Genomic DNA, 115343 nt, shown 5'->3' with positions numbered 1-115343 from the left:
CCTCGTGCATGTGCAGGCCAGTGGTTGGCTCGTCCAGGACGTAAAGGGTTTTCGGCAAAGAGCGCTTGCCCAATTCGCGTGATATTTTGATGCGCTGGGCTTCTCCACCGGAAAGCGTCGTGGCCGGTTGCCCCAGGGTGAGGTATTCCAGGCCCACGTCTTCCAGCACGGCCAGCCTGCGCTCCAGCACGGGGTAGTTGGTGAAAAACTTGCGCGCCTGGCGAATGGTCATGCCAAGGACCTCGGCGATATTCAGCCCCTTGTACCGTACATCCAGGGTTTCACGATTGTACCGCTGCCCTTTGCATACATCACAGGTGACGTACACATCTGGCAGAAAGTGCATTTCAACGCGAATCTGACCGTCGCCCTGGCAGGCCTCACAGCGCCCTCCCCGGACATTGAAGCTGAAGCGCCCCGGCTGATAGCCGCGCTGGCGGGCTTCCGGCGTCATGGCGAAAATCTTGCGTATCTCGTCAAACACCTTTGTATAGGTTGCCGGGTTAGAGCGGGGAGTGCGTCCGATGGGTGTCTGATCTATGGAAATGATGCGCTCTATTTGATCCTGACCTTCAAAACCGTCGATGAGGCCAGGGTTATCAACCTTGGTGCCGCGTTCCAAGGCCAGATGCTTGTAAAGGGTATCCACCACCAGGGAGCTTTTGCCCGATCCGGAGGGGCCTGTGACACAGGTCAGGCAGCCAAGGGGCACTTCGCAATCCAAATTTTGCAGATTGTTCGTGCGCACGCCTTTGAGACGCAACACGCCGGAGGGTTTGCGACGCTTTTTTGGTTTGGTGATTTCCAGATCGCCGCGCAGATATTTGGCTGTAAGCGACTGCCCTTCCTCCAAAAGCTCTTTCACGGTGCCGCTATGGACAACCTCGCCTCCGAGGGAGCCGGACCCGGGGCCGAGCTCCACCACATGATCCGCGGCCAGGATTGTGGCCTCGTCATGCTCCACAACCAGCACGGTGTTGCCCCTTGTCTGCAGGCTGCGCAGTGTTCTGAGCAACCGCTCGTTATCTTTTGGGTGCAGGCCGATGCTGGGTTCATCCAGCACATAGGTGACACCGACAAGCCCCGAGCCAAGCTGCCCGGCCAGGCGGATGCGCTGCGCCTCCCCGCCTGAAAGCGTGCCCATTGTCCGGGCCAGGTTGATGTAGTCCAGCCCGACATTGGTCAAAAAGCCCAGCCGATGGCCGAGTTCCTTGAGCAGCGGTTCCGCAATCTTGCTCTTGTGTCCCGGAAAGGTTTGTTTTTCCAACCATTCCAGGCTGCGCCCTATGGAAAGCTGGCAAAATTCATAAATATTCAGACCATCCACCTTCACGGCCAGTGATTCAGGACGCAACCGCGCCCCATCGCATACCGGGCAGGGGCGGCTTTGGCGAAACCGTGAAAGCTCATCGCGCCAGATATGGCCATAATCCATGCCGACTTCCAACTCGTTGACCACCCCTGGCCAGTCAGACGCGGCGTCGCCGTCGAACAATGCGGCCAGGGCTTCCTGGGAAAACTCCTTAAGTGGCGTATCCAGGGTAAAGCCGAAACGCTTGGCCAGCGCCTCCAAACCGGGCTTGTGTCTGGCAAACACACGGGGGCGCTTCCATGGCAGCACTCCCCCCTGGCTAAGGGAAAGACCTTTGTTCGGCGCCAGGAGGTTGGGTTCGAAATATTCCACCGAGCCGATGCCGGAGCATCGAGGGCAAGCGCCCTGGGGACTGTTGAAGGAAAAAAGCTGCGGGCTGGGCGCAGGCAGGCTGATGCGACACTGCGGGCATACGGATTCTGTGCTGAGATAGCGATCGCCCCCTTCCTTGCCGTCACCCAGAACAGAAACGACAAGCCTGCCGGAACCGAATTGCAGCGCGAGCTCCACCGAATCGGCCAAACGCTTGCGGATCTCCGGTTTCATAACCAGCCTGTCCACCACCAGATCCAGGGTGTGTTTCTTGTTCTTTTCCAGCTCAGGCAGAGGGTCCAGGGACACCACCTGACCATCTGCGCGCACCCTGGCAAAGCCCTGTGCCTTGAGCTTTTTCAACCTGTCTTGCTGCGTGCCTTTCTGATGCTCCACCAATGGCGCCAGCAGCATGAACTTTGTGCCCTCAGGAAGCAGCATCACGTCATCGATGATCTGGTCTGCGGTCTGCGCCTGGATGGGTTTGCCGCACTTGGGGCAATACGTCTGCCCCAGCCGGGCGTAAAAAACGCGCAGAAAATCGTATATTTCAGTCACCGTCCCCACAGTGGAGCGCGGGTTGCGCGAGCCGGATTGCTGCTCCAGAGAAATGGCGGGGGAAAGCCCTTCGATCTTGTCCACCAGCGGCTTGTCCATCTGTGGCAGAAACTGCCGTGCATAGGCGGAAAGGGACTCCACATAGCGCCGCTGCCCTTCCGCATAGACGAGGTCAAAGGCCAGCGTGGATTTACCGGACCCCGAAGGACCGCAAATAATCACGAGTTTCTCGCGGGGGATATCCAGGGTCAGATTTTTGAGGTTGTGCTGTCGTGCGCCCTCTATATGAATACAACTCATTGTATCTCCGAAATAAATTATTTGGCTACAGCGCATAAAACGCCGAGCCGGAGTATCCTACCCCATTTTTGTCACGAAACAAGGCGCTCTTCTGAAAAAACAGGCCCTCCGCCATAGAAAAACGGAGGGGCAGGCAGATTTCTTTCAGGCAAGCAAGCCTTAAATAAGCATGGAGAGCAAAACGACAAGGACCAGGGCAGGCAACATATTGGCAATGCGGATGGCTTTGAGTTCCAGCAGATTGCAGCCAATACCCAGAATCAGCACCCCACCTGTGGCCGTGAGCTGCGCCACGATGGGCTCGGTGAAAATGCCTTGTAGCGAGGCCGCAAAAAACGTCAGGGCGAGCTGGTACACCAAAAGGGGCACCACGGAAAACACCACGCCCAGCCCATAAGTAGCGGCAAGAGCAATGGAGGCGAAGCCATCGAGCATGGCCTTGGTATACAAAAGAGTGGGGTCGGCGCGCAGCCCTTCGTCAAAGGCGCCCAGAATGGTCAGGGGGCCGACGCAAAAAATCAAAAACGCGGTGATCATACCGTCCGTGAACAAAGCGTTGTCGGATTTCACACGCTTTTTGACCATATCGGCAAGCATCATGAAGCCTGCCTCCAGGTTGACAAGCTCGCCGATGAGCCCGCCAATGACAACGCTGAAGATCAATGGCAGGGGGTGCTCCATTTTCAGAGCCATGCCCATGCCAATGACCAGCGTGCAGAGTCCCAGTCCTTGAAAGACTATGGTGCGGCATTTTTCGGGCATGCGTTCGCCCAAAAAAAGGCCGATAAGACCGCCTGCGATAACCGTTGCCGCGTTTGCCAAAGTGCCAATGGGGAGCATTGTGATTCCTCTCCAGACCGCGCTAATCTGCCCGCATAAGCGAGCCGCGGCCGAAAGCGGTGTTGTGCCCCAAAAGCGCCCGCGATGCAATGTTGTCCTACCCAATTCCGGCGGGCAGCGCCCCTGATACTGGCGGCAATTTTGTATTTATACGGAAAGCCTTGACAGCCATTGCCTTGAGGGCGTAGTGAGTTTTTCCTCACTCGTGCCGGGGTGGTGAAACTGGTAGACGCGCCGGACTCAAAATCCGGTACTGGCGACAGTGTGCGGGTTCGACTCCCGCCCCCGGCACCATTTCAATATTCATCCACGTCCAAAAATGTTCAGAGAAGCAGGGCCGCCAGGTCTACCTGCTGCTTTGTTTATTTGCTCAAGCAACAGCCGTATCTCCCATATTTCTAGACACTAGGCCATTGTTCAAGCTGAAAAATGGTTACCAGGCAGACAAAAAGATATTAAGGGAAAGCTATAGAAAGGGGTGAATTCAGGTATACATCATCGGCGTTCTTAGATATTGTATGTCCACCTCGGTTGGGTCCTAGCTTGGGCAATTGTAGCCCTCTGCTTCGTGCCCAACCGAGGCTTTTCTTTTTGTTCCAGTACCTCGTCAGCCCTTCTCTTCTCCAGTTCACAAAATCATAATCCGTGTTCCTGCCGTAAACGCTGGATATTTGGTTGATCCTGTGCCGCTGCTCCTTCCTGTCGAGATGGATAGCGGCCATGACGGTCTTGCCGTTCTTGTCCTTTAGTTCGGTCATCACCACAAGGCTGTCAGCAGTGCTCTTGGAATCAAAGACCATGATCGGATCGTTGATGGCCTCGACGATGTTTCCAAGCGTCTCCTGGCTGAGAGCATGCTTGCCGCCCATGGCCTTTTTGGCGACGCTCTGCGGCATGGTCACGGGAAGGTCCTTCTCCCCTATCCGTGCAAGGATTTGTGGCGTTCTCCCAAGCTGCAGTACATCTTGAGACGATAAGTCTCCACGTTGCATAATCTCGAGCTGCGACCTAAACGATTCGCCAGCCGATTCAATCTGCTTGCTGAAACGGATGTCGTTGTTGGACGGGTCAAAAGTTCCAACGTTTTCTGTTGCTGACTTGACCTGATTTGGAGAGAAAACGACAAACACTCCCTCGTCTCCAAATTCAGCTGGCGCTTTTATTCCATCAAAGCCCTGTCTTTGCATTTCAGCAATCAAATTGCCATCATTGTTGGTGGAATTGCCCTTATTCGGCAGCAAATCTGAAAACGCGTATTCGACATCCTCGGCGAATGCAGTACTATCAAATTCAATATCGCTAGTATCAAGGCCAGCCTCTTCTAAAATTGCTTTCCATGTGTCCACATCATATGCGTCAAAAGAAGATATGTTTGAGAGGTCGAGAGGGTTTTCAATGTTAAGATAGACAGACAGTACGCCCCCATCTTTGCCTGCAAACCTTTTTGCGAAATCCTTGTCATCGGTAAACCAAAATCCAGGCGCATCGCCCTTTTCTGCGTCAAATATTGTAAATTGCGCTCCAGTGCCATGATAGACAACCAGAGGTTCACCCTCTTCGTCCACCACTTCACTATTACCAAACCATTCCTCAAACGCCTTGCTGCGCACAGGATAAAACTTATTAAACATCGCCGCGCCTTGCGCCCCCTGTGCCTGCTGTCCGCCCTCCAGCCAGCCGAAGATGCCCATGGCCACGCGTTCCAGTTCGTCCTGCTCGTAGGTCTCATTCGGCGCAAACTGCCCGAGCAAGCGTTTCACAAACTTCACGAAGCGTTGCCAAAGGCCGTTCTCGGTCGCGTTCAGCTTCTGCCCGTAGGCTACCTTCTCCACCACGTTGGACATGAAGAATTCTTCAGCAACGATGAAGCGGTCCTGCCCCTTGTAGAGCTTTTCAGTCTCCTTGTAGGCATCAGTATCCTTGTAGTGTTCGCGCACGTAGCCCAGGAAGTTCTGAAATTGCTTGCCCCACTGCGGGCCGAAGGTGTCGCTGAAGAAACCCCGCAAGCCGTGGTGCCCCTGCTCATGGCGCCAATAACGCACGGCGTTGGTCATCCATGCTTCTGCAGCATCCCCTGGCTTGGAAATATTGTCGGCAACGAGATATATTTTCCCGGTCTGCGGATCAAAGACACCGTTGATACGACCACCGCCTGCCTCGTCAAGGGAGTCTAGAATATGCTGCGGTAAATCACTCTGGGATTGCACAACCTCAGTGGGCAACGCGTTGACAGCCCTGGACTGCAGCGGCTCCAGGACCTTGCGCACGTCAGCTGCTTTGACGCCCGAGGGGGCTGGGTCGGCCTGCCCATTGCGCCGATAATACTCGCGCACGATGTTGATTACATCTTCATTCCAGACAACGTAGTTCTGCGTACCTTTCCCGCTGTCGGAAGTCTTGCCCATGCCCTTGTAGCGCAGACCATGGATGCCCTGCTTATCCAGGTAGAGCGAGGCAAGACGCTGGTTATTCTCGCCCTTGCGCGTGCGCATGAAGTATTTGGCGAGTTCGTTGTACAGGTCCTCGCCGGTCATGTTCCCGGCGCCCACCCTGCGCACCTTCTCTGCCACTGGCTTGGGGAGCTTCTTCAGCGCTGCCTTGACTTCTTGAGACTGCCGGGAAAGAGGCGCGTCGTTGTCGAGCAGGTGCTCATCGTCGGGGATGTCGGCTTCATAGACCTGGCCACCTTCCTTGCCTTTGTAGGCCTCGGCCATATCTTTGCTGGCGGTGAAATACATCCCCCACCCGTAGGCCTGCTTGCCGTGGCCGGTGCCGATCTTGGAGAGTTCGAAACGATTGATGCCGCGTTTACTGGTGCCGTGCATCACACGGCGGAAGAGAATATTGTCGTTGATGTTCTGTGAAGTTTGATTGTGTTGTGCGGTCTTGACAGCGTCCAAAAGAGTGATAAACTTCTTATTGAAGCCCGGAAGCTGGTCGGATTCCGGACCAGGACTCTGTTCTGGCACCGGCCCACCTATTAATGATCCGGGCTTTTCTATTGTAATGGCTTGAACCGTGTAAATCCTCGCCCCGCGCCCGCTATCAGAAAATTCTTTCACCAGCATCTTCACTCGAAGAATGTCCCCGTCAAAAGGCATGGGCGCGTCAAAATGATGCATATATTTGATGCCTTCCCCGCCAACTCTATCCTGACGCTTCAATCGTTCGACAGCATGCCTAAAAAGCGTATCTAGGTTGGCGACAGCCTGCATGTGCGCTTGAGGAGAGTGAGAACCGTCGACGCTTGAACGGCTCAACATCTTGGACAATGTGTTGCCGGAGACCGTCGCCATAACGCCACTATCAATGTTTTCCAATGGCTTGTTGACAAATTCTTTCGCAGCGTTACGCGCCATCTTTGAACCGCGCGCGTAACGCAGTTCGTTCAATTCCTTCACGGCACGACCAATATCGTCATTCTCTTTCTCTCGCGAAAAACGTGGGGTATCGCCCGAAGCGTTTACACCGTCGATCATATGCTGTATATTTGCCTTGAATGGAGGTGGCAAAATGTCCGAATTAAGATACCTGGAAAAGGAAGACGTGCCTTTCGTCTTTGACAAGAATGACCGCAGGCTGTTCAGGGCGGACGGGATAGCGCCAGATGATTGGTCTGAAATTACCGGCGGAAGCGTATCAAGGATATTGTTCAGCTCGTCTGAAATCTCCCGCACTGATTGGGAGAGCTTGGTGAAATCTGAAATGGCGTACTCAAATGCCAAGTCATAGAATTTCTTTGACACGTCAGAAAGTCTATTCAGCTCGCTTATCACTTCACTTCCATCAACCCTTCCCGCTTTGATTTCATCGTCAACAGCCCTAGAAAGGTCATAGATGGTGTGCCCAAGTCCCTCCTTGGCGGCAATCATCTTCGCCGTGTTGAACTGCATCTCTGCAATGTGTCCGTTGGGAAGTTGCACCAATAGGAAGAAATCCCGGTAGCCGCCTACGGGGTTCTCGTAGCGGTTTTTATCCTTCATCACCCGTGGGTCTTTGCGAAAATCCTCAAAGGCTGCTTTGGCCTCTTCTACAGTGTCAAAGACCAGGGTCGCCCCATTAATGTCAGTGAGGCGTGAATGATCTCCTTTGTAGTCATCGCGTGCTTTCTCAAATGCACGAGCACGATCTTTCAATCCATCGCGCATCATCAACGCGCCACCATGCTTTTTGACCAGAGACTGTCCCAGCTTTTTCAGCTCAGGCTGTGCCTTCGCTGCCTGGGCATAAAGCTCGTCCATGGTCTGCACGCCGCGCTGGTACGGAGGTACGATCTCCACAACCGCTGATGTCTCCCCAAAGTCCTTGAGCGCTTGCAGTGTCGTGTTGCCGTCCAGCAACTTGAATGTCCCGTCGCCGCGCTGCACAACATGCAGTGGCCTGCGCTTTTCAACCAGCCCTGCAGCAGACGACTCCATGCTTTTTTTTGCGCGTCGGAGGCGTTCAGGGTTTGCCTTCTCTCTGTGGATAATCTTGTCCAGACTTACTGTCTGGCTGTTTTCGCCCTTGGTGAAGTATGCATCTGCGCCCTTGGGCTCAGGTCGTGCGGCGCGCTGCTTCAACCGCCTGATATTAGCATTGTTGTTCAGCTTGTAACTTGGGAAAAGTTTGCATCCCAAAAAGGAATCTTTTTGGCGAGTTCGTCCCATCGCCGCACAAAGTCCTTGGCTTTGTCGGAGACGTCCATCTTGTCGATGTCGCCCTCGCGCTTCCTGACTCAACAACGTCCTGCATCTCGAGCATGAAAACATGAGAAAATTCATGCAGGATAGTGGACATATCGCCACCCTGGAAAAGTTGGACAAGATAGCCGTCACTTGCGGGAGTGGTTGCACCGTATATACACCGCGATGCGCCCGTTGCAGGCTGGAAGTATGCTCCTCCATCCATGTTGACTGAATTCAGGATGGTGGATATTATATCATTAAAGTCATGGCTACGGACGTTTTTGGGCGTATGGTTGGGGGCGCTTCGGCGAGCATCAACCTCCGTAGCTGGCTCAATCCACATTGTTTTGCTTACCAACACACCTTTTTTTCCAGCTGTCGCCTCCACATAGACTATTTTCCCATCTATTCTTTTTTCAATTCTTACTGATTTTCTTCTGCCCTTATCTGAACCGGGGTAGGCACGGTCATAGTTTTGAAGAATCCAAGGGATGAGCTTAATTACGTCTGGAGTGACTGGCGGCCTGCCACGCCCCTCTTCAACCCTCTGGTTGCCGTGCGACTTCATCATGTGACGAATGTCATCCCCAACGAGGAAATGGGATCTGACTTTTTCACCAAGAGCTTTAGCTATCTCCCCCTTGTGGCCTAAATTATCGATGTCAATGCGAACTCTACCTCGTTTATTGTTAAACAACGCATCATCAATAAATGACGAAGCTTTACGAGTGGAAGTTCTGAGGAGGTCACGCGCATTCAAGGCCTTGCGCACGTCAGCGGCTTTGACGCCCGAGGGGGCTGGGCCATTCCTGCTAAAAATCGGTGATGTATCGCCAGGGGCGTTTACACCGTCGATCATATGCTGTATATTTGCCTTGAATGGAGGTGGCAAAATGTCCGAATTAAGATACTTGGAAAAGGAAGACGTGCCTTTTGTGCTGGACAAGAAGGCTTTCAAGCTCTTCAAGGCCAACGGTGTGTCGCCAGAAGACTGGCGAGAGATAACTGATTCTGATTCCTTCGCCAGGATATTCACCAGCTCGTCAGAAATTCCCAGGTCTGACTGGGAAGAACTTGTCAAGGTTGAGAGGTCATTCTCAAACGCGAAGTCATAGTATCTTTTGGAAACCTTATTTAGTCCGTCAGCGAAGCTTAGCGCGATCTGAGCATCTGAAATCCTGCCCCTCTTGACATCCCCGTGTATCGCCCTCACCACATCATAAATCTTGTGCCCCATCCCCTCCTTGGCGGCAATCATCTTCGCCGTGTTGAACTGCATCTCTGCAATGTGGCCGTTGGGAAGTTGCACCAATAGGAAGAAATCCCGGTAGCCGCCTACAGGGTTCTCGTACCGGTCTTTATCCTTCATCACCCGTGGGTCTTTGCGAAAATCCTCAAAGGCTGCCTTGGCCTCTTCTACAGTGTCAAAGACCAGGGTTGCGCCGTTAATGTCAGTGAGGCGTGAATAATTCCCGTTGTAGTCGTCCTGTGCTTTTTTCTCAGCTCTTTCTTTTCCCTTCAAGCTGGTTCGCATCATCAACGCGCCACCATGCTTTCTGACCAGAGACTGCCCCAGCTTTTTCAGCTCAGGCTGTGCTTTCTCTGCCTGGGCATAAAGCTCGTCCATGGTCTGCACGTCGCGCTGGTAGGGAGGTACGATCTCCACAACTGCTGATGCCTCCCCGAAGTCCTTGAGCGCTTGCAGCGTCAACGGAAGCTCATGTTGCTATTGAGTTTGCTCACTTCTGCCTGAGTTCCGTAGTACACAACCAACGATCCCCATTCTCATGGATGGCTTGTGACGATTTGACTTGAGGGTGGGGGGCAATATAAGTTTTCAATTTGGCGAGGTTTCTATGTAGGCGGTGTGCGCCTCGTTGCCATCGGCATCAGCGCCCCTCAAAGCCCCGGAATCCTCGCCTTTACATATTGTATGATTGTAGTAGCAGTTACCGCATTTCACAACACGTTCAAAATCACTCCTTAAGCAAATTTTCATACAAAAAAATGGAGAGTGAACACGAGTGCACTCTTTGTTTTTTACGTTGGAGATTTTCTCGGCATATAAGCAACCATCCAGCATTGTTCATCAGGCAATAAATCATGCCAAACAACCATGGAAATTTATCATTGATTTTCTCCATGGATTTAGAAATAAATGGTAATTTGGTACCCAGGAAAAGACACATTTATTGAAACAGGACTTTTATCTAACGAAAAACAAATAAATACTATGCTCAAAGATATTTTTGTTGCTCGTCAGCCCATCTTTGATCGCGATCAAAAGCTCTGGGGTTTTGAGTTGCTTTTCAGGGACAATATCCTCAACAATTTTGCGAACATTGATGACCCCACAAAAGCCACAACGACTGTCGCTTCTTGTGGTTTTCTCGCTGCGACGACCGACACGTCTGAACGCAACAAAATATTCATAAATTTTACAGAAGAGTCGATAATCAAAGAATTGCCCCACGCCTTACCGGCCGCGTGCATAGTTGTGGAATTATTAGAGAATATAAACATCACCCCGTTGCTGATTGAGCGACTCAGGGACCTGAAAAGCGAAGGATACATCCTGGCATTGGACGACTTTGCAGGCGATGACACCTACTTGGAGATCATGGATTATATAGACATCATCAAGGTGGATTGCTTCGACAAAAGCATCAAGGAACTTATCGATCTGAAAAACAAGTTCGCCAACACTTCATGCATGTTTCTGGCGGAAAAAGTTGATTCTGAGGCCATGTATGCAAAGCTGAAAAAAAGCGGCTTTGATCTTTTCCAAGGCTACTATTTCGCCAAGCCAGAAATTCTGAGGAGTAAGAAACTTTCCAGCCAAAATTCGGCGAGACTCAAGCTTGCATCGCAGATTGAGCGTGAAGAACTGGATATCAAGGCCATCATTGATGCAATAAAATCTGATGTTTCAATGAGCTATCGTCTCTTGCGATACATCAATTCATCTGCATTTTCCTTCAGGAATAAAATAGGCTCCATCAAACAAGCATTGAATCTGTTGGGATTCAAAAAAGTCCGCCATTGGTTGCGTTTGATTATCTATTCAGACATGGTCAGCAGCCATGTGAATCCGGAAATCTTACGGATGACGCTGCAACGGGCCTATTTTTTGGAAAACCTTGGGGCTGAAAACGCCGACAACATGCCCTCTCATGAGAGCCTGTTTCTGGTGGGCATGTTCTCGCTTCTTGAAGCAATGCTGCATACGCCCATGGCGGTGATTCTGAAAAATGTACCCTTGAGTAATGAGATAAAGTCCACGCTTATGGGCGAAGAAACATTGCTTTCAAAATATATTATCCTTGCTCAGGCATTGGAGTGCGGCGACTTTGCATTTGTCAAGACGCAAAGTGCAGAACTATCGCTCTCAGAAAGCGTTGTTTCCAATTCTTTTCAAGAAGCTATAAAAATGTCTGACAAGCTGTTTTATCAGATATGCATATTGAGGATTGACACTGAGTAAACATATCATCATTAAATCTTCTGTGAAACACGATTTTCAAAGCATTCCGCATGTAAACTATATTTTTATATATTCACATATTTTTTTTACAACACACATAATAGGCATCCCGAAATGGCGATAGTAATTTGTTATTGTTTTGGTTACACGGCAAAAAACATAGAAGATGACATTCGTCTACAAGGAAGGTCCACCATATATGAACGCATCCTGGCGGAAAAAAAGGCCGGCGCTTGTAAATGCGCCGATATAAACCCAAAGGGGCGCTGATGCCTTGGTGATGTCCGCCAGGTGGTGGACAAGGCAATGAGTAAGGCTAGCCACCCCCTTTCTTGTAGTAAGAATCCATTCTCATAGGGATAGTTTACGAATAACGTATGAATTGCTTGATGGCAGGGCGGAAAGCACCCTGACCAGAGTCCTTCTTACGCAGCCATTCAAAATTCACTTCGAGTCAATGCGACCAGGCCGCAGTTACTGAGAAATAACAATCCCTCCGTTTGATTTCTGCACCTTGAGCGGTTCTTTCGACTTTTTGGGACTAGCGCCCCTTTCTTCCTTTTTGTTTTCACATAAAGGATTCATGGCCATAACCCTTTCCGTGTACTTCTGCTGCTGGGTGCGTATAAGCACCATCCAGCCATCGCTTTTTTCGCATTCCTCTGTTGGTTCCTCCAACATATCGACAGCTTTCTGGTATTGATACTTTGCTTCACAATAAAATCCATCCTGTTCCGCTTCAACACCTTTCAATAGTATTTCTTTTACTCCCAGGTAAAATGACTCGCACAACTTCTCTTCTTCTTTTATACTGTTTGAACCTGTAAAACACGACTTTTTACGTGTTTTTTTGTCTTCATTTCCATAGCAGATATCAAGGCATGCATCCTTGCGACGTTCACAACGTTTGACGCATGAAGATCCATTACTATTCGGTCCACATCTATCGATGCAGGCATGATATTTTTCGACACACGCATCCGTACAGCTGTCAGCCATTGCACTTGGCACGAAACAGACCAACACAAATAGTAAAAGCAACATTTTCTCCATCCATGCCCTCCTCATATAGTACGCAGACGTCCAGCTTCTATTCATACATATTTCCCAGCGCAACCCGCAAGGAGTCGATCACGCTCCCGAGACGCCGCTACACCGAGGAACATCGCCATAAGTCCACAATTACAGCTAATTGGCATACTCCCTGGGATTACACTAAAATTCAACCTTGCTATATTGTGCAACATATATCTTTTCACATTTCTTTTCAATATTTGATCAAACAAACGTCCTGGGGAGAGACGCCACATATCAAGACGCAAAAAAGCGCCACATCCCACGACATGGCGCCCATACAGACTTCTATACTTTCCAAATATCAGTCGAAAAGCTTCTTTTTTTCTAATCCCCATGAGTCTGAGCAAAAAGTCCGTCCCATGCAAAACATCAAGCTTTGGAGGCAACATCGACCTTTTTACCTGATGCAGAACCACGATACATGGATACTGAAATAAGCCGATCTTCAATCACCCTTTCCAGGATTTTACAACAACGGGGGCGCCCTCGTGCAATCGTACCCGCAGCACATCGCCGCGTGCCCCGGGCAATATGCGCCCCACATCTGCCAAATCAAGGGCATTGGCGGGATTGACGCTGACCAATCGCACTGCTTCATAGAGGGGCATTCCTGCTGCATGCAACTGAAACGGCGCGGCCAGCAAACTATACGGGGCGTAATCAGAGGAAAGAATATCCAGCGCACCCGCTTCCAATACATCCAGCGCGCTGACATTGCCGGCGTGGGAGTGCCCCAGTATGCAGTTTGGCGCGCCCATGAGCACGTAAAGCCCTCGCTCTCTGGCGGCCAGGGCGGCTTCCAATGTGGTGGGGAATTCGCAAATACGCGCCCCCTCCGCCTTGGCCTGCTCAACATGGGACAGACTGGCGTCATCGTGGGAAGCCATGGCGATCCCCCGTCTTTTGCACATGGCGATTATCTCGGTCCGATGCGCTCCAGCATACCGCGCCTGCAGCTCCTTCCGGCGCATGAGCACCTCTTGAAACTCCTGGTCTGTCCACCCTTCCCTGCTGTAATATTCGCGGTATTTTTGCAGGTTGCGATACTGACGCTGCCCCGGAGTGTGGTCCATGAGGGAAACCAGGCGCACCAAAGGCGAGTCAATGTAGGGCGTCACCATATCCAGCACGGCAGGATCGGCGGTTTCACAACGCAGATGCAGCAGATGGCGCGCGCGGAACAAACCGGCTTGTACGCCCTGCATCACTGCGCTGACCGCGGCGCGGAACAGCTCGCGCTGCATCTCTTCCCTTGGGAAAGCCTCCGCACAGATGGCGTCCAGAACAGTCAATATGCCACAGGCCTCGAGAAGGGCGTCATTTGCCAGGGCTGCTGCCAGATGTTCGGGCCAGAGAACGCCCGGCCGCGGCGTCAGGGCACGCTCCAGGCTGTCCGTATGCACTTCCACCAGACCAGGGAGCAGGTAATCCCCTTCCATATCAAAACTGCCATCGCCTGTTGGCATGGCGCCGGTCGAAACATCATCGATAACGCCGTTTCGCAGCAACAGCCCTCCGCGAAAGACTGCATCGGGCGTCACGACATGTGCGTTACGCAAAACCAATTCTTTCATCTCTCAGAGCCGCTCCTTTTTTGGGGTTCTCTCCCCTAGCAACAGGAGCACGCTGCTGTCAGCACCTGAGCCCCTTGTTCTCCATTTTGTCACACGATCGCCACACCTCCGCCACCACGCTCCTGTGGGATATTTTAGGTTACACCCTACTATCACGTATTCCCTTTTCCACCGGACATGCCGTGTTTGTGGACAGAAGCTTGCACACCCCCCTTTGGAAGCAGGTGCATGCCGTGCTCGCGGATGAAATAGAGCAAGGCAAGTACCCACCTGGCTACCGACTACCCGCTGAAAGCAGGCTTTCGGATCGTTTTTCCGTCAACCGACACACCGTGCGCAGGGCGCTGAAGGCTCTGCAGGAGCAAGGGCTCATCCGCACCGAGCAGGGGTTGGGAAGCGTGGTGCAAAATCCCACCCTGGAATATTCTGTTTCGGAACGGACGCGCTTTAGCGAGAACATGCGCTCCAACAAGGCTTCGGCCCGCAGCGTTTACCTGCATGGCGACCTCATCCGGGCGGATGACAGGCTGGCGCGAAACCTTCAACTCCCGCGGCTGGCCGAAGTCATCCACATTGAAATGCTGGGAGTGGCCGACGGCAAAAAGCTCTACGTATCCTCCGGCTTTTTCCCTTTTGAACCCATGCGCGGCTTGCTGGACGCCTTCCGGGCCAGCGGCTCCCTGACACAGGCCTTTGCCGCCTGCGGCGTGCAGGATTACTTCCGCAAGTCCAGCCGCATCACCGCACGCCAGGCCGAAACAGCCGACGCGGACCTGCTGGAGCTCCCCCGCAAGCACCCCTTGCTTGTGGTGGAGTACGTCAATGTGGACGAGAAAGGGCGCCCCATCGAGTATGGTCTGACACGGTTTGCCGCGGATCAGATAGAAATAGTGATTGACGGAACCAGCCCTGAAGCGCCCTGAAAAACAAACTCCCCCTGCCCGTTATCGCGCGCAAGCCCCACCCACCGGAGGATGAACCGAGCTGTCGTTTGTTCTTCACGCAAACGTCACGGCGTATGCGGACAACTCCCCCCCCTTGTCTATTTCGCACCTGTGGGTCTCTACCCCATAGTAGCAGGCGGAATGAGAGGAGCGGTCGGCCACCGGCCGTACCGGCCGGGTTGTCCGGCGTACCCTGAATCAACGAACAATCACGAGGTTTTGCACGATGAAGATTGCCATCCGTCTGCTGGTGCTGGCCCTTTTTATGGCCATCGCGGCCCCGGCCTGGTCCGAGGAAATTCTTGTTTACACCGCTTTGGAAGACGACGAAATTCCTGGCTACCTGGAACTTTTCAAAAAAGCGCACCCCGACATTGACGTAAAGATCGTACGCGACTCCACCGGCATCATCACTGCCAAGATTCTGGCCGAAAAGGACAACCCCCAGGCCGACCTGATCTGGGGCACCGCCGCCACCAGCCTGATGCTCGCCGACCAGGCCGGCATTGTGGAACCTTACGCTCCCAAGGGGCTGGAACGTGTGCGCCCCTCCATGCGTGACAAGAACACCCCGCCTCACTGGGTGGGCATCAAGGCCTGGATGACCGGTTTCTGCGTGAACACCATTGAAGCCGAAAACCTGAAGCTTGATACCCCCAAGTCCTTTGATGACCTGCTCAAGCCCGAATACAAGGGCCAGATCATCATGCCCAACCCGGCTTCCTCCGGCACCGGCTTCCTGACCGTTTCCGCCATTTTGCAGCTCAAGGGCGAGGAAAAAGGCTGGGAATACCTGGACAAGCTGCACGAAAACATCGCCCGTTACACCCACTCCGGCTCCAAGCCCTGCAAGCTTGCCGGCGCTGGCGAAGTACCCATCGGCGTTTCCTTTGGCTACCGCGGCTTCATGCAGAAGGAAAAAGGCGAACCCGTTGTGACCATGTTCCCCACCGAAGGCTCTGGCTGGGATGTTGAAGCCAACGCCCTGGTCAAGAAGGACAACATCAAGAGCGGCGCCAAAACCTTCCTCGACTGGGCCATCAGCCCCGATGTCATGGCCGCCTACGCCAAGGTTTACCCCGTCACCGCTTACGATACGGGCGCTCCCATCCCCGATGGCTACCCCAAAGATCCTGAAGCACAACTCATCGAAAACGACTTCCAGTGGGCCGCCAAGAACCGCGAGCGCATCCTCTCCGAGTGGAGCAAGCGCTTCGATTCCAAAAGCGATCCCAAATAACGCATTCATTCAGCAGCCCGGGGTCATACCGGCCCCGGGCGATTCCGACGCGAGGTTGCATCCATGGACGAGCGTAGCAATAAGAACGGCACTCCCTATCTGGAAGCCCAATCCATCACCAAGGTCTTTGGCAAGTTCACAGCCCTGAGCGACGTGAATTTTACCATTGAAAAGGGCGAATTCGTTACCATTCTGGGCCCCAGTGGGTGTGGCAAGACCACCATCCTGCGCGTGGTGGCCGGCCTGGAGAAACAAACCCGCGGCGTTGTCCGCATTCAGGGCAATGACGTCTCCTCCCTGCCGGTTTCCAAACGCAATATCGGCATTGTTTTCCAGAGCTACGCCCTGTTCCCAAACCTGACAGCCGCTTCCAACGTGGCCTACGGGCTTACCAGCAGCATAGGCGATCGCAAACAGGTGCGACGCCGCGTGGATGAGCTGTTGGACCTGGTGGGGCTTGCCGGCATGGGCGAAAAATTTCCTGCGCAACTCTCCGGAGGGCAGCAGCAGCGTGTTGCCCTGGCCAGAGCCATGGCGCTCTCCCCCAGCCTGCTCCTTCTGGACGAGCCATTATCTGCACTGGACGCCAAGGTCCGTGTCCTGCTCAGAAGTGAAATCAGAGAACTCCAGAAACGCCTGGGCGTTACAACCATCATGGTCACGCACGACCAGGAAGAAGCCCTGACCATGGCTGACCGCATCCTGGTCATGAATCAGGGGCGCGTGGCGCAGTACGGCACCCCCATGGAGATTTATGACCGCCCCGCCTCACCTTTCGTGGCTTCGTTCATAGGCTCCATGAATTTCATCCATGGGGCGCGCATCACCGGTGAAAAAAGCCTGAGCGTTGGGGACCTGAAGCTCGAACTGGCGAATGGCGACCTGGCAAAGGCGTCACACAGCGGAACGGACAAACCGCTTGTCCTTGCCATCCGCCCCGAGGATGTTCTTTTGGCGAATGAAAACGACAACGGTTTGAACAACGTCCGCGCCAAGGTCCGCTTCATGGAATACCGTGGCGCCATCTATCGCATCGGACTGGATCTCCCGCTGGGCGTCAGTGGCAAAGCCGAGCTAGAAGCCGAAATTCCCACGGAAAAAGTCCGCCGCCTCGGTTTGCAGCAGGACGGCGTGCTCGCGCTGACCCTGCCGCCCAAACGTATCCGCGTATACACGCAGGAGGCCGCGACCAGCCCCGCCGCAAAGGAGCCGTTATCATGACCGGACGCGCAGCCACTCTCGGCAGGGCGCCTGCCCAGAGCATCCTGGCGGCGTTGCACCTTTCGGATACGGAGGCCTGGGTCCGGCGCATCCTGATCCTGCTGCTCTGCATATGGATGGCGGTGGTGGTCGTGCTGCCCATCTACACACTGCTTTCCAAAGCAATGATGAACGACCAGGGGCAATTCGTCGGGCTGGCAAACTTCATCAAATATTTCCAGACGCCGTCTCTGACCTATTCCCTGGGCAATTCCATGTTCGTTGCCATTGCCACCACGCTCATTTCCGTAAGCCTGGGATTCGTGTTCGCCTACGCACTTACCCGTACCTGCATACCGTACAAGGGCATGTTCAAGGGGCTGGCGCTGGCGCCCATATTTGCGCCAACCCTGCTCAACGGCATAGCGCTTGTCTATCTTTTTGGCCGCAAGGGGCTGATCACACGCGGCTTTTTCGGGAGTCTTCCCGGTTTCAACATTGATCTATACGGGCCTGTGGGCATCATCATTTCAGAGGTGCTTTTCACCTTTCCCCAGGCCATGCTCATCCTCACCGTCGCCCTTTCCGTCACTGACGCCAGACTCTACGAGGCGTCATACTCCCTTGGCGCCTCCAGGGTACGTACGTTTTTCACCGTAACCCTTCCCAGCATCAAATACGGCCTCATCAGCGCTGTGTTCGTCTGTTTCATCCTGGCATTCACCGACTTTGGCGCGCCAAAGGTCGTGGGCGGCAATTACAACATTCTGGCCACGGACATATACAAACAGGTCATTGGCCAGCAAAATTTCATCATGGGCGCGGTGGTCAGCGTGGTGCTGCTGATACCCACGTGCATCGCCTTCATAATCGACAGGATCATCCAACGCAGACAAACTTCGCTCATTGCGGCAAAGTCCGTCCCCCTCAGGCCAGAGCCCGCCAAAATGCGCGATGGTATTTTCCTGGGGTACTGCAGCGCTATTTCCCTGCTGATAATCGGCGTTTACATGACCGCCCTTTTCGCTTCACTGGTCAAGGTTTGGCCCTACACCCTGGACCTCGGCTTCTGGCACTACAACTTCCGTGGAACCGGCGGGGGCGGTTACCAGGCGTTCTTCAACTCCTTGCGCATGTCCTTCTATTCCGCCATTGCCGGAACTGCCCTCACCTTTACCAGCGCCTACCTCATAGAAAAAACGCGGGGCCTCAAAGCGCTGCGCTCCATGGCCTATTTCCTGTCCATTCTCCCACTGGCTCTGCCGGGCCTGGTCATTGGCCTTGCCTATATCTTTTTCTTCAATGCCCCCGGTTGGGACATCCTGGGCATTCACATCCCCAATCCCCTGAACTTCCTTTACGGAACCATGGGCATACTGGTGATGAGCAACGTGGTGCACTTTTATACGGTCAGCTTTCTCACCGCGACCACAGCCCTGAAACAGATGGACAAGGAATTCGAAACCGTTTCCGAGTCCATGGGCGTGCCGTTTTACAAGACCTTTTTCCGCGTGACTGCGCCCGTATGCATGCCGGCGCTCTTGGAAATATTCATGTTCTATTTCGTGAACTCCATGGCCACGGTCTCGGCCGTGATTTTTCTCTATTCCGCAGACACCACGCTGGCATCCGTGGCCGTAGCAAACATGGATGACGCAGGAGACATCGCCCCCGCATGCGCCATGTCCATCCTCATCGTCAGCGCAAACATCGTGGTGCGCATGCTTTACGGAATCGGCACCAAAGGGCTGAAACGCCGCAGTGAAGCCTGGACAGCCCGATAATCTCAAACCGAATCAGGATAAAACAATGAAGACTCCCTACATCCATACCTCGCCTTACACCGGCTCGGTACAGGCAGTGGTGCTGGACTGGGCAGGAACCGCTGTTGACCACGGCTGCCTTGGCCCTGCAGAGGTTTTTCGCCGTGCTTTTGAAGCCCACGGCGTGGCCGTCAGTCTGGAGGAAATCCGCCCTTTCATGGGGTTGAAGAAGATCGACCATGTTCGCGGCATGCTGGCCCTGCCCGCGGTGGCCGAAAAATGGCGCTCCGCCAACGGCAGCGATGCCGACGAAAAAGCAGTGGAAACGGTATACGCCAGCACCGAACCGCTGATGATCGAAGCCGTGACCACCCACGCAACGCCCATCCCCGGTGTGGTGGAAACGACTGACCGCCTGCGCAAGCGTGGCGTGGCTGTAGGTTCCTGCACCGGCTATACCCGCCCGATGATGGAAGCGCTTACACCTGTTGCCAAGCAGCACGGCTATGCGCCTGATTTTTGGAACTGCTCCAGCGACGTACCGGCAGGGCGCCCTTGGCCGTGGATGTGCCTGCAAAACGCCATAGCCCTGCAGACCTACCCTATGGAATCCATGGTCAAAATCGGCGACACCGTGACCGACATCCAGGAAGGACGCAACGCCGGCATGTGGTGCGTGGGCGTAACCCGCACGGGGAATGAGTTGGGCCTGAGTGAAGACGACGTGGCCTCGCTCCCCGCAGACGAACTGGCCTCACGGCTGCAGGTTATCGCCACCCGGTTGCTGCAGGCTGGCGCACACTTTGTGGTCGCATCCGTGGCAGACATCGAACCCGTTATCGACACCATTGAGAATCTGCTCAGTCAGGGGCGCACACCCCTTTTTCCCGGGACGCCATAGCCGACAAATGGCAGCAGAGCTAGCCGTTCCAGCCGGAACCATGTGATGGCAAACAAAACGCCCCATACGTTGCCGCCGGGAGAAGGCGATGTGAACCTTTCGCCGCGCCGCAGACAATGGCGTGAGCGTTTGGGTGCAAAGACCCGCGCCCTGCTGGCGAAAGACGAACAGGTCTTTTTGCGCCAGTCCCTTTCCACGCCCTGCCTGAATGCACTGGCAAGTGTGGAAGGGGCGCGGCTTGTGGATATGGACGGCCGCGAATATCTGGACTTCCACGGCAACAGCGTCCACCAACTGGGGTACAACCACCCGGTCGTGGCCGAGGCCATACGCCAGCAGATGGACACGCTTTCCTTTTGCCCCAGACGGTATGCAAACCGCCCTGCCGTTGCTCTGGCCAAGGCGCTGGTCCGGCTTGCGCCATTTGCGGGGGGCAAGGTGCTGTTCGCCCCTGGCGGCACCACGGCCGTGGGTATGGCGCTCAAACTCGCACGCCATGCAACGGGGCGCTTCAAAACCATCTCCTTCTGGGACAGCTTTCATGGCGCTTCTCTGGACGCCATATCCATCGGGGGCGAGGCGCTATTCCGCACCAACGCCGGCCCTCTCCTGCCAGGGGCGCTGCACGTGCTCCCTCCGGAGCCAGGCAACTGCGCCCGGCATCCTGATGGCGGCAAGGGCGATTGCACAGGCTGCGACCTGCTCTGCGCACGCCACATTGAATACGTAATGGAGCATGAAGGCGATGTTGCCGCCGTCATTGCCGAACCGCTACGGTGCACGGCCGTAAACGTACCGCCGCCGGGGTTCTGGCCTGCTGTACGGAAAATCTGTGACCGGCACGGCGCCCTGCTCATCTTTGACGAAACCGCCATCTGCCTGGGGCGCACGGGGCGCATGTTCGGCTGTGAACACTTTGGCGTGCAGCCCGACATTTTGATCCTGGGCAAAGGGCTTGGTGGCGGCATGCTGCCCATGGCCGCCATGATAGCCAAAAACGGTCTGGACGTGGCTGCCGACTATGCACTGGGGCACTACACCCACGAAAAATCCCCCCTAGGTGCGGCCGCCGGACTTGCAGTCATCAGCGTGCTGGAATCAGAAGGGCTTGTTATCCGCAGTCGAACTTTAGGCGCTTCTTTTCTCGAACGACTCAAGATGATTTGCCAAAACGAAAAGCTCGCCCCCTTTGTACAGGACATACGTGGACTGGGGCTGTCTCTGGCTATCGAACTCCGCCACCCCAAAGGAATTGCCGCAGCGCGGGAGCTGGCTGACACCGTCATGTACGGTTGCCTGGAGCGGGGGCTCTCTTTCAAAACCTCCCACGGTGTCATCCTTACCCTCACACCACCTTTGACCATCGACCGAACCGACCTCAACGCCGCAGCGGACATTATTGAAGCTGCCCTGCTGCACGCCGTGGAAGGCGATACTTCCTTTTAGGAGACAACCAATGGACAAGAACCTGATTCCCGACAATCCGTATTTCCTGCTTACCCCTGGGCCCCTTTCCACAACAAAAGGCGTTCGTGCGGCCATGTTTCAGGACTGGTGCACATGGGACAAGGAATACAATGAAATTGTGCAGGACATACGCGCACGGCTGGAAAGGCTGGCATCGGCAAGCTCTAATTACACCAGTGTTCTTATGCAGGGCAGCGGCACTTTTGCCGTGGAATCCTGCATCGGCACTGCCATGCCGAAGAACGGCAGACTCATGGTGCTGGCCAACGGGCATTACGGCGACCGTATGGGGGAAATTGCCCGCCGTCTGGAGATTGAACATATAGTGCATGACACCGGAGAGACCGGCCCCATTAACCTGAACGTCTTGAAATCCGCCCTGGAAAATGACCCGGCCATCTCCCACGTGGCTGTTGTGCACTGCGAAACCACCACGGGTATGCTGAACCCCATCGCCCAGGTGGGCGAAGTGGTCAAAAACGCAGGCCGGACCTACATTGTAGACGCCATGTCCAGCTTTGGCGGCATTCCTCTTGATATGGCCGCCATTGGGGCTGATTTTCTGATCTCCAGCGCCAACAAATGCATTCAGGGCGTACCGGGCTTCGGCTTTATCCTGGCCAAGCGCAGCGAGATGGAAAAACTCCAGGGACGCGCCCGCTCCTTGTCTTTGGATGCGTATGACCAGTGGCGTGAAATGGAGACAAAGGGCGGCAAGTGGCGCTTCACCTCGCCCACCCATGTGGTGCGCGCCTTTGCCACAGCGCTTGACGAACTGGACAGCGAAGGCGGCGTATCCGCCCGCCACGCCCGCTACAGCGAAAACCAGCGAACACTGGTTGCCGGCATGCGGGCCTTGGGCTTTGCAACCCTTCTGCCCGACTCCCTGCACTCCCCGATCATAACGTCCTTTTTGAATCCAGAACACCCCGACTTTGATTTCAAACGCTTTTATGCCCTGCTCAAGGACAAGGGGTATGTCATTTATCCCGGCAAGGTCACAGGAGCCGAAACCTTCAGGATCGGGAACATAGGTGATTTTGCTCCAGAAAATGTACCTGGGCTGCTTACAGCCGTTAAGGAATCCATCTACTGGAAATAATAAAGGGGTGCATCTTTTTTTGCAATTTCAATGTTTAATACATTTATGAACGTACAGCAAAAACGGCCAGCACCATTCTTTTACCTGTTCACAACAACATTGTAACACAAAATATCTATTTTTACAGTCAAGAAGATTCACAGGTCATTATCACACTTTAATGGCCTGTGAAGAATCAAAATTAATATTTTGCAGCGAGTACTGCTACACATATTCGCAGCAGCCATGCCCGCTTTCCATTCCATGTCATAAACGATTTTATTACTGCAATAGTAAAGTCGTATTAAGAGGTTTCCATGGCCATTGACTGGCGAAATCCCTATGCCTCATGTGCAGGCTCATGGCTAAAAGGCTCTCTCCATGCCCATGCAACGCCGTTCAGTCCATGTTCCACAATCCCTCTTACCTCCCTATGCAGAGAATACAAGCTTGCTGGGTTCAGCTTCTTATGTGTTTCCGAACACATGAAGATAACGACGCCACAAAACGAAGATTTGGTCATGCTCTCAGGGCTGGAGTGGAATTCACGCAGCGCCTACATGGCCAACAGGGCTCTGACATACAACCATCACATTGGCGTTTACGCTACGGATGTCTCCCTGTTGGACAAGGCAATGACCTGCCGCGACCCCTTCCTGCTCTGCCAAACGCTTCAGGATACCGGCGCGCTGCTGGTTGCGAACCACCCCAATTGGCTGCACCCAGAACACTACGACCAGCACACGCTCAGCAGGCTTGCGCGCCATATTCATGGGGTGGAAATCTACAACGCAGTGCTTGAATGGGAGGAAGGCGAAGCTGACGCAACAGGCCGCTGGGACCGTTTGCTGACCGAGGGGATACCACTTCTCGGCTTTGCGGGAGACGATTCCCATGCCGCAGCGGATGTGGGCAAAGCCTGGCTCATGGTCCGTGCTGCGGAAAAGAATCCTGAATCCATTCTCCACGCCATCTTACAGGGCAATTTCTACTGCACTACCGGCGCCCTGCTCTCAGACATCGGCCGTAACGGCGATGCCCTCCACATTGCTTGCGAAACTGAAGCCCGCATACGCGTGATCGGCAGCTTCGGCCGTCTGCTGGCCGAACATGTGGGCACCTCTTTTTCATGGAATTTCAACACCGGTGACACGACATACGCACGGTTTCAGATCATGGACAGGAACTGGAACCAGGCATGGAGTCAACCGTTCTTCCATACGACGCAACATCCGTGAGGCTTTCTGTCATGTCCAAACGCCTATTGCAGTACGCTGGCTATGTCTTTGATCTGGATGGGTGCCTTCATTTTGGCAATACACCCGCCCCCGGAGCCGGAGAGCTTATCAGTTTTCTGCGCGAACGCGGCAAAACGATTCGTTTTTTAAGCAACAACTCCACCCACAGCCCTGCTCACCTGGCTGCAAAGCTCTGGAACATGGGCATCATAACCGACGGTGACGAGTTGCACCTGGCCTCCACCCTGCTGGGACAGCGCCTGAAGGAAATCATGGGCGAAACGTTTGTTGCGGTGGCCGGTTCCCAGGCATTGGCCAACCAACTGGGTAAATGCGGCCACACCATCACCCCTCTGGAGCAAAACACGGCTGACTGTCTTGTGGTAGGGCGTGACCTCGGTTTTTCCTACGAACGTCTTGTGCTCTGCGTGCAGCACATAGAACGCGGCGCCCTGTTCTATGCAACCAACGAAGACACCTACCACCCCACTGCAAAGGGCAGAAGGGTGCCTGAAACAGGCGCTTTCACTGCCGCCATCAGCGCCGTGACAGGTGTTTTCCCCATCACGACGGGCAAGCCGACATCATTTGCGTTCGAACATGTTCTTCAAGAACTGGCGCTGCACCCCAGTGATTGTCTGATGGTAGGCGACAATCCCCGCACGGACATTGCCGGGGCCGTTGCTGCGGGCATGGATGCCTGCTGGATCAACCTTGCGCCTGAGGCGGACACGGCTGACGCGCTGACTCAAGACATGGACACCAGGTGCACGTTCACCTTTTCGTCCATAGCTGCCCTGTTGGACGCGATGCAGCAGGAAATCGCGGCATACTCCTCACCGGTTTCATAGTCCCCCGTCACATCGGGGGCACATCATAGCCAATAACCATCATCAAGGAGCGGATCATGACGCAGCAGCCCAAGAACACGGCACAAGAGAAAAAAGAAAACGCTATCACGCGCAGAGATTTTATCAAAAGCACCGCGGCGGCCGCTGTTTTAGCCACGGCCAGCGTGGGACCCTGGTTCATCAAGGACGCCATGTCCTCTTCCGGCGAGCTCAATCTCTTCACCTGGCCGGACTACTCCAAGCCCGAAGTTATCGCCGCCTTTGAAAAGGACACCGGCATCAAATGCAACGTGACCAACTACAGCACCAACCAGGAGTGCATGAACAAGCTTCGCGCCTCCCGTGCGCAGGGCTTTGACATTGCCCAGCCTTCCATCACCGAAGTGAAGCTGCACATGGACTACGACCTGTACCGCGAGATCGACGAGAGCAAAATCCCCAATCTGAACAACCTGGAAAAAGCTTTCTACGAAAAATCGGCCAAGCTGGGCGGCGTCATAGACGGCAAGCGCGTCAGCTACCCGTACGACTGGGGCACCGAGGCCATGGCCTGGAACACCGACAAGTTGCAGACCGAGTACGGCAAACTCTCCTACGGCACCATGTGGGAAGATCAATACGTAGGCAAGGTCACCTGCCGCCCCCATTCGGTGTTCATCGGCACCGGTCTGTACCTCGAATCCATCGGCAAGATCGACTCCAACCGCATGATGGACACCTACGCCGACGAAGCTAAAATGCGCAAAATTTATGACGAAATTCTCAAGTTCCTGATCGAGAAGAAAAAGAATGTGAAGATGTTCTGGAACAACGCCCAGGATCACCAACTCGCCTTCCTGCAAAACGGGTGCGTTGTGGGACAAACCTGGGACGGCCCCATCATGACCATGAAGAAAGAAGGCAAGCCTGTTTCCTTCATGGCTCCGAAAGAAGGCGCCATGACCTGGGTGGATTCCGTCAGCATCGTGAAGAACGCCAAGAACCTCGAGCAGGCCTACGCCTTCATCAACTGGGCCTTTACCCCCGAAGCAGGCGCGGTTGTCGCCAACGCCACCGGGTACAACAGTGTCGTAAAGGGCGCCAGCGACCTGCTGGACGAGGCCACCCGCAAGAATTTCCAGGAAGCCTACCCCGCGGACGCTCTGGACAACCTGTGGTGGTACGTTTCCGAACCCACCTGGTTCGTGCCCGCGCGCACCGAATACCGTGACAAGTACCAGGCTGCATAACACGTCGTCTCCTTTTCCGCCGGCCGGAATATTTCCGGCCGGCGCAATCGAATACAGCCATACAGTTTTTTGATTTCAGACGGGAGGCGCACCATGGGACAGGACGTACAACTTGCCAACGTGGGTATGTGTTTCGATGAGTTCTGGGCGGTCAGAAACATAGACATCCACATTCAGGCGGGGGAGTTCTTCAGTTTTCTCGGCCCCTCCGGCTGTGGAAAGACAACGCTTTTGCGACTGGTATCGGGATTTCTGGATCCCACGGAAGGAGAAGTACGCATCAACGGGGAAAACATGCGCGGCATAGGCCCCAACAAGCGCCACACCGCCATGATCTTCCAGAACCTGGCCCTTTTTCCCTTGATGACGGTTGCCGAGAACATCGGCTTCGGGCTCGAAGTCCGCGGGATATCCAAGTCCGAACGACGCAAAAAGGCGGAAAGCCTGCTGGACCTGGTCGACCTTCCCGGGGTGGGTGACAAGCGCGTGGACGATCTTTCCGGGGGGCAGAAGCAGCGCGTGGCCATTGCCCGCGCTCTGGCCGTGGAACCAAGCGTGCTGATGCTCGACGAACCGCTTTCCGCACTGGATTTGAAACTCAGGCAGCACATGCGCGCCGAGCTGCGCAAAATCCAACGCCGCACTGGCGTTACCTTCATCTACATTACCCACGACCAGACCGAAGCCCTGACCATGTCCGACAGGGTGGCGGTGATGAGCAAAGGCGCCATAGAGCAGGTAGGCACGCCTGATGTGGTGTACAACGAGCCCGCCACTCCTTTTGTGGCTTCCTTTGTGGGCGAGACCAACACTTTTACAGGAACGCTGCGGCAGGTGGATGGAGAGGCCGCGTCACTGGAGACTCCAGCCGGATTGATAAAGGGGCGCAATCCTTTTGGCCTTTCGTCCGGCACCGACACCGTCGCCTTTGTCCGCCCCGAGAGCATCGCCTTTGCCAACGGCCATTCAGGCGACAACTCCATGCTGTGCAATGTGGAGACCTGGAGCTTTGAGGGCGCGTTCATCAACATTCAGCTTAAAAACACCGTTGGCGACAAGCTGGTGGTGCGGCTGAACAACAGCGGAGACGACTTCGCCCTCACCCAGGGAAAAAGCGTAAACGTGACTTTTGACGCGAAAAACGCCCTCTTATTGCCGCGAAGCGAGGGCGACCATGCGTAGTGTATACAATCAGGCCCTGCAGACCTTTGGCGGCGTTGGCCTGACGGCTATCAGCCTCTGCGTGGGCGTCTGGGTGCTCCTGATGATAGCTGTACCACAGTTGATCATGCTGGATTACTCCTTCCGCCCCTTGCTTGCACTGAAAGATATCGGCGGTCCAAAGGACGTGTGGACGCTGGACAACTACCTTTTTTTGTTCCGCAACCCCCTGCACAGGCTGATCTTTGTGAAGACGATCTGGTCCAGCCTCATCGTCACCTTTTTCGCGCTTTTGATCTGCTACCCCATCTCCTACTATATAGCCAAAGTGGCCAGGGGCGCGGCTGTTGGTTGGCTGATGATCGGGCTGATCATCCCCTACTGGATCAACGAGTTGCTCCGGCTTTTTGCCTGGCAGTTGATCCTTTCTGATTCCGGCATCCTGAACCATGCTCTTATGTGGCTGGGAATCATCGGCGAACCCTTGAATTTTCGCGCCGGCAACGGCGCCGTCATCGTAGGTATGGCCTATGCTTATGTGCTTTTCATGGTCTTTCCGCTGTACAACGCCCTGGAGAGCCTGGACAGAAACCAGATAGACGCTGCGCGCGACCTTGGCGCTTCCTGGCTGCGCATCCACAAACGGATCGTCATCCCCCACGCCAAGCCCGGCATAGCCGTAGGCTGCATCATGACCTTCATGCTCAGTGCCGGCACCATTGCAGCGCCACAGCTTTTGGGCAGCCCCAGCAGCTTCTGGTTCACGGAGCTCATCTACACCAATTTTGAAACAGCCAACTGGAACCAGGGCGCTGCTTACGCCACCGTGCTCGCCGTGCTGTGCCTGGTTTTCGTCTTCATCATGCTCAAGTTTTTCAAGGTCAGTCTGAAGGAGCTCAGCCGATGATCTCATCCAAGAACATCCTGTCCATGGTCAGCGGCATGTACCTTGTCCTGTTCTTCACCTATCTGTTCCTGCCGTTGGTCTTCATGGCCATTGTGGCTTTCAACTCCAGCAATCTGCCGCAGGTAACGCCGTGGGAAGGCTTTACCCTGCACTGGTTTGGGGAGCTGTTCAAAGACGAGCAGATGTGGAGCGCCCTGAAAAACAGCATAATCGTGGGCGTGGCGGTTGTGTGCATATCCGTGCCCATTGGTCTTTCCGCAGCAATGATCCTGACACGTCTGCACCTGAAAGCCCGGAACTACCTGTACGCGCTGTTCGTTTCGCCCATCCTGACGCCCGGCATCATTCTGGGTATATCCACCTTTCTTTTCTGGGACAGGGTATTTTACATCTCAGGCGGATTGTGGACGGCCATAATGTCCCACGCAACTTTTATCAGCGCCTACTGCATGCTGCTGATCATGTCCCGTTTTCAGCGTTTCGATAAAACGCAGGAAGAAGCCGCCTTTGATCTCGGCGCCTCGCACCAGCAGGTATTCTGGAAGGTGACCATCCCATTTCTGAAGCCTGCGCTGATCTCCTCCATGGCGCTTGCATTCATGCAAAGCTTCGAGAACTACAATACCACGCTGTTCGCCATCGGCTTCGAGCAGACGCTCCCCATTTATATCGGCACCAAGTTGCGGGTGTTCATCAGCCCATCCATGAACGCCCTTGCCGTGATATTCATCGTGCTGACCATCCTTGGCGCCGTGCTCTTTGAATACCGCCGTATGGTGGAGCGCCGCGCCAAAAGCCGAAAAAAAGCAAAAGCCAGGGCGCTGAAGCAGCCTGTGGCTTCGCCGCAACCTGCGTAACAGCAACTTGCAACACTTCTAATAAAAGGGGAGAAACGGCCACCGTTTCTCCCCTTTTTTCCATTGCAACTTATGTTTCATCAACATGTTTCCATTTACTCATTGAAAAGGCTGAAATCATCGATTATCATTCTGTGAAGAATGGATAATATTTGTTTCTAACACATGTTTCCTATTCATTGTACCAGGAGCATAGCCAATGGATCATTTTGAGCAAATCAAACGTGTTATTCCCACCGATAACATTGGCCTGCTCAAGGATATGGCAACTCAGGTTATTGCCGACAGTGCTCGTCTGGAAGGAAGCATTGCACCGGAAACTGCCGAAAACCTTGGTGAACAGCTACGCCTTCTCAATTCCTACCACTCAAACCGCATTGAGGGACATAAAACCGGCATCTTGGATATACGAAAAGCACTCGACGGAACATTCAGACCTGAAGATCATGGGCGCTACAATCAACAACTATGCGCCGCGCATGTAAGAACTGAAAAAAAGATGATGGAGTTGGTAAAAGGGAACGAGCTGAATCCCTTTGATACTGTATTTTTACCCCTCCTGCATAAGCATTTTTATAACGAGCTACCACCAGAACATCAACACTGCCATACAAACGGTGGATTCACTAAACACAAAGTGATGCCTGGGCAGTTCCGAGACAAAGTTGTCTCTGTCGATGGCATCCACCAACTAGGCCCTGACGCCGAGTTTGTGCCCGAACTCTATACTAAAATCCTGCATCTTTACTCGCCCAATAATAACCACGGTGATGACAGACTGCTCGCGATTTTAAGCTCACACCACCGTTTAACCTGGCTGCATCCGTTCAGAGATGGAAATGGCCGTATGACACGACTGCATACGACAGCAGCCATGGCCTATATTGGCGTCAATCAATGTAATTTATGGTCCTTGTCCCGTGCTTTTTCCAGAGAGAAACAAAACCAGTTCGCATACCAGGTCAACTTGCAGGACGCGGACAGTTTTACGGATGAAAGCCTGGCGGACTTCATTATGTTTTGTCTGGATCAATGCCTGGACCAAATCCAATTCATAGGGCGCTTATTGAATATAACGACTATGGAAAATCGAATCGAACATTACTTCACTAAAAAGCTTCCTGAAATGTCTCATTACATGGAAGACGCCAAAGACCTCTCCCATACATTAAAGAACCCGAATATTACTCGATTGATGTGCAGCATTTTCAGAAGTGGTAAAATCTCCCGCGGGGAGGCATATGAAATTCTTGGTGTAAAAAGAAAACGCGGAGGAGAACTAATCAAACCCCTTATAAAGCATGGTCTGCTTCTTCCCAGTTCAGAACGTGGTCCATTGCTTTTTGGTTTTCCTGAAAAAGCCATGCCCGAATACTTTCAATATCTTTACAAGCCGTCGTTGATGTTCGATTCCGATGATGTTTCTGAAGGCATGATTGTAAAAGATAACAACGAAATCAAAATTGCTCTCAAGGACGGTTTCCTGAGGAGAATTGGACCATGGAACGACATATTCCAGCAATTGCTTGGCAAAAAAATAACTGGTGAAGCAGTCCTTCTGTTAACCAAAGCAATTCCGTATACCCCCATCATAGATGCTTTGTATGACATTCTGAATGAGGCCAATAAAATTACGGAAAAAGACGAGAATCCTGACAAAAAATTTAAGCCGTGAACGGGGCCTGGCGGAGTGGCCCCGTCCACGGCGAACCGAGGGAGCGAGACAATTTTTTATCGTATCGGGCGAGCCTTTTCGGTCGGGCCCGTGGATATACTTTCAGACTATTGGGCGTGCGCCCTGTTCAGTCAACCGGCCTGACGTTTGACCACCTGGAGGATCTTTTCCGCTGCCGCAGCAGGGGCCACGGCCTTTTTAGCGCCCAGCGATGTTTCCAACCGCCCCGTCACATGCATGGGCAGGCTTTTCGATGCTTGGGCAAGCGCCTGCTCAAAGGCATCGCGCAGGGCTGTGAATGAAGCTTCCACCTCGGGGTACTCGTTGTCTTCCCGCCAGGGCAGATGCAATCTCTCAGTCAGTTTCTCCTTTTTGTGCGAGGGTGTTTGCAACGCATAGCACTCCTCAGGGGTCCAGGCGGCTCGCTCGTTTTGTTCCGGCCAGCAATGGGTCCACCCCGTTTCAGGAGGTTTGGGGATGGTGCTGGCAACGCGCACCGCAGGCATGCCCAGATTCTTTTCAAACTCTGTCAGGCTGATGGTGTACCGCAGCACAGGGCGAAAATTCCCCCGAGCCTTGGTGATGTCCCATTCAATGTTCATTACCGTGCCTCCATGGCAACAACTTCGCCAAAAGGCGGGAGCGCATCCGATGCTGTGGCAAGGATGGAGGGGGAAACCCACAGCACCGGATACGCCGGTTCTTCGGGAAAGCTATTACTCTGCAAATCAGTAAAATATATCATGCACGCTGGTGATACGCCTTCTTCTTCCAGCCGTTCGAAAGGCGGGCGGAAGCTGGTGCCGCCCCCTCCTTTTGCGGCAAACTGCAAGGGAAGGTCCCACCGATTCAGACGCTGTTCGGAACTCACCGCGGCATCGCAGGTGAACACTGTGACGGACGCGTCAAATTCCTCCAAAAGTGCGGAAAGCTCGGCTGCAAAGCTGTCCAGCTCTGCCTGACCGATGCTGCCGGAAACATCCACGGCAACCGCGACTTCTGCGAGCTCCTGGCTCATGTGGCCAGGAAGATACAGCCCGGCATGGAGGTAGCGGCGGTTTGGCCGCGTCCAGGAAAAATCGTTGCGCGCAGTATCTTCCAAGAATCGCCGCAAAATCTCCTTCCCCCCCAGAACAGGGGCGCACATTTCGCTCACCAGACGTTCCAGAGCCGCCGGCAATGTGCCCGCTTCTCGGGACTTGCTGAGGGCCTGGGCCAAGGCAGCGTTCCAGGACTCTTCTTCCAGGCTTGTTGCATCGCCGTCGCCACCTTCGGCGTCACCGCTGAAATCACGTATCTCGCCGGTCATGCCGGGGTCGTCGCCCCCTTCGGTAGCGTCGGGAGATTCTTCCGCGTCGTCACTTTCGGCGGCGGCGCCGGCCGCCTCGGTCATTGTCCTGGGAGCATCTTCTCCATTCTGCGCGCCTGCCGGCGTTTCCTGCGTATCGTCCCGCCCACCTTCGCTGCCGCCCCCTGCGCCGTCCTGGGTGCTCACTTCCTGCACCGCATCATTGGCGCCCGTGTCTATGCCTTCCCAGGCGTCCTCATTTCTATTCACCAGAGAGGCATAGATGGCGTCAGCACTTTTGCCTGCATATTCGGGCGCTTCCAGATAGCCGGCGGGCAGATCAATGCCGGCCTGGGCAAGAATGGGATTGATGGCGTAGTCGCAGGCCTTGTTCCAGACCTTTTTGTCACGCCCTTTGCGGCGAGTATGGTGCAGACAGGCTAAATGAGTGACTTCATGGCAGAGCACGCCCTTTACCTTGGCAAGGGGCAGAGCCCGGATGAATGCGGGGTTGTACCCCACCACGCGCCCGTCGGTCCAGGCGCTATGGCACCCCGCATCCTCCCGGAACTCAAGGCGAAGAGCAAGGCAGGCAAAAAATGGGTGCTCCAGCACCAGCTCGCTCCTGGCCTTTATCATGATATCGCGTGCGCTCTGATCCATGGGATACTCCAACGCTACACCAGCACGTCGCTGTTGGCGCAGGCCCACCCCTGGAAGGCTTCGGTTTCCACGATGGCCGGATCAACCGAGGCCGCGTCTCGCATGAGCAACACACCAAACTCCACCGGCAGCCGGCCGGCCAATTCCGCCAGACTGGGCATGGTATCGTTGGAGGCTTCGCGCGCCAGAGACTCGCACATGGCCATGACCACCGCCGGGTCATCAGGAATATCCACCCCGTGCGGATCGGCGAGAATGGCTTCGGCGGATGGAATACGCTCGCAGATGCGCAAAAATTCCATGCACTCGGCAGCGGCGCCAGCGCCTATCGCCCCCTTAAGCAAAAACTGCAAGGTTTCGCGGTCCGGCGTCACCGTCATGATTCTGGAGGCGAATTCCCAGGAACGGGGTGAAGGAAACGCCTTCTCATCCCGCTTGGGGTCAAAAGCATGCAGCAAAGCAGGGCGAAAACGCAAAAAAGCTCTTATTTTCGGATCAATGCCCTGCTCAGCAGCCCATGCAAGCCAATCCTCAAGGTCGGGCTCGAATTCCAAATGAACCATCCGGTTTGCCAAGGCGGAGGGCATCCTGTGGGTCACAGCCCTGTCGGTCTCCCTGTTTCCGGCCGCCACGATGCTCCACCCTTCCGGCAGTTCATATTCACCGAGCTTACGGTCAAGAATAAGCTGGTAACACGCGGCCTGCACCAAAGGGGGCGCTGTGTTCAATTCATCCAGAAACAAAATGCCGCGCCCTTCGCGGGGGAGAAAAGAAGGCGCGCGCCAAACGGTCTCGCCACGTTCATTGACGGTGGGCACACCCCGCAGGTCCACGGGGTCCAACAGAACGGCGCGTATATCGACAAGCTCGAGCCCATGAGCTCGCGCAATCTGGGCGACAACCTGACTTTTTCCCACTCCAGGGGCGCCCCATATAAATGTGGGCTGTTTTGCTTTCAAAAGCGCTTCAAGAGCAGCGCGAACGACTGAAGGTTTCATTCTCGATCTCCTCGATTGTTTGAAGCACTTTTATTGAAAATGAATCTCATTGTCAATATCAAAATCGTTTTTATTTTCTCCTCCCCGAATCAAGACAACCTTCTGAACATATTGACATTCGCACTGTACAACCCACTTTTCCAGACTATTCCAGTCATATTTTTTCAAAGCAAGCAGCAAATACTCGCTGCCATGTCCTGCTCGCGTTTGTGCAAGCAGCACCATAAAAAACGGGCGCCCCACCTGTGTGAAGCGCCCGTGTCGGCTGTTGCGTTGCTGTATCCCAGTCTATCCGTTGCGTACCCCTTATTGCCCGAAGATGCGTTCAGGCTTCTGCGTGCTGCCGTTTGCATTGGGGAAGTCGGGATAACGATATGCCTTGGTGTTGGTCTCGATAAGGTGGTGTGCTTCTTCCATCAGCCTGTTGTAGCGATGTTTGCACTCGTAGAAGCCGTGCCACCATGCATAGTCCGGCGCCATCATGGCTGCGCCCATGCGAGCCCTGCGCCCTTCATGGTGCCACAACTCATAGTATTCCACTTCAAAATGCTCGTCGAAGAACTTCTCGTTGGAAAGCAGCCCCTTGTCGTAGAGCTCATCCAGCTTGGCCTTGGCAGGCTTGAAGTAGACGTCGTTGTATTCCTGCACGGCCTTGTCCATGTCGGCATAATGGTCCATGGTCCAGGATTTGCCATGGCACTGCATACACACTTCCTGCATTTTGCCGCGCTCGGTTTCCCAGTTGGTCTTTGCAGGCAGCGGCTTGAATTCAGAAGGCCGCACAGTCAAAGGCGCCTGCAGCTCCCAGGAGAGGCGTTCGGTCACGTCATGGCTGGTCATCACCTTGCCTGCGCCCGACATGTGGCAGGATGCGCACGTAGGAGCACGGTAGTCCACCCCTGCTGTCCAGGTGCCAGGGGCGGCGTCCCAGTTATAGGTATCGCCAAAGGTGTCGTAGATGTCGCCGTGTTTGGATTCGGTGTAGATTTCGATTTGCGGATGGTCCGGCCCCAGGTGACACTGGCCGCATGCTTCGGGCTTGCGCGCTTCCATCACGGAAAAACGGTGGCGGGTGTGGCAACTGGTGCAACTGCCCAGGCTGCCGTCCAGATTGGCGCGGCCAACCCCGACGTTGGGCCAGGTGTCTGAAGACAGCGCACCGTCTTCATTGGTCTCGAGCACGGTGCCGTGGCAGGCAAAACAGCCTGTTTTGCGCTCATTGTCAGAATTCATGCCGTCATTGAGCCAAGGATCGATCTTCCAGATGATTTCCAGGGTATTGGCGTGCTTGGAGCGGCTGTACTGGATGACCTCGTCCGGATGGCAACGAGAGCAATCCTTGGGCGTAACCACAGCAGCTACGGGAATTTTATACTCCTGGGTGCCATACGGCAGATCACCGCGTTCGTAATACTGATAGTGCGCCTTGCTCACGTCAGCATCATGCTCTTCGGCCTGGTGACAGTCCAGACAGGTAATGTTGGCTGAAGCGTGCCGGCTTGCAGCCCAGTCCGCAAAAATCCCTGGCGTCTCCTGCTTGTGGCACTCGATGCAGGCCACTGCCTGGGGAGGCATACTGCGTTCGATCCGGTATTCCTTGGTTTGTGGGAAATTCTTTTGCACATTCTGTCCGTTCTGCCCTGCCGCCGGTTCTGTGGCCATGTTGCGCTCTATGGTCTTTTCCTGCGTGCTGCCTTCCTGGGCAACTGCCACAGCAACGACACACAACCCCAGCGCCAAGGCCAGCAACAATGTAGCCAGCACTGCACGCTTTTTCTGCATCACATCCCTCCTTATGCGATTAATAAAATTCTTATCCTCCACCTCTGTTATCTATTGGTGAACAACTGCCTCACATACCGTTATGGGAGCCCCACAAAGCCAAGCCAGGAGCCCTGTACGGGGCCTTGTTCTCGCGATACGCATATTGGGCGCGGTCCATGTGCACCAGGTCACGGTGACAATCCGTACATTTTTTTTCATATCCGGGGCGCGGATACAAAACAGTTCGGTGCGCCATCACCGCACCGCGATTTGTGGGCATACCCAAAAGGTTGCGGTGGCATTTCTGACACTGGGCATTCTTGATGTTTTTGTAGGCAAGCTCCCGCATCTCAGCTCTGTCATAACTTTCCGCCCCCCCTGTGAAATGGGAGACCACGTCCTTCACCCCGTGGACAGTCTTGGTGTAAAAGAAATCAACGGTATCATGCGGGGCGGGCAAGTGGCAGTCCATGCAGTCGGCAACCACGCCTTCCTTGTTGTTCACATGGGTGGAGGTACGCCAGGCATTATACGCAGGTTGGATTTCATGGCAGGTGGAACAAAACTGCGGCGTAGAGGTACGCACCATGGTATAATAAGTCATGCTGAAAATTGGAAAAGCGAGAACCACCCCTACTATTATGAAAACGCCATAAACAACTGTCCGTCGCTTTCTCACCAGCTCCCTCCTTTCGCCTCATCCGCCGGGCGGACGTGAATCAATTAGCCAAGACAGGCTCCCTATTCCCCAAGAGCAATCTCTACATGCCATACCTAGCCACTGCACACCGCTTGTTAAAATACGACTTTGTACTTTTATTTTTCGAAAATTGTAATTTTTTACAATTATAATCCGTATAAAAATAGAAACTTTTTCCTTATAGCACGACCTAAAGTTATTGTCATACAATATACCCGACAACTGTATATACCCGATACAAACCTCCCCTTAAATAAAGGGATAATATCATGTCGGAAGACCATCCTGATGTTGAAGCAACAAAAAGGCCTGCCACTTCACTTTTTTGAAGCGGCAGGCCTGTAGTCCCGTGTCTGACTCCTTTTACAATACAAGAACCTATGCCGTAACCGGCCTCCGCTACAACAAGGCGCCTTCCGTTGCTATGCGCTCCTTGGAGAGTTCACGCCCGTCCCGGGATGCGATCACACGGGTGATGGGCGTCTCATACGCCTGGGGCTTATCTCGCTGCGCCAATTGCGCCGCCCGCGATGCTATCTGGCTCAGGCCGGAGCAACAGGGCACTTCCATTTCCAGCACTGTCAGCGATCGCGGACTGGCCTTTTTCATTATTTCGGCCAGCTTTTCCACATAGGCTGGAGCATCATCGAATTTGGGGCACCCCATGACAACCACGCGCCCCTGCACGTATTTGGCATGCAACGTCGGCACGCTCAGGGCCGCGCAATCGGCAAGCAAAAGGATATCCGCATCCTTCAGGAAAGGCGCTTCAGGCGGCACAAGCCGCAGCTTTACGGGCCAGTGGGTCAAGGCCGAGGCGGCGTCTTCTCCACCTGAGGGCGCTGCCCCTGCGGGACGACTAAGCGGTTGATTGGCTTGCTGGCAGGGCGTCAACTGCTGCACCCTGGATGAAGGGCACCCCCCTGTATGACGCGGCTCGCGCGGCGTATGATCCTTTGCCGCCGCGTTTTTCTGCTCTTCCAGCAACGCCTCCACAGCCTCCTCGTCAAAGGGCACGGCCTCGCGCTCAATGAGCTTGAGAGCGCCGGTCGGGCATTCGCCCAGGCAAGCGCCCAGCCCGTCACAGTAGACATCGGCCACCAGTTTGGCCTTGCCGTCGATGATCTGCAGCGCGCCCTCTGCACACCCAGGCACGCACTGGCCGCAGCCGTCGCAAAGTTCCTCGTTGATTTCTATTATTTTGCGTATAGCCATGATATTTTTCTCCTTGGTGCATTCGTAAACGCGGAAGGGATCTCCATACCGCAGGTATTTTCTGTATACAGCCTTATTTTGCAGCTTCACTATTGGGCAAGTACTATTGTTTCAAGAACCTGTAATAACATTATATGCTTGTTTTCAGGTTGGGGGAATGCGAGAGGAACCGCCCTTTGCATGGGGATTCCCCCTCGCACGCCCCAAAGTGTTACCGCTGCTGCCTAGCTTAGGATGGCAGCCAGGTCTTCATCCGGTGTGGATATGGGCTTGATGTCGTAGTTCTCCACCAGGTAATTCAACACGTTCGGCGTGAGGAACGCTGGCAGCGAAGGACCGAGTCGCATGTCCTTGATACCCAGGTAGAGCAAGGTCAGCAGAATGGCTACGGCCTTTTGCTCGTACCAGGAGAGTATCATAGAAAGCGGCAGTTCGTTCACACCGCAGTCAAACGCCTTGGCAAGGGCCAGCGCGATCTGGATTGCGGAGTAGGCGTCGTTGCACTGCCCCACATCGAGAAGGCGGGGGATGCCGCCGATGTCGCCCAGCTTTTTGTCATAGAAGCGGAACTTGCCGCAGGCCAGGGTGAGCACAACGCAATCTTCAGGCACCTTTTCCACGAACTCGGTGTAGTAGTTGCGGCCGGGCTTGGCGCCATCGCACCCGCCCACCAGGAAGAAATGGCGGATTGCACCACTCTTGACCGCATCGATAACCTTGTCCGCCACACCCATGACAGCGTCGTGGCCAAAGCCGACCAGTACGGAGCCCTTGTCCGCATCGTCTGTGAAGCCGGGCATTTCCTGGGCCTTGGCAATCACTTCGGAAAAATCCTTGTTGCCGTTCTCATCCGCAGGAATATGCTGCATGCCGGGCCAGCTCACCAGACCAGTGGTGTAGATGGTGTTCTTATAAGTCTCTGCAGGGCGCTGCAGGCAGTTCGTGGTCATTACAATGGGACCGGGGAACTGGGGAAATTCCTTGATCTGATTCTGCCAGGCAGTACCAAAATGCCCGAAGAAATGGGTATATTTCTTGAGCTCGGGGTAACCGTGGGTGGGAATCATTTCACCGTGGGTGTATATGTCTATCCCCTTGCCTTCAGTCTGCTCCAGAAGCATTTTCAGGTCGCGCAGATCATGGCCGGAAACCAGAATAGCCTTGTTCTTCCTATGGCCGAGGGGCACTTCTGTGGGTGTAGGATTACCGTAGGTGCTGGTGTTGGCCTCATCCAGAAGCTCCATGGTGCGCAGGTTGATACGACCGCACTCCAACACCAGCTTCAGGGCGTCGCCCATCTCCATGTTCTTGTCCAGGACGGCGACCAGAGCTTCCTGCACAAAGCGATAAATTTCAACATCTTCCTTACCCAGAATCTGCGCATGATCGGCATAGGCGCTCACGCCCTTGAGTCCGTAGACCAGTGTCTGCTGCAGCGACTGCACATCCTCGTTCTTGGCCTTTTCCTGCAACACGCCATGAAGCTCGCCCTGCGCGATCATTTCTTCAAGGCTGGAGGCGGGCTTGAACATGGCAGGTCCGTCAACAGGGACATCACCGCCGGCGTTCTTGACCAGAACTGCCAGGCTGTCGCGCAGTTCAACAGCACGATGTATATGTGCTGCAATCCGTTCCGGATCAAAGCTCACGTTGGTCAGGGTCGCAAAACAGGCGGATACCGTAAACCGGTCCACCTCTCTGTCACGCAGATTATGCTTGTCGGCTGCCACCGCAACCTGGGAAAGTCCTTGCAATGCCCAGATCAGCAAATCCTGCAAAGATGCCGTTTCATGAGACTTACCGCAAACGCCGCGGGTGGTGCAGCCTTCGCCTTTTGCCGTCTGTTCGCACTGATAACAAAACATGTCTCTCTCCTTCTGGTTTGAAAATCACAGGGCATTAAAAAGAATGCCCCCGTTGTCAGCGTGACCTCCTTTTGCATCCGTCTTCCCGAAAACACTTTGACTTGAGTCAAAAGTGTGTTTTTTTCTATGCAAAGCAAAGGGGTCTAAGGCAATCTACTGCAAAAATACCCGACCAGGAGTTTGCAACCGCCTATGAGCACACGAGAAAGCATCGGGACGATACGTTTCTTTTCAGGGTTGGACGACGTGCATCTGGACGCGCTTTCCACCATCGCCACGGTGAGAAGCTACGACAAGAACGAAGCAATCTTTCACGAAGGCGATGAAGCGGGGGGATTGTACGCCGTTGCCGCCGGACTGGTTCGCATCTACAAAACATCATTGAGCGGCAAGGAGCAGATTCTGCATGTCTTTGGACCTGGGGAGGTTTTCGCCGAAGTCGCCCTTTTCAAGAGCGCGCACCTCCCGGCAAATGCCCAGGCGCTGGAACCAAGCGAAATACTGTTCATCCCCAAACAGGGCTTTGTAAGTCTCATCCGCAAGGAACCCGACCTTGCCCTGTCCATGCTGGGGCTGATGTCCATGCGGCTCCGGAGCTTTGTGGCCAAGATCGAGGACCTGAGCCTCAAGGAAGTACCGGCGCGCCTGGCGCAGCATCTGCTATTGCTGCAGGCGTCGCAAGGCACAGACTCCGTGCGGCTGGACCTGCCGAAAGGCCAGCTTGCAGCCTATCTGGGCACCATTCCCGAGACATTGTCCCGTATTCTAAAAAAACTTGCCGAAGCCGGCATAGTGGAAACTGAAGGACAAATTCTGCGCATTCTGGACAAGAACGCCCTGGAAGATGTTGCCATCAACGGAAAGTTGTAAAGAAGGGCGCTATATATGGACACAAAAGCCGGTTTTCATCATAATGCAATACATCAGTGGTACCTTTTTGCATCACATTCCATAAGGAGCGATGACACATGCGCCTTTTTGCCCCTGCTTCAGTGTTAATTTTATTGCTTTGTCTCTCCGGCGTTGCCCTGGCTCAACCGGCAGTGCCAGATGGCATCAAGGAGCTTCCGCGCTATTCCGGGGCGGTGGCCGTCTCGGTCATGGAAGCAGAAGGCACCTCAAGTGCGGAATTCACAGTACAAGCCTCCATTGATGCGGTGGCCGACTTTTTTAACAGTGAACTCACATCCGCTGGGTGGGCCAAAGTAGTGGAAGCGCGCCAGGATGACGGCGCCATGCTCAGTTTTACCCAGGGCAGACAATCCCTTACCGTGGGCATCAGTCCACAGTCTGACGGCAAGGTATCCTACGCAATCATCCTGAATAAGTAGACCTCGCAATACAGATGCTGCAGAAGCCTTTGACAAGATACGTGTTATTGGGGCGCTGCACAGGATGCCATTGGAAGCGTTATGTGTTTTTTGAAAAAACATCATGAAAACTACATTTGCGGGCACAGGCCATGAGCCGCCACAAAATTCTTTTTGTAGACGACGACGCCCAGCTTCTGGAGGCGTTTGAACGGGCCTACCGCTCGCGCTATGAAGTATTCATGACCGAAAGGGGCGGCAAGGCGCTGCGTCTGGTAAAGGAACATGGTCCCTTTGCCGTTGTGGTGGCGGACTTGCGCATGCCGGGCATGGACGGCATCACCCTGTTCAAGGAAATGCAGCTTCTGTTTCCGGAGACCATGCGCATCATGCTTACGGGGTGCGCCGACCTTGAATCCGCCCTGGACGCCGTGAACCACGGTCAGGTGTTCCGCCTGCTGCAAAAACCCTGTCCCGAGCCGGTCCTGAGTGCGGCCATTACCGATGCCATCCGCCACTACCAGCGTCATGCCCCCTCCCTGAAGAAGGAGGAGCCCGACACAGGGGTGCAGCCAGCCGCAGAGGCTTTGGCAGATGTTTCGCCAGAGGACTCGCCAGGTATATCGTCAGAAGTTCAGGATGCAGCGCCGGAGGAGCCCCCCTTTGCGGATGCGCCGCAGGCCTCCTCCGCTGATGGAGCGCCCCCCGCGGATCAGGTAGCTGACTGGCCTGAGTTCCGCGCAGTTGTTTCGGATATCATCTCGCTGGCCAGCTCTCTAACGGAGCGCTCCCTGGCGGAAGATGCCCGTGCCGAAGCGGAGGTGTTGAGAAACAAGGCGTGCACGCTTTTGGAGAGCCTAAACAATCTTCCCCAATGGGAGGCTGCCCCCCAGGAAATGGATGACCAAACTCCCGAAGTGGCGAATGGCCTCGAAGATACGGACATGGCGGAAGAAGACCCTGTGTTTGCAGCAGACCCGCTGGACTATGACAAGGCGCTATATCTTTTCAAAGACGATGCCCCGCGTCTGCACGAAGTGTTATCCGCGTTTCTGATGAAAGTCCGCTCCAAGCTGGTGGTGCTGGGAGAGGCATTGGCATCCGGCGACGCCGAAACCATATTCCGTGAAGCCCATTCCATAAGCAAGAGCGCCACCAAGCTGGCGGCAGCCCCCTTGGCTGAGGCGGCGGCACGTTTGGAGCAATGCGGCAAAGACGGAGACATGGAAGACGTGCCCCCGCTTTTGGACGGCGTGGTGCTCCAATTTGCAAGACTGCAGCGTTTCATTGGCCCTATCATGGAGCAAGGCCCGCAGGGCTGATTCCCCCCTTTTTGGAGAGCAATATGTCGTGCAACCAACACCCCGCAACCATATGGGGGCGCCAGGCTTTATGGGCAGGGGCGAACACGGCCCATGCCACGCTGCACAAAAAATACCTCAAGAGCGGCATGGATTTTCTGGGCCTGCGTAAACCCGTCATCAACGAGCTGGCGCGTGAGATTCTCAGGCGTTATCCATTGCCGCACAAAGACGCGCCTGCCGCAGCAGCCACCCTCATGCACATGGCGCTCCCGCTCTGGAATTCCTCCTGCTTCGAGGAGCGCTCACTGGCCATTGGCCTTCTGGGCAGAGGGCAACGCCACCTGCTTTATAGCGATTTTGAGACGCATTTGCGCCACTGGCCTGATCAGGTGGAGAACTGGGCACACCTGGATGAACTGGCAACAAAGGTGTTGGGCGTCATGGCCCTGCGCGATGCGCGTATTTTCATAGAGTCCGCAAAATGGACGGATGCGCCCTGGATGTGGACACGCCGCGCCAGCCTTCTGCTCTACATACCACGCATCCGCAAACAGGATGCCTTCCCCCAGGGACTTCAGGAGCGTTGTGAAGCCCTGGTCCTGGACAAGGATTTTTTCATCCGCAAGGCCATGGGTTGGGTGCTGCGCGAGCTTTCCCAGCGCGATGCGGAAACAATGCGGGCCATTTTTCTGCACATTGGCAACAGGGCATCGGGCCTCACCGTGCGTGAGGCCCTGCGCAAACTGCCCCCTGATGAACAGCGGCAGTTGAGAGACGCGGTTCAGGAGCAGTGACGCAAAAGCCGCGCAAACCCGGCGTCCAGGTCGCGCTTCAGGTCTTCCGTGTCTTCCAGACCGATATGCAGCCGCAAGCATGGCCCTTCCGGGGCCCAGGTGGTTGCCGAGCGATAGTTTTCGGGTTTGGTGGGTGTAACCAGACTTTCAAACCCGCCAAAACTGTACCCCATGGAAAAGTAGCGCATGCCTTCGAGCATATCCTTGATGCCGGCGTCCACATCCCCTTTCAGATGCCTGAGCACCAGTCCAAGGAGACCGCTTGCGCCCAGGAAATCACGTTTCCAGATTTCATAGCGCGGATGGCTTGGCAAAGCAGGGTACAGTACCTGAGCCACTTCTTCCCGCTCCTCCAGCCAGTGCGCCATTTCCAGGGTGTTTTTCTGATGCGCTTCCAGGCGCACCCCCAGGGTTCTGATGCCGCGCAGCGCCAGGTAGCAGTCATCCGGCCCCGCCGTGAGTCCCAACCCCCAAATGGTTGAACGGACGCGGTCTTCGGTATCCTGATTGGTGGTGACGAGGCCCATCATGGCGTCCGAGTGCCCGACGATATATTTGGTGCCGGCCTGCACAGAAATATCCACCCCATGGTCAAAAGGCTTGAAAAAGTAGGGGCTGGCCCAGGTGTTATCCATGATCGTCACCACATTATGGCGGTGGGCCACCTCGCACAGCGCCGGAACATCCTGCACCTCGAACGTTAGCGAGCCAGGCGACTCCAGATAGAGCGCAGCCGCAGGCTCCTGCAGCAAGGCTTCAAGACCTGCGGCATCGATGGCGGGATCGTAATAAACGGTCTCCACCCCGTAATTACGCAAAAAGTTTTTACAAAAATCCCGCACGGGAGAGTAGACCGAATCCACCATCAACAACCTGTCGCCGGAGCGCAGCACAGACAGCAACGCTGCCGTGGCGGCCGAAAGACCTGAGGGGACTACATGGCTGCGGTAACCGCCTTCGAGTCCAGCCACTGCTTCTTCCAGGGCCATGGTCGTGGGCGTGCCCAGACGGCCATAGTGCATTTTTTCGCTCTTGCGTCCGGAAAACGCCAAATCTTCTACGGTGGGGAAAACCACGGTGGAGGCGTGGTATACCGGGGGGTTCACAATACCGCCCTGCCGTTTCGGGGAGCGCCCAAGCTCGGTGCACAGGGTTTTGCGGCCGCTGGTCTGTGGGGCGGCGGGTGCCGCGGATTGTTCGTCTCCAGGAAGGGTCATTATCTCTCATCCTTGTTCTTTGTTGGTGAATCAGGAAACACTACCGCAAAGCCGGCAACGAGTGAACCGCTTCTTTGCCGCTGCGTACAACCAAAATACCCGCATTCTTCACTACAAATACCAGATTGATATGGACGCCCCCTCCTCCCGGTGATACCTTTTGCGACAAACCTCTTTTTTTGTTTTCCGGGTTCCCGGCCAAACGCCATCCAGCCCGGGGGTCGTGCTGTTAATATTAGCAGGTGCACTTTTTTTTATTTATATTGTAATGCTTGCCAATTCAGTTTTTACGACACGGGAGAACTAACAATGCCACGGCGGCCTGCTTCCAGGGGATAACGGGGGAAGGCGGTCAGCCAAGTACAACGGGGGGCGTTATGAATACTATGCTGCAGCAGGAACCTGACGATCGCCGTAAATACGTGCGTTTCACATTAAAGGCCTATGGTTTGAACCACAGATGCTACGTGGGTGAAGAGCATGAACGACAGAGCGTTCAACTCATCGACATCACACCCGCCGGCGCCAGATTGCGACAGACCGACACGCAGACCGGGAAAACGCTCCCCAAACAGGGGCAAATAGTCCCCATAGAACTGCTGCTGCCGCCTTTTGCCCCCAAAGGGCGACAAATTCCTGGTGAAATACGCTGGAGTGAAGGGCAAGAATGCGGCATTATGTTCACACGAGAACTCGAATGCAGTGTGGGCGAGTTGCAGCGCGCTCTCGACACCCCGCCGGTGTCGGGGCATTAGCCTGCATTTCTCGCCGCTGCACAAACAAGGAGAGCCACATGCCCTTTTCTTTTCGTATGATTTTCAAGGCGCTTGCCGTACTGGCGCTGGTTGCCATTCCCCTGAGCGCATGGGGTGATGGATGTTACGACGAGCGCATAGGCGATACGTTCAGCGTAGACCTTGGCGGCGAGCTGTGCATGAAGAACACCAAGTGGAACTGCAAGCCTTTATGCTTCTATTACGCTGGCATGACGGACAATGACACATTCAGCCTGGGTGTTGCCCGCCACCAGGGAGCCCTGAACATCTATCATCCATACAACCCTGACGAGAAAAGCATCTTCAGCGTTGCCGGCAACAATTTCGAAATATTGGAAATCACCCCGGAAAAACTGAAGGTCAAATACCTGGGTGAATGACCCCTGCCTGTCAGCCATGGCGCCCCCTGACCTGACATCAGGGGTGTGCCTATCGGCTGTCTCCCTGCCGCTTTTGCTTATGGCCCCCTTCTATTCAGCCGCAGCAAGGAGCCCCTCATGGTAGCCATCAAACGACCCGACCCTGCAAAAGTTCTCAAGGAAGTCTCCGGCCATCTCTCTGAACAAGCCACGTCCATCGTGCCCTGGTTCATCGAAAAAATGCCGGAATACTACTTTCTGACACATAGCCATGACGAGCAGGTGCGCCACCTGAACGCCATCATTTCCGGACAGGTGCTCAGCGAAGGGCAAACCCTTGCTCTGGGCAGCCCCTGTAGAACAAGCGTCACCTATATTTCCCCCGGCGAACCGGAAGCGCTCTCTTCATTGTTGGAGCGCCACGTACGCAGCAATATAGTCAACGCAAGGCTGTACGCTTCCCTTGATGGTCAGTTGCGTCTGGACACCTTCATCATGGCCCCTCAGGAGCTCCCGACGAAAAAGGACGCAGCGTTCAGAAAAGCCTGTGCTTCAATGCGCGAGCACAAGCATACCCCACCCCTTTGGCCGCAGGATTGGTCCGATGATCAGGAGCACTCCTTCAAGGATTTTCTTGCAGGCGCCACCAAAGATTACGTGGACAAATTCGAAGCCGAACGCGCAGCCCGCCACTTTCGGCTAGCCAGGATGGTGGAGGGCACGGAAGATACGGCCATCGACCTGGAAAACCCATCCGGCACAGGAGAAAGCCGCATCAGCATAGCCGTCAGCGACCCCCCTGCCTATGGCCTGCTGCTGCAAATGGCCAAGGTGCTGCAACGTGAAGGCATTGTTGTGCACCGCGGCTATGCCGACGTCTTTGTGCGCAGTCCGGATGGCGCACATCAGAGCTTCGCCATCATCAGCTTCTATGTCTGCCACGAAGGCAAACCCCTGGACCCGAACTCCCCGCTCTGGAAGCGGCTGCAACAACAGCTGCGTCTGACGCCATGGGTTTTTGCCAGGCATGGCCTGCAGGTTCTCTCAGACGAACACGGCTGGCCCCTGGAACGGGTCATGCTGCTGCAGGCCGGTGCAGAGTTCGCCCACCAGTTTCTCATCAAAAAGAATCTCTGGGCCTACAGCGCGGACAACATCAACCATGCCCTGCTCGCCCATCACGAGGACGCAGCTGCTGTCATCGAATATTTTGAAACACGTTTCGCACCCAACGGGCACGAACGCTTTGGCCGACGCAGCAATGAGGAGGCGTTGCAGGCCTGCTCCAGAATAGAGGAGACCCTAAACTCCCGGCTGGAGCACATTGAACACGAGGTCGCGAGGGGCGCCCTTAAATGCATATTGCAATTTTTCAAACACACCCTGCGTACCAACTATTTTCTGCCCACGCCGCATGGCCTGTGCTTCCGGCTTGCTCCGTCCTTTCTGGACAGCATGCCGGAAGAGGAAGGCGATGCAGGCGAAAACAGAGAGCGCCCTTATGGGGTGTTCTTCTATCATGGCCCCTATGCGCAGGGATTTCATGTGCGCTACCGCGAGATGGCCCGCGGTGGACTGCGGGTGGTGCGCACCCGCACCCAGGAACAGTTCGAACTCGAGTCCAACCGCCTTTTCGATGAAGTCACCAAACTGGCCTGGGCCCAGCAAATAAAGAACAAGGATATCCCCGAGGGCGGATCCAAGGGGGTTCTGCTCCTAGGACCCGAAGGTGACGTGGACCGAAGCGTAAAAGGTCTGGTGGACGCCATGCTGGACCTGGTGCTCACGGATGACGACAGGCCCGCGCACAAGAATGTGCGGGATTACCTCGGCAAGGAGGAAATCCTTTTTCTCGGACCTGATGAGAACATCACCCCGGACCATGTGGAGTGGATAGTGGCGCGCGCTGCACGGCGCGGCTACCAATGGCCGGCGGCGCTCATGAGTTCCAAGCCGCGCGCCGGCATCAACCACAAGGAATACGGCGTCACCAGCCTGGGGCTTATCGTATTCGCCACGGAAGTACTCAAGCACCTGGGCATAGACCCCACCAAGGAGCCCTTCCGGGTCACGTTCACAGGCGGCCCCCGTGGTGATGTGGCGGGCAATGCCGTCAAGCTGCTCATCGACCAGTTCGGGGACAACGCCCGCATCCTGACCATGGCGGACGGCCATGGCGCGGCATGCGATCCCGAAGGTCTGGACCATGATGAACTCTTGCGGCTCATTGATAACGACCTGAGCATCAGTGAGTTTGCTTCCCTGAAGCTGCGCGGCGAGGGGGCCTTTGTCATCACCACGGACACGCCTGAAAAAGCACGGATACGAAACACCCTGCACAACCGCGTTGCCGCAGATGTGTTCCTGCCATCGGGGGGGCGTCCCGACACCATCAATGCCCGCAACTGGGAAGAATTTCTGGATGAAGAAGGACGCCCCATAGCCCGCTCCATAGTAGAGGGCGCTAACATCTTCATCTCCCCGGAAGCACGGGACAGGCTCCAGGAAGCCGGCGCGTTGATAGTGAACGGTTCCTCGGCCAACAAGACAGGCGTCATCTGCTCATCTTATGAAATTCTGGCAGGCCTGGTTTCCAGCGAAAAGGAATTCCTGGCCATGAAGAAAACCTACGTGCGTGAGGTGCTGGATATCCTGCGCAAACGCGCAGGCGACGAGGCCCGTCTCATGCTCAGGGAGCGCCGGGAGCGTCTGGCCAGGGGAAGACAGGCGCATCTTACGAAAATCACCCTGCAACTCTCCATGGAAATGAACAACGTGGCAGATGCGCTGATCGAGGCGCTGTGCGATGCGCCCCAAAAAGGCGCCTCCATAGTGGCGCGCGACCAGCAACTCAAGGAATTCTTCCTGGCCTACTGCCCGCCCGTGCTTGTCAGAAAGTTTGAAAAACGCCTTCTGGAAGATGTGCCCGAGCGGCATCAGATAGCAGTGGTTGCCGCCCACCTTGCCTCGCACATCGTGTACAGCGAAGGCCTGGGATGGCTGGAACGCATGACCAGGGACCGCGACGCCATCAGTGTGATGCGCGCCTATCTGGAACAGGAAAAACACATCGAAAAACTGCTGGACCAGCTCAAACACAGCCGGCTGTCGGAACGCGAGGAACTTGCGCGCATTGTTGCCAACACTGGTCGCAAATTCCTCACATCAGAAGCGCTGGAGCGCAAAAGAAAATCATAAACACTGCGCCAGGCAGGGTGTTTTATAGCTACGCAACCGCAATATACGGCTTTTGCGTGAAAAAAGACCCTGCAGGGTGCATAAATAATTGCCATATACGACAAATCCTGCTAGAATGTAAAAAGTCTAGAAACTCCTCAGCGAACCGGCGTTGCATACAGAAGTTGCATCGGAGATGCTGTCAATCAGAATGGGAGCACGCATGAATACATTCATGAATGATGACAAAAGGTTGCTCGAACGGGTCGATAAGGCCCTTGAAGCAAGACATAAACACGGACTTGAAGGGTTGACCGGTGGCCTGCGCGCCGTCATTATCAATGTCCCGAAAGAACGGCTGGAGCCTGCGGTGGATGAATTTCTGCGCTACACAGGCCTGGACGTCACCGCCGCTTTTGAAGACGAAGACTTCGCCACCTGCCTGCTGCAGACGGAAAACAGCGCCGACTTTCTGGTGCGCTGTCGCAAACGCGGTGAAAACCCCTTCCTCCCCTATAATTCACGGCCCAAAAGCGAACATCTCCCTGACGCCCGCCTTGAAACATTTGTCTACCAGGCAAACGACCTGGAACGCTATGTGGCCATCCAGAAGGAGCGCGGCATCGAATTTCTTACGCCGGAAATCCAACGCCTGGGCAAGCACTTATTTATCCAGTCCAAGCCTTCCCGGTTCACCGGCAACTCCACCGGCTTCATCCAATTTGACGGGCAGAATGACAGTGCTTCAGAAAAATACCGCAGCGCCGACAGTTGCGACCTGGGGCTGGAGCTGCGCAAACCCGCGCTCCCCCATTTGCAGAACATAGGCAGGCTGGACCATACCGCCACCCGTGTGCGTGCGGATGAACGCGACGACGCCATCATCGAGTTCATGGAATTGACCAACTACAGCTTCGACTTTGCGGTGTACGTGGAATCCTTGAATTCCATCACCAATGTGGCCAGGCTGAGCGAAAAGGACTACGCCCAGGTTTTCACCTCCGGCATAAAGCCCTTTGAAAGCCTGGAAACATCCGGCCCCACCGAGCGTTTCATCCATAATTTTGGGCTGCGCGTGCACCACATGGCTTTTGACACAAAAGACATCGATGCAACCTACCAGGCCCTGGTGGACGATGGCATGGGCTTTCTGGTGGAGCTGGTCGGCTCGCGGGAAGAGGGGCTCAAGCAAACCTTTTCCGAAATGTCGCCGCATACGTTTCTGGTGAATGAATACATCCACCGTTATGACGGTTTCGATGGATTTTTTACCCGCAGCAACGTGACGGAACTGACAAAGGCGACGGAAAAACAATAAGCTGCGTTTTTGTCTTGGGGGGACTGATGACAGACCGTCGCTATGTGTTTTCCTGGGACCTTCTCGGCGATATCGAGCAAGGGCGCCCAAACTTGAAGAACTTCGCACGTATCGAAGTATACCGGCTGATGGCCTTTTGTTTTCGCGATGTTGCGGAACAACGGCTGGGAACGCAGCAGACCGATGCGCTTTTCTTTGATGCCGGTAAAATGGCGGGCACGCATTTTTTCAATGAGCTCATAGCTCCCTGTGCGAATTTCAACGAGTTCATCCGCAAGACGCAAACGACCATGAAAGAAATGGGCATTGGCATATTGCGTGTGGAAAAAGCTGACCCCGATGCCGGGAGCTTTGTGATCACCATTTCTGAAGACCTGGACTGCTCCGGCCTGCCTGATGTGGATTATGAAACATGCGTTTACGACGAGGGCTTTCTGGCAGGCATGCTGGAAAGCTTCACAGGCAAGCCGCACAAGGTAAAAGAAGTGGATTGCTGGTCCACGGGAGAGCGCACCTGCCGCTTTGCAATCAACAGACGTTCCGCAACCGAATAACCTTACATTATGACCTATCAATCCTCGAACACGCCTGAAGAAGAAGCCACACAAGATCAATTGCACCAGGCCCTGGAACTGTTGCGCAAGGTATTGGACCACCCCACAGCCCCTGCCGCCTTTCCGGAAAAGGAACTGCCCCCGGAATTGGCGAATGTAACGACCTTGCGAGAACTATACGCCGCCCTTTGGGAAGTGCGCTCATTCACACTCGCCGTGGCCAATGGCGATTTATCCCGCCCCTTACCTTTGAAAGGATATACAGCCGGATCGCTCAAAATGCTGCAGGCCAACCTGAGCCACCTCACCTGGCAAGCGCAAAGCATAGCGGGGGGCGATTTCTCACAGCGTGTCGACTTCATGGGTGACTTTTCCCAAGCCTTCAATTCCATGGTGGAGCAATTCAGCAACACACTGGATTCGTTGCGGGACAAGGAGCAGGCTCTGATCCGGGCCAATGCCGAACTCCAGCAGGAAATAGAACAACGCCGCAGCACGGAAGAGGAGTTACGCCGCAGTCAGGAAAAATACCGTGAACTGGCCAGCATAGATCCCCTGACCGGCCTGGCCAACAGACGCCATTTTTTCACCCTTGCCCTGGCGGAACTGCAGCGCGCCTGCCGCTTTGGCCATCATCTCGCCATCATCATGCTCGACCTGGACCATTTCAAAAAAACAAACGACACCTGGGGACACGCCGTGGGCGACAAGGTTCTCCAAAGCGTGGCGGCAAGATGTAAGGAAGTGCTGCGTACAGTTGATGTCATTGCCCGTTATGGCGGAGAGGAATTCGTGCTGCTGTTGCCTGAAACAAGTAGCGATGGTGCAGAGGTGCTTGCGGAAAGATTGCGCGAGGCTCTGGCGGAACCGCCCCTGCAGATTGGCGCCAGCACCATACCGGTAACCGCCAGCCTGGGGGCCTGCGCCTACTCCCCGATCATGGGCAGCCAATGCTCGCCAGAAGACCTGGAACGGCTTCTGACGCTTGCAGATCAGGCGCTGTACCAAGCAAAAAATGCAGGCCGTAATCGCGTGATTTCTTGCGATGCAAACTGATCAGAGGTTCTTTTTGTAAATGATGGTGGGGCCGAGCTGCTCGGACCGGAACTTCATGGTGAGATTGTAAAGATTCTCCGCACTGCCCAGGAACAGGACGCCATTGTCGCTCAGCTTGCGGTAAAGCATGTCGATGATTGTCCGCTTCGTGTCATCATCGAAATAGATCAAAACGTTACGGCAAAAAATGGCATCAAAGTCACTGTACACGCCATAGGGGTCTGTCAGGTTGATGCGACGAAAATCCACGATCGACCGCAACTCTTCCGAGATGGTCCACCCCTTTCCATCCTGATAAAAATGCTTTTCCCGACGCTCTTCAGAAAGCCCCCGCGCGATTTCCACTTCATTGAAGCACCCCTTCCCTGCGCGCTCCAAAACCCGTGATGAAATATCCGTGGCAAGGATTTGAAAGTCATCAAGGCTACCGCTGAATCCTGGGTGCGCGTCTATGTACTCCTTGATCAAAATCGCCAGGCTGTAGGCCTCCTGCCCTGTAGAAACCGCTGTGCACCAAAACCGCAATGGCTTGGGGTCCTCGCCTTTATGACGGGCGTTGCGAACCCTGTCTGCAAGTTGGGGCAGAACCTCGCGAGCAAACGATTCAAAAGGATGGCAATCTCGAAAAAACGACGTCTCATTCGTGGTGATGGACGCGATGATGCGATCATGTAACCCCTGGGTGGGGTTCTCCCGCAGCGAGGCGTTGAAATCCGCAAAACTTTCGCAGCCAAGATCCTCCAACAGCGGCTCCAGTCGCTGCAAAATCAGATACTTTTTCTCATTTTGCAGATACAGGCCGCACAGCTTGTGAATATAGCTGCGCAATTCCTGAAAATCGTTGTCTGAAAGTTGTTTAGCCGTCATTGTTGCCGCCCCTGAGCACATTCAGTACAGCAGCAGGGATCTTGGGAGTCGGTAATACCTCGTTCACACACCCCGTAGCCACGGCGCTGCCGGGCATGCCCCAAACCACACTGCTTTCCTTGTCCTGTACTATGATGTACCCACCTGCCCGCTTCAGGGCCTCCACACCTTTGGCACCGTCACTACCCATACCCGTCAGCACCAGCGCCACCACACCGCCCCGCAGGTGCTCCGCCGCAGACCTGAAAAGCTTGTTTACAGAAGGCCGGCACCCGTCTTCAGGTGCTTCATCCGTCAACAAAATATGGGGGCGCCCTTCCTTGCTGGTCAAATGCATGTGTCTGCCGCCAGGGGCAATGTAGACATGCCCCCGCTGCAGTGGCTCTCCATGCTTTGCCTCATGCACGGATTGCAGACATTTGGCATTGAGGCTCGCCGCCAGGGAAGCCGTAAAATTGGAAGGCATATGTTGCACCACGCAGATGGGAACATCCGTGCCGCGACACAGTTCGGGGATGATCATCCCAAGAGTCTTGGGTCCTCCAGTGGAGACCCCAATCAAAATCACCTTGATACGCACCGGACAGGAAGTCTTTGCTCCCTGTGAGGCCGAGGCGCTACGCTCGTCGTGCATGGAAGCAAGCCTTGTTGTCTGTGGTTCTTCTGTTTTGCCTGAAGCCTGTCGCGCCTCTGCCATGCTGGAAAAAATACGCTTTGATGAAAAATTGCGCATTTTTACAAAAAGCTGCCTGCACAGAGATTGCATGACCAAAGCCATGTCCTGGCTTTCCGGTTGCAGTACAAAGTCAAAGGCGCCTGCTTCCAGGGCCTTGATGGTGCGCTCGGCATCACGCTGTTTGCGTTTGGCAATGAGAATGACGCCAGCGTGCCCCTCTCCGGGGTTGCCGGCATTGAAATGTCGTATATCGTCCAGGAGATCGAGTGATTCGGCAAGCTCCACATCAAAAACCACGACGTCTGGTCTGTAAGCTGCGAGCTTGGCCACGGCAGCGCGCCTGTCTACCGCCTCGGCCACAGACTCGACATCAACAGCCTCGTTCAGGCCCTGTGCCAAGGATTCTCGAAATTGTCTCGATGCATCGACGAGCAGAATTCGCAGCATGCTCTGGTCCATCGCTTGCGGTGTAGGCGGCGTTATGGAGCCGCAAAAAAATCCGACCTGACTGCCCGCCAATGAATGCGCATTATAAAAGACTACCGGCAAAGGTCCTAAAAGGCAACAATATAGTTGAATTGCATAGTTGAATAACGTAGGGCTTGCAGGTATGCTGCTTCGCCAGGGGAGGAGTAAATGCGTCGTATCGCTTTTGCGGTAGAAAAAGGGGGGACAGGAAAAACGACCAGTGCGGTTCATGTGGCATGCGCTTTGGCCGAACTGGGGCGCCATGTTCTTCTTGTTGACACCGACACTCAGGATCAATGCGCCTCCCACCTTGGACTTCCCCAGTATGCTCCTGGCCTTGCTGAAGTCATTCTTGCTGAAAAAACGCCACGCGAAGTTATCAAGCAACCCCGGCAGAATCTCTACCTGCTTCCCGCAGGGGACAAACTTTCAGGCGTCAAGACACATCTCCCCGATATCGCGGCAAGAGCGAATCTGGACCCGAAAGACATCCTGGCAAGAGCCCTTTCCTTCACCGAGTCGGGAAAACTCGACTATATCGTGCTGGACACGGCGCCAGGCAGCGACGCTTTTCTGGTCAATGTCCTGTTCTATGCAGATACGATCATTGTTCCCGTTCCACCGGAAATGCAAGCCATCCGGGGCATGATGCGCTTTTTCCGCACAGCAAAATTTTTAAACACTGAGCTGGACTATATACTCCCGACATTTCACGACAAGCGCGTAACAAAAACATTTCGGATCATGGCCAAGCTCAGACAGCATTTCGAGCCGATGCTTTTGGAAAAAATATCGTACACTTCGCTGATTTCCGAAGCCGCCGGCGCAGGCCAGACAATTTTTGAATACCGCCCCTCCCATAGGGTGGCTGCGGAATACCGGCGCGTTGCAAAAACACTGGACAAGGCCCTCGACAAAGGTCAAGGAACGCCAGCAGCAAACAGTGTAGAGCAGGGATAACCATAATAATGAGCAACAAAAAGAAAACGCCCGACACGGAACCTGATGACGCCTTTAGCATGATTTTGGGCGACATCAACGCCAGCCCCATGTCACCGCTGTCTCCGCTGGCCGAGGCGGAAGCGGACTCGGGCGCTCCGCCCAAATTGCGACACAGCGCAGCTCACCCCATGCCGGGTATATCCTCTTCTCTTACAGCACCGTTGCCCCCCGACACGGCCATCCCGGCGACGATGGTGGAGAACGCTCCAAAGCGAGCAAAACAGAAGCCCACTGCCGCGCACCCGTGGATCGAGGTGCTTTTGGACACTTGCACCGTAACGCCGGACGTTGATATTTCCTTTGCTTGCGAAAATGCCCCTGCCGCGTCCGAGGCATTGCGCAAGGCGCTTTTGGTTGCGGCCAGACAAAAGGCCGATATTATTCGCCTGAATCTTGATGGCAAGGATTGCAACCCGGCGTGCCTGGCCACGGCCCTTTGTTTTGCCCTGACACTGCAGCCGCACCGCCCCGAGTTACCGGCAAAGCGACTGGTCTTCGCAAACTGTGCGCCAGGATTCAAGACTTTTATGGAAACTGTAAATGCGCCCTTATCCCATGGCGTATCCTTGAGCTAGTGGAGAGAGAATGGATTTAGACGATGTTCTGCTTGATGAATTCGTTGCCGAGGCAAACGAACATCTGCTGACCATCGAGGACGACTTTCTGGCTCTCGAGCGCCAGAAGGAAGCGCCCGACTCCGAACTTGTGGACAAGCTTTTCAGGGCCATCCACTCGGTCAAGGGAGGTGCGGCCTTTGTCGGTCTTTCCAGAATCAAGGAACTCTCCCACGCCATGGAGAACCTGCTTTCAAAGTTCCGCTCCCGTGAACTGGCCATCAGCTCTGACCACATCGACGCCCTGCTCAAAGGGGTAGACCTGCTCAACACCATGATCGCTGCGCCCATGCAAAGCGATTCTGTGGACTTCGCCGCGCTGCATACCCGGCTCAAGGCGCTCGTTTCCGGGGAAAACGCCCCCCAACCTGCTGTTCAGGCGCCCCAACCTGTACAGCCGTCGGTGCCCGAACCACAGCAAAAACCCGAATCGACAACGCCTGTTGCGGCCGCGGCGCCCCTGCCCCGGTCTGCCCCCCCAGATATGCCAAAGAGCTCGCCAACAAAAGAGCCTGCGGTGCAGCAGGTTATCGAGGCTTTGGCTGAACCGCCGGACAACAGCCCTTTTACACTGGACGAGCAACTGGTTGCCCAGGTCCTGGACAAGCATGAACGCCTTTATCATCTCACGTTTCCCCTGGCCCAGGCGCCTGAAGCAATACTGAAAACATTGCAAGGTGTTGGCAAAATAGTCACTGCTCACATCATGCACGGGCAGCATGATATAGAGACCAGCGCCCCTTCCCCGGGATTTCTGGAGATTGCCGTGCTTCTGGCCACGGACGCCCCCCCGGAGGCTTTGCACAACGCGCTGGCTCCCACACTGGAACTCAATGCTACGGACCTGCTGTTGCTGCGTGAAAAAATCACTGCTGTTACGAGCGAGGGCGCAGCAGCCCCTGAAGGACCCGAAGTCCAAGAAGAACCCGAGGTCCCAGAAGAGCCCGAAACCCCGGCCGCCCCTCTTGAGGAAACACCTGAGCAACCTTCTGAGGCAATGCCGGAAAGTGCCTCTGCAGAAGACATCGCCCCCCCCATTATAGTATCGACGTCGGTTCCTTCTGTTGCGCCTTCTCAAACGCATGCGGCAGCAGAAAAAGTTGTGAAGGAGCCTGCCCAAGACTTGGTTGAGGGCAAGCCTGCCAAAGAGCGAAGCAGCACCATCCGTCTCAATGTGGGCATCCTGGACAAGCTGATGACCCTTGCCGGCGAACTTGTGCTGGTGCGCAATCAGCAGTTGCAGAGCATGGAAAGCAAGGATTCCCTGAGTCGCGATGTGGTGCAACGGCTGGACATGGTGACCACCGAGTTGCAGGAAACCATCATGCAGACCCGCATGCAGCCCGTGGGCAATGTATTCAACAAGCTGCCGCGCATTGTCCGCGACCTTTCCGCCTCCCTGGGCAAAGAAATCGAACTGTCCATAAGCGGCAACGAGGTGGAACTGGACAAGACGCTCCTTGAATCCCTCAACGATCCGCTGATCCACATTGTCCGCAATTGTTGCGATCATGGTATCGAGTCTCCGGAGGTCCGGGAGCAAGCCGGCAAATCCCCTACCGGCGAAATCCGTATTCAGGCTTTTCACGAGGGCGGCCAGATCAACATTGAAATTGCGGACGATGGCCATGGCATTTCGCCCTTGGCGGTGAGGCGCAAAGCGCTTGAACGTGGCCTGCGCAGTGACGTTGAACTGAATCAGATGAGCGACCGGGAAGTCATTTCCCTGGTCATGCTGCCCGGTTTCTCCACGGCGGAACAGGTGTCGGACATTTCCGGCCGCGGTGTCGGCATGGATGTGGTGCGCCATGCCATAGAAAGCCTTGGAGGGAGTGTTGAGCTTGAGTCCTGGGAAGGAGAAGGCACCACACTGCATTTGCGACTGCCCCTGCCCCTGGCCATCATCCCCTGCCTCATCGTTGTTGTTGGCGACCATCGTTTTGCCATCCCCCAGGTGAACCTCGAGGAACTCGTATGCCTGTACGATGACGACGTGCATACCAAGATTGAAGTCGCCGGCAATCAGGAAGTATACCGCCTGCGCAACAAGCTGCTGCCCATGGTTCGCCTTTCGGAGATTCTTGCCCGGCCGCGCCACTTCAGCCGTGAAACAAAAGCCGAAATTGCAGATCACTACCATCTAATAAGCACAAATGAGAGCGCGCCCCAGCCTCCTCCGGCCGCAGACAGCAAGGGGCGGACAGTGCTTCCTGAAGCGCAGCGCATTCCCCCAGCTTCCGACAATCTCTCCTTTGCCGTGGTCAAAGTGGGGGCGGAGCGTTTCGGCCTTATTGTGGACAAGGTGCTGGGCACGGAAGAAATCGTGGTCAAGCCCATGCATCCTTCACTCAAAAGCCTGCGCTGTTATTCCGGCGCAACAGTCATGGGCGACGGCACGGTTTCCCTTATTCTGGATATCGAAGGCATTGCGCGGCATGCCGGGGTTTTTCTCGAACAGCCCGAAGAGGAAGTCTTCAGCAAACGAGGCGCCAGTATTTCAGACGAAGACACCCAGTCCATCCTGCTTTTTCGCAATGGCCCCAACGAGCAGTTTGCCCTTGCGCTGCCCTTGACACGACGCATCGAAAAAATTTCCATGCAGCAGGTGGAGCGGGTGGGAAACAAGGAATTCATCACCGTGGATGGCCAGTCCACGCTGGTTCTGCGGCTGGATAAATTGCTGCATGTAAGCCCCTGTATGGAAAGGGACGAGATGTTCCTTATCCTGCCCAAATTCATCAAGCGCCCCTTTGGTATTCTCATGTCGGAGATTCTTGATATCGAGGAGACCTCGATCAAACTGAACACGGACAGCTATGTGGAAGAGGGGCTGTTGGGGACGGACATCATCAGAGACCACCTGACCCTTTTCCCGGACATTTACCGGCTGATAGAACTTGCCGAACCCCAATGGTTTGCGGAACGCCGCCTTGCCCACCCCCTGCCGGAAGGCACCAAGCGCATACTCATCGTGGAGGACTCCTCGTTCATGCGCAACATGCTGAAGCGCTATCTGGAGGCCGACGGCCACCAGGTATGGGAAACAGAAGACGGCAAACAGGCCTTGGATGTTCTTGAAAACCAGGAATTCGACCTGGTGGTTTCCGACATCGAAATGCCCGTGATGGATGGGCTTGAATTTGTGAAGAATCTGCGGCATTCGAGCCCGCGCAAGGATGTCCCCACGCTGGCCCTGACTTCTCTGAACACGGAAGAGGACAAGCGAAAGGCATTGACGGCCGGTTTCGACAGGTACCAGGTAAAGATCGACCGCGAACGCTTTCTGGCGGACGTAACAACGCTTTTGACGGACGGCGCGCCTGAACGGCGGCAGGCATAGGGCTTTTGTCATGGAGCGGGAAAAGATAAAACGCGACAAGTTGAGCGGCGTCATCAAGCAGTTTTGCACCTTCACCATTTCCGGAAGGCTGTACGGCGTCGATATTCTGGATGTGAAGGAGGTCAACCAGGAAGCCGCCTTTACGCCCATATTTCATGCTCCCCAGGAAGTGGCGGGCTACGTGAACATCCGTGGCCGCATACATTTGATCCTCAACCTGCGCCGCATACTCGGGCTGAAAGACGAACCTTTGGACGAAAAAAACCGGTTGGTGCTTTTCAAGCCCACAGTGGGGGATTCCTTTGGCGTGCTTGTAGACGCCATAGGTGACGTGGTTGAAACCGACGAAAGCCTCATCGAACCAGGGCAACTGGTAAATGAGGAACTTGAAGGCGAAGACCGCAGCGAGGCCGTGGATCTCATATCCGGCGTTTGCCGGCTAGACGGTTCGCTCATGCTGCTGATCAATGCACACAAGTTGCTGAAGGTTGTGGAAAAGGTTCTGACCTGAGCCTGCGTACATTGGAAGAGGCGCCGCGCAATCCTGCGCAAAATGGTTCGGCCCGTAACAAAATGGACCGGCCATCGACGACAACTACCCCAGAGGACACAGCCCAATGGAGTGCCGCATCACCAAATCCCTGAGCCTCAAGGTGGCTTTGCTGCTTACAGCACTTTCTCTGATAGTTTTTATTGGCCTGTTTCTGGCCAGTACTTCTCAGCAGGAAGACATTACCAACCACCAGATGCAAAATTTCTCTGAGCGCACCATGGAGTTGATGCAAATGGCCATCAACGAACCCATGGTCATGGGAGACAATGCTGGCACTGTTGCGCAATTTCAGAAGATTGCAAATAATTTTGACATGATAAAGGTCCACCTGACAAATCCGCAGGGCAATGTGACCTATTCCACAGATTCAGCCATGGAGCGTGAGGACCTGCTGCAAGCCCTTACCGGACATGAAGAAATAAGGGATATCGTCCAGCAGAGTCTGCTGGCGCCCATCAAAAAGGGAGTGGAAACTACCATAGATGGAATTCCCTACTACACGCAGGTGCTTTCCATCCAGAATGAACAATCCTGCCACCATTGCCATGGCTCGCAGCATTCCATTCTGGGATCCATGGTCTTTATGCAGGACCTTTCCCTTGAAAAGGCCGCCCTCCATAAAGCACAGTATTCCTACGCCGGCATCAGTCTGGCTGGCCTTGTTCTTCTGCTTCTCCTGATGATGGTTCTGATGCGTGTTTCCGTTATCAAGCGCATTACCTCCCTGGCCGAAGCCAGCGAGGCCGTTCGCAGGGGTGAGTTGCATCAGGATTTCGCTCTGGAAGGGTCCGACGAAATCAGCTGCCTGGGCAAAAACCTCAGGCAAATGGTCAACGATCTGGAAAACAAGATGGACGAGGCGCGCCACAACGCCTCCCGTGCAGCTCAGGAAGCCGAACGCGCCCGCAGAGCCGTGGCCGAAGCGGAAAAAGCCCGCCACACGGCAAAAAGTCTCTCAGAATACCAAAAGCAGGAAGTGGAGCGCCTCTCCCTGGCATTGCAAGGCCTGGCCAAGGGCGATCTCACCGTCACCTATGCAGCAGGGCACGCCAACGAAGATACGGAGCAGGCCAGGGGCAGCTTTCTTGAAATTGAGCAAGCCATGGCGGCGACCATTGCGTCCCTGCGCACCATGGTGGCTTCCATGCTGGAGCAGGCCGATCTGCTGGTAAACGCCGGCAAGGAACTCGCCACCGTATCCACCGACCTGAGCGGCAGCTCTGACGACCTTTCCTCGCGAGCTGAAACCGTGGCCGGCGCCTCTGAGGAAATATCCACAAACATTAGCACCATGGCCGCCGCCACCGAAGAAATCAGCGTGAACATCACAAACGTATCCTCCACTGCCGAGGAGATGTCGGTGTCCATGTCCAATGTTGCGCACTCCGTTGAGCAGTTGCGCGACTCTATCTCGCACATAGCATCCTTTGCCCAGCAAGGCTCCGACGTGGCCTCCCGGGCTTCTTCCATGGCGCGCAGCGCTACCGAGACCATGGATCAACTGGGCGGCGCCGCGCACGAAATCGGCAAGGTTACAGAGGTCATCAAACGTATTGCGGAGCAGACAAACCTGCTGGCGCTCAACGCCACAATCGAGGCGGCAAGCGCGGGAGAATCCGGCAAAGGCTTTGCCGTTGTCGCCCACGAAATCAAGGAACTGGCGAACCAGAGTGCCAAGGCGGCCGAAGACATTGCCAGCAAAATTGCCGGCGTGCAGGGGAACGCCAAGGCGGCCGTATCCGTGATGGTGGACATCAAGGACGTTATCGACGACCTCAACAACCAGGTGACGAACATTTCCAGCGACGTGCAGCAGCAGAACAGCGCTGCCAACGAAATTTCGCATAACATCGACGAAACAAGCAAAGGTGCTGAAGACATAGCGCTTTCCATTGCCGATCTGGCAAAGGGAGCGAACGACATGTCACGCAATGCCGGGGATATATCCAAGGGCGCCAATGACATGGCCGCCAACATCCACGGTGTAAGCCACTCGGCCGCCGTGGGCAGCCAGGGAGCGCGGAAGGTGAATTCCCTGGCCGACAAGCTCTCATCGGTGGCCGACAGGCTGCGCAGCGTGATCGGTTCTTTCACCACCTGATGCAACGCAAAAAAGGGAGCATTTCATGACTGGTTTTTCCAGTTTGCGCATCTCCAATAAGCTCGTCATCAGCAGCATGGTTTTCGCATTGCCGATTGCCGTGCTGTTGTATTTTCTCATAGCGGGGCTCAATTACGATATTCGTTTCTCTACGCTGGAGATTTACGGAAACCGCTATCAGCGCCCCCTTGAACAAATCATGGAAAACCTCGCCTTGTTCCAACTGGCGAAGGATCAAAACAACCAACAAGCCGCCGCCGACCACGCCACTCGCATTGATAAGGCGTTCAGCAACTTGATCATACTGAACAGCAGCATCGGCGAGGATCTGCAATTTACTGATGAAGGGCTTGGCAAACGCAACAGGGGGCACTTGCGCCCCAATTCCCTGGACAGTGATTGGAAAAACTACAAATCCTCACCCGACTGGAACGGAGTCTTTGCTCTGTTGCGCAATCTTCGGGAAATGATCGCCCACGCCGGAGACACCTCCAACCTGATCCTGGACCCGAACCTGGACAGCTATTACCTGATGGACATTACGCTGCTGGCCCTGCCCCAAAACCAGCAACGGCTTGACGAAATCATGCATTTCGGCGCGCCTGCCTTTTCCAAATCACTTTTCACAACCCAGGAACGGCTGCAATTCGTGGTATTTGCCTCCATGCTCGAAGAGTCTGACCTGGCGCGCGTGATAGACAGCGCTGAAACGTCCATGACTGAAGATGACAATTTTTACGGCAACAGCCCCACCTTGAGCCGTAACGTGCGCCCTGCGCTCAATCAATACGCATCTGCCATGCGTACATTGATTCAAATCATGAACATGGCAGGCAAGGCCCCCAACGGGAGCGTTTCGCAAGAGCAGTTCCTTGAAGCCCTGCTCAATGCCCGCAAGGCCAGCTACAGATTGTGGGAGGTTTGCGTTCAGGAGCTGGACACCCTGCTCGACATGCGCATCAAAACCTTCAAAGCAGACAAAACAACGGCGCTCTCCATCACGGGAGTGGCCGTGGCCGTGGCGTTGCTCCTGGTCTACCTCATAGGGCGCAGCGTCATTCGCCCCGTGCGGCAAATCCAGGGCTACACGCGTAAAATTGTGCAGGGCAAGCTGGACACCGCCATGGAAGGAAACTTCACCGGCGAACTGGCCAATCTTTCCACCGACGTGCAATCAATGGTTGGGCATCTTCGGGAAAAGCTGAAGGCAGAAGCCAAGACTGAAGAACTGAAGCGAGAGACAGAACGCGCCCGCCAGGCCATTTTGGAAGCGGAAAACGCGCACACTCACTCCCAAAAAGTGGAAGCCTACCAACGCGATGAAATCAACACCATTACCGACGTGCTACGCGCCATCTCCCATGGCGACCTGCACGCGAGATACGCCGCAACAAGGGGCGACAGCGATACAGAGGAAGCGCAAATCTGCTTTCAGGATCTTGAAAAAGCCCTCAATGATACAATCCACATCCTGGGAACCCTGATCAACAAGGTGCAGGGCAATTCCACATCCCTTGCAAGCTATGCCGATCAGATTGCCGGCGTCTCAACCACCCTGCGCGATGGCGCCTCGAACATGAGCCGCCAGGCGGACAACGTCGCCAGCGCCACAGAACAGATTTCCATGAACATTACCACCATGGCCAGTGCCGCGGAGGAGATGAGCGTCAACGTCAGCTCGGTTTCCAGCACCGCCAACCAGATGGCCGTGCGCATGGTCAATGTTTCGGAATCCATGGAAAGTATGCGCCAAGACATCAAGAGCATTGGCGAAAACGCGGCAGACGGCGCCAAGGTAGCGGCCCAGGCCGCGGAAATGGCGTCCACCGCAACGAACAGCATGAGCGAACTGGGTGAGGCGGCGCATCAGATAGGCAAAGTGACAGAAGTCATCAAACGCATTGCAGAGCAAACCAACCTGCTGGCCCTCAATGCCACCATCGAGGCGGCCAGCGCGGGCGAAGCCGGAAAGGGCTTTGCCGTGGTGGCCCATGAAATCAAGGAACTTGCCCATCAAAGCGCCAAAGCGGCCGAAGATATCGCCAGCAAAATCGAAGGCGTACAGCTGACGACAGAGGAAGCCATAAAGATCATCAACCAGGTTGCGGGCATCATCGGCACCATCAACGCCTCCTCGGAGGTGATCACCTCTGCTGTTGAAAAGCAGACCCAGGCCGCCAATGACATCGCCGATTACGTTTCCGATGCAAGCAGAGGGACAGAGGAAATCTCCGTATCCATCTCCGAGCTTTCCAAGGGCGCAAACGATATGTCCCAAAACGCCGGCGAAGTCGCAAAAGGGGCCAACGATGTGGCTGCCAACATCCTCATGGTCAGCAAACAGGCCAAGCAGAGCAAAGACGGCGCAGCCCAGGTGGACAGCCTGGCTGATACCTTGAGCGACCTCGCCAGTGAACTGCAAAAATTGGTGGACCGGTTCAAGGCCGAATAAATTACTCGCGAGTTCCCTTCTCCCCCTTGCCTTCTGGGGCGGAAGCGTTATGTTCTTCGTTTCCGCCCTTGGATGAGTACGTCCTGCCATTGACCAATGCATAGGATATGGTGCATACAGGGCGGCTTCCTTTCATGGCCAACCAAGACAATTACACCATGTCCAGTTTCCTACGCCTTCCTATTCTCAGCAAAAAGCCCGAGCACTGTCAGGCAAAGTCAGCAGTAGACGCCGGCTCCGCCCGTGAAATCTGGCGACTGACCTGGCCCCAGCTTCTGATGATGCTGGTGCATTTTTTCATCGGTTTCATCGACGTACTGGTTGCAGGGCGCATCGGCAAAGAAGTCCAGGCGTCCCTGGGCATGATTACCCAATGCCTGATGTTCATGCTGATTATCGGCATGGCCGTCGCCAATGGCGGCGTTGCGGCCATCAGCCAATCTCTAGGCGCGTGCCGCACCCGCCGCGCGACACGTTATGTCGGTCTGGCGATTCTCCTGGGGCTCATCGGAGGCGCTTCCATCATGCTGCTGGGCTTTGTGCTACACAAACCCTTCATCGCCCTGCTGCATGTTCCCCCGCCCATAGAGCCCGTTACGGAATATTTCCTCTCCGTCTACCTGCTGGTGCTGCCGGGCTATTATCTGCTGGTTGTCAGCAACGCCATTTTTCGCGCCTACAAGTGGGTGCAACTGCCCCTCTTTTCCGCGGTGCTCGTCACCTCGGTCAACGCGTTTCTGGATTTCGGCCTCGGGCTCGGTTTATGGGGGTTGCCCGATCTGGGATTCAAGGGCGTGGCCTGGGCCACCTTCTTTTCTGTCAATGCCGGCACCCTGCTCAACCTGTGGATACTCAAGCGCAGGGGGCTGCTTGGGCTACACATGCTGCCCCGTTTCCGCTGGGCCCGCCGCGCCTGGACATACCTCTTCAAGGTCGCCTGGCCGGCAGGCGCCATGCAGGTGGTCTGGCAGACAGGGTATCTGGTGCTCTTCGCCATCGTTGCCGCATTGCCGGTGGAAAGCGTGGGCGCACTGGCCGGCATGACGGCGGGCTTGCGCGTGGAAGCCATCCTCTTCATGCCCGGCTTTGCCTTCAATATGACCGCCTCCATATTGGTGGGGCACTTCATCGGCGCCGGACAAAAAGCGGAGGCCAAACGCGCGGGCTGGAAAATCCTTGGGTTGGGCGTTGCAACCATCTCACTGTTGGCGCTTATTTTGTGGCAATACGTGGGGGATGTCGCTGCGCTGCTGAACACGGACCAGGGCGTGCAATTGCAGATTAAGGACTATCTTTTCTACAATATCCTGGCCATTCCCTTCACCGTGTGCACCATGATCATGGGTGGTGTGATGATCGGCGCAGGCGCAACCATTTACAACCTGGTGATTTTCGGCTGCAGCACCTGGCTGGTGCGGTTGCCCCTTGCCTGGTTGCTGGGGCATGTGCTTTGGCAAACGCCCTCAGGTATCTGGTTGGCCATGCTCATCTCCCAGATGACACAGGCCATGATAATGTTGTATTTTTTCCAATTCAAAGACTGGAGCCGCTTCGGCATGCGTAAAACCATGTCCCCCACTGCGGCTGCCAAGCCAGCGTAGTAATTACGAGGAGTCTTCATCTGATGCATCTGACCTTTTCTCCCATCCGATTGGAAGACCAGGCCCGCTATCTTGAATACCTGGCAAAAACACCCCAACGGGCCTCCGACTACAGCTTCGTCAATCTTTTGGGCTGGGCCCAGGAGTACGACCTTGAAATAGCCTTTGGGGAACACTGCGTTTGGATCAGACAGAAAAGCCCCAGCCTGGTGTATTGGGCGCCCGTAGGCAACTGGGACGCCGTGGCATGGGGCGAGTGCCCCCTCACGGAGCAGGGCATGGAAATGATCCGCGTACCCGAGACCCTGTTGGAAATAATGAAAAAACACCTGGGCAAACTGGTGCAGGTCCATTCCGCCCGCGGCCATTGGGACTACATTTATTCCGTCCCCGAACTCGTGGCCCTGGAAGGAAAACGCTTGAGCCGTAAGCGGCACCACCTGGAAGAATTCATGCAGCGCTACAACTGGGTGTACAAGGAAATAAACGCCGACTGCATCGAGGATGCGCTGCAAATGCAACAGGAATGGTGCGAGTGGCGCGAATGCAAGGACTCCGATGCCCTGATCATGGAAAACCACGCCATTGCCAGAGTCATGCAGAACTGGGACGCCATGGACACGCTGATAGGGGGCACGCTGCACGTTGACGGAGAAATGGTGGCCTACACCGTGGCCGAACCCCTGGACGACACGACCCTGGTGGTGCACTTTGAAAAGGGCAAACCCGAATACGAAGGCGTTTACCAGGCAATCAACCAGTTGTTTCTGGCCGACAAAGGGGGCCCCTTTACCTGGGTCAACCGTGAACAGGACCTGGACGACCCTGGCCTGCGCAGAGCCAAACTCTCTTACTACCCTGCAGATTTTCTGAAAAAATACACCGTCACGCTGCTGCCGGCGTAACGGCTCACTGTCCCCACGCGCAAAATTGAAAAAGCCCGGAAATCGCAATTTCCGGGCTTTTATACTTTTCAAGAGTCTTCAACGTTACTTACAGCAAGCCTCACTCGTCCTTGCCTGGAGCATCTTCCAGCTGAAAGTCATTGTCTTGCGATGCCACTGCAGCGTCAACCGGCTGGCGGTGTTTTTTCAAGCCACGGTGCTGTGGCATTTTGGCCGAGCGCATGACGCCTCCTGTACTGAAACAGTCCCACCCCCAGCGCAACCAGGAAAGCAGCGACACGGCAAGCCATAAGGACCAGGCCAACATCACAACCCGGAAGCACCACAAGGGGGCGCTGTACACCGTAGGTACAGGCAGTGTCTCGTTCACGCGGTCCGCTGTCCACTGCAACATGCCGTCATAAGAGCCGTTTCCAGCCACCTGCATGGCGGGCAAGCCCAGCAGGCCACGCTCCACCGCAAAGTAAAGCGCCACCAGTCCGGCAGTCACCATACCAAGCAGCACAAGCTGCAATACATCAAACGAAAACCACCCCTTTTCGGGATAATGTTCGCGCCTCAGGCCCAAAAGCGGCAGCCAGGCCACGGCGATCATGGCGGGTATGGGATCTAGCTGTGAAAGCCCCACAGCCAACAGGAACCACTGCCAACGGGCCAGCCTGGTCCAGGGCAGTGCGCCCAATCCCAGTGCAAAGACCAGGGCTGCGAACAAATAGGTCCAGTATTGCACGGCCGGCCCAAGCAAAGGCCCTCCGCTGGTCCAGAGAATCCAGCGGTCCTGGGGCATTTCCACGGTGACATTCGCGTTCACCGCCCCATGCTTCAAATTCACGGCTGGCGGGCTCACCGCCACCATGCCGTCTCGCGGCTGCCGCCAACGTACGACAACGTCCTGCGTCCCTGGCTGCACGGGGAATTCCACTTCACCAGGTGCGGCGGAAACCAGCGGTAGGTCCCTGCCCGATGCAGTCAATCCCGTAAGTTCGGCATCCTCCGGCAAGGCAATGGTGTGGCGGCCGCCCTTGCTGGAGCGTATGGAAAACAACAATTCATTTTCATCGAGACGCTGCCCCACACGTTGGGTGAGCTGCACCTTTTCGATGGTCATGGACTTGCCCGGCGCTGCCTGCGGACGCGAGACATCAACGTTGACGCTTTCCCCGGGCCAAGGGCGCCAGGTAGGACGCCAACTCCCGTCAGCAGCCAGTTTGTCCACAGAGGGTATGCCCTTTATGTCCAGATGCCAGATGTGCGAAGGCACCAGTTGCCAGGTCTCGACCCAGGGCACATCCTCAGGCGCAGTCAAAGTCAGCACGGGCGCTTTTTCCAGGCGGGATTCCCAAACAATTTCACCCTGCCCGGGAGAGAGTTGCACAACCGCCTTGCCGTCCTTGACGCGCACGTCTTCACTTAGCACGGATTCCCCCGCCAACAGGGGCACTTCAAGGTGCACCGGCTCCCCAGGGGGGCTGACGCGGCGGACCACGGTCCTGGCTTCCCATTCAAGACCAAGTGTGATTACGCGTTCCACCTTCATAAAAGGCGGGATGCGGTAGGTTTCACGCTCGGGCGCAACCTCTTTTGCAGCAAATCCGGCTGCTTCCTTGTTGCGGGCCAAGCGTAAGGAACCTTCCAGCTCGCCAGCCTGCCCCAATCCTTGCACGCTCCACCCTGTTGCTTCCACCGCGCCTTGCCGGCTTTGCAGCGGAAAGGACACCTGGAAAGAAAGCCCCTCAGGGGTGGGGCCGGCAAGCACCACCCTGTGCACTCCAGGCTCCAGCGCAACGTACAGATCCTCTCCATTCCGAAAAATATCCGTGGCGGGTGCGTCGTCCACCAAAACTGTTTCGGGGGTCCAGCGGTCGGACACGCGCGGCAGCGGCGCTGCCGTATGCGCCCCGCTGTGTACCTCCACCATGAGCCACAGCCCGCCGCCTTCCAGGCGCAAACGCATGCGCGGGCTGCTCAGACAGGATGGAAAACAAGACGCCGGTTCGAGCAAACGCTGTTGCAACTCGTCCAGCATGGATTTCGGTGGGAACAGGCCGCCGCCTTCGCCTTCCTGCCCAATAACGGGGGAAGGCAACACCTGGGCCTGCTGCTGTTGCTGTTGCTGCTGCGCAGGCCGCACGGCCATTGCAGGCTGGGCGGCAAAAAGCAACAACAGAACCGCAGCGGCGGCAGCTGCTGTTTTGGAAGTGGCGCCCCCTACGGGCGTCATTCGAAAAGCACGCAAATCCAGCAACTTGAAAAGTACAAAAAGCAGCAACAAGACTCTGATAATGCTCAACGCCAGATTCCACCCCGGCGAAAGCAGTACAAAGTGCATGGTTTCGGCTTTTGCCACCGGACCACTCCAGCGCAATTCCACACCGCGCCAAGTCCAATCCGGCAAGCCTGGCCCTGTTTGTACCAACGCTTCAGGATCATACATCAAAGCAGGAGCCTTGGGTTTACTCACTGCGCCATTGCCCGCCATACGGGCAGGAGCAGGCGCACTGCGTTTCGCCATCGACCCCACGCTGTAGGATTCCACGTTCATTTCCTCGGCCATATCCGCGGAGGGCTCGGGAGCCATTGCCTGCTCCTGCAGCATGACGGCATCATACCGGACCCCGGAGCCATAATGAGAGTCTTCCAACTGCGGAAAAAGTCCCCAGGAAATCTGGGTGTAGATAAAAGGCACGGCCACGACCACCATGGCCACCATCGCGACGCTGTAACACCAAAGCGCGATACGGCGCCCGGCAGCGTAAGCTGCGAGTCGTTCATAGTTGCTGAAAAGCTTATAGAGCGCCAAAGCCGCAAGGAGAAAAAGCCACACCTGGCGGGGGGCGCCGGGCTCCTGCCAACTGAGCGCCAGCAGCACAAGAGCCGCCAGGCCGGGCACGGGGGAACGCAGCTTTACGATGGCCAGAACAATAACGAGACAAAGAAAAATATCCAGCAAGGACCAGCGACTGAACCAGGACGCATCAACATAATCCATGCCCGACGCCGTGAGCAGTCTCCAGCCAGGGGGCAAATGCAGAAATGCTGTCACATTATCGAACTCGCGATCCCACCCTGTGACGGGCAAGGTGCCGCCAAGACTCCCGAACACACCTTCATAACAGGATTCAGCAGTCAGCTCCACATCGCTATGGCGTAATTCCACACCTGGCAACCTGGCCCTGTCGTCCACGTCTCCAGCCAGCATGACCACAGGCTGATCCTTGCCACGCATGGTGGCCCGGCCCAAATCACCGGGGCGCAGCATGGCCAGCGTCCAGTCACTATGCACTTTGCCATTTATCGTATCACGCACGGAGGCGCCGGTGCCGTCAAAATCCAGCCAGATGGTGCGCTCTATGGAGAGTCTGTCAGGCATGGATTCCGGCGCACCGCGGTGCATCTCCTTAAAGCTCACCGTTGCGCCCGGCTCCACCATATATGCGGGGTAGCGTTGCCAGTCCTTGGGCATGTCGGTGGTCTGGGGGTCCACACCCGGCACGCCCTGCACTTCTACAACCCGCAATGCATCCTGAGAGGCAAAAGCCCAGAATTCCATGCCATACGGCGCGTTCACCGGGCCAAGGGACTCCACCGGACCTTCCAGGCGGGAGGTGATACGAACATCGAAGCTGCCGGGCCGCACCTGCAGGTATACGCCCTGCTTTCCGGAAAAACTGAGCGGCAAGGGGCTGTTCACCTGCAGAGGAACGCCCCCTTCAGGCAATACGTTTTCAAGATGCACGCGGCGCGCACGGCCTGAGACATCCACACGCAGAAGCGTCGTCACGCGCATGGGCAGGGTATCCTCAACCAAACGGAAGATACGTACCGAATATGCATCCTCGGGCCGCTTTGCATCGCCTTCATCCGCTTTGTCTGCCAGACGCAACCGCCCCCCTGGAGAGAGGTCGGGGAAACTCACATTGCTGCCGTTGCGCGACAAGCGCACCAGGGCTGCATTCTCAGGCAGTTGGAGCACCTCGGGCGCTTCCGACCAGGACAACTCGCCAGTAATGCGCCATTCTCCCGGCGCCAGTTGCAACGTGGGGCGCCCATTCGCATCCTGTACCAGCCCAGGCGCGTCATTCACGGCAACTTCCTGCGGCCAGGCAACGGGAGCCTGCGCCACATAAGGCAGTGACACCGTTCCTTTTTCGTATGCGTGCACCAGCATCTCGAACCGTGCCCCCCCGGTCTTACCGGCAAAGCCGCCACCCGTGACTTCTATGGCGATGCTGGTCGGAAACATACAGACCTTGTCCTTGGGATTATTACCCACTGCAGGGCAGAAGTACTCCTTGTTGTCATGGAGCACCCATCCCTTCCAGACCTCGAGTTGCGGGGGAACATCCAGTTCAAAACTGCTCCCGGCATCCTGGGTTGATGCTGGTTGCATATGCGGCTGCTTCGCCGCAGCCTCGGAAACGCCAGGACAAACGGCCCAAGCCATAAACATCAATAACGCTGCAAAAAATGCACTGCGCATGAATTCCTCCCAAGGCCTAAGCGTATTGCTGTGAAACGGAAGATGCAGTATCTTGCCTTTTCGTTAAGTTTTGACGCACTGTAAACAAAGTGTCTGAAATTGTCTCGCTTTGCCGCGTAAAAGGTCTGTAAATACATCCAAACCAGCGTGCTGCCGGCAACAAAGCGCCACGTTCTACGGGAGGCCCCAATGCAACAACGGATCACGGCCATCATGGCCATTGCGCTCTTTCTCTTTGGTTTTTCCGCCCTTGCCTTAGCTGAGTTGCCAGACCCTGCAAAAGGCTTCAACGATCTGCAATGGGGGCAGCAAATCGCGCAGCAAAATGGCTTCAAGCAGATCAAAGCCAAGGGTAACGCCTTTTTTTACGTGCGCGATGGCGAAGATTTCAGCCTGTATGGGGAGCAAATGCCCCAGGTCATTTACGGCGCCAAAGGCGGCAAACTGTTTGCCGCGTACGTTCTCCTGCCTCAACGCACCCTTTTTAAAAAACTCAGTGCAGACCTCACATCGCTTTACGGCGCACCAAAGGAAAGCACGGTGAACGATATCAAGATTTGGAGCTGGAAAAAGGATGGCTTCAAGATCAAGCTCAAGGACTACCCCCTGACCGACAGACTGAAGCTCTCCTATTATAACGAGACGATTTCCGATGATAGCGGCGAGGCCAACGTGGAAGCCGTCATGGACAAGATTTACAACCAGGACCTGGAAAACTACTGGGTCGATAATGCCGCATCGAGCCAGGGCACAAGCAACTAGGCCGGCCGCGCAGATCAGATATGCGTGTCGTCTTCGCCCTCTCCAGAATGTCCGGCAAGGTGGCGGACGCATGGCTTTTTGCGCTGTGCACCTTTCTGCAAGACAAGGGGCACGAGCCGGCAATCGTCTCCCGCAGTGAATTGCGGCATGCGCCGGAATTTTATGGCGTGCCCCTGAACGTGCCCCTTTTCGATGCCGGAGAAGACGGCGCCGCAGGCTGCCTGTGGCATGACGCCACATGCTGGCGCAGACGCCTCGGCGCCTGGAAAAAGGCGCTGTTGCACCATACGCCGGACATAGTGGTGGCCTGCGACCTGCTGGCCAACCTGCAAACCCTGCTGACGCTGCGCGACTCTGGCATTCCCATAGTCGTCATGGAGCAGAGCGACCCGCTGGCGCCCCCCGCCTTGGCCCCCACAGCAACGGTTGCGAACAATCAGGGCGAACTGCCGTTACGCTTCAAACTGATGCGCAGAACCCTGTATCTCAAGGCTGCGCGTGTGGTCATGCGTACGGAAGCCGCGCAGCAATGGGGGGCCTCGCTCACACCTCCATGGAAGACCCAATACATTCCCGGCTTCATCGAAGCTCCCCCGCCGCCAGAAGACCATCCACCGGAGTCATGGCTCTCCAAACCATGCATCGTGGCCATGGGTGATCTGATCGAGGAAAACGAATACCCCACCCTGCTCCATGCATTTGCACACTGCGCCGGCGACTATCCCGAATGGGCCATGTTCATCATAGGCAAGGGGCCGGAACAGGGTAGCCTGGAAGCTCTGCTGACATTCCTCCAGACACAGGGGCTCAAGGACCGCGTGCTCTTGCTGCCGCCGCAGGAAAACCCCTGGACCGTGCTGCACCATGCCGATGTTTTTGCCATGAGCGGGGCGCTGGACATATTTCCAAAGGAACTCTGCCAGGCCATGGCCTGTGGGGTTCCCGGCCTGGCCTTTGATCACAGTTGGGGTGGGGGGAGCGTCATCACCCATGGAGAAGACGGCTTGCTGGCTCCGGCAGACAATCCACAGGCATTTGCCGAAGTGATGCGGCGCATGCTGGCGGACCAGGCGTTACGCCGCCGACTTTCTCGCAACGCGCCCCTTGTTCTGGAGCACTTCGGCAAGGATGCCGTGCTCACTCAGTGGGGGCATTTGTTGGAAGGACTGGCAAAGCAGAAAAAATAAATCGCCTCAACGGGGGGCAAGACCACTCTATTCTCCGGCCACCGCAGCAAAGAGCGCTTCATAGCGCTGCACCATAACAGGCAAAGCGTAGCGCGCCGCCATATCGGCCCGCATCGCTTCCTTGTCAAAGGTCGCTCTCCATACATCCTTGATACAGCGCGCCAGATCGGCAGGATCCTCTGGCCTGGCCAGACAACCATTCAAGCCAGGGCGGACAATCTCGTTCAATCCTCCCGGGCAGGCAAAGGCGGCAACGGGCGTGCCGCAGGCAAGCGCCTCCAGTACTGCGTTGGGAAATCCCTCATAACGCGAGCTGAGAACATACATGTCCGCGTGGGCCATATACGGTACGGGCGCCCCCTGGAATCCTGCAAAGGTGACGCGATCCGCCACTCCCAGCTCCTGGGCCAGATTTCGCAGCATCCCTTCATCCCTGCCCTCACCCAGCAAGGTAAGCTGCACATCCACCCAGTCGGCCACCAGCAACGCCAGGGCCTTAAAGAGTAAGTCAAAACCCTTTTGCGGCACCAGACGCCCCATTGTGACCAGGCGCACACGGCCGGTCTCCACCAAGGGAGAAGGCTGCTGCGACGCAGCATCGCATTGCGCAGCGATACGCTCCACGTCAACGGGATTATTGATGACCACCGTCTTTGCCGCCGGCACGGCATACCCTTGCACCAGGTCGTCACACATTTCCTGCGACTGGCAAACGATGGCGTCAAAATAACGATAGAGTCGCCTGTACAGCCAGGGGTAGTAGCGAGGCGAGTTGCCGGTCGCCCTCTCCGCTGTGGGGCTGTTGGATTCCCGGGCGATGAGCCGTACCTTCCGCGGTAAAAAAGGCCGGCAAAGCATAACGCTCAGGTTCATATACCCCATGGTGGAAAAGACCACGTCCGGTCGTAGCGAGCGCACGCAGCGAACAACACGCGGCAGGGCATAGCGCGCGCGTTTGGCGTCCAGGTCTATGACGTCCACATCCTCAGGAATTTCAGCCAGAAACGGACCTTTCTTTTCCAGCAGCGCCAGAACAGGGGCAAAGCGCTCCCGGTCCACATGCTTTAAAATGTGGGCGAACACGCGCTCTGAACCACCCCCCGCCATGGAAGGCGCCAGGAAAAGAATACGCGTCCGGCTCACGCCAGACTCCTGGACGCGGGCAGCCGCTTGTATGTTCTATCTGTATTGCGCACGCTGCGGAACATACCCGCTAAGCGCGTTCTTTGCCAGAGGCGGCAGATGCCTTTTCCTCTGAAGGAGCGGCTTGCCACAGCCTTGATCCGAGCTTAGATTTGACAGGAAGCGGCAAAGGGCGTTACTGCCCCTTCCACGAAAAAGCTTCGTTTTTAACCAACCGGGCGCCGCTCGCGGCCATGCCCGTATGACGTTCTTTTTCTTTTTATCTACCCCCCCGAGGAGCAACGACATGAGAGAGAAGGTTGAAAAATCCCTGGAAAAGGTCCGGCCGGCGCTGCAAGCCGACGGTGGCGATGTCGAACTGGTCGAAGTGACTGACAACGGTATCGTCAAGGTTCGGCTGCAGGGCGCTTGCAAGGGCTGCCCCATGTCGCAAATGACGCTGAAGAACGGTATTGAACGCATCCTGATGCGCGACGTGCCTGAAATCAAGGCCGTCGAATCCGTCTGAGGCGCCCCGAGAACCACCGCACCTGTTTTCCGGCAGATCAAGGCCTGGAAAGCAGGTGCTTTTTCATGTCCCTGAACATATTCACCCCATACCAGAGAGCCAGACCATGACCGCACCCGTGACCCGATTCGCCCCCAGCCCTACAGGACATTTGCACATTGGCGGCGCCCGAACCGCGCTGTTCAGCTGGTTGCTTGCCCGCAGCCAAGGGGGGCAGTTCTTCCTGCGCATCGAAGACACGGACCAGGCCCGCTCCAGCGATGAAATGACCCAGGCGATTCTTCGCTCCATGGAATGGCTGGGGCTGGATTGGGATGGCGAGCCCATCTACCAGAGTCAGCGCTTCGACTTTTACAACGAGCACATCGACAAACTGCTGGAAACCGGCCACGCTTACTGGTGCGAATGCACCCCCGAAGAAGTGGAAGCCATGCGCGAGGAAGCCCGCGCAAAAGGCGAAAAGCCCAAATACAACGGTCGCTGCCGCGAACGTAACCTTGGTCCAGGTGAAGGGCGGGTGGTGCGTCTGAAAACGCCCCTGCAGGGCAAGACCGTGTTCGAAGACCTGGTCAAAGGCACCATTGCAGTGGACAACCGCGAAATGGACGACATGGTCCTGCGCCGCACCGACGGCACCCCCACCTACAACCTGGCCGTGGTGGCTGACGACCACGACATGGGTGTGACCCATGTGCTGCGTGGCGACGACCACGTCTCCAATACGCCCAGACAGGTGACGCTCTACAACGCCCTTGGCTTTCCCGTGCCCAAATTCGGCCACGTGCCCATGATTCTGGGCCCGGACAAAAAGAAACTTTCCAAACGCCATGGCGCCCGCAGTGTTGTGGAATACGAGACCGACGGCTACCTGCCCGAAGCCGTTGTGAACTACTTGGTGCGTCTTGGGTGGGCCCATGGAGACCAGGAAATCTTCAGCATGCAGGAGCTTTTGGAGCTCTTTAACGTGGAGCAGCTCAACTCCTCGCCTTCCGCACTTGACCCGGAAAAGCTGAACTGGCTGAACAGCCACTACATCAAGGAAACCCCCGTAGAGCGCCTGGCCGAGCTGCTGCAAAAGCACTTGGAAGCCATGGACGTGCGCGTGGCTGTGCCCGAACGCCTGCCGGCCGTGGTGCCCCTGTACCAGCCGCGTTCCAAAACCATGAAGGAAATGGCGGAACAGGCCGGCATCTTTGTGGAGCCGGACGATGCACTGGTGTATGATGAAAAGGCCGTGAAAAAATTCCTGACCGAAGAAAGCAAGGAACGCCTGGCCGCATTGGCCACGCTTCTCGAATCTCTGGACCCCTTTGACCAGCAGACCATTGAACCTGCCTTCCACGCTTTTATGGAAGAGCGGGAGCTGACCTTCAAGCACCTGGCCCAACCCATTCGTGTGGCCCTGACAGGGCGCACCTTCAGTCCTGGCCTGTTCGAAACCATGGAGGTCCTGGGTAAGGAAAGCACGCTTACACGCATCAAAAAAGCGCTGGAGATGTAGCCCGGCTGCTGCAAAAACGTTTTTGCAATGAAAAAAGCCCCCGTGCAATGCTGCTCGGGGGCTTTTTTATTACTCTCATGGCGTAATCTACTGTTGCGCTAAAAAAACAGTATTTACTCCCGTGTTGTCAAGCGTTTACACTACATCTTACCAAACAGCTACGCATTTCTACACTGTCATTCCCGCGGAGGCGGGAATCCAGCAGATTATAACAGCAGACGGAATGCAATACATGCCACCATTGCCGACACGATTCTCAGTATTAGACCGACTAAGATGAATACTGGATCCCCGATGGGACTCGGGGATGACAAGAAGTGCAGGTTGTAGGGGGCACTCTCTTCATACACTGCCGCAGCGCAATTGTTGACGATGACATCGACAGATACGCAGGCGCCACGCACCTACCGCCACACTGTCATTCCCGCGGAGGCGGGAATCCAGCAGATTATAACAGCAGACGGAGTGCAATACATGACGACATTGCCAACACGGTTCTCAGTATTAGACCGACTAAGATGAATACTGGATCCCCGATGGGTCTCGGGGATGACAAGGAGTGCAGGCTGTAGGGCCCACTTTTTTCATACGCTGCCGCAGCGCAATTGTTGACGATGACATCGACAGATACGCAGGCACCACGCACCTACCGCCACACTGTCATTCCCGCGAAGGCGGGAATCCAGCAGATTATAACAGCAGACGGAGTGCAATACATGACGCCATTGCCAACACGATCTTCATTTTTAGACGGAGCAAGACAAAGACTGGATCCCCGATGGGTCTCGGGGATGACAAGGAGTGCAGGTTGTAGGGGGCACTCTCTTCATACACTGCCGCAGCGCAATTGTTGACGATGACATCGACAGATACGCAGGCTCCACGCACCTACCGCCACACTGTCATTCCCGCGAAGGCGGGAATCCAGCAAAAATAAACACCGCAGACGGAGTGCAATACATGACGCCATTGCCAACACGATTCTCAGTATTAGACCGACTAAGATGAATACTGGATCCCCGATGGGACTCGGGGATGACAAGAAGTGCAGGTTGTAGGGGGCACTCTCTTCATACACTGCCGCAGCGCAATTGTTGACGATGACATCGACAGATACGCAGGCACCACGCACCTACCGCCACACTGTCATTCCCGCGAAGGCGGGAATCCAGCAAAAATAAACACCGCAGACGGAGTGCAATACATGCCGCCATTGCCAACACGATTCTCAGTATTAGACCGACTAAGATGAATACTGGATCCCCGATGGGACTCGGGGATGACAAGAAGTGCAGGTTGTAGGGGGCACTCTCTTCATACACTGCCGCAGCGCAATTGTTGACGATGACATCGACAGATACGCAGGCACCACGCACCTACCGCCACACTGTCATTCCCGCGGAGGCGGGAATCCAGCAAGCAGTATACTCAAATTTTGGAAAGGGGAGCGCGAGGGGGAAAACCTTTTTCAAAAGGTTTCCCCCTCGCCCATGTAATTCTCAGTTCGTACCCTGCCTACCACCCGAACGTGAATTCCACTTTTGCACCGCCTGGCAGCACGTCCTTTGGCGGGGTAAAGCCGATTGCCAGAGGCAGGGCGCCCTCGTCGTGTTCTCCCGGAGTAATGTGCAAATCAGCGGGAGGCTGGTGCCCGGTGCGCTGCCAGAAGAGTGAAAATGCAAACTTGAGGTTGTCGGCCACTTCTGCGGGATCGGGCGCGTCTATCTGCCCGGCCAGGTTGTCCCGGCACCAGAACAGAAAGCCCAGCACGCGGTTCAGGAACAGCTGTGGCGCCAGACTGTCACCGGAGAGCGTGACTGCGCGTGGCGTTATGGCGATGTCCTTGTGCACGGCCCCAATAACGGGAGTGAAACCGGCCTCGACAAATTCCGCAATGCGTCCTTCTCCCAGGCGCATCTGCGTCGCCATGGGGCCATCGTTTCCATCGGCTACGGGCAGGTTCTCCAGCGCCACGCTGTGGTAGTCCGTAAGCCGGCTGGGCCAGCCATGGACCGAAACGCATTTGGCAACCAGGGCCGCCACACCCCAGGCAGGGTTCAGCCACAAGGGAGCAGTCTCGCTAAAGAACACGGAACGCGGGGGCGCGTCCTGACCAATACGGGGGCGCGCCAACACGCCATTTAGCGCGGGACACAGCCAGCCGGCGCCGCTTTCCTTGCGCAGGTTGCGCCATTTGGCGAATCCCGCATCTTCCAGAAAATTCTTGATGTAGGGAACCTTGCCCAGCTCGCTCCAGTCCTGCAGACGGAAAAACTGCGCCCCAATACCTACCAGCGTGGGCGTGAGCAATGTGTCGGCAAATCCCGCCAACCGGCGCGCAGTCTCGATACGCTGGGGTGCGCTGTCCAGCCAGGCGTCTGCCACCACCAGATTGGGCAGTTCGCCGGCAAGGTCGTCCACCATGCCTTCCAGGGTGTCAATCCAACCGTTTTCAGTCGTATTCAATGATGCCAGCTCCAGATGGATGCCAGAGCCTTCCTTGATATCGGCCTGCTTGAGCACAAGCTCCACCCCGCGCCAGGCAGATTCAAAGGTTCGAAACTCGGGAGAATCATACACGGCCTGCAGCACGCCAGCCATGAGCCCTTCCACCTGGGCCAGCAAGCCGGCAATCCCTTTGCCGCCGGAACTTCCGGAGCCTGAACTGCTCGAAGAGGCAACCATGGACAAAATGTCGTCCACGGCGGAGTCATCGCCACCAGCAGCGCCCCCGCCTGTACCGTCTGCATCCAGCGCGGCATAGTCCAACGGAAGATTGGGGCATTTGCTGCGTAGGCTGCTGGCCACCTGTTGCGGGGGCGGACCTGACGTCCTGGCTTCCTGCAGCAAGGTACGCGCTTCGTGCAGCTCCAACAGATAAGGGCTGGTGGTGGCGAGATTTTCAGGCCGCAAATCCCGCAAGGAACGCGGCGCCACAGTAACCCAGGCATCCGGGCAGTACGCCTTGGGCACTTCGATGCGTAGCGTAGGGGCAAAGGCTGCAAACGCATCATCCAAAGTTGTACGGTCCACCTGTATACGACGCAGGGAAGCGCCTTCACCTGCTGCGGGCGCAAAAGGTCCTACAGCCAGAATAACAAAAGGGACGTCCTCGAATTGCTGCGACTGAGCCATGAATGCCTCCAGAGCGTAGCGCCGGCGCACTTTCTGGACACGGGGAAATGTCCCAGGCCGACTATGTTTTCGCACTCTTTCTCACGCATTTTGGCTGTTTGCGCAAGCGCACAAGGCAAATTTCATTGCGGCGCCCCTGCATTGCACTTTGCTTTTTTTCCAATTCTCGTACACTATTACTGCAAATAACCAGGGAGCATCACGAAAACGTGCGCACAGCCATCACTGCCCATTGCCATAACTCTGTAAGGTTCACGCTGTTGCGATTTGCGCTACTGCTGTTATTTGTGGCGTTTATGCTCTCGTGCGCCCGCCCTCCAGCAAAAACACCGGATGAGAAAGCCCCACCGGTATCCTACACCATGCTGCAAGGTTTTCCGAACAAGGACAGTCTGCAGCCCGAACCCCCGAGCAAAACCCTGGAAGCCACGGTATGCATGAACGTGGTTGATGCCGGGGGCAAAAACCTGGATGAAATGCAGCAGTATCTGCATAGCAGGGCGCAGGACGTAATGCTCTGCAAAACGCTGGACGATCCCTATCTCTCAAAGGAATTATTCGCCAAGGGAGATGCGCTGCCCAAAGACCTGCGCACCCAGGGCACAAATTGTCTGCGCATCACCAACGAACGCTACTACAATGGAAAAGAGCTTGGTGAGCTTTGTGTCCAGACACAGGGCACCCTCATAGACCACGGGTGCGAAAAACTGCACCGCGTCATGGCCACCCACTCAGCCTGCGCCAGTCAAAAGGGCACAGACCTGGGGAAGTTGAAATCACTGGCGGAACAAAGAGCCCTGCGGGAAATCCTTGCCAAGGAACATCCCGACCTGGCCGATGCGCCCCTTGAGGATCTGAAGCGACTGCTTTCCAAATTTACCGTTGTCACCAGCAAGAATGACCAGGCCTCCAATACAGCCTGTGTGCAGGTGCAGGCCGTATACACGCCCATGGCCGCGGCGTTTTATAAAAGCGCCCTCACCGCCCAGGCGGAGGCCAAGGAGCTTGCGCAAAAGAAAAAAGCCAAAGAGTCTGGATCACTCATCTTTTTTCTGGACCTGAAAGACTATGATGTAGGCGACCTGCTGCCAATATACGGTGACGCCATTGCCGTGGTTCAGGACATTACCGGCACCAGGGTTCTGGGGTTGAACGGAGCCACGGACGGGGAAGCCCTCATCGCCAACCTGGTTCCAAAGGACAGTAGCGCTCCACCAACGACTGTCGCCACGCCTTCCTCTTCCACAAAGCCAGCTGCGACCACGCCCCCAGACGACGGCGCAAAAAAGAGCACTCCGACTAACGACGCCACGCCGACCAGTGGCGACAATTCCGGCAATGCTACCGGCGATGCCACCGCTGCAAGCGCTTCGTCTTCCAGCGATGCTTCCAACGCGGCGTCCCAGACGACCGCCCCCAAGGCTTCGCCGGAAACGGCCCAGAACACATCCCAGAACACATCCCAGGACACGTCCCAGGATACGTCCCAAAACGCGTCCCCAGAAACATCCAAAGGCGCGTCTCCAGAGGCGTCTCCAGAGGCACCCCCAAAGGGGCCCCAAGAAACGGCGCCCTCTTCCTCCCAAGCGGCCGCCGCCACAACGCAGCAGTCCGACGCAGCCACTGCTGCAACCGCAAAGGGGCAGGATACGCAGGCTCCGGCCACCGATGACGCGCAGTCTACCGCGCAAACAGCGCCCCAGGACGCCCCACAGACAGACTCTCAACCAGCACAGCAAGCTGCCTCACAGCCGACACAGCAAGCTGCCTCCCAACCAACACAGCAAACTGATTCGCAGCCGACACAGCAAACTGATTCGCAGCCGACACAGCAAACTGATTCGCAGCCGACACAGCAAACTGATTCGCAGCCGACGCAGCCAGGGGCTTCGCAGACTACGCAGCAAGCATCAGAGAAGCAGACTTCCCAGGCTGCTGCGCAGCCGCAGGACAAGACCACGGCGCAACCGCCGGCCAAGAAGATGGTGCATAAGGAACTGCCGCAGACCGTGGTGCTGGCCGAGCAAAAGATAATGGCCTTCACCATGACAGTCCGTCTCACCGGAGGCTTTCCCCTGCTTGCCAAACCGGACCCCAAGAATTTTTCCGGCGGTGTGGAGCCCCTGACAACTGGAGACAAGCTCGAAATCATGGAAGTGAGCTACGCAAACTACCTCCGCGAAAAGGTGGAGCTGACCCTCAGCCGCAAGCTGGATGGCAGCTACCAGGTTGTTTTCCACCTCGGGGGGCTCTCCACCAATCCCATGCCGATCAGCAAACCTGACGCCCCCCATACCTATAAATTCGTGCACGGAGCGGGGGCAACCATGTTTTATTTTGATGACGAGTTCGTCAAGACTGTGCCTTCCCCTGGCCAGGGCCTAGTGAGCGTCAGCTTCCCCTTTACAGGCGCAACAAAGCTTTACGAACTCCAGGTGCAACAGGATTTGACGCCGCAAGTCCCGCCTTCCAACGCTTCTGGGAAGACAGGCAAAACATCCAAAAAGAAATCAGGAAAGCAGAAGGGGAAAACTGATACGGCTTCGCCTCCCAAGAAAGACGGCAGCAGTCCAAGCCAGGGGGCAGGACCCAGCCAATCTAGTCAATCTGGCATTACAGGGCAGGACGTGGAGAACGCCATCGAATCACCCCACACCCCCACGCCTTCTTCTGACAAAGACCAGGAATCCAATGCCCTGGACATGTTCAACCCCCTCAACACCTTGGAACTTCCCGAGGTTTATGGACAGCCCCCAAGACATCTCTGCTGACAATTTGGAGACATTTCCGATGCGCATACACCTCGCCCTTATACTCTGCCTGGTTCTTCCATTAGGAGGCTGCTCTTTTGGCAGTGGTGCAGCGGATTCGGGAACTGACGCCCCCAAAAAAGCGGGGCAAGAAGCCTCGCAACAGGTTATTGCACCGCCTGCCGCTGGGCAAACACCACAACAATCCGGGCCTGCAGGCAAAACCCTGCCCCCGAATCAATCTGCGCAGCAGCCTGCAGCCGCAAAGGCCCAGACCGACAAGACCGGCAAGACCGACAGCCCGGAAAAAAGCGGCGCGGCATTGTGCGGGCCGGATATTCCCCCTGCACCTTCCAGCGGCCAGGAGGCCGGAGCCACTACAGGCGCCAACAACAAAGACACCTGGCGTGATCCCACCATGCCGGAAAAAACAAGTACGACGTCCCCTTACAATGACAAACGGCCTGGCAATGCGCCTGCCCCAGAAAACCAGGCGCAGCCTGCAGCAAATACGCAAACCAAGGCCGCCCTCCCGCAAGAAAAAAAGCAGGACGACAGTGCCGCGGGCTTGCTGCCGGGAAAACCGGGAGTGAGCGAAACAGAGCAGGCAAAGACCCAAAAAGGGGCGCAAACCGAGCAACAAGCACCTGCGCAACAGGACGCCAAGGACGGCCAGCAGGCAAACGGCAATGCCGCTGCCCAGGACGATGGACAGCAAAAAGAGCAAACGGACGGACTTGCCTCCGAAGAGGACTCCACGTACCGCTCCCCTTTTTCTTTGTATCCTTCCCGTGGTTTTTCCGTGAAAAGGGGTGCTCTTTCCAAGGAAACCAAACTGCCCTCCCCGGACAATATGGTGGTGGATGCCCAGGCATGCGACTTCATTGCCCAGCAACAGCCCGGCAAAAAAGGTGGCGATATCGAGGCCATCAAGAAGTCGCTGCTGGAAAAAGCCCGCTCAGACGCCGCTTATCTGCTCTTCACCCGCTTTTACTCCGGCCAAACGCAACTCGGCCTGCAAGGGCAGCTTCCCCTGCCATATCAGGAAGCCGTTGCCGACCGGGTTCAGTTCAAGGGGGATCCTACCTATTATAATGGAGATGTTTTTGGCGAACTCTGCGTAAGGGTGCAGGCCACCCTTCCCCCGGAGACGTTTGAAGTCGTCTCCCCTGTGGTGGCCACGCTGGAAAATTTCTGTCTCCAGCAAGGGGGGCTCGCCGAGGGCGCCCTGATGGGCAAGGCAACTTCCGTAGCGCTGGACCGGATCATCCAGAACCTGGCGCCTGGCGCTGTCCCCCCGCCCGAATTTCGGCAGGAATTGCTGAATGAAGCCAAGGTCAACGGACGCCTGGGTGGGCCGGGCAACAACACCTATTGTCTGAATATGCGCGTAGAAGTCTCGCCCTTGGAGCTGAGCGTCTACACGCCAAAACCCAAGACCGAACGCAGTGAACAGGCAGACATCCCCGACACTCTTGCCGCCAACGCGCACCCTGATTTTTCTTTGGACCTTTCCGCTTTCGCCCCTGGCGATATCGTGAGCAAATACGGCCCCAATCTGACGGTTTACAAGGACGTGAATGGTAAAAGCCTTGGCACCATCAGCCAAAAGGCCGGGCTTGCATCCATTCCTGTGACCGCTGGCCAGGACTTTGCCCTGCGTGTTCTGGTGCAAAAAGCTTCGGATTATGACTTTCTGCACAGTGAGTCGGTGCAGCTCTTCCGTCTGCACTTTGACAACAAGGCGTGGGAGCAAGCCACATTTGTGATGTCCCTGGACGACAACAACAACCCCGTGGCCAAATTTGTCACACGCACCAGTTCCTCTGACACGTTCCCCTGGACCAATGCAGCCAATTTCAACGACTGCTACCTGGTAAAACAGGGCAACCAGATAAAATTCTTTTTCAACGGAGTGTTTGTGCTCACCTACCCGACCAAAGGCGGAGCGCTGACCGAAGTGCTGGTGCCGCTGCAATGGAACGAGCGGCTCTACAACGTAATCGTCACGAATCCGTAAAATCAGCGTCGCAATACCCGGTAAATGACGCTACATCCTTTACAATGAGCTGGCTAATGGCTTATCCGTAAAAATAGAATATGAAGCGCCCCTTTCTCTTGGGGCCGGATACAAAACAACAGCTATGATACGAAAAATACTGCTCCTCGCGCTCATCGTCATTTTTGTGGCTTTAAGCGTTACGTTGTACAACCAGTACGAAATCATCCCGAATTCCAACGTTGAGGATTTGGGGACCTCCCAACGTGAAGCAGAAAAGCTTACGCGCGCCTGGACAGCAGATGAGCGTCAGGCGCTCAATGTAAAGATTCCCCCTGCGCCTAAAGAGGAAGAGCAGTCCAAAGACGAGCCACAGGAGCAGGCCTCACAGGATCAAGATGAGCCAGTGACAGAGCAACCTGCTGCGACAGACGCATCCACTGAGGAAAGCGCCACTCCTCCCGAAACAGCTGCAGCACCTGACGCGTCACCTGATGCGTCACCTGACACAAAGGGGGACGCAACGCCCCAGGCAGGCCCCGCCAAACCTGATACCCAGGCAAAAAACGAGGCCGACACGATTCTTGGTGAGCCTGAACTGACACCTCCTCTGCCCGACCAGCAAGACAAGCCCGAGGCCCCTGCTACGCAAGCAAGCAGGGAAGATCCGGAGGAAATGAGCAAGGCCGAAAAAGCCCTCAGACGCAGCGGAGGGTGGGCCATGGATCAAACGCGCCGGGCCGACAGCATGGTGAATGACGTAGAGCAGGAGCTGGATCAGGAAAAAGACACCGGCGAACGCATGAAGTTGACGCGCAAGGATGAAATCGATCCCAAAAGTCGCGTCGATGAACTTGTGACCCAGATAGAAAAGCGCTCCTTGAAAAAGGTGGAAGAAGCCGATGCGCCCAAACCGCAAAAGGTTGCAGAGGCTCCCGAACCGGCTCCGGAGCCCAAGCCCAAGAAGCGCAAATTACCGCAAAACAACGTTTCCGACATAACATTAACATCGGACGCCCAGGCGGTATTCATCACCATCAATACGGATAAGCCCATCTGGCAGTACACCTATTTCCAGATGCGCAACCCCAGGCGCTTCGTTCTGGATTTACATGGCGAATACGAACGCCCGGCAGCGATTAAAAAGGTGCCGCCCAATGCCATGGTGAAGGATATGCGCACCGGACTGCACACGACAAAGCTGCGCGTGGTGGCGGATTTACTGCCCGAGCCAACAATTGTTGCGCGTGTGGAAAAACGTTCTGACAAGACTCTTGTGATAGAACTGCGGCCAAAGCAGTAGCAACCATTTGCAATGAGAACACAAGCCCGACAAGGATCCGATTCATGACCCTGTCTGCCGTCGACTTTTCTGACATCTCCGTTGCCGCCAAATTCCGCGGCTTCGAACTGAAGATGGAAGCGCACAGCCTTTTGCCCATCGTCATCAACATATTCAAGCACTACTACACTAAGCTTTTGCAGGGCGATACGGGCAAACTCCGCGAGGAAGACATCCTCCCCGTGGATACAGAAGACGTGCGCCACTACGACGACATCGGCAGTTACCGGCAAGCTGGGGAGCGCGCCCTCAGACAAACCGTGATGATCAAACTCAACGGGGGGCTGGGCACCAGCATGGGCCTGGAAAAGGCCAAATCGCTCATCACCCTCAAAGATGACATGACCTTCCTGGATATCATCCTGGGGCAGGTGCGCCACATGCGAGATAAATACGACACCTCGCTGCCTTTGGTGCTGATGAACAGCTTCAAGACCCACGTGGACACCATGCTCCACGTTGAAAATTTCGATAACGGACCGGCCGGCATTCCCACGGCGTTTGTGCAGAACCGCTTTCCAAAGGTGCTGCAGGAGAACCTCTCTCCCGCCAACTGGCCGGACAATCCCGAACTGGAATGGAATCCACCGGGACATGGCGACATTTACTCCGCCCTGGTCTCTTCCGGACTTCTGGACAAGCTGTTGCGCAAAGGGTTCATCTACGCCTTTGTCTCCAACTCGGACAATCTTGGCGCAGTCATGGACCCGGCCATTCTCGGCTTCATGGCTCAGGAGCGGCTGGAGTTCCTCATGGAAGTGGCCCGCCGCACCCCCTCCGACCGCAAAGGGGGGCACTTGGCCAAGCTCGCCCATTCCGACCGGCTTACCCTGCGTGAAGTCGCGCAGTGCCCGGACGAGGACATGGCCAGCTTCACGGATATCGAGCGCCACCAGTTCTTCAATACCAACTCGCTCTGGATAGACCTGCGCGCCCTGGAACAGGTGTTTTTGCAGCACCATATGATGCCGCTCGACCTCATCGTGAATCCCAAGACCCTCGACCCCCGCAGTCCTGAATCTCCAAAGGTTTACCAGATAGAAACCGCCATGGGCGCAGCCATTTCTGCCTTTGAACGCTCTGCCGCCATAGAGGTACCGCGCACGCGCTTCGCCCCTGTCAAGACAACGAACGACCTGCTGTTGGTGCAGTCTGATTGCTATGTGCGCAACGAGGACGACACGCTCACCCCCACGCCGGAGCGTACGCGCCCCATGCCCCAAATCCAGCTCGACTCCAAGTATTTCAAAAAGATCGACGACTTTCAGCAGCGTTTTGCCGCCGGACCACCATCCCTTGTAGACTGTGACAGCCTGGAAGTGGTGGGCGACGTATGGTTTGGCGCCAATGTCGCCCTGCGCGGCGACGTGCGTATTTCCGCCGACAGCAACACGTCAATTCCCGACGGCGCCACACTGGAAGGCGAGGTTGAACTCGCCACGGCGTAATCCGCAGCGCAAGCGCATTTTCGCTTTGCATCAAGGCACCCCCTGCAACAATGTAAGATTGCTGCAGCATATTGCATAAGAGCATGCATACCTTGCGAGGGTTGTTTTGCTCGAACCAAAAGCCCACAGCGAGCGCACCATGACTACGCAAACCACATATCCGCTCTACATTCCTCCTTTTGATCTGCACCTTTTCAACGAAGGGCGACACTGGGATATCTACCGTATCCTGGGCGCTCACCCCTGGGAACAGGACGGGAAAAGCGGCTATCGTTTCGCTGTCTGGGCGCCTAACGCCAAGGAAATACACCTTACCGGAGAGTGCAACGACTGGCGCTGGGGCGAGTTGCCCCTGTATCCTGTTGGCACTTCGGGCATCTGGGGCGCTTTTGTTCCCGGTATTGAAAAAGGGCAATTGTATAAGCTAGGCATCAAACAGCAATCGGGACGCATAGTTTACAAAACCGACCCGTTCGCACTTTTTGCAGAGGTGCGCCCCGGCATTGCTTCCCGCACATGGGACCTGGACAACTATACCTGGCAGGACGAAGAATGGATGCAGGCGCGCCGTAAACATGGGCTCCCCCTGGAGCGCCCCGTCAGTATCTATGAAGTGCATGCCGGCTCCTGGCGACGCAAGAACAGCGGTGCAGGCTTCCTCTCCTGGGACGAGCTCGCTGAACAACTCATACCCTATGTTCTGGAGCTCGGCTTCACCCACATCCAGTTCATGCCCCTGGCAGAGCACCCCTTGGATGAAAGCTGGGGCTACCAGGTAACGCATTTTTTCGCCCCCACCTCTCGATTCGGTACGCCGGAAGAATTCAAAAGATTTGTGGACCGTTGCCACCAGGCTGGGCTGGGCGTGCTGCTGGACTGGGTGCCAGGGCATTTTCCCAAGGACGAATGGTGTCTGGGGCGCTTTGATGGCTCCGCCCTGTTCGAACATGCAGACCCGCGTCAGGGCGAACATCCGGACTGGGGAACGTATATCTTCAACTATAGCCGCCATGAAGTCCGTGGCTTCCTCTTTTCCAACGCCCTTTACTGGCTCAAAGAATTCCATAACGACGGCCTGCGCATCGACGCCGTGGCTTCCATGCTCTACCTGGATTATTCGCGCAACGAGGGCGAATGGGTCCCAAATGCCTTCGGCGGCAAGGAAAACATAGAGGCCATCGACTTTCTCAAAGACCTGAACAAGGCCGTGCACGGCATCTACCCTGGCGCCATAATGGTGGCGGAAGAATCCACGGCCTGGCCCGGTGTCTCGCGCCCCTTATATACGGGGGGGCTGGGCTTCACGTTCAAATGGAACATGGGGTGGATGCACGACACCCTGGAATATTTCAGTAAAGACCCCATCCACCGCGGTTACCACCACAATAACCTGACCTTCTCCATGCTTTACGCCTTCAGTGAGAATTTCGTTCTGCCCCTTTCCCATGACGAAGTGGTGCATGGTAAACGCTCGCTATTGTCCAGAATGCCCGGCGACATGTGGCAGCAAATGGCCAACTTGCGGGCCCTGCTCGCTTACCAGTGGGCCCACCCTGGCAAAAAACTCCTTTTCATGGGGGGCGAGTTCGGCCAGTGGAACGAATGGAATTCCCAGGCCGAACTGGACTGGTCCTTGCTCGAATTTTCCCAGCACCAAGGCATCATGGCCATGGTGCGCGAGCTGAACCGAATGCAGAGTGCTTACCCTGCCTTATACGCCTGCGACCATGACTGGACAGGCTTCGAATGGGTGGATTTCACCGACCATGAAGCCTCGGTCATCAGTTTTATGCGCAAGGCCTCGGGCCACCCCTCCATGCTTTGGGTCTTCAACTTCACTCCTGTTAAACGCGAGATATACAGCGTGGGGTGCCCTTCCCCCGGAGACTGGCTGGAAGTCTTCAATTCCGATTCCAAAATGTTTGGCGGCAGTGATGTCGGTAATGCAGGTCGGGTTGCAGCACGCCAGGCAGATTTAGGTTCATGGCCATACCGCCTGGAATTGACACTGCCCCCCCTTGGCGTTCTGGCCTTTATGCCTGAAGCTAGCTGACCCGGCGCAAGCAACCTGACACCCCAGGGGCGGGCGTTGCAGCATCGGGGATGCCGCAGCGACAATCCCCACATATTCACCTCCGTCTCGGAACTGTAATAAGCCGCCCTTACCATTGGCAGCGAACTGTGCTATTACGTCTAGCTGGAAAGGCAGGCGCACGTTCTCCGCAGCCATTCTGAAGCGAGGTTTATTCATGCTCATTGGACCATACAAAACAGGGTACGAACGCTACTTTTTCACCCTCTGGGCGCCAAAAGCACGGGCGGTCAAGCTGGAGTTGCTTAAACACCCTGACAATACACCCCCAAAAGATCCTTACGACTTCACAGTGCGTGAAGCATTGCCCATGGCCAGCCGCGACCACGGGTATTTCACCGTGGAAGCCCAGGGGCTCAAAAACGGCGATCTTTACCGATTCAACCTCGACGGCAAGACCATCCGGGCCGACCCGGCTTCCCATTATCAACCCTATGACGTGCATGGTCCCTCGGCGCTGGTGGATCATGAAGCCTTCACCTGGCAATGCCAACACTTTGCGCCCAAGCCATTGAACCAAAGCGTTATCTACGAGTTGCACATCGGCACCTTTACTCCCCAGGGGACCTTTGACGCAGCCATTGAACGCCTGGACGATCTGGCGCGCCTGGGTGTCACCACCCTGGAGATCATGCCCGTCTCCCAGTTTCCGGGCTCGCGCAACTGGGGCTATGACGGTGTCTACCCGTATGCAACGCAGCACAGCTACGGCGGCCCTGAAGGCTTCAAACGCCTTATATCGGCCTGTCATGAGCGCGGGTTGTCCGTGATTCTGGACGTGGTCTACAATCACCTGGGCCCTGAGGGGAATTACCTGCGGGATTTTGCCCCCTACTTTACTAACGCGTACAAAACGCCCTGGGGCGAGGCCCTGAATTTTGACGGTCCCCATAGCGACGGCGTGCGGGAATTCTTCATTCAAAACGCGCTTTTCTGGCTGCGCGAGTACCACATAGACGGTTTGCGCCTGGACGCTACCCATGCCATTTTTGACGAGCGCCCCGTACATCTGCTGGCGGAGCTGACTGCGGCCGTGCGCAAGTTCGAAAAGAACGAAGGCCGCTCCACGGTGCTGATAGCGGAAAGTGATCGCAACGATCCAAAGCTGGTTCTTGCCCGCGGGCTGGGTGGATACGGACTGGACGCCGTATGGAGCGACGACTTTCACCATGCGGTGCACGCCCTGCTGACGGGAGAGCGCCATGGCTACTATCAAGACTACGGCGAGATGGAGGACATAGCCAGGGCTGTCCGCTTCGGCTTCGGCTATCAGGGCGAATATTCCCCTTTCCGCAAACACCGCTATGGAGCTGATGCGTCTCTGGTGCCGGGTGAGGCGCATATCTTTTGCATCCAGAACCATGACCAGACCGGCAACCGCATGCTCGGCGATAGGTTCTCGGCCCTGCTCCCCCTGGAGGCGCAAAAGGCGGCGGCGGCATTGCTGCTTTTTGCTCCCGGAACACCAATGCTTTTCATGGGTGAAGAGTATAGCGAAACCGCGCCGTTTCTCTATTTCATCTCCCACCATGACCAGGGGCTGGTAGACGCAGTGCGCAAAGGGCGCAAGCGCGAGTTCAAACACTTTTCCTGGAAAGGAGAAGCACCTGACCCCCAGGATGCGACAACCATGCGTAAATCCACCCTGAATTGGGAGCAGCGCAAAATGCCCGGCCACAAGGAACTGCTGGATTTCTACACCACATGCCTGCGCCTGCGCAGAGAACTGCCCGCGCTTTCAAGCGGTCTCAAACCTGCGACACTTGCCTGGCCCGGCAACAAATCAAAAACCCTCGCACTGAGACGCAGCATGGACGGCGTCCACGCCCTCGGGCTCTTCAACCTGGACAATGCATCCGGGCACGATATGAACCTGGACCTCTACAATGGAGGGGGCACATGGCAAAAACAACTCGATTCCAGCGACGCAACCTTCGGCGGCCCGGGCACACAACTGCCCGAAACGGCGCAGGGAGTTGTGACACTGCCGCCCTTGAGCGCTGTGCTATACACACTAGAGGAGAGAATGTGACGAAATACATTTGTATTCATGGACATTTTTATCAACCCCCGCGTGAAAACCCCTGGCTGGAGGAAGTGGAGCTGCAGGACTCGGCCGCGCCGTACCATGACTGGAACGAACGCATTACCGCCGAATGTTACGGCCCCAACACCTGCTCACGCATCCTGGACGATGAACAACGCATCATCGACATCATCAATAACTACACCAGGATGAGTTTCAACTTCGGCCCCACCCTGCTTTCCTGGATGGAGCGCCACCAGCCTGAAGTCTATGCGGCGATCATCGAAGCCGACAAACTCAGCCGCAAATATTTCGAGGGGCATGGCTCGGCCATTGCCCAGGTTTACAACCACATGATCATGCCCCTGGCCAACCGTAGAGACAAACAGACCCAGGCGGCATGGGGCATAGAGGATTTTCACAAAAGATTCGGCCGCGATCCGGAAGGCATTTGGCTGCCGGAGACCGCTGTGGATACCGAGACCCTGGAAGTGATCGCCGAAATGGGCATTAAATACACGATCCTGGCGCCCCGCCAGGCATCCCGTGTGCGGCGCATAGAAAAGGGCAACGCAGGAGAATGGCTGGATGTGAGTGGCTCCAATGTGGACCCGACCACCCCGTACCGCTGCACCCTGCCTTCAGGGCGCACCATTACGCTCTTTTTCTATGACGGCCCCATCTCCCAGGACCTGGCGTTTGGCGACATGCTGCAAAGCGGCGAGGCCTTCAAATCCCGGCTCATGGCCGCCTTTACGGATGACGGCCGCGACTGGCCCCAGCTTGTGCACCTGGCCACGGACGGTGAAACTTACGGCCATCACCACTCTTCCGGTGAAATGGCTCTTTCCTGGGCCTTTTCCCTCGTAGAAAACGACCCAGAAGTGGAGCTCATCAATTACGGCCTGTACCTGGCCAAACACCCCCCGAAATTCGAGGCTGAGTTCTTTGACAATTCCTCCTGGAGCTGCATCCATGGCGTAGAGCGCTGGAAAAGCGACTGCGGGTGCAACTCCGGCATGCGACAGGGGTGGACACAGGCCTGGCGCACACCGCTGCGCGAGGCAGTGAACTGGCTGGGGTTAAAGCTGGCGAATGTGTTTGAAGAGTACGCGCCATCCTATTTTAGCGACCCCTGGAAAGCGCGGGAAGACTACATCAATGTCATGCTCGACCGCAGCTCGGAAGAGGTGGGCCGCTTCATGAACCGGCACGCCACAAACCAGCTGACTCCCCAGGAAACCATCCTGGCCATAAAGCTGCTTGAAATGCAGCGTTTTGGACAGCTTATCTACACAAGTTGCGGTTGGTTCTTTGATGAAATTTCGGGCATTGAGACGGTCCAGATTCTCCAGTACGCAGTCCGCGCCATCCAACTGGCGGAAGAGCTGAGCGGTAATTTTCTGGAGGAGGATTTCCTCACTATCCTGGAAAAGGCTCCCAGCAACGTGCTGCCAAACGGCGCGGAAGCCTATCGCCGGCATGCAAAACCCGCCAAGGTGGACCTGCTGCGCGTCGCTGCCCACTACGCCATTACTTCGCTCTTTCAGGAGCATCCCGAAGAATACGACTTTGCCAGCTACCAGATGGTTTCGGAAATCAACAACAAGGTCACTGCCGGCCGCTCGAATCTTATAACGGGCAAGGCGCGCATGACGTCGCTCATTACGCGCGAACATTCCGTGGTTCAATTTGCGGTGCTGCACCCTGGCGACCACAATGTCACCTGCGGGGTCAGCTTTTTTGTGGACCTTGAAAGCTACCGCTCCATGGAGCAGGACCTGCGCGCATCCTTTGAACGCGGCGACATCACAGACTCCATCCGCCTGATGGACGAGCATTTCGGCAGAAACACCTTTTCCATCTGGCACCTGTTCCGCGATGAACAGCGCATGGTGGTGGACGAGGTGCTGGAGCCGGCCTACTCCATGGCGGAAGCCAGCTATCGCCAGATTTACGAAAGCAACTACACCATTCTCAACTTTTTGGACCACTTGCATATTCCACCGCCAAGCCACTTCATGGACGCTGCGCGCTACGTGGTGAACAACGACCTGAAGCGCCTCTTTGACAATACGGACATCGACCTTCAGGTGCTGGACGCGCTGATAGGCGAAGCAAACAAGTGGCATCTGGTTCTGGACAGCCAGACCCTTGGCTTCAAGGCCGCAGGGTGGATCAACCGCAGCATGGAGGATATTGCAGGGCATCCTTTGAACCCCGAGCGCATCGAAGCCATTCGACAGGTGCTCGAACATTTACGACCTTTGCCCCTGGGCATGCACCACTGGAAAGCACAGAATATCTATTTCACCATGTGGAAAAAACATTTTGTACACATGCAGCAGCAGGCGGAAAAAGGCTCACCTGAAGCGACCGCCCTGCTGGAAAGCTTCTCCGCCCTGGGCGATCTTTTGAACGTGAGGTTGCGATGACAGCGCCACTCAGTACGTACCGACTGCAATTCACACCGGATTTTGACTTTGAAAAATGCACTGAAATAGCGCCTTATCTGGCCCGTCTTGGTGTGGAGCAGATTTATGCTTCCCCAATTTTCCAGGCCCGCCCCGGCTCTGAACACGGGTATGATGTGTGCGACCCGACGGCCATCAACCCTGAGCTTGGCGGTCGGGAAGGCTTTGAAGCCTGTATCCGCGCCATCAGAAAACAGGGCCTGGGGTGGCTGCAGGATGTGGTGCCCAACCACATGGCTGTGACGGGCAACAACGCCTGGCTTGTGGATGTGCTTGAAAGCGGCGAAGCATCACGCTTTTACGATTTCTTTGACATAGACTGGGACCACCCCCTTGAAAGCATCCAGGGGCGCATGCTGGCCCCTTTTCTCGGCGGCTTCTATGGCGATACCCTGGAAAAAGGGGAAATCCGCCTTGGCTTCGATGAAAACGGCTTCTACTTCAGCTACTACGACCTGCGTTTTCCTGTCCGGCTGGCATCGTACGAGCGTATTCTTACCCACGGGCTGGAGCGCTTACGAAACGAGCTGGGGCGTGAGGACACGGACTATATCAAGCTTCTGGGCATTCTCTACACAGTAAAAGGCCTGCCCCAGGAGCAGGCGCAGCAAGAGCGCCACTACCAGATTCATTTCATCAAGCGCATGCTCCATGAACTGTACTCCACCAGCGATTCCGTGCGCCACTTCATAGATGCGGGGCTGGCCGCCTTCAATGGCGAACAGGCAGACATTCCTGAATCCGACACAAACGGGGGCAAGTCGCAACGCTACGATCTGCTGAACCAGTTGCTAAGCGAGCAGTTGTTCCGTCTTTCTTTCTGGAAAGTTGCAGGAGAAGAAATCAATTACCGCCGTTTCTTCAGCATCAACGATTTGATCTCCCTGCGTGTTGAAGAAGAAAAGGTCTTTGAAAAAACCCATGAACTGATTCTCGAATATATTGCCGACGGCTCCTTTGACGGACTGCGCGTGGACCATATCGACGGACTGTATGATCCTTCCACCTATTGCAAACGGCTGCGTGAAAACGCCCCCGACGCGTACCTGGTGGTGGAGAAAATCCTCATGGATGAAGAGCCCTTGCCATCGTTCTGGCCGATTCAGGGCACGACGGGGTATGACTTCACTGCAGCGGCCTGCAACCTGTTCGTTCCCCAGGAAAACGAAAAGGCAATCGACGACATCTACGTTTCGTTCATTGGGCAGCGTCGCTCCCTGGCCAAACTGGTGGCGCGCAACAAGCGCAAGATAATCGAACGCCACATGGCGGGGGATGTGGAAAACCTTGCGCGGCTGGTGAACCGCGTCTCCAGCCGGGACCGCCGCGGATTCGACATAACCCTGCTTTCCCTGAAACGCGCCATTACGGAACTGCTGGTCAACTTTCCGGTATACCGCACCTACATTTCGCATGACGCCTTCCGCCCCGCAGATCTGAGCTACATCCGCTCTGCAGTGCGGCAGACACGGCGCAAGAACCCCGAGCTTTCCTCCGAGCTGGATTTTCTCGAGCGATTTCTGATCCTGGATTTTGATGAAAGCATCAGCGAAGAGGATCGCCGCCTCTGGATTCAGTTTGTCATGCGCTTTCAGCAATATACGGGGCCGCTCATGGCCAAGGGCGTGGAAGACACTACCCTGTATGTCATGAATCGTCTTTTGTGCCTTAACGAGGTGGGCAGTGAAGCCTCTGTCTTTGGCCTTGCGCCCGAAGCAGTGCATACGTTTCTGCAGGAGCGCGGCAAGCTCTGGCCGCACACCATGAATGCAACCGCCACCCATGATACAAAACGAGGCGAAGATGCCCGTCTGCGGCTGGCGGCCCTGGCTGAAATACCCGACGAGTACCAGGCAGCGCTCAGACGCTTCAACAAAATCAACGCTCGCAAGCGGCGCACCGTGCAAAACGGGGGGGACCCCGTAGCACCTACGCGCAATGATGAATTCTTCCTGTATCAGACATTGCTGGCGACCTGGCCGGCCGATTCCAAGGACGAAGACGAGAGAATATCCTATCCCGGCCGCATCCGTGACTACATGATAAAGGCCGTGCGTGAAGGCAAGGAAAGCTCGGGCTGGATTTCGCCCAACGAAGAATACGAAGAGGCTTTGTTGCGTTTCGTGGACGCCATTCTCAAACCGGGGCGCAATGCATTTCTCCGCGAGTTCGAACCCTTGCAGCAAAAAACAACCCGACTGGGCATGCTCTATTCATTGGGGCAATTGCTCCTCAAGCTCACGGCGCCAGGTGTTCCGGACATTTACCAGGGCACCGAATACTGGGATCTTTCTCTTGTAGATCCAGACAACAGGCGACCCGTGGATTTTGCCGCCCGGGACAAAAATCTCCAGGACATGGAGCAATCGTTTGCTACCGATCCAGAAAAACTGCTGGCCTCGTTGCTGGCGACGCCGGAAGATGGAAAGATCAAGCTCTTCACCCTCTGGCGCGGGCTGGCTGCTCGTAATGCCAATCCATTGATCTTTCGTCATGGCGAGTATGCGCCCCTGGGCTTCAGCGGCGCGCGTGCCGGCCATCTTTTCGGCTTCACAAGAACCTTTGAGGGGCAGTCCTGCGCCACTATTTTTCCCAGAAAAGCAGCGCACTTGATGCAAGATGGCTTCCCCCTGGACAAAATATGGCAAGACACCTACTGCGAACTGCCCCTGGAAAAAGGGGCCAGCCTACAGAACATCTTCACTGGGGAAACATTCACCCCCCGCGAGCCAGGAGGGCCGATACCCGTTGCCTCCCTGCTCAAACATTTTCCTGTGGCCTTGTGCATCACTACGCCACCGGCAAAATAGCTTTTGAAAAGGAATTGTAAAACGGTGGGTTAGGGAGATACTGCAAAATTGTAGCCTTGACATGAGGACATATCTTTTCCAAACTCCCCCCTGCCGTTTCACTATGATTCCTCTGAGACCCTATACTTGTGCCGCGGCTGCAAATCTGATGACAGGATGCGGCACCTGACGGGCCTGGCCCGTTGTGGCGGAAATGTTTCTAGTACATGAAGGAGTGCGGCTGCTTGCCGCTAACCTCCCCAACAGACAACACAAGAACGAGGAAGCGCCATGAGCGATCAGAAAGAGACGCAAAACGCCCCCCAGCAGCCACCACTGGATTTAAGCTTTGTTCGCACAAGCAAAAGCATTGCGAACACCTCTTTGGTCCTTTCCATCGTGGCCATTGTTCTGGTTGGCGTCCTGTATTTCAGCCTGAAAGGCATGATCACGGACAGTACTGACGGTATTCAGACCCGCATCGCAACGCTGGAAGATGAGGGCAAGGCTCTCAACGAATCTGTGGCCGCGTTGAACACCCGTTTGGTAGAAGTGGAAAAACTGCCTGCCCGTATAGCAACTCTTGAAGACCAGGTTGTCATGGCCGAGCTGGCCGAAATGGAAGGAAAGGCCCAGAACCTGGCTGACCGCGTAGAAGATGCGGGCAAAAAGGAAAAGCTGGCTCAGATCACTTCTCTGCTGGCTGAACTGCAGGGCAAGGCTGCTGCTGCAGAAGCCGCACCGGCAGAAGAAGAAACCGCCCACGCTGCTGAAGCCGCTGCACCGGCAGAAGAAGCCGCCCACGCAGAGGAAGCTGCTGCTCCTGCCGAAGAAGAAGCTGCGCACGAAGCAGGAGCTGCCGCACCAGCTGAAGAAGAAGCCACTCATGCAGAAGAAGCCGCTGCACCTGCCCACGAAGAAGCCCACGCTGAAAAAGCCGCACCCAGCCAGGGCGAATCTGAGACCATGAAGGCTGTGGATGGTGTGGTCAGCAAGCTGGAAGAAGGCGTGAGCAAGCTGGAAGGCGCCATCGCCTCTGCTGTTGAAGAAGAAAAGACCGAAGAAGCTCCCAAGGTTGAAGAAGCCACGGAAGAGCTCGCCGCTTCTGAAGCCGACAAGGCCACCCAGGAAGAGGTAGCCCAGGAAGAGGCAGCCCAGGATGAGGCAGCTGAAGAAGAGGGCGAAAAGCCTGCCGGCTGGACGAAGAAGAGCGAGGAAAAGGAAGCTGCTGCTCCTGCTGCTGAAGAAGCCGCAGCCCCTGCAGCTGAAACCTCTGCCCTCACTTCCATCGAAGGCGCCGACATCGCTAAGCTGCTGGAGGAGAACCCTCCTGTTGCAACGCCTGTGCAGCCTGCCCCCAAGGAAAGCGAGCTCTACCCCGAACATGCTCCTGAAAAGGCCGCCCCGGCTGCTGCACACGAAGAAGCCAAGCAGAAAGACGCCAAAAAGGCCGAAGATTGCAAGAGCGAACCTGTGCAGGAAACGCCTGCCCATGGTGAGGAAGCCGCCGCTGAATAACCGCTTCCTATAAAAGCAATTCCAGAACGCCCCTTGCGCCGTCAAGCGCAGGGGGCGTTTTTTAATCCAAAGGCACATACACGAAGACCGCACTTCTAAAGACCATTGCCTGCAGGCCATTGTGACTCGCCAGTAATGTCGCGTGGTGATGGCACGGGAGCAGTCAGTTGATCTACTCCCGACCTTGGCCGCTCCAATGGTAAGCGGGGGGCGGGGATTGAGCGCACCCCCCAATGGCTTGCTCTTGATTTCTCCTTCAGATATTTGGGTGTGCAATGGACAAAAGTTGTCTTGACAACTTTACAACTACCCCTTATACCATCCCCATGACAAAACAACAATTGGATCCTGCATCTCCATTGCCACTGTACCACCAGCTCGCCGAGATACTTCTTGCCGAGATCCGTGCGGGGCTGCACCCCGTTGGGGAGCGTATCCCTTCGGAAAATCAGCTCGTGGCAACCTTCGGCATCGGGCGCCCTACAGTGCGTCAGGCAGTGGAAAGCCTCGTGCGCAGAGGGCTTCTCGTGCGTAAACGCGGATCAGGAACCTTTGTTGCACCACAGCCTGAATCCGTTGACCTTTTTTCCCTGGCCGGCACCCTGGAGGCTTTGCAGGAAACAGGGTGCAGCCTGGATGTGGAGCTTGTTTCAGGACCAGAACTGCTCCGCGCTCATGGCGAGCCAGACAACCCGTTTCTGGGGCGCCAGACCGTTTGCCTTACCAGGCTGAGCCGCCTGGATAACAGTCCCGTGCTTGTGGAAGATATCTTCCTCGATCCCGAACGTTTCCCTGGCCTTGAAACCATGGACCTGAGCGGGCAATCCCTTTCCTGCCTTGTGGCGGAAGAATATGGCTTTGAGCTTGTCAGGGCGGAACAACGGTTCCGCATCCGCTACCAGGATGAGCGCCTGGCCGGCTTGCTTAAGTACCCCCGCAGCAAGCCCATCCTGGCCGTCAGCCGCTTTCTGCACTTTGTCGGCGCGCCTGGCGCTGTTTTTTCAACCCTCTGGTGCCGCACGGACCAGTTCGTTTTCACCCAACAGATTGGAGGCTTCAACCATGCCTAAGCCCGGTTACTTCGGACAATTTGGGGGCGCTTTCATTCCCGAAATACTCCACGCCACTTTTGAAGAAATCAAAAAAGCCTATCACGACGCGCGCAATGATCCTGAATTCTGGCGCGAGTATGTCTCTATAATGTCAACATATTCCTGCCGCCCCACACCCCTGACCTTTGCCGAAAACCTGAGCAACCACTTTGGAGGAGCCAGGATATACATCAAGCGCGAGGATCTGAACCACACCGGCGCGCACAAGGCCAACAACGTCATGGGGCAGGGCTTGCTCACAAAGCGCATGGGCAAAACCCGCGTCATTGCCGAAACCGGCGCTGGCCAGCACGGTGTTGCAACGGCTACCATGGCCGCAAAATTCGGCTTTGCCTGCACCATCTACATGGGCGAGGAAGACGTGGAGCGGCAACGCCCCAACGTGTTCTGGATGGAGCGCATGGGCGCCGAAGTCGTGCCTGTTCGCAACGGCTCCCGCACCCTGAAGGACGCCATCAACGAAGCCTTCCGCGACTGGGCCCGAAACATGGATGACACCCACTACGTGTTCGGCACTGCCAGCGGCCCCCACCCCTTTCCGGAAATGGTCAGCTGGCTGCAGTCCATCATCGGCACCGAAGCCCGGGAACAGATCCTCACCGCCACTGGCAAGTTGCCGGCGCGTGTCTACGCTTGTGTCGGGGGCGGTTCCAACGCCATGGGCATCTTCAGCGGCTTTTTCGACGATGACGTTACCCTCGTCGGAGTGGAAGCCGGCGGCAAAGGCAAAGAAACAGGCCAGCACGCCACCCGCCTTGCATGGGACGACAGCTCCCTCGGCGTGGCGCAAGGCTTCAAAACCTACTTTCTGCAGGACGCCGACGGACAGATGAAGGATACCCACAGCGTGGCTGCAGGGTTGGATTACGTGGGCGTCTCCCCCATCCTTGCCGACCACTATGAAAAAGGGCGCGTACGCTTTGAAGCCGCCACAGACGCCGAAGTCGTGGAGGCGCTCAAACTCACCATGCGCAAAGAAGGGCTTATCCCGGCCCTGGAATCCACCCATGCCTTTGTGCAGGCTTTCAAAGAAGTCCCAGAAATGTCTCCTGAAGACAGTATCATCATCAACCAGTCCGGCAGGGGCGACAAGGACATTTTCACCGTGGCCGACGCCCTTTCCGATCCAAAATGGGAACAGTTCATACAGAAGAAAGCGGAGGCCTACCGTGCTTGAGTCCTACATCCGAGAAAAATGCAATGAAAAGGGCATTCTGCTGATGACGCACATCGTCATGGGCTACCCCAGCTTCCAGGACTCCATGGATATCGTTGACGCCATGGTCGCAGCCGGGGTGGACCTCATCGAACTGCAAATCCCCTTTACCGAGCCACAGGCTGACGGGCCCGTCATCGTAAGCGCCAACGAAAGAGCCCTCGCCAATGGGGCCACGGTTGCCCAATGTCTTGAATTTGCAGAAACAGTGGCGAAGCGGCACCCGATCCCCTTCCTTTTCATGAGCTATTACAACATCTTCTTCAAATACGGCCCGGCTGCCTTTGCCAAGGCGGCAGCCGCAGCCGGTATAAAGGGCGCCATTCTCGCCGATGTGCCCCTGGAAGAAGGCGACATCTACCTCCCGGCCATGGCCGAAAACGGGCTGGACCCCATCTTCATATACGCTCCCAACTCAACGCTGGAACGCATGCAGGCCATCGCCGCCGAGGCCAAAGGATTCATCTATTGCGTTGCGCGCAAGGGCGTAACAGGTGAACAGACCGACTTCAGCCTTGAATTGGGAGATTATCTTGCCCGCGCCCGCCAGGCCACGTCACTGCCCCTTGCTCTGGGGTTTGGCGTCAAGGACAAGTCCGACGTAGACTACCTGCGGGGCAAGGTGGACATCGCCGTCATCGGCAGCCAGGCAATCCGCGTGTTCGAAGAAAAAGGAGCACAGGCCGTGGGCGAGTTCCTGCGTGGTGTGCGTTAAACAGTATATGCTGCGACGACTTTCCTATTGTTTCTAGCGCTTCCCCCCTGTCATTCCCGTCTGCGCGGGAATGACAGGAAGATGGGGCGGCGCCTTTCCCATGGTTCCCCTCTTCCCCAGCGCCACTTGTTGTGAACCCACAACTCCTGCCACCAAGATAAAAGTGGGTAAGTACGCACTGTCATCCCCGAGGAATCGGGGATCCAGGTTTGTCGTTTATCTTCGTTTGATGGCAACGCTGGAAATAAATACTGGATTCCCGCCTGCGTGGGAATGACAGGAAGAAAGGGCGGCGCCTTTCCCATGGTTCCCCTCTTCCCCTGCGCAACTTGTTGCGAAGCCACAACTCCTGCCACCAAGATAAAAGTGGGTAAGTACGTACTGTCATCCCCGAGGAATCGGAGATCAAGGTTTGTCGTTTACCATTGCTCGATTGGTAACGCTGGAAATAAATACTGGATTCCCGCCTGCGCGGGAATGACAGGAAGAAAGGGCGGCGCCTTTCCCATGGTTCCCCTCTTCCCCTGCGCAACTTGTTGCGAAGCCACAACTCCTGCCACCAAGATAAAAGTGGGTAAGTACGTACTGTCATCCCCGAGGAATCGGGGATCCAGGTTTGTCGTTTATCTTCGTTTGATGGTAACGCTGGAAATAAATACTGGATTCCCGCTTGCGCGGGAATGACAGGAAGGTGAGGCGGCGCGTTTCTCATGGCTCCCCCCCTTCCCAAGGCCACTTGTTACGAAGTCACAACTCCTGCCACCAAGATAAAAGTGGGTAAGTACGCACTGTCATCCCCGAGGAATCGGGGATCCAGGTTTGTCGTTTATCTTCGTTTGATGGTAACGCTGGAAATAAATACTGGATTCCCGCCTGCGCGGGAATGACAGGAAGGTGGGGCGGCGCGTTTCTCATGGCTCCCCCCCTTCCCAAGGCCACTTGTTACGAAGTCACAACTCCTGCCACCAAGATAAAAGTGGGTAAGTACGCACTGTCATCCCCGAGGAATCGGGGATCCAGGTTTGTCGTTTATCTTCGTTTGATGGTAACGCTGGAAATAAATACTGGATTCCCGCCTGCGCGGGAATGACAGGAAGGTGGGGCGGCGCGTTTCTCATGGCTCCCCCCTTTTCCCCAGCGCCACTTGTTGCGAAGTCACAACTCCTGCCACCAAGATAAAAGTGGGTAAGTACGCACTGTCATCCCCGAGGAGTCGGGGATCCAGGTTTGTCGTTTATCTTTGTTTGATAGTAACGCTGGAAACAAATACTGGATTCCCGCCTACGCGGGAATGACAGGAAGGTGGGGCGGCACGTTTCTCATGGCTCCCCCCCTTCCCAGCGCCACTTGTTGTGAAGCCACAACCTCTGCCCCCAATACAAAAGTTGGTAAGTACGTACTGTCATCCCCGAGGAATCGGGGATCCAGGTTTGTCGTTTATCTTCGTTTGATGGTAACGCTGGAACCAAATACTGGATTCCCGCCTGCCCGGGAATGACAGGAAGGTGGGGCGGCACGTTTCTCATGGCTCCCCCCTTTTCCCCAGCGCCACTTGTTGCGAAGTCACAACTCCTGCCACCAAGATAAAAGTGGGTAAGTACGCACTGTCATCCCCGAGGAGTCGGGGATCCAGGTTTGTCGTTTATCTTTGTTTGATAGTAACGCTGGAAACAAATACTGGATTCCCGCCTACGCGGGAATGACAGGAAGGTGGGGCGGCACGTTTCTCATGGCTCCCCCCCTTCCCAGCGCCACTTGTTGTGAAGCCACAACCTCTGCCCCCAATACAAAAGTTGGTAAGTACGTACTGTCATCCCCGAGGAATCGGGGATCCAGGTTTGTCGTTTATCTTCGTTTGATGGTAACGCTGGAAACAAATACTGGATTCCCGCCTGCGCGGGAATGACAGGAAGGTGGGGCGGCGCCTTTCCCATGGTTCCCCCCCTTTCCCAAGGGCACTTGTTGCGAAGTCACAACTCCTGCCACCAAGATAAAAGTGGGTAAGTACGCACTGTCATCCCCGAGGAATCGGGGATCCAGGTTTGTCGTTTATCTTTGTTTGATGGTAACGCTGGAAACAAATACTGGATTCCCGCCTGCGCGGGAATGACAGGGGAGCAGAAAAAGAGATGCCCCAACCAGCGACATTGGGGCATCATGGTATTTTTACTATAAATGGTGTTGTTACGCAGGTGTGCGCTTCCCGGGTGTAACCAGGCTATTCTTTCTTACCCCAACCACCCCCGCCGGGTGTTTCAATGCGCAGCACATCACCGGGTTGCAGCCGAATATTGAACTTGCCGGGCAAGGTTTCCTTTTCCCCTTTGCGAATCACCACATTTTCGCCGGGCTTTCCGGATTCACCGCCCTGCACGCCATAAGGGCCACGGACCCGGCGTTCTGAAAGCACGGTCGCTTCGGCTTCAGCCTGCAGCATTATTTCTCTGACCATGCCGGAACCGCCCGTATGCTTACCGGCGCCGCCTGTACCGCGGCGGACGGAGTATTCCGTGACCAGAAAGGGGTAGGCGTATTCCAACGCCTCCACCGGGGTATTCAAGGTGTTGGTCATGTGTGAATGCACTGCGCTTTCGCCGTCGCGGTGCGGTGAAGCGCCCATGCCGCCGGCCAGGGTCTCATAATAGGCGAAGGCGCGCTCTTTGCGCGGGTCCCAGCCACCAATGGTCACGTTGTTCATGGTGCCCTGGCTGGCTGCGGGCATGCGCTCTGGCAGAGCCCTGGACAAAGCGCCCAACACGACATCCACCAACCGTTGGGAGGTTTCCACATTGCCCCCCGCCACCGCGGCGGGAAATTTTGCGTCCACAATGCTGCCCAGTCTGGTCAGCACCCGCAAGGGGCGCATGCACCCTGCGTTTGCCGGCACGTCTTCCACCACCAGACAGCGGAAGGCGTACAACACGGCAGAAAGCGTGATGGCCCGCACGGCATTGACGCTGCCCTGGACCTGATCATCGGAAGCGGTGAAGTCCAGCTCGGCCTCTTCGCCCTTTACAGTGAGCTTTACGCGTACCCCCACATCCTGGGCTTCGATGCCATCACCATCCATAAAGTCCTCAAAATCGTATTCACCATCAGGCAAAGCTTTGATGGCGGCGCGGACCATGGTTTCAGCGTAATCCATAAGGCCGGCCGAGTATCCGCAGACCATTTCGATGCCGTATTTTTCGATCAGCTCTTTCATGCGCCGCACGCCAGTGACGTTGGCCATGACCTGGGCTGCGAAATCGCCTTCCCGCTCATGTGGGGTTCGGACGTTGTTGAGAAAAAAGCGCAGCAGCTTCTCGTCCATTTCATTTTTTTCCACGAATTTCAGGGGAGGAATGATAACGCCCTCCTGAAAGAGCGAGGTGGACAAAGGCATGGAGCCGGCTGCCATGCCTCCTACATCGGCGTGGTGCGCGCGGCTGGCAACGTAGAAGCTCGGCTTTTCCTCGCCAGGCGCAAAAACGGGCGCCACAAGGGTGATATCCGGCAGGTGCGTGCCCCCTTTGAAGGGATCGTTGCAGATAGCCATATCCCCATCCTGCAGGTCCACAGCCTCAATGGCCGCCTGCACGGAAAGGGGCATGGAGCCGAGATGCACGGGGATATGCGCGGCCTGGGCCAGCATTTGTCCATCAGCGTCGAACAAGGCGCAGGAAAAATCGCGCCGTTCCTTGATGTTGGGCGAAAAGCCGGTGCGCATCAAGGTCACGCCCATTTCCTCGGCAATGGATGAAAATCTGTTCTTGAAGACCTGCAGCAGAATCGGGTTAATCTGCATGTTCGCTCCTCGTATCCTGAAGGCCGGCTTATTCGCCGTCCAAAATATCCATGATGATGTTGCCGTAACCGTCCACAGTGAGCTTGGCGAAAGGTGGAACGCACACAGTGGAGGAGTATTCCACCATAACCGCGGGCCCCTGAATCATGTTGCCGGGTTCCAGCAGGTCGCGCTCATACACCTTGGTATCATGGACCTTGCCGTCAAATACCACTTCCCTGGTTTCCAAAAGCGCCGCGGCGGGCGGGATGCTCGACCCCAAAGGCTTGCCCTGAAATTCGGGCTTTTCTGGCAGCCCGCGTGCACGCAAACGAATATTCACAATTTCAACAGGCTTGGCCTGATTACGGTAGCCGTACAACCGTTCGTGCATGGTATGAAAGGCTTCGCTCTGGTCGCGGCCAGGCTGGGCAAGGGGGGTAACAATCTCAAAGCTCTGCCCTTCGTAGCGCATGTCGAGATAGTGCTCCAGAACAATGCGCTCCTTGTCCACGCCTTCGGCCAGCAGTTCTTCCTGTGCGCGTTGCTCCAGGGGCGAAAAGTGGCCGGCAATTTCCTGAGGATGGGTTTCATGGGCCATGAGCATGACGGTCTGGGAATAATCCTTGATGACATCCGCCATAAGCATGCCGATGGCCGAGAGGATACCGGGGTTGCGGGGAACGAAAACCCTGGGCATGTGCAGTAGTTTTGCCAGGTGGGCAGCGTGCAAAGCGCCCGCCCCGCCAAAGGTAAACAGGGTAAATTCGCGTGGATCAAACCCCCGCTCCACCGAGATAAGCCGGATAGCCCGCTCCATATTCGCATTGGCCACGTCCAGCACGCCCTCCGCCAATTCGCGAGAGCTCAGGCCCAGGGCGTTTGCCAGTTCTTTCATGGGTTTTTCCAGCCGCTCCGTGTGCAGCCGCATGTTGCCGCCCAGAAAGCGCTCTGGCACCAGTCGCCCGAGGTACAGGTTGGCGTCGGTCACGGTGATGCGTTCGCCCTTGCCGTAACAGACAGGTCCGGGATCTGCTCCCGCGCTTTCCGGTCCAACGGCAAGGGAGCCGCCTGCATCTTCCCAGGCGATGGAGCCGCCCCCTGCCCCCACGGTGTGGATGTCCAGCATGGGCGTTTTCACAGGATACCCTGAAATGGATGTCTCCAGGGTCATGGAAAGGGAGCCGTCCATAAGGGAAACATCGGAAGACGTCCCCCCCATGTCAAAGGTTATGATCTTGTCGAATCCAGCCATGCGGCCGATTTCAAAAGCGCCCACCACACCGCCTGCCGGGCCGGAAAGGATGGTGCGCACAGACTCCTGCATGGCGGTTTCTGCAGAAATGCTGCCGCCGTTGGACTGCATGATGCGCAGGGTATCGGCATCGTTCAGGTGCTCTTGCAAAAAGGAAAGGTAGCGCCGCATCTTCGGGCTGACATAGGCGTTAACCACAGTGGTGGACGTGCGCTCGAACTCACGGAACTCGGCCAGAATCTCGTGGGAAAGCGACACAGGCAGGCCGGTTTCCTTGTCCAGCAACTCGGCCAGGGCTTTTTCATGGGATGCATTGGCAAAGGCGAAAAGCAGACACACGGCAACGGATTCCGCCCCTTGCGCCTTTATCTCGCTGATGATCTTTTTGGCTGCAGCAGCATCAAAGGGCTCATACTCCTCCCCGGTATTGATAATGCGTCCGGGCACGCCAAAGCGCAGTTCCTCGGGAACGATGGGCTCTTCCCGTCGGAAAGCCAGGTCATACAAGCGGGAGCGGTTTTGCCGGCCAATGGCAATGACGTCCTCAAAGCCCTGGGTGGTTATCAATGCAGTGCGCACCCCCTTTCGCTCGAGGATGGCGTTCGTGGCCACGGTGGAACCGTGTACAATACGCCTGGCGTCTGCATCCCCCGAGACGGCAGCCAGTCCATCGAGTACAGCCTGCGCCGGGTTGCCTGGGGTGGAAAGGAGTTTGTGCACTCGCCACCCCTCTTTGCCTTTGTAGATCAAGTCCGTAAAAGTGCCACCCGTATCCACGCCGATTATCAGCATTGTTGCTCCTTGACTTTTTCAGCACGTGTTACAGAATGCCGACCGATTCGTATAGCGATGCGGCTTGTTTTAGCAACCCGCTCAGGCAGCCGAGCTGCCCGCCCCCTTCCTTCGCGGAAGGGAGATGGAATGACAGATTCGTGCTCCAAAATGTTCAAGCATTTTGTGTAGTGATTAATATCCAGGAGACCCGCATGAACGCAACACCTTCTTCCGCCCTTTCCCCACGGGAATTTCGCCAGGCAGTACGAGAAGGCCGCCACACCGGCCCCACATCAGGATATTGCCCCGGGCATGTCCAGGCCAATGTGGTCATCCTGCCCCAGCGCCAGGCCTGGGATTTCTTGCTTTTCTGCCAGCGAAACCGCAAGCCGCTTCCTTTGCTGGAGGTTTACGACCCTGGAGATGTGGAAGCCAAACGCTTTGCTCCCGGGTCGGACATCCGGACGGATTGCCCCGAATATGTTGTGCTTGAAAAAGGAAAAACCAAGTCAGTTTCATCCATAGAAAACTTCTGGCGCGACGATCTTGTCACGTTTCTGATCGGGTGCAGCTTCTCCTTTGAGGCCTCGATGCTCTCCATGGGCGTGCCTGTGCGGCATATGGAAATGGGATGCAACGTTCCCATGTATCGTACCAACGTCGCCATGGATCCGGCTGGTATTTTTTCCGGGCCGATGGTTGTCAGTATGCGCCCCGTTCATGCCACGCTTATCAGCAAGGCGGTTGCCGCCACGGAGCGCTATCCTGCCGTCCATGGCGCACCTGTTTGCGTGGGGCAGCCCCAGGCCTTGGGCATCAAGGACATCAACACTCCTGACTATGGCGATCCTGTGGAAATCCGGGAAGACGAACTGCCTCTCTTCTGGGCTTGCGGCGTATCCGGCCTTTCCGCCCTTACGCACAGCGGTGTGGATTTCGCCATTACCCACGCGCCCGGCCATATGCTGGTGTGCGATCCCAAAGACGAAGACCTGGCGGGATAATCGCCTTCCCCCACCGCCGTGTCGCTGCCGGGGAAAACCCTGTCATGGAGCGGTTTTCCCCGGTCATGACGCAAAGCCGGCCTAATCATGCACTTTGCGCCGCCAGTCCGTGGCCTGATCCATGCCACGGGCCACAACGCCGCGCAGGCTGCGCATAAGACCATTCCATTCAATGGCCGGGATGCCGTCCACGGCAGGCTCGGGTGACAGGCTGACACCATCCACAGCGCCGGTATTTGCGCACAGTTCGATGGCGCGTTCTTCTCGCTCGGGCTCCTGCAATACGTCCAGACGATTCAGCAATACGGCCAGAGCAGCTATGATCCCGGCAGCGCCCCAGTTTGAAACGCTGGCCACGACCAGATAGTCGGACGCGAAAGCCGTGGCGGTGCCACCGCCGCAGGGGCAGCCGCAGGCAGCAGCCTGGGGGAGAAAAGAGGACAGCTCCTCGCGCACGAGCCCCATGCCGATTTCATTGCCCCCGTCACCTATGCCCAGTATCGGAATTTTACGCTCGCGTCCCATTTCGAAAAGGCGCTCCACATCTGCAATAAAACCCGCCAGGGGGCGCCCGTTCATGCCATGATACACGCCCTTGATGTTTTTCCCTGGACGCTCGATGGCTATAAGCATGTCAGGCTTCAGGTCCAAAAGCCGCTCACAGGCTGCGGTGCAGCCAGCGTCATCGCGCGGCACAGTGGCTATATATACGGGGCGCAAATAACGAATAGGCTCCACCCCGCTTTCCGGCAAAACCATGGGAGAAAGTCCGGCGCCTATACAAGCCGCCTTCACGCTGTCCTCCCATCCCTGATCAGTAACCAGTACGGAATGCACACCCAGCCCCTGGTAGAGTGCTCTGGCAAGCATGGCCGCCCCCACAGGACCGTCAGTCTCCGGAACACCACCGCCCATGGGAAAACCGGTGGCGATGCAAACCAGCCCCTTTGTCTCAGGCAGATTCTTGGCAAGAAATGCGGCAGCCCCCATACACATGGGGCCGGGTTGTTTGCTTTGCAAGGCCGCATACAACCGCGGGGCAACGCCAAGGCTGGCCAGATCCAAGGTGACAAAGGCGTCGATGGCCGCAGCGACGGGTCCTGCCAGCATGGCAGACGAGGCGTCCTGCTCTATTTTGTTGTCAGACATATCAATCTCCTTGTGCCAAAGCCATAAGCAAAGGCATCCGATCTTTATATTCTATAACCTGAATATGCTTTGTAAATCCATTATAGCAGTGCGGACAAAGGGCATAAGCCAAACTGATGGATGCCTGCAGCCACCCTGTAAAACCTCTGAAAATCGGGATGTTAAGACTGGAGCAAGAACGCGTCAACTCTCTGGGGGCAGAATCAAGGGGCAGGTCAGGCTTTATCAAAAACAAAAAAAAAGACCGGGCACAAGGCCCGGCCTAGTGTGTCTTCAGATAAGAGGATGCCAGCAGAAAACATCTTCTCTTGAACAATCCGGGAGACCAGGGGGGATAAGACCTCCATGACTGCCTGAAGACGACCTTGTTTTCTTTATATCAAGTAATGTGCCAGTTTTAGCATCTTTTCAAATTTTTTCATCACAGGCTGTATTCATTGATTTTTTTGAACGCGCTTCATTGAGAAAATGCAGGGCTGTGCGAAAAAACTGTTGCACAAGAAGTGTGCGCAACACAACATGTTGCAACACATTGTGTTGCACTACGCTTTTTCACGCAACGGAATCTGAAACTCCGCGAGTTTGCGGTACAGGGTTGTTCTATCGATACCCAATATTCTTGCAGCCTTGGCTTTATTGCCCTCGGTTTCAACCAAGGTCTTTTCGATGGTGCCCTTATCCAGAGGTATACGCCCGTGCGTGTAGGAAGGCTCACTACGTATTTGTGAGGGCGCGCTTTTGGAAGCAATAGTGCTGCGCTTACGCGCCATCAGCCCCGCGGGCAGGTGTTCCAGCCCGATTCTACCGCCCGGGCTCAGAATACAGGCGTGTTCCAGGGTATGCTTGAGCTCACGAACGTTTCCCGGCCAGGGGTAGTGCATGAGCACGGCCATGGCATCATTGCTGAGACCACTGAAACTCTTTTCAAATGCACGCCCGAACTGCTCCAAAAAATGAGATACGAATAGCGGTATGTCCTCGGTTCGTTCTCTTAGGGGGGGCAAGGTTATGACCATCACATTCAGGCGATAATAGAGGTCCTCCCTGAACTGTTTGGCTTTCACCTGACTCAAGAGGTCCAGATTGCTGGCGGCGATGACGCGCACCTCCGCCTTTCTGGTTACGGATTCACCTACGCGCTCGTATTCTTTATATTCGAGAAAACGGAGCAACTTCAACTGAATGAGCGGGGATATGTCGCCAATTTCATCCAGCATCAAAGTGCCCCCCGCCGCAGCCTGGATACGGCCTTCCTTGTCTCGCAGCGCGCCTGTAAAAGCGCCCCGCACGTGACCAAACAACTCGCTTTCCAGCAAGCTTTCCGTAAGCGCTGAGCAGTTGACCTTGACCAGCGACCCATCGGTTCTGCTGCCGCCATAATGCAGGGCTTCGCTTACAAGCTCTTTACCGGTCCCGGTTTCCCCCTGCACAAGCACGGTGGATTCCACATTGGCAAGCTGCTCCACAAGACCATACACTTCTTGCATTGCCTCGCTTTTGCCGATCATGCCATGAAACCGCTTGCGCTCGCCAAGGCGTTTTTCCAAGTCCATCAGCCGTGTAACATCCTTGACCACGAGAACAGCACCCCCGCGGCTGCCGTCTTCCACCACAAGCGGTGTGCAGTTCAGTTCAACCTGAAGCACATCGCCCGTTTTGCGCCTGCATTCCGCAAGCATTGCGCGTACTGGCTTGCCTGTGTGCAGGGTCTGATTCAAGGCCTCCAGGCATGGAGCACTCTCACATTTTGTTACGTCATTAAGCGATTTCCCCACGGAGGAGTTGGCAAGACGGCAAGTACGCGCTGCAGTGCTATTGGCCGAAATAATGCTCATATTCTCGTCCACAGCGATGATGGCGTCGGGAATACTGCTGAACGTGGCCTCGAGATTGCGGCGGTAGCGCTCCTTTTCCAGTGTAGCGGCATCGAGGGCTTCCTCGGCCATTTTTCTGGCCGTCACATCACGGCTGACACCAAGGATCCCCATAAACTGGCCGTCTTCGAGAATACCCCGGGTGGAACTCTCCACATACGCCGTTTTTCCATCGGGCGTAACAACCCGCGTCTGCCACAGTTCCAGGCCGGCATCTTCCCCAGCCATAATCCTGGCGGTCCAGTCTCTCCATCTGGCCAAATGTTCGTCGGTCTGCATGTTGCGGAAAAAATCTCTGCCAAGTTCAAAAACCTGGTCGGATGAATACCCGAAAAGTCTTTCCATTGCTGGGCTGATATAGACCAGGTCGAGTTTCTTATCGAGCACCCAAATCACATCTGCGGCGTTCTCAGCCAAGAGCCTGTACTTACGTTCGCTCGTCGCCAGCTCCTGCTGCAGACGGCGGCGCTCATCCAGGAGGTGCTTGTGTTCCAGAGCCCTCCCCACAACATGCAAAAGCACGTCACGCTCCACCGGCTTCTGCAAATAGTCGAAGGCGCCCAAGCGCACCGAGCCCATGGCGGTTTCCAGGGTTGGTCGCCCGGAAATCATGATTACTGGCGTTTCAGGCTGCAGATTGCGCGAAGCTTCAAGCAGTTCCATACCGCTGGCGCCAGGCAGCATGATATCCAACAGCACGAGGTCAAATCGCTGCGTTTCCATCAGCGCAAGGGCAGCCTTGGCGCTCCCGATACTTTCTACGTCATACCCCTGCTTGGTGAGAAACGCTTCAAAGGTGATGCGAATGGAGATTTCGTCATCAACCACCATCACGCGCTGGGGAGCAGAAACAATGTTCATTGTTCACCCCTATTATGGCTGGCAATGCCACTGTCGCCAGGGTCCCCCCTCCTGGAGCATTTTCAAGTGTAATGTAGCCCCCGTGTTGCGAAATAATGGAGCGGCTGATGGAAAGCCCCAGCCCGGTACCTTCTCCCACTGCTTTTGTGGTGAAAAAGGGATCGAACAGACGGGGCAAATCGGCTTTTTCGATACCTGTGCCATAATCCCGGAACTGCCACACCACATGGGGTATCCCTTTATGTGATTGCAGCGTCATGCTGAGCTCCAGCTGTTTGCCCTTTTCCTGCTTGGGAAACCTCTGGTTCAGGGCGTGAAAGGCATTGGAAAGCAAATTCAAAAAAACCTGCTGCAATTGCCCCCTATTCGCAAAAACAGTCGGCAAATCATCGGTGCTTTCAAAAGAAATATTTACTCCATGCTTCTCCATTTGCGCCCGTAGCAAATCAAGGGCAAGAAACATGGGGTCTTCAGGTCGCAGTGAGGTTTTTACATCTGTATCCTGGCGGGCCATTGTCAGCAGGCTTCTCACGATTTCCGCAATATGCCTTCCCTCGCGAATGACAAGCCGTAGATAGTAATCATTTCTGCCCTCGTTCACCGCTTCATCGGAAAGCAACTGGGCGCAGTTGATAATGCCATTTATGGGGTTGTTTATCTCATGCGCCAATCCGGCGGCCAATTCGCCAAGGGAAGCGAATTTTGCTGCGCGCATGGCTTCTTCCTGCAGTTGCTTCTGCTTCGTAACATCCCTGCCAACGGTCTGTATTTCTACCAGCTTTCCGTCCTCGTCATAAAAACCACGCGAAGCAAACTCCATCCAGTGAACCTCGCCATTCCCGTCAATAACCCTGTTTTCAATGTCCGTTGTAGGATTATCTTGCGAAAGGGCTGCAAGCTCGGTTCTGGTCCGCTCCCGATCGTCTTCATGGCACAAAGGGTGCCAGGTTTTGCCGAGAATTTCTTCGCGAGTAACGCCGAACAAACGGCAGAACACATCGTTCACGAACGTAAAAGTACCGTCAGGACGAAAACGGGCAATGATATCCGTCTGGTCTTCCACAACGGCCCTGTATCGTGCTTCGCTCTCCAACAGGGCGGCCTGCGCCCTCTCGCGCTCGCCCTCCCCCCGCAATGTGCGGATGCCGTGGGACAAGGCCGCAGCAATTTTCCCCAGCCACTCGATCTCAATAGCATCGAAAGCATCCGGCTCCGGGGCGCAAATCCCCAAAACACACGGGGGAGCCTCTTCCAGCGCCAGCGGCATGGTCAACGCAGACCCCATACACACAGGGTAATCATGCATTGAATCAGACGCCGTCGTTGAGAAGGGGTATTTCATCCGGAAAACAGTTGGACCTTGGTTCCCTACAACATTCCATGGGGCTTCCATTTCCTGCAGGGTGCTCCTGAGAATGTCCTCCAGGCTCGACGTGTCATCTGCGTCAAATCCGTACGACGCCATGATGGAAACGTCGTCTGGAACATTTTCCTTTACCTGCCCCACCCAGGCAAGGCTGTACCCCCCCTGCTCAACAAGGGTGCGACAAATACTGCGCGTGAGTTCGTATTCGCTTTTCGAAAAGATAACAGCCCTGTTGCATTCACCAAGCACAACAAGAGCCCGATGCGCCACCCGCAGCTCACTCTCGTAGCGTTTGTGCTCTGTTATTTCGGTAATTGTGCACCCGACAAACGTGACAGCCCCGTCTTCGTCCAAAATAGGAAAATGCGCATTAATGAATGTACGCTTTGTGCCACGCACTGTGAATGTTGCTTCAAAAGTAATAGGGAGGGCGGTCTCAAAAATACGCCTGATGACCGTATCCATTTTAGTGGCGTCTTCTTCCGAGTACATGTCGTAGGCAGATAGGCCCACAAGCTGTGCAGAAGACATGCCCACAAGACGTTCAAAGGCAGGATTGACCCTGACCAGACGGCATTCTTTATTAACGACAAGGAAGGCGGAATTGGAATTGTCGAGCACTGCCCGCAAAAAATTCTCCGCTTCCACGCAAAAAGCATCGCGCTTCCGGTCTTCGATTGGCTCTTCTGAGCCGGAATGTGGCTTATTATCCTCCATACTCCTTCCTGTTCCCCGCCTTGTAGCTTCTCGGCAAGGAACAGGCAAGGAGCCGAAGAATCAGAGCAGGTCCTGTAAAGCGTCAGCTATCTCCAGGCAAGCTTCGGCCTGGTTCAAGGTATACAAATGCACTCCAGGGGCGCCGCCTTCAAGCAGATTACGGCATTGCTTGATGGCGGACTGCACGCCCAGTTCACGCACAGCCTTGGCGCCGCCTTTTTCATTGGCTTCTTCAAGCTCCAGATAAAAATTACCCGGAATATTGGCACCACACAGAGACAGAATCCTGCGTATGGACCCCAGGGACAAAATGGGCAGCACGCCGGGGATCAAAGGCTTGTTGACGCCCATGCCCGCAAGGCGCGCCTTGAAATCGAAATAGGCCCTGTTGTCGAAAAATAGCTGGGTCACACATAAATCCGCATATTCCATTTTATGGCGTGTCCACTCCAGATCTTCGGCTATGCTTTGCGATTGCGGATGCGCTTCGGGATACCCCGCAACAGCCACGCCCATGTTGGGGGCCTTTTGGGTTATAAAGGCCGCCAGGTCAGATGCGTGGCGAAATTCTTCGTTCTCCGGCACAAACTGCGTCATCCCCTTGGGCGGATCGCCCCTGAGCGCCAACACGTTGTGCACTTCGCGCTCTTGCAGACCGCCGAGGAATTCCTCAATGCTCGTTGCATCAGCGCCGACACAGGTAAGGTGCGCCATGGGCTCGAGCCCTATCTCATTTTTAAGCTTGCCGCTGATTTCCAGGGTGCTGTCCTGACTGCCCCCACCGGCCCCATAGGTCACGGAGACGAACAGCGGATTTGTGACAGCCAGCCGCTCGGCAACTTTCAAAAATCCAGGCCACTCAGCCGGATCTTTGGGCGGAAAAAATTCAAGAGAGAGATGACGTTTACCAGGCTGCATAGAATCGATTATCTTCATGGCGGTATCCATTTTCTTGGTTTCAGGCACATGCAGCAACAAGCTGCCCAACCCATGATTCACTATATCAAGATATATTGATGTAGTTTTCGATTTTCTACGCAGCCTGAAAGATTCTGTCAAGAACCAAGGGCATTTTTATAGGGGGGCAGCCCACTTTTGTCGCAAGCGCACAAGAATAATGGCATGCCGCGCCTTTGCGTCACGCCCCAGGCATATAAGGGGAGACGCCCACCATGCACGCATTCCACGCGCCAGACGCTAACCGCATGTGAACAGGCGCCGCAAAACACCTGTTACAGGGCGGTCTTCAGTCGAGGTAATAAACGCCCTCAAAAGGGTCATCGGGCATTTGCACCCCTTGCAATTTCCACCGTTTGTAACGCATGAAGCACACCTCGGCAGTATCTTCGCATTTAAGCAACAGGCTGCCTTTGCCCTCCTTCTCCAGCATTTCGCAGATTCTGTTGAACGTGGTGATCAGCTGTTCCGGGTCATCTGCAAGGTTGCGCGCCCCGCAAATACGCAGTTCTTGCGTTTCCTCAAAATACTGCACAGAGGAGAACAGCTCGAGCAGATACTCCTTGTTGGCTGCAAAAGTGCCCTGGGCAACCCCTTGCAGACGCCCGCAATGCAGGCTGCAGGAATTGGAATCAAACATTTGTTTCTCCTTTGGCTTGCATCAGGTGAACATGTTGATGGCGCAATGGCCAGCCAGTTTCAGGTACTGTTCAGCGTTCATGACCTCCACCCCCTCGATCAGCTCATCCTCGGCCATCTGCATCATTTCCAGTGTCATTTTGCAGCCAACCAGACGCACCCCTTCCAGTTGCGCCATTTCCAGAAGATCCTCGATATCGGGGATATTCGCTTTTTCAATCTGTTTACGCATCATGACGGTGGCAAGTTGTGACATGCCAGGCAAAGCGCCCATGAACCCGGGCATATGGAATTTCACCTTCGCCAGATACCCTTTCTTCACAATATTGATCCCCATGAAGGTGTAGAAAATGGCTGCTTCATGCCCAAGCCGCACGGAATTGAGCGCAAGAATCAGCGATGGGTAGGCGCCGTCGAGAGTTCCCCTGGAGCAGATAAAGGTGTAACTTTGTTTTGCCTCTTCCGAAGGTGTATCTGTCATGACTTCCTCCTTGTTGCATGGAATCATGTGCCGAAAATGCGATAACCACCTTTGAAAAAAACCATTTAAACGCAGAATACGCTTCTTGTGACTCTATGCAATCCCCATGATGCACATTGGCGTTTACATGAAAAACCCAGGCATGATAGACAAAAAGGGTGCTGTAATTATTCCCTGCAGCAAACAGGCTGCAGGCGACGCCCCTCTTTCATCAACCACCAACTGGGGAGATTGGGACTTTGAGATTACGTAAACGATTCTTTCTGCTGTGCATAATGCTGCTTGCAAGTGCGATGTCGCCACTTACAGATGTTGCGCAGTGTCAAGAACAGGCCGACAAAAAGAGCACTCCCATGGTGGTTTGCTCCACGACACAGGTAGCCGATTTCGCCCGCCATGTGGCAGGCGACGATATTACAATCAGTTGTATTCTCGCGCCAGGAGCTGATCCACATACCTACATGCCCACGCCCGAGGATTCCAAGCTTGTAGTAGGGGCCATACTCTGTCTGGAAAACGGCCTGCACCTCGAAGGCAACAACTGGATGGGCAAACTGGCCCAAGACGCCGGCAAGCCTGTCGTTGCCTGCGCCACAGGCGTGCAGCCGTTGCAAATGGATTATGATGGGCGCGAGGTAAAAGATCCGCATGCCTGGTTTTCCCCAAAA

Annotated in this window: 79 protein-coding genes and 1 tRNA gene (2 of these 80 only partly in view); 52 read left to right on the top strand and 28 right to left on the bottom strand. The window is 55.7% G+C overall.

Annotated elements, in window-relative coordinates:
• Both uvrA and ACZ5EH_RS12185 read right to left on the bottom strand, forming a co-directional pair.
• Positions 1-2542, bottom strand: the 5' portion of a protein-coding gene (uvrA, locus tag ACZ5EH_RS12190) for an excinuclease ABC subunit UvrA (protein WP_464274155.1). It extends 218 nt beyond the left edge of the window; 2542 of the gene's 2760 nt are visible here — the first part of the coding sequence; it begins with the start codon at positions 2540-2542; its stop codon lies off the left edge, out of view.
• 159 nt (positions 2543-2701) lie between these two features.
• Complete coding sequence (locus tag ACZ5EH_RS12185) at positions 2702-3382, bottom strand: DUF554 domain-containing protein (protein WP_464274154.1); 681 nt, start codon at positions 3380-3382, stop codon at positions 2702-2704.
• A gap of 207 nt (positions 3383-3589) precedes the next feature.
• Here ACZ5EH_RS12185 and ACZ5EH_RS12180 point away from each other — a divergent pair.
• Positions 3590-3676, top strand: a tRNA-Leu gene (locus tag ACZ5EH_RS12180).
• Positions 3677-3837: 161 nt separating this feature from the next.
• Here the strand turns inward: ACZ5EH_RS12180 and ACZ5EH_RS12175 are convergent.
• Both ACZ5EH_RS12175 and ACZ5EH_RS12170 read right to left on the bottom strand, forming a co-directional pair.
• Complete coding sequence (locus ACZ5EH_RS12175; protein ID WP_464274153.1) at positions 3838-8031, bottom strand: ADP-ribosyltransferase-containing protein; 4194 nt, start codon at positions 8029-8031, stop codon at positions 3838-3840.
• Entirely contained in the window at positions 7955-9760 is a 1806-nt protein-coding gene (locus tag ACZ5EH_RS12170; RefSeq protein ID WP_464274152.1) for a PBECR3 domain-containing polyvalent protein, read from the bottom strand. Before ACZ5EH_RS12170 ends, ACZ5EH_RS12175 begins: the two co-directional genes overlap by 77 nt.
• Before the next feature lie 522 nt (positions 9761-10282).
• Here ACZ5EH_RS12170 and ACZ5EH_RS12165 point away from each other — a divergent pair.
• Positions 10283-11533, top strand: a complete 1251-nt coding sequence (locus ACZ5EH_RS12165) for an EAL and HDOD domain-containing protein (protein WP_464274151.1) — start codon at positions 10283-10285, stop codon at positions 11531-11533.
• A gap of 474 nt (positions 11534-12007) precedes the next feature.
• Here ACZ5EH_RS12165 and ACZ5EH_RS12160 read toward each other — a convergent pair whose 3' ends face one another.
• Together ACZ5EH_RS12160 and ACZ5EH_RS12155 are read right to left on the bottom strand one after the other, a co-directional pair.
• On the bottom strand, positions 12008-12586 hold the full coding sequence (locus tag ACZ5EH_RS12160; RefSeq protein WP_464274150.1) for a hypothetical protein: 579 nt from the start codon (positions 12584-12586) through the stop codon (positions 12008-12010).
• Between the two features lie 473 nt (positions 12587-13059).
• Positions 13060-14184 carry an alpha-D-ribose 1-methylphosphonate 5-triphosphate diphosphatase gene (locus ACZ5EH_RS12155; protein WP_464274149.1) on the bottom strand — a complete coding sequence of 375 codons (1125 nt, stop codon included), beginning with the start codon at positions 14182-14184 and terminating at the stop codon, positions 13060-13062.
• 74 nt (positions 14185-14258) lie between these two features.
• On the opposite strand from ACZ5EH_RS12155, the gene phnF reads away from it, so the two are divergent.
• The 14 genes from phnF to ACZ5EH_RS12085 all read left to right on the top strand — a co-directional run bounded on the left by phnF (position 14259) and on the right by ACZ5EH_RS12085 (position 30698).
• Positions 14259-15107 carry a phosphonate metabolism transcriptional regulator PhnF gene (phnF, locus tag ACZ5EH_RS12150; RefSeq protein WP_464274148.1) on the top strand — a complete coding sequence of 283 codons (849 nt, stop codon included), beginning with the start codon at positions 14259-14261 and terminating at the stop codon, positions 15105-15107.
• 247 nt (positions 15108-15354) lie between these two features.
• Positions 15355-16368, top strand: coding sequence for a putative 2-aminoethylphosphonate ABC transporter substrate-binding protein (locus ACZ5EH_RS12145; protein ID WP_464274147.1), 1014 nt, complete (start codon positions 15355-15357; stop codon positions 16366-16368).
• A 63-nt stretch (positions 16369-16431) separates the two neighbouring features.
• A complete protein-coding gene (locus ACZ5EH_RS12140; protein ID WP_464274146.1) occupies positions 16432-17589 on the top strand; it encodes a putative 2-aminoethylphosphonate ABC transporter ATP-binding protein in 1158 nt (385 codons plus the stop codon).
• Positions 17586-19352 carry a putative 2-aminoethylphosphonate ABC transporter permease subunit gene (locus ACZ5EH_RS12135; RefSeq protein ID WP_464274145.1) on the top strand — a complete coding sequence of 589 codons (1767 nt, stop codon included), beginning with the start codon at positions 17586-17588 and terminating at the stop codon, positions 19350-19352. Before ACZ5EH_RS12140 ends, ACZ5EH_RS12135 begins: the two co-directional genes overlap by 4 nt.
• 25 nt (positions 19353-19377) lie before the next feature.
• Positions 19378-20232, top strand: coding sequence for a phosphonoacetaldehyde hydrolase (gene phnX, locus ACZ5EH_RS12130; protein ID WP_464274144.1), 855 nt, complete (start codon positions 19378-19380; stop codon positions 20230-20232).
• A 45-nt stretch (positions 20233-20277) separates the two neighbouring features.
• Complete coding sequence (pbfA, locus tag ACZ5EH_RS12125) at positions 20278-21678, top strand: (R)-1-hydroxy-2-aminoethylphosphonate ammonia-lyase (protein ID WP_464274143.1); 1401 nt, start codon at positions 20278-20280, stop codon at positions 21676-21678.
• A 10-nt stretch (positions 21679-21688) separates the two neighbouring features.
• Positions 21689-22801 carry a 2-aminoethylphosphonate--pyruvate transaminase gene (gene phnW / locus ACZ5EH_RS12120; RefSeq protein WP_464274142.1) on the top strand — a complete coding sequence of 371 codons (1113 nt, stop codon included), beginning with the start codon at positions 21689-21691 and terminating at the stop codon, positions 22799-22801.
• A 464-nt stretch (positions 22802-23265) separates the two neighbouring features.
• Positions 23266-24018 (top strand): PHP-associated domain-containing protein, encoded by a 753-nt coding sequence (locus ACZ5EH_RS12115; RefSeq protein ID WP_464274141.1) that lies wholly within the window; start codon positions 23266-23268, stop codon positions 24016-24018.
• Entirely contained in the window at positions 23979-24869 is an 891-nt protein-coding gene (locus tag ACZ5EH_RS12110) for an HAD-IIA family hydrolase (protein ID WP_464274140.1), read from the top strand. Before ACZ5EH_RS12115 ends, ACZ5EH_RS12110 begins: the two co-directional genes overlap by 40 nt.
• A gap of 56 nt (positions 24870-24925) precedes the next feature.
• Complete coding sequence (locus ACZ5EH_RS12105; RefSeq protein WP_464274139.1) at positions 24926-26098, top strand: extracellular solute-binding protein; 1173 nt, start codon at positions 24926-24928, stop codon at positions 26096-26098.
• A gap of 93 nt (positions 26099-26191) precedes the next feature.
• Positions 26192-27280: an ABC transporter ATP-binding protein gene (locus tag ACZ5EH_RS12100; RefSeq protein WP_464274138.1), complete on the top strand. Its 1089-nt coding sequence runs from the start codon at positions 26192-26194 to the stop codon at positions 27278-27280.
• The gene (locus ACZ5EH_RS12095; protein WP_464274137.1) at positions 27273-28166 is read left to right on the top strand and encodes an ABC transporter permease; all 894 of its coding nucleotides are present in this window, start codon (positions 27273-27275) and stop codon (positions 28164-28166) included. Before ACZ5EH_RS12100 ends, ACZ5EH_RS12095 begins: the two co-directional genes overlap by 8 nt.
• Positions 28163-29023, top strand: coding sequence for an ABC transporter permease (locus ACZ5EH_RS12090; protein ID WP_464274136.1), 861 nt, complete (start codon positions 28163-28165; stop codon positions 29021-29023). Before ACZ5EH_RS12095 ends, ACZ5EH_RS12090 begins: the two co-directional genes overlap by 4 nt.
• Before the next feature lie 199 nt (positions 29024-29222).
• Positions 29223-30698, top strand: coding sequence for a Fic family protein (locus ACZ5EH_RS12085; protein WP_464274135.1), 1476 nt, complete (start codon positions 29223-29225; stop codon positions 30696-30698).
• Positions 30699-30829: 131 nt separating this feature from the next.
• Here the strand turns inward: ACZ5EH_RS12085 and ACZ5EH_RS12080 are convergent, their stop codons facing one another.
• The 8 genes from ACZ5EH_RS12080 to hcp all read right to left on the bottom strand — a co-directional run bounded on the left by ACZ5EH_RS12080 (position 30830) and on the right by hcp (position 39191).
• A complete protein-coding gene (locus ACZ5EH_RS12080; protein WP_464274134.1) occupies positions 30830-31300 on the bottom strand; it encodes a hypothetical protein in 471 nt (156 codons plus the stop codon).
• On the bottom strand, positions 31300-32649 hold the full coding sequence (locus ACZ5EH_RS12075; protein ID WP_464274133.1) for a vWA domain-containing protein: 1350 nt from the start codon (positions 32647-32649) through the stop codon (positions 31300-31302). The genes ACZ5EH_RS12080 and ACZ5EH_RS12075 overlap by 1 nt, the downstream gene beginning before the upstream one ends.
• A gap of 14 nt (positions 32650-32663) precedes the next feature.
• Positions 32664-33647 carry an AAA family ATPase gene (locus ACZ5EH_RS12070; protein WP_464274132.1) on the bottom strand — a complete coding sequence of 328 codons (984 nt, stop codon included), beginning with the start codon at positions 33645-33647 and terminating at the stop codon, positions 32664-32666.
• A gap of 30 nt (positions 33648-33677) precedes the next feature.
• Positions 33678-33872: a hypothetical protein gene (locus ACZ5EH_RS12065; protein WP_464274131.1), complete on the bottom strand. Its 195-nt coding sequence runs from the start codon at positions 33870-33872 to the stop codon at positions 33678-33680.
• A gap of 81 nt (positions 33873-33953) precedes the next feature.
• The gene (locus ACZ5EH_RS12060; RefSeq protein ID WP_464274130.1) at positions 33954-35429 is read right to left on the bottom strand and encodes a multiheme c-type cytochrome; all 1476 of its coding nucleotides are present in this window, start codon (positions 35427-35429) and stop codon (positions 33954-33956) included.
• A 70-nt stretch (positions 35430-35499) separates the two neighbouring features.
• Complete coding sequence (locus ACZ5EH_RS12055) at positions 35500-36090, bottom strand: cytochrome c3 family protein (protein ID WP_464274129.1); 591 nt, start codon at positions 36088-36090, stop codon at positions 35500-35502.
• Positions 36091-36510: 420 nt separating this feature from the next.
• On the bottom strand, positions 36511-37326 hold the full coding sequence (locus ACZ5EH_RS12050) for an ATP-binding protein (protein ID WP_464274128.1): 816 nt from the start codon (positions 37324-37326) through the stop codon (positions 36511-36513).
• Positions 37327-37550: 224 nt separating this feature from the next.
• Positions 37551-39191, bottom strand: a complete 1641-nt coding sequence (hcp, locus tag ACZ5EH_RS12045) for a hydroxylamine reductase (protein ID WP_464274127.1) — start codon at positions 39189-39191, stop codon at positions 37551-37553.
• A gap of 192 nt (positions 39192-39383) precedes the next feature.
• Here hcp and ACZ5EH_RS12040 point away from each other — a divergent pair, with 192 nt between their 5' ends.
• From ACZ5EH_RS12040 to ACZ5EH_RS12025, 4 genes are all read left to right on the top strand, one after another.
• Complete coding sequence (locus ACZ5EH_RS12040) at positions 39384-40061, top strand: Crp/Fnr family transcriptional regulator (RefSeq protein WP_464274126.1); 678 nt, start codon at positions 39384-39386, stop codon at positions 40059-40061.
• A gap of 98 nt (positions 40062-40159) precedes the next feature.
• On the top strand, positions 40160-40522 hold the full coding sequence (locus ACZ5EH_RS12035; RefSeq protein WP_464274125.1) for a hypothetical protein: 363 nt from the start codon (positions 40160-40162) through the stop codon (positions 40520-40522).
• 131 nt (positions 40523-40653) lie between these two features.
• On the top strand, positions 40654-41823 hold the full coding sequence (locus ACZ5EH_RS12030; protein ID WP_464274124.1) for a response regulator: 1170 nt from the start codon (positions 40654-40656) through the stop codon (positions 41821-41823).
• Between the two features lie 23 nt (positions 41824-41846).
• The gene (locus ACZ5EH_RS12025; RefSeq protein ID WP_464274123.1) at positions 41847-42599 is read left to right on the top strand and encodes a DNA alkylation repair protein; all 753 of its coding nucleotides are present in this window, start codon (positions 41847-41849) and stop codon (positions 42597-42599) included.
• On the opposite strand, the gene metC is transcribed toward ACZ5EH_RS12025, so the two are convergent.
• Positions 42587-43816 (bottom strand): cystathionine beta-lyase, encoded by a 1230-nt coding sequence (metC, locus tag ACZ5EH_RS12020; protein ID WP_464274122.1) that lies wholly within the window; start codon positions 43814-43816, stop codon positions 42587-42589. The genes ACZ5EH_RS12025 and metC overlap by 13 nt on opposite strands.
• 377 nt (positions 43817-44193) lie before the next feature.
• Here metC and ACZ5EH_RS12015 point away from each other — a divergent pair, with 377 nt between their 5' ends.
• The 6 genes from ACZ5EH_RS12015 to ACZ5EH_RS11990 all read left to right on the top strand — a co-directional run bounded on the left by ACZ5EH_RS12015 (position 44194) and on the right by ACZ5EH_RS11990 (position 51056).
• Positions 44194-44571: a PilZ domain-containing protein gene (locus ACZ5EH_RS12015; protein ID WP_464274121.1), complete on the top strand. Its 378-nt coding sequence runs from the start codon at positions 44194-44196 to the stop codon at positions 44569-44571.
• 38 nt (positions 44572-44609) lie between these two features.
• Positions 44610-44972 carry a hypothetical protein gene (locus tag ACZ5EH_RS12010; RefSeq protein ID WP_464274120.1) on the top strand — a complete coding sequence of 121 codons (363 nt, stop codon included), beginning with the start codon at positions 44610-44612 and terminating at the stop codon, positions 44970-44972.
• A 117-nt stretch (positions 44973-45089) separates the two neighbouring features.
• Positions 45090-48149 (top strand): NAD-glutamate dehydrogenase domain-containing protein, encoded by a 3060-nt coding sequence (locus ACZ5EH_RS12005; RefSeq protein ID WP_464274119.1) that lies wholly within the window; start codon positions 45090-45092, stop codon positions 48147-48149.
• A gap of 202 nt (positions 48150-48351) precedes the next feature.
• Positions 48352-49446, top strand: a complete 1095-nt coding sequence (locus ACZ5EH_RS12000; protein WP_464274118.1) for a hypothetical protein — start codon at positions 48352-48354, stop codon at positions 49444-49446.
• Positions 49447-49472: 26 nt separating this feature from the next.
• Positions 49473-50000 carry a V4R domain-containing protein gene (locus ACZ5EH_RS11995; protein WP_464274117.1) on the top strand — a complete coding sequence of 176 codons (528 nt, stop codon included), beginning with the start codon at positions 49473-49475 and terminating at the stop codon, positions 49998-50000.
• Between the two features lie 9 nt (positions 50001-50009).
• On the top strand, positions 50010-51056 hold the full coding sequence (locus tag ACZ5EH_RS11990; RefSeq protein WP_464274116.1) for a GGDEF domain-containing protein: 1047 nt from the start codon (positions 50010-50012) through the stop codon (positions 51054-51056).
• Here ACZ5EH_RS11990 and ACZ5EH_RS11985 read toward each other — a convergent pair whose 3' ends face one another.
• Positions 51057-51923: a CheR family methyltransferase gene (locus ACZ5EH_RS11985; protein WP_464274115.1), complete on the bottom strand. Its 867-nt coding sequence runs from the start codon at positions 51921-51923 to the stop codon at positions 51057-51059.
• Complete coding sequence (gene cheB, locus ACZ5EH_RS11980) at positions 51913-53046, bottom strand: chemotaxis-specific protein-glutamate methyltransferase CheB (protein ID WP_464274114.1); 1134 nt, start codon at positions 53044-53046, stop codon at positions 51913-51915. The genes ACZ5EH_RS11985 and cheB overlap by 11 nt, the downstream gene beginning before the upstream one ends.
• 189 nt (positions 53047-53235) lie before the next feature.
• Between cheB and ACZ5EH_RS11975 the strand changes: the two genes are divergently transcribed.
• From ACZ5EH_RS11975 to ACZ5EH_RS11940, 8 genes are all read left to right on the top strand, one after another.
• On the top strand, positions 53236-54027 hold the full coding sequence (locus ACZ5EH_RS11975; protein WP_464274113.1) for a ParA family protein: 792 nt from the start codon (positions 53236-53238) through the stop codon (positions 54025-54027).
• An 8-nt stretch (positions 54028-54035) separates the two neighbouring features.
• Positions 54036-54644 (top strand): hypothetical protein, encoded by a 609-nt coding sequence (locus ACZ5EH_RS11970; protein WP_464274112.1) that lies wholly within the window; start codon positions 54036-54038, stop codon positions 54642-54644.
• Between the two features lie 10 nt (positions 54645-54654).
• Positions 54655-58023, top strand: a complete 3369-nt coding sequence (locus ACZ5EH_RS11965; protein ID WP_464274111.1) for a hybrid sensor histidine kinase/response regulator — start codon at positions 54655-54657, stop codon at positions 58021-58023.
• A 10-nt stretch (positions 58024-58033) separates the two neighbouring features.
• Positions 58034-58534, top strand: coding sequence for a chemotaxis protein CheW (locus ACZ5EH_RS11960; protein WP_464274110.1), 501 nt, complete (start codon positions 58034-58036; stop codon positions 58532-58534).
• Positions 58535-58640: 106 nt separating this feature from the next.
• Positions 58641-60677 (top strand): methyl-accepting chemotaxis protein, encoded by a 2037-nt coding sequence (locus ACZ5EH_RS11955; RefSeq protein ID WP_464274109.1) that lies wholly within the window; start codon positions 58641-58643, stop codon positions 60675-60677.
• A gap of 25 nt (positions 60678-60702) precedes the next feature.
• Positions 60703-63129 carry a methyl-accepting chemotaxis protein gene (locus ACZ5EH_RS11950; RefSeq protein ID WP_464274108.1) on the top strand — a complete coding sequence of 809 codons (2427 nt, stop codon included), beginning with the start codon at positions 60703-60705 and terminating at the stop codon, positions 63127-63129.
• Positions 63130-63263: 134 nt separating this feature from the next.
• On the top strand, positions 63264-64730 hold the full coding sequence (locus ACZ5EH_RS11945) for an MATE family efflux transporter (RefSeq protein ID WP_464274107.1): 1467 nt from the start codon (positions 63264-63266) through the stop codon (positions 64728-64730).
• Between the two features lie 23 nt (positions 64731-64753).
• Positions 64754-65635, top strand: a complete 882-nt coding sequence (locus ACZ5EH_RS11940; protein WP_464274106.1) for a DUF2156 domain-containing protein — start codon at positions 64754-64756, stop codon at positions 65633-65635.
• A 100-nt stretch (positions 65636-65735) separates the two neighbouring features.
• Here the strand turns inward: ACZ5EH_RS11940 and ACZ5EH_RS11935 are convergent, their stop codons facing one another.
• Positions 65736-70025: a hypothetical protein gene (locus tag ACZ5EH_RS11935; RefSeq protein ID WP_464274105.1), complete on the bottom strand. Its 4290-nt coding sequence runs from the start codon at positions 70023-70025 to the stop codon at positions 65736-65738.
• A gap of 279 nt (positions 70026-70304) precedes the next feature.
• On the opposite strand from ACZ5EH_RS11935, the gene ACZ5EH_RS11930 reads away from it, so the two are divergent.
• The gene (locus ACZ5EH_RS11930; RefSeq protein WP_464274104.1) at positions 70305-70877 is read left to right on the top strand and encodes a hypothetical protein; all 573 of its coding nucleotides are present in this window, start codon (positions 70305-70307) and stop codon (positions 70875-70877) included.
• 20 nt (positions 70878-70897) lie between these two features.
• Complete coding sequence (locus tag ACZ5EH_RS11925; protein WP_464274103.1) at positions 70898-72064, top strand: glycosyltransferase; 1167 nt, start codon at positions 70898-70900, stop codon at positions 72062-72064.
• Between the two features lie 27 nt (positions 72065-72091).
• Here the strand turns inward: ACZ5EH_RS11925 and ACZ5EH_RS11920 are convergent, their stop codons facing one another.
• On the bottom strand, positions 72092-73207 hold the full coding sequence (locus tag ACZ5EH_RS11920) for a glycosyltransferase (RefSeq protein ID WP_464274102.1): 1116 nt from the start codon (positions 73205-73207) through the stop codon (positions 72092-72094).
• A gap of 286 nt (positions 73208-73493) precedes the next feature.
• On the opposite strand from ACZ5EH_RS11920, the gene ACZ5EH_RS11915 reads away from it, so the two are divergent.
• The gene (locus tag ACZ5EH_RS11915) at positions 73494-73715 is read left to right on the top strand and encodes a NifU family protein (RefSeq protein ID WP_464274101.1); all 222 of its coding nucleotides are present in this window, start codon (positions 73494-73496) and stop codon (positions 73713-73715) included.
• A gap of 106 nt (positions 73716-73821) precedes the next feature.
• Positions 73822-75216 carry a glutamate--tRNA ligase gene (gene gltX / locus ACZ5EH_RS11910; protein WP_464274100.1) on the top strand — a complete coding sequence of 465 codons (1395 nt, stop codon included), beginning with the start codon at positions 73822-73824 and terminating at the stop codon, positions 75214-75216.
• Positions 75217-76731: 1515 nt separating this feature from the next.
• On the opposite strand, the gene ACZ5EH_RS11905 is transcribed toward gltX, so the two are convergent.
• On the bottom strand, positions 76732-78351 hold the full coding sequence (locus ACZ5EH_RS11905) for a type VI secretion system contractile sheath domain-containing protein (RefSeq protein WP_464274099.1): 1620 nt from the start codon (positions 78349-78351) through the stop codon (positions 76732-76734).
• A gap of 296 nt (positions 78352-78647) precedes the next feature.
• On the opposite strand from ACZ5EH_RS11905, the gene ACZ5EH_RS11900 reads away from it, so the two are divergent.
• The 12 genes from ACZ5EH_RS11900 (at position 78648) to trpA (ending at position 99832) form a co-directional block, all read left to right on the top strand.
• Positions 78648-81122: a hypothetical protein gene (locus tag ACZ5EH_RS11900; protein WP_464274098.1), complete on the top strand. Its 2475-nt coding sequence runs from the start codon at positions 78648-78650 to the stop codon at positions 81120-81122.
• A gap of 19 nt (positions 81123-81141) precedes the next feature.
• Positions 81142-83121 carry a hypothetical protein gene (locus ACZ5EH_RS11895; RefSeq protein WP_464274097.1) on the top strand — a complete coding sequence of 660 codons (1980 nt, stop codon included), beginning with the start codon at positions 81142-81144 and terminating at the stop codon, positions 83119-83121.
• A 124-nt stretch (positions 83122-83245) separates the two neighbouring features.
• A complete protein-coding gene (locus tag ACZ5EH_RS11890; protein ID WP_464274096.1) occupies positions 83246-84403 on the top strand; it encodes a hypothetical protein in 1158 nt (385 codons plus the stop codon).
• Positions 84404-84447: 44 nt separating this feature from the next.
• Positions 84448-85890: a UTP--glucose-1-phosphate uridylyltransferase gene (locus ACZ5EH_RS11885; RefSeq protein WP_464274095.1), complete on the top strand. Its 1443-nt coding sequence runs from the start codon at positions 84448-84450 to the stop codon at positions 85888-85890.
• A 139-nt stretch (positions 85891-86029) separates the two neighbouring features.
• The gene (glgB, locus tag ACZ5EH_RS11880) at positions 86030-87943 is read left to right on the top strand and encodes a 1,4-alpha-glucan branching protein GlgB (protein WP_464274094.1); all 1914 of its coding nucleotides are present in this window, start codon (positions 86030-86032) and stop codon (positions 87941-87943) included.
• Between the two features lie 196 nt (positions 87944-88139).
• The gene (gene treZ, locus ACZ5EH_RS11875) at positions 88140-90014 is read left to right on the top strand and encodes a malto-oligosyltrehalose trehalohydrolase (protein ID WP_464274093.1); all 1875 of its coding nucleotides are present in this window, start codon (positions 88140-88142) and stop codon (positions 90012-90014) included.
• Complete coding sequence (locus ACZ5EH_RS11870) at positions 90011-92443, top strand: DUF3536 domain-containing protein (RefSeq protein WP_464274092.1); 2433 nt, start codon at positions 90011-90013, stop codon at positions 92441-92443. The genes treZ and ACZ5EH_RS11870 overlap by 4 nt, the downstream gene beginning before the upstream one ends.
• Positions 92440-95292 carry a malto-oligosyltrehalose synthase gene (gene treY, locus ACZ5EH_RS11865; RefSeq protein ID WP_464274091.1) on the top strand — a complete coding sequence of 951 codons (2853 nt, stop codon included), beginning with the start codon at positions 92440-92442 and terminating at the stop codon, positions 95290-95292. The genes ACZ5EH_RS11870 and treY overlap by 4 nt, the downstream gene beginning before the upstream one ends.
• Positions 95293-95562: 270 nt before the next feature.
• Positions 95563-96789 (top strand): hypothetical protein, encoded by a 1227-nt coding sequence (locus tag ACZ5EH_RS11860; RefSeq protein ID WP_464274090.1) that lies wholly within the window; start codon positions 95563-95565, stop codon positions 96787-96789.
• Positions 96790-97064: 275 nt separating this feature from the next.
• A complete protein-coding gene (locus ACZ5EH_RS11855; protein WP_464274089.1) occupies positions 97065-97859 on the top strand; it encodes a GntR family transcriptional regulator in 795 nt (264 codons plus the stop codon).
• Positions 97852-99078: a tryptophan synthase subunit beta gene (gene trpB, locus ACZ5EH_RS11850; RefSeq protein WP_464274088.1), complete on the top strand. Its 1227-nt coding sequence runs from the start codon at positions 97852-97854 to the stop codon at positions 99076-99078. The genes ACZ5EH_RS11855 and trpB overlap by 8 nt, the downstream gene beginning before the upstream one ends.
• Positions 99071-99832 carry a tryptophan synthase subunit alpha gene (gene trpA, locus ACZ5EH_RS11845; protein WP_464274087.1) on the top strand — a complete coding sequence of 254 codons (762 nt, stop codon included), beginning with the start codon at positions 99071-99073 and terminating at the stop codon, positions 99830-99832. Before trpB ends, trpA begins: the two co-directional genes overlap by 8 nt.
• A 2218-nt stretch (positions 99833-102050) precedes the next feature.
• Here the strand turns inward: trpA and ACZ5EH_RS11840 are convergent.
• Positions 102051-103619 carry a hydantoinase B/oxoprolinase family protein gene (locus ACZ5EH_RS11840; protein WP_464274086.1) on the bottom strand — a complete coding sequence of 523 codons (1569 nt, stop codon included), beginning with the start codon at positions 103617-103619 and terminating at the stop codon, positions 102051-102053.
• A 28-nt stretch (positions 103620-103647) separates the two neighbouring features.
• Positions 103648-105645 (bottom strand): hydantoinase/oxoprolinase family protein, encoded by a 1998-nt coding sequence (locus tag ACZ5EH_RS11835; RefSeq protein WP_464274085.1) that lies wholly within the window; start codon positions 105643-105645, stop codon positions 103648-103650.
• A 194-nt stretch (positions 105646-105839) separates the two neighbouring features.
• On the opposite strand from ACZ5EH_RS11835, the gene ACZ5EH_RS11830 reads away from it, so the two are divergent.
• Entirely contained in the window at positions 105840-106631 is a 792-nt protein-coding gene (locus ACZ5EH_RS11830) for a putative hydro-lyase (protein ID WP_464274084.1), read from the top strand.
• Between the two features lie 81 nt (positions 106632-106712).
• Here ACZ5EH_RS11830 and ACZ5EH_RS11825 read toward each other — a convergent pair whose 3' ends face one another.
• From ACZ5EH_RS11825 to ACZ5EH_RS11800, 6 genes are all read right to left on the bottom strand, one after another.
• On the bottom strand, positions 106713-107780 hold the full coding sequence (locus ACZ5EH_RS11825; protein ID WP_464274083.1) for a glutamate cyclase domain-containing protein: 1068 nt from the start codon (positions 107778-107780) through the stop codon (positions 106713-106715).
• 542 nt (positions 107781-108322) lie between these two features.
• Complete coding sequence (locus ACZ5EH_RS11820) at positions 108323-110515, bottom strand: sigma 54-interacting transcriptional regulator (protein WP_464274082.1); 2193 nt, start codon at positions 110513-110515, stop codon at positions 108323-108325.
• Positions 110475-112598, bottom strand: coding sequence for a PAS domain S-box protein (locus ACZ5EH_RS11815; RefSeq protein ID WP_464274081.1), 2124 nt, complete (start codon positions 112596-112598; stop codon positions 110475-110477). Before ACZ5EH_RS11815 ends, ACZ5EH_RS11820 begins: the two co-directional genes overlap by 41 nt.
• A gap of 60 nt (positions 112599-112658) precedes the next feature.
• A complete protein-coding gene (locus tag ACZ5EH_RS11810; protein ID WP_464274080.1) occupies positions 112659-113534 on the bottom strand; it encodes a methylenetetrahydrofolate reductase in 876 nt (291 codons plus the stop codon).
• A gap of 310 nt (positions 113535-113844) precedes the next feature.
• The gene (locus ACZ5EH_RS11805; protein ID WP_464274079.1) at positions 113845-114195 is read right to left on the bottom strand and encodes a hypothetical protein; all 351 of its coding nucleotides are present in this window, start codon (positions 114193-114195) and stop codon (positions 113845-113847) included.
• A gap of 21 nt (positions 114196-114216) precedes the next feature.
• Positions 114217-114675 carry a DsrE/DsrF/DrsH-like family protein gene (locus ACZ5EH_RS11800; RefSeq protein ID WP_464274078.1) on the bottom strand — a complete coding sequence of 153 codons (459 nt, stop codon included), beginning with the start codon at positions 114673-114675 and terminating at the stop codon, positions 114217-114219.
• Positions 114676-114968: 293 nt separating this feature from the next.
• Between ACZ5EH_RS11800 and ACZ5EH_RS11795 the strand changes: the two genes are divergently transcribed.
• Positions 114969-115343 carry the 5' portion of a metal ABC transporter solute-binding protein, Zn/Mn family gene (locus ACZ5EH_RS11795; RefSeq protein WP_464274077.1) on the top strand. The gene runs 528 nt beyond the window's last position, so the window shows 375 of its 903 coding nt (coding positions 1-375); it begins with the start codon at positions 114969-114971; its stop codon lies off the right edge, out of view.

This window comes from Desulfovibrio biadhensis (genome assembly GCF_055388615.1).
Note: the sequence above shows the minus strand (reverse complement) of the source record. Positions and strands in the feature narration are given on the sequence as shown.

What these genes read in the sequence shown, in the direction of transcription:
- ACZ5EH_RS12185 (WP_464274154.1), bottom strand. Translation starts at nt 3,382, where the DNA reads ATGCTCCCCATTGGCACTTTGGCAAACGCGGCAACGGTTATCGCAGGC.
- ACZ5EH_RS12175 (WP_464274153.1), bottom strand. Translation starts at nt 8,031, where the DNA reads ATGGGACGAACTCGCCAAAAAGATTCCTTTTTGGGATGCAAACTTTTC.
- ACZ5EH_RS12165 (WP_464274151.1), top strand. Translation starts at nt 10,283, where the DNA reads ATGCTCAAAGATATTTTTGTTGCTCGTCAGCCCATCTTTGATCGCGAT.
- ACZ5EH_RS12160 (WP_464274150.1), bottom strand. Translation starts at nt 12,586, where the DNA reads ATGGAGAAAATGTTGCTTTTACTATTTGTGTTGGTCTGTTTCGTGCCA.
- ACZ5EH_RS12155 (WP_464274149.1), bottom strand. Translation starts at nt 14,184, where the DNA reads ATGAAAGAATTGGTTTTGCGTAACGCACATGTCGTGACGCCCGATGCA.
- ACZ5EH_RS12145 (WP_464274147.1), top strand. Translation starts at nt 15,355, where the DNA reads ATGAAGATTGCCATCCGTCTGCTGGTGCTGGCCCTTTTTATGGCCATC.
- ACZ5EH_RS12140 (WP_464274146.1), top strand. Translation starts at nt 16,432, where the DNA reads ATGGACGAGCGTAGCAATAAGAACGGCACTCCCTATCTGGAAGCCCAA.
- ACZ5EH_RS12135 (WP_464274145.1), top strand. Translation starts at nt 17,586, where the DNA reads ATGACCGGACGCGCAGCCACTCTCGGCAGGGCGCCTGCCCAGAGCATC.
- phnX (WP_464274144.1), top strand. Translation starts at nt 19,378, where the DNA reads ATGAAGACTCCCTACATCCATACCTCGCCTTACACCGGCTCGGTACAG.
- pbfA (WP_464274143.1), top strand. Translation starts at nt 20,278, where the DNA reads ATGGCAAACAAAACGCCCCATACGTTGCCGCCGGGAGAAGGCGATGTG.
- phnW (WP_464274142.1), top strand. Translation starts at nt 21,689, where the DNA reads ATGGACAAGAACCTGATTCCCGACAATCCGTATTTCCTGCTTACCCCT.
- ACZ5EH_RS12115 (WP_464274141.1), top strand. Translation starts at nt 23,266, where the DNA reads ATGAAGATAACGACGCCACAAAACGAAGATTTGGTCATGCTCTCAGGG.
- ACZ5EH_RS12110 (WP_464274140.1), top strand. Translation starts at nt 23,979, where the DNA reads ATGGAGTCAACCGTTCTTCCATACGACGCAACATCCGTGAGGCTTTCT.
- ACZ5EH_RS12105 (WP_464274139.1), top strand. Translation starts at nt 24,926, where the DNA reads ATGACGCAGCAGCCCAAGAACACGGCACAAGAGAAAAAAGAAAACGCT.
- ACZ5EH_RS12100 (WP_464274138.1), top strand. Translation starts at nt 26,192, where the DNA reads ATGGGACAGGACGTACAACTTGCCAACGTGGGTATGTGTTTCGATGAG.
- ACZ5EH_RS12095 (WP_464274137.1), top strand. Translation starts at nt 27,273, where the DNA reads ATGCGTAGTGTATACAATCAGGCCCTGCAGACCTTTGGCGGCGTTGGC.
- ACZ5EH_RS12090 (WP_464274136.1), top strand. Translation starts at nt 28,163, where the DNA reads ATGATCTCATCCAAGAACATCCTGTCCATGGTCAGCGGCATGTACCTT.
- ACZ5EH_RS12085 (WP_464274135.1), top strand. Translation starts at nt 29,223, where the DNA reads ATGGATCATTTTGAGCAAATCAAACGTGTTATTCCCACCGATAACATT.
- ACZ5EH_RS12080 (WP_464274134.1), bottom strand. Translation starts at nt 31,300, where the DNA reads ATGAACATTGAATGGGACATCACCAAGGCTCGGGGGAATTTTCGCCCT.
- ACZ5EH_RS12075 (WP_464274133.1), bottom strand. Translation starts at nt 32,649, where the DNA reads ATGGATCAGAGCGCACGCGATATCATGATAAAGGCCAGGAGCGAGCTG.
- ACZ5EH_RS12070 (WP_464274132.1), bottom strand. Translation starts at nt 33,647, where the DNA reads ATGAAACCTTCAGTCGTTCGCGCTGCTCTTGAAGCGCTTTTGAAAGCA.
- ACZ5EH_RS12065 (WP_464274131.1), bottom strand. Translation starts at nt 33,872, where the DNA reads ATGGTGCTGCTTGCACAAACGCGAGCAGGACATGGCAGCGAGTATTTG.
- ACZ5EH_RS12060 (WP_464274130.1), bottom strand. Translation starts at nt 35,429, where the DNA reads ATGCAGAAAAAGCGTGCAGTGCTGGCTACATTGTTGCTGGCCTTGGCG.
- ACZ5EH_RS12050 (WP_464274128.1), bottom strand. Translation starts at nt 37,326, where the DNA reads ATGGCTATACGCAAAATAATAGAAATCAACGAGGAACTTTGCGACGGC.
- hcp (WP_464274127.1), bottom strand. Translation starts at nt 39,191, where the DNA reads ATGTTTTGTTATCAGTGCGAACAGACGGCAAAAGGCGAAGGCTGCACC.
- ACZ5EH_RS12040 (WP_464274126.1), top strand. Translation starts at nt 39,384, where the DNA reads ATGAGCACACGAGAAAGCATCGGGACGATACGTTTCTTTTCAGGGTTG.
- ACZ5EH_RS12035 (WP_464274125.1), top strand. Translation starts at nt 40,160, where the DNA reads ATGCGCCTTTTTGCCCCTGCTTCAGTGTTAATTTTATTGCTTTGTCTC.
- ACZ5EH_RS12030 (WP_464274124.1), top strand. Translation starts at nt 40,654, where the DNA reads ATGAGCCGCCACAAAATTCTTTTTGTAGACGACGACGCCCAGCTTCTG.
- ACZ5EH_RS12025 (WP_464274123.1), top strand. Translation starts at nt 41,847, where the DNA reads ATGTCGTGCAACCAACACCCCGCAACCATATGGGGGCGCCAGGCTTTA.
- metC (WP_464274122.1), bottom strand. Translation starts at nt 43,816, where the DNA reads ATGACCCTTCCTGGAGACGAACAATCCGCGGCACCCGCCGCCCCACAG.
- ACZ5EH_RS12015 (WP_464274121.1), top strand. Translation starts at nt 44,194, where the DNA reads ATGAATACTATGCTGCAGCAGGAACCTGACGATCGCCGTAAATACGTG.
- ACZ5EH_RS12010 (WP_464274120.1), top strand. Translation starts at nt 44,610, where the DNA reads ATGCCCTTTTCTTTTCGTATGATTTTCAAGGCGCTTGCCGTACTGGCG.
- ACZ5EH_RS12005 (WP_464274119.1), top strand. Translation starts at nt 45,090, where the DNA reads ATGGTAGCCATCAAACGACCCGACCCTGCAAAAGTTCTCAAGGAAGTC.
- ACZ5EH_RS12000 (WP_464274118.1), top strand. Translation starts at nt 48,352, where the DNA reads ATGAATACATTCATGAATGATGACAAAAGGTTGCTCGAACGGGTCGAT.
- ACZ5EH_RS11995 (WP_464274117.1), top strand. Translation starts at nt 49,473, where the DNA reads ATGACAGACCGTCGCTATGTGTTTTCCTGGGACCTTCTCGGCGATATC.
- ACZ5EH_RS11990 (WP_464274116.1), top strand. Translation starts at nt 50,010, where the DNA reads ATGACCTATCAATCCTCGAACACGCCTGAAGAAGAAGCCACACAAGAT.
- ACZ5EH_RS11985 (WP_464274115.1), bottom strand. Translation starts at nt 51,923, where the DNA reads ATGACGGCTAAACAACTTTCAGACAACGATTTTCAGGAATTGCGCAGC.
- cheB (WP_464274114.1), bottom strand. Translation starts at nt 53,046, where the DNA reads ATGCTGCGAATTCTGCTCGTCGATGCATCGAGACAATTTCGAGAATCC.
- ACZ5EH_RS11975 (WP_464274113.1), top strand. Translation starts at nt 53,236, where the DNA reads ATGCGTCGTATCGCTTTTGCGGTAGAAAAAGGGGGGACAGGAAAAACG.
- ACZ5EH_RS11970 (WP_464274112.1), top strand. Translation starts at nt 54,036, where the DNA reads ATGAGCAACAAAAAGAAAACGCCCGACACGGAACCTGATGACGCCTTT.
- ACZ5EH_RS11965 (WP_464274111.1), top strand. Translation starts at nt 54,655, where the DNA reads ATGGATTTAGACGATGTTCTGCTTGATGAATTCGTTGCCGAGGCAAAC.
- ACZ5EH_RS11960 (WP_464274110.1), top strand. Translation starts at nt 58,034, where the DNA reads ATGGAGCGGGAAAAGATAAAACGCGACAAGTTGAGCGGCGTCATCAAG.
- ACZ5EH_RS11955 (WP_464274109.1), top strand. Translation starts at nt 58,641, where the DNA reads ATGGAGTGCCGCATCACCAAATCCCTGAGCCTCAAGGTGGCTTTGCTG.
- ACZ5EH_RS11950 (WP_464274108.1), top strand. Translation starts at nt 60,703, where the DNA reads ATGACTGGTTTTTCCAGTTTGCGCATCTCCAATAAGCTCGTCATCAGC.
- ACZ5EH_RS11945 (WP_464274107.1), top strand. Translation starts at nt 63,264, where the DNA reads ATGGCCAACCAAGACAATTACACCATGTCCAGTTTCCTACGCCTTCCT.
- ACZ5EH_RS11940 (WP_464274106.1), top strand. Translation starts at nt 64,754, where the DNA reads ATGCATCTGACCTTTTCTCCCATCCGATTGGAAGACCAGGCCCGCTAT.
- ACZ5EH_RS11935 (WP_464274105.1), bottom strand. Translation starts at nt 70,025, where the DNA reads ATGCAACCAGCATCAACCCAGGATGCCGGGAGCAGTTTTGAACTGGAT.
- ACZ5EH_RS11930 (WP_464274104.1), top strand. Translation starts at nt 70,305, where the DNA reads ATGCAACAACGGATCACGGCCATCATGGCCATTGCGCTCTTTCTCTTT.
- ACZ5EH_RS11925 (WP_464274103.1), top strand. Translation starts at nt 70,898, where the DNA reads ATGCGTGTCGTCTTCGCCCTCTCCAGAATGTCCGGCAAGGTGGCGGAC.
- ACZ5EH_RS11915 (WP_464274101.1), top strand. Translation starts at nt 73,494, where the DNA reads ATGAGAGAGAAGGTTGAAAAATCCCTGGAAAAGGTCCGGCCGGCGCTG.
- gltX (WP_464274100.1), top strand. Translation starts at nt 73,822, where the DNA reads ATGACCGCACCCGTGACCCGATTCGCCCCCAGCCCTACAGGACATTTG.
- ACZ5EH_RS11905 (WP_464274099.1), bottom strand. Translation starts at nt 78,351, where the DNA reads ATGGCTCAGTCGCAGCAATTCGAGGACGTCCCTTTTGTTATTCTGGCT.
- ACZ5EH_RS11900 (WP_464274098.1), top strand. Translation starts at nt 78,648, where the DNA reads ATGCTCTCGTGCGCCCGCCCTCCAGCAAAAACACCGGATGAGAAAGCC.
- ACZ5EH_RS11895 (WP_464274097.1), top strand. Translation starts at nt 81,142, where the DNA reads ATGCGCATACACCTCGCCCTTATACTCTGCCTGGTTCTTCCATTAGGA.
- ACZ5EH_RS11890 (WP_464274096.1), top strand. Translation starts at nt 83,246, where the DNA reads ATGATACGAAAAATACTGCTCCTCGCGCTCATCGTCATTTTTGTGGCT.
- ACZ5EH_RS11885 (WP_464274095.1), top strand. Translation starts at nt 84,448, where the DNA reads ATGACCCTGTCTGCCGTCGACTTTTCTGACATCTCCGTTGCCGCCAAA.
- glgB (WP_464274094.1), top strand. Translation starts at nt 86,030, where the DNA reads ATGACTACGCAAACCACATATCCGCTCTACATTCCTCCTTTTGATCTG.
- treZ (WP_464274093.1), top strand. Translation starts at nt 88,140, where the DNA reads ATGCTCATTGGACCATACAAAACAGGGTACGAACGCTACTTTTTCACC.
- treY (WP_464274091.1), top strand. Translation starts at nt 92,440, where the DNA reads ATGACAGCGCCACTCAGTACGTACCGACTGCAATTCACACCGGATTTT.
- ACZ5EH_RS11860 (WP_464274090.1), top strand. Translation starts at nt 95,563, where the DNA reads ATGAGCGATCAGAAAGAGACGCAAAACGCCCCCCAGCAGCCACCACTG.
- ACZ5EH_RS11855 (WP_464274089.1), top strand. Translation starts at nt 97,065, where the DNA reads ATGGACAAAAGTTGTCTTGACAACTTTACAACTACCCCTTATACCATC.
- trpB (WP_464274088.1), top strand. Translation starts at nt 97,852, where the DNA reads ATGCCTAAGCCCGGTTACTTCGGACAATTTGGGGGCGCTTTCATTCCC.
- ACZ5EH_RS11840 (WP_464274086.1), bottom strand. Translation starts at nt 103,619, where the DNA reads ATGCAGATTAACCCGATTCTGCTGCAGGTCTTCAAGAACAGATTTTCA.
- ACZ5EH_RS11835 (WP_464274085.1), bottom strand. Translation starts at nt 105,645, where the DNA reads ATGCTGATAATCGGCGTGGATACGGGTGGCACTTTTACGGACTTGATC.
- ACZ5EH_RS11830 (WP_464274084.1), top strand. Translation starts at nt 105,840, where the DNA reads ATGAACGCAACACCTTCTTCCGCCCTTTCCCCACGGGAATTTCGCCAG.
- ACZ5EH_RS11825 (WP_464274083.1), bottom strand. Translation starts at nt 107,780, where the DNA reads ATGTCTGACAACAAAATAGAGCAGGACGCCTCGTCTGCCATGCTGGCA.
- ACZ5EH_RS11820 (WP_464274082.1), bottom strand. Translation starts at nt 110,515, where the DNA reads ATGAACATTGTTTCTGCTCCCCAGCGCGTGATGGTGGTTGATGACGAA.
- ACZ5EH_RS11815 (WP_464274081.1), bottom strand. Translation starts at nt 112,598, where the DNA reads ATGGAGGATAATAAGCCACATTCCGGCTCAGAAGAGCCAATCGAAGAC.
- ACZ5EH_RS11810 (WP_464274080.1), bottom strand. Translation starts at nt 113,534, where the DNA reads ATGAAGATAATCGATTCTATGCAGCCTGGTAAACGTCATCTCTCTCTT.
- ACZ5EH_RS11805 (WP_464274079.1), bottom strand. Translation starts at nt 114,195, where the DNA reads ATGTTTGATTCCAATTCCTGCAGCCTGCATTGCGGGCGTCTGCAAGGG.
- ACZ5EH_RS11800 (WP_464274078.1), bottom strand. Translation starts at nt 114,675, where the DNA reads ATGACAGATACACCTTCGGAAGAGGCAAAACAAAGTTACACCTTTATC.